114 protein-coding genes, 1 tRNA gene, 1 other RNA gene, 1 pseudogene and 1 other annotated feature (3 of these 118 only partly in view) are annotated in these 112892 nt (G+C 53.3%); of the genes and pseudogenes, 64 read left to right on the top strand and 53 right to left on the bottom strand.

What is annotated here, in order from left to right:
• From GXP72_RS13435 to GXP72_RS13380, 12 genes are all read left to right on the top strand, one after another.
• Nucleotides 1–101: the 3' end of a hypothetical protein gene (locus GXP72_RS13435; RefSeq protein WP_023292198.1), read on the top strand. The gene continues 256 nt to the left of window position 1, outside the view; only the last 101 of its 357 coding nucleotides appear in the window; its start codon lies beyond the left edge, outside the window; its stop codon occupies nucleotides 99–101.
• 552 nt (nucleotides 102–653) lie between these two features.
• Entirely contained in the window at nucleotides 654–1085 is a 432-nt protein-coding gene (locus tag GXP72_RS13430) for an immunity 26/phosphotriesterase HocA family protein (protein WP_024907053.1), read from the top strand.
• Nucleotides 1086–1217: 132 nt separating this feature from the next.
• Nucleotides 1218–1670: an SMI1/KNR4 family protein gene (locus tag GXP72_RS13425; protein WP_348273149.1), complete on the top strand. Its 453-nt coding sequence runs from the start codon at nucleotides 1218–1220 to the stop codon at nucleotides 1668–1670.
• A gap of 64 nt (nucleotides 1671–1734) precedes the next feature.
• Nucleotides 1735–2055 (top strand): hypothetical protein, encoded by a 321-nt coding sequence (locus GXP72_RS13420; RefSeq protein WP_071994458.1) that lies wholly within the window; start codon nucleotides 1735–1737, stop codon nucleotides 2053–2055.
• A gap of 630 nt (nucleotides 2056–2685) precedes the next feature.
• Complete coding sequence (gene comJ / locus GXP72_RS13415; protein WP_048990650.1) at nucleotides 2686–3168, top strand: competence protein ComJ; 483 nt, start codon at nucleotides 2686–2688, stop codon at nucleotides 3166–3168.
• A gap of 411 nt (nucleotides 3169–3579) precedes the next feature.
• Complete coding sequence (locus tag GXP72_RS13410) at nucleotides 3580–3984, top strand: hypothetical protein (RefSeq protein ID WP_024907056.1); 405 nt, start codon at nucleotides 3580–3582, stop codon at nucleotides 3982–3984.
• A gap of 173 nt (nucleotides 3985–4157) precedes the next feature.
• Nucleotides 4158–4403, top strand: a complete 246-nt coding sequence (locus GXP72_RS13405; protein ID WP_024907057.1) for a hypothetical protein — start codon at nucleotides 4158–4160, stop codon at nucleotides 4401–4403.
• Between the two features lie 144 nt (nucleotides 4404–4547).
• Complete coding sequence (locus GXP72_RS13400; RefSeq protein ID WP_024907058.1) at nucleotides 4548–5030, top strand: hypothetical protein; 483 nt, start codon at nucleotides 4548–4550, stop codon at nucleotides 5028–5030.
• Nucleotides 5031–5056: 26 nt separating this feature from the next.
• Nucleotides 5057–5533 carry a hypothetical protein gene (locus GXP72_RS13395; protein ID WP_061714950.1) on the top strand — a complete coding sequence of 159 codons (477 nt, stop codon included), beginning with the start codon at nucleotides 5057–5059 and terminating at the stop codon, nucleotides 5531–5533.
• A 43-nt stretch (nucleotides 5534–5576) separates the two neighbouring features.
• A complete protein-coding gene (locus GXP72_RS13390) occupies nucleotides 5577–5957 on the top strand; it encodes a hypothetical protein (RefSeq protein WP_047958859.1) in 381 nt (126 codons plus the stop codon).
• 16 nt (nucleotides 5958–5973) lie between these two features.
• Complete coding sequence (locus GXP72_RS13385) at nucleotides 5974–6339, top strand: hypothetical protein (protein WP_024907060.1); 366 nt, start codon at nucleotides 5974–5976, stop codon at nucleotides 6337–6339.
• Nucleotides 6340–6438: 99 nt separating this feature from the next.
• A complete protein-coding gene (locus GXP72_RS13380) occupies nucleotides 6439–6732 on the top strand; it encodes a YciI family protein (protein WP_024907061.1) in 294 nt (97 codons plus the stop codon).
• A gap of 53 nt (nucleotides 6733–6785) precedes the next feature.
• Here GXP72_RS13380 and ychF read toward each other — a convergent pair whose 3' ends face one another.
• Nucleotides 6786–7877 (bottom strand): redox-regulated ATPase YchF, encoded by a 1092-nt coding sequence (gene ychF / locus GXP72_RS13375; protein ID WP_090421008.1) that lies wholly within the window; start codon nucleotides 7875–7877, stop codon nucleotides 6786–6788.
• A gap of 126 nt (nucleotides 7878–8003) precedes the next feature.
• Nucleotides 8004–8588 (bottom strand): aminoacyl-tRNA hydrolase, encoded by a 585-nt coding sequence (pth, locus tag GXP72_RS13370; RefSeq protein ID WP_023336005.1) that lies wholly within the window; start codon nucleotides 8586–8588, stop codon nucleotides 8004–8006.
• A gap of 274 nt (nucleotides 8589–8862) precedes the next feature.
• Between pth and ychH the strand changes: the two genes are divergently transcribed.
• Together ychH and GXP72_RS13360 are read left to right on the top strand one after the other, a co-directional pair.
• The gene (ychH, locus tag GXP72_RS13365; RefSeq protein WP_024907062.1) at nucleotides 8863–9138 is read left to right on the top strand and encodes a stress-induced protein YchH; all 276 of its coding nucleotides are present in this window, start codon (nucleotides 8863–8865) and stop codon (nucleotides 9136–9138) included.
• A gap of 120 nt (nucleotides 9139–9258) precedes the next feature.
• Complete coding sequence (locus GXP72_RS13360; protein WP_090421005.1) at nucleotides 9259–10317, top strand: MerR family transcriptional regulator; 1059 nt, start codon at nucleotides 9259–9261, stop codon at nucleotides 10315–10317.
• Here the strand turns inward: GXP72_RS13360 and dauA are convergent.
• From dauA to lolB, 4 genes are all read right to left on the bottom strand, one after another.
• Nucleotides 10303–11982, bottom strand: a complete 1680-nt coding sequence (gene dauA, locus GXP72_RS13355) for a C4-dicarboxylic acid transporter DauA (protein WP_090421002.1) — start codon at nucleotides 11980–11982, stop codon at nucleotides 10303–10305. The two genes, GXP72_RS13360 and dauA, sit on opposite strands and share 15 nt — an antisense overlap.
• A gap of 124 nt (nucleotides 11983–12106) precedes the next feature.
• Nucleotides 12107–13054, bottom strand: a complete 948-nt coding sequence (prs, locus tag GXP72_RS13350; RefSeq protein WP_003856663.1) for a ribose-phosphate diphosphokinase — start codon at nucleotides 13052–13054, stop codon at nucleotides 12107–12109.
• A gap of 125 nt (nucleotides 13055–13179) precedes the next feature.
• Nucleotides 13180–14049: a 4-(cytidine 5'-diphospho)-2-C-methyl-D-erythritol kinase gene (gene ispE, locus GXP72_RS13345; RefSeq protein ID WP_090420999.1), complete on the bottom strand. Its 870-nt coding sequence runs from the start codon at nucleotides 14047–14049 to the stop codon at nucleotides 13180–13182.
• The gene (gene lolB, locus GXP72_RS13340; RefSeq protein WP_024907066.1) at nucleotides 14046–14657 is read right to left on the bottom strand and encodes a lipoprotein insertase outer membrane protein LolB; all 612 of its coding nucleotides are present in this window, start codon (nucleotides 14655–14657) and stop codon (nucleotides 14046–14048) included. Before lolB ends, ispE begins: the two co-directional genes overlap by 4 nt.
• Nucleotides 14658–14983: 326 nt before the next feature.
• Here lolB and hemA point away from each other — a divergent pair, with 326 nt between their 5' ends.
• From hemA to kdsA, 6 genes and pseudogenes are all read left to right on the top strand, one after another.
• Nucleotides 14984–16240, top strand: a complete 1257-nt coding sequence (gene hemA / locus GXP72_RS13335; RefSeq protein WP_024907067.1) for a glutamyl-tRNA reductase — start codon at nucleotides 14984–14986, stop codon at nucleotides 16238–16240.
• Between the two features lie 41 nt (nucleotides 16241–16281).
• On the top strand, nucleotides 16282–17364 hold the full coding sequence (prfA, locus tag GXP72_RS13330) for a peptide chain release factor 1 (protein ID WP_021240360.1): 1083 nt from the start codon (nucleotides 16282–16284) through the stop codon (nucleotides 17362–17364).
• The gene (gene prmC / locus GXP72_RS13325; RefSeq protein ID WP_208762986.1) at nucleotides 17364–18194 is read left to right on the top strand and encodes a peptide chain release factor N(5)-glutamine methyltransferase; all 831 of its coding nucleotides are present in this window, start codon (nucleotides 17364–17366) and stop codon (nucleotides 18192–18194) included. The genes prfA and prmC overlap by 1 nt, the downstream gene beginning before the upstream one ends.
• A pseudogene (locus tag GXP72_RS22675) lies at nucleotides 18176–18286 on the top strand (siroheme synthase); the annotation flags it as partial. The gene prmC and the pseudogene GXP72_RS22675, both read left to right, overlap by 19 nt.
• Before the next feature lie 41 nt (nucleotides 18287–18327).
• A complete protein-coding gene (gene sirB1 / locus GXP72_RS13320) occupies nucleotides 18328–19137 on the top strand; it encodes an invasion regulator SirB1 (protein WP_032647631.1) in 810 nt (269 codons plus the stop codon).
• A gap of 36 nt (nucleotides 19138–19173) precedes the next feature.
• Complete coding sequence (gene kdsA / locus GXP72_RS13315; RefSeq protein WP_023335996.1) at nucleotides 19174–20028, top strand: 3-deoxy-8-phosphooctulonate synthase; 855 nt, start codon at nucleotides 19174–19176, stop codon at nucleotides 20026–20028.
• A gap of 94 nt (nucleotides 20029–20122) precedes the next feature.
• On the opposite strand, the gene chaA is transcribed toward kdsA, so the two are convergent.
• Nucleotides 20123–21223: a sodium-potassium/proton antiporter ChaA gene (chaA, locus tag GXP72_RS13310; protein ID WP_024907071.1), complete on the bottom strand. Its 1101-nt coding sequence runs from the start codon at nucleotides 21221–21223 to the stop codon at nucleotides 20123–20125.
• Between the two features lie 270 nt (nucleotides 21224–21493).
• Between chaA and chaB the strand changes: the two genes are divergently transcribed.
• Nucleotides 21494–21724 carry a putative cation transport regulator ChaB gene (chaB, locus tag GXP72_RS13305; RefSeq protein WP_090420993.1) on the top strand — a complete coding sequence of 77 codons (231 nt, stop codon included), beginning with the start codon at nucleotides 21494–21496 and terminating at the stop codon, nucleotides 21722–21724.
• 177 nt (nucleotides 21725–21901) lie between these two features.
• On the top strand, nucleotides 21902–22597 hold the full coding sequence (locus tag GXP72_RS13300) for a gamma-glutamylcyclotransferase (protein ID WP_090420990.1): 696 nt from the start codon (nucleotides 21902–21904) through the stop codon (nucleotides 22595–22597).
• A gap of 30 nt (nucleotides 22598–22627) precedes the next feature.
• Here the strand turns inward: GXP72_RS13300 and GXP72_RS13295 are convergent, their stop codons facing one another.
• From GXP72_RS13295 to GXP72_RS13285, 3 genes are all read right to left on the bottom strand, one after another.
• Complete coding sequence (locus tag GXP72_RS13295; protein ID WP_024907074.1) at nucleotides 22628–22867, bottom strand: DUF1883 domain-containing protein; 240 nt, start codon at nucleotides 22865–22867, stop codon at nucleotides 22628–22630.
• 195 nt (nucleotides 22868–23062) lie between these two features.
• The gene (locus GXP72_RS13290) at nucleotides 23063–24847 is read right to left on the bottom strand and encodes a methyl-accepting chemotaxis protein (RefSeq protein WP_048989615.1); all 1785 of its coding nucleotides are present in this window, start codon (nucleotides 24845–24847) and stop codon (nucleotides 23063–23065) included.
• Between the two features lie 106 nt (nucleotides 24848–24953).
• Complete coding sequence (locus tag GXP72_RS13285) at nucleotides 24954–25307, bottom strand: DsrE/DsrF/TusD sulfur relay family protein (protein ID WP_008499522.1); 354 nt, start codon at nucleotides 25305–25307, stop codon at nucleotides 24954–24956.
• Between the two features lie 177 nt (nucleotides 25308–25484).
• Here GXP72_RS13285 and GXP72_RS13280 point away from each other — a divergent pair, with 177 nt between their 5' ends.
• Nucleotides 25485–26891 carry a YchO/YchP family invasin gene (locus tag GXP72_RS13280; RefSeq protein ID WP_157189321.1) on the top strand — a complete coding sequence of 469 codons (1407 nt, stop codon included), beginning with the start codon at nucleotides 25485–25487 and terminating at the stop codon, nucleotides 26889–26891.
• Nucleotides 26892–26894: 3 nt separating this feature from the next.
• Here the strand turns inward: GXP72_RS13280 and narL are convergent, their stop codons facing one another.
• Together narL and narX are read right to left on the bottom strand one after the other, a co-directional pair.
• Entirely contained in the window at nucleotides 26895–27545 is a 651-nt protein-coding gene (gene narL / locus GXP72_RS13275) for a two-component system response regulator NarL (RefSeq protein ID WP_008499531.1), read from the bottom strand.
• Entirely contained in the window at nucleotides 27538–29334 is a 1797-nt protein-coding gene (narX, locus tag GXP72_RS13270; protein ID WP_208762985.1) for a nitrate/nitrite two-component system sensor histidine kinase NarX, read from the bottom strand. Before narX ends, narL begins: the two co-directional genes overlap by 8 nt.
• Before the next feature lie 309 nt (nucleotides 29335–29643).
• Between narX and GXP72_RS13265 the strand changes: the two genes are divergently transcribed.
• The 5 genes from GXP72_RS13265 to narI all read left to right on the top strand — a co-directional run bounded on the left by GXP72_RS13265 (nucleotide 29644) and on the right by narI (nucleotide 38081).
• Nucleotides 29644–31041 carry a NarK family nitrate/nitrite MFS transporter gene (locus GXP72_RS13265; RefSeq protein ID WP_208762984.1) on the top strand — a complete coding sequence of 466 codons (1398 nt, stop codon included), beginning with the start codon at nucleotides 29644–29646 and terminating at the stop codon, nucleotides 31039–31041.
• 380 nt (nucleotides 31042–31421) lie between these two features.
• A complete protein-coding gene (locus GXP72_RS13260; protein ID WP_208762983.1) occupies nucleotides 31422–35165 on the top strand; it encodes a nitrate reductase subunit alpha in 3744 nt (1247 codons plus the stop codon).
• Nucleotides 35162–36697 (top strand): nitrate reductase subunit beta, encoded by a 1536-nt coding sequence (gene narH, locus GXP72_RS13255; RefSeq protein WP_024907086.1) that lies wholly within the window; start codon nucleotides 35162–35164, stop codon nucleotides 36695–36697. Before GXP72_RS13260 ends, narH begins: the two co-directional genes overlap by 4 nt.
• On the top strand, nucleotides 36694–37404 hold the full coding sequence (gene narJ / locus GXP72_RS13250; RefSeq protein WP_061714964.1) for a nitrate reductase molybdenum cofactor assembly chaperone: 711 nt from the start codon (nucleotides 36694–36696) through the stop codon (nucleotides 37402–37404). The genes narH and narJ overlap by 4 nt, the downstream gene beginning before the upstream one ends.
• Nucleotides 37404–38081, top strand: a complete 678-nt coding sequence (gene narI, locus GXP72_RS13245) for a respiratory nitrate reductase subunit gamma (protein ID WP_023312107.1) — start codon at nucleotides 37404–37406, stop codon at nucleotides 38079–38081. Before narJ ends, narI begins: the two co-directional genes overlap by 1 nt.
• Here narI and GXP72_RS13240 read toward each other — a convergent pair.
• Entirely contained in the window at nucleotides 38078–38974 is an 897-nt protein-coding gene (locus GXP72_RS13240; RefSeq protein ID WP_157189935.1) for a DMT family transporter, read from the bottom strand. The genes narI and GXP72_RS13240 overlap by 4 nt on opposite strands.
• 107 nt (nucleotides 38975–39081) lie before the next feature.
• Between GXP72_RS13240 and GXP72_RS13235 the strand changes: the two genes are divergently transcribed.
• Entirely contained in the window at nucleotides 39082–39525 is a 444-nt protein-coding gene (locus tag GXP72_RS13235) for an Lrp/AsnC family transcriptional regulator (protein ID WP_024907089.1), read from the top strand.
• A 76-nt stretch (nucleotides 39526–39601) separates the two neighbouring features.
• On the opposite strand, the gene GXP72_RS13230 is transcribed toward GXP72_RS13235, so the two are convergent.
• The 4 genes from GXP72_RS13230 to GXP72_RS13215 form a co-directional block, all read right to left on the bottom strand.
• Nucleotides 39602–39732, bottom strand: a non-coding RNA gene (locus GXP72_RS13230) — RtT sRNA.
• 45 nt (nucleotides 39733–39777) lie between these two features.
• Nucleotides 39778–39862 (bottom strand) — tRNA-Tyr (locus GXP72_RS13225).
• A gap of 158 nt (nucleotides 39863–40020) precedes the next feature.
• Nucleotides 40021–40863, bottom strand: coding sequence for a formyltetrahydrofolate deformylase (purU, locus tag GXP72_RS13220; protein WP_023312104.1), 843 nt, complete (start codon nucleotides 40861–40863; stop codon nucleotides 40021–40023).
• A 46-nt stretch (nucleotides 40864–40909) separates the two neighbouring features.
• Nucleotides 40910–41368, bottom strand: a complete 459-nt coding sequence (locus tag GXP72_RS13215) for a YchJ family protein (protein WP_024907090.1) — start codon at nucleotides 41366–41368, stop codon at nucleotides 40910–40912.
• A gap of 114 nt (nucleotides 41369–41482) precedes the next feature.
• Here GXP72_RS13215 and rssA point away from each other — a divergent pair, with 114 nt between their 5' ends.
• The 3 genes from rssA to galU all read left to right on the top strand — a co-directional run bounded on the left by rssA (nucleotide 41483) and on the right by galU (nucleotide 44599).
• Entirely contained in the window at nucleotides 41483–42385 is a 903-nt protein-coding gene (gene rssA / locus GXP72_RS13210) for a patatin-like phospholipase RssA (RefSeq protein WP_032647607.1), read from the top strand.
• A gap of 91 nt (nucleotides 42386–42476) precedes the next feature.
• Nucleotides 42477–43490 carry a two-component system response regulator RssB gene (gene rssB, locus GXP72_RS13205; protein ID WP_032647605.1) on the top strand — a complete coding sequence of 338 codons (1014 nt, stop codon included), beginning with the start codon at nucleotides 42477–42479 and terminating at the stop codon, nucleotides 43488–43490.
• 200 nt (nucleotides 43491–43690) lie between these two features.
• The gene (galU, locus tag GXP72_RS13200) at nucleotides 43691–44599 is read left to right on the top strand and encodes a UTP--glucose-1-phosphate uridylyltransferase GalU (RefSeq protein ID WP_090416679.1); all 909 of its coding nucleotides are present in this window, start codon (nucleotides 43691–43693) and stop codon (nucleotides 44597–44599) included.
• A gap of 202 nt (nucleotides 44600–44801) precedes the next feature.
• Here galU and hns read toward each other — a convergent pair whose 3' ends face one another.
• Nucleotides 44802–45215 (bottom strand): histone-like nucleoid-structuring protein H-NS, encoded by a 414-nt coding sequence (gene hns, locus GXP72_RS13195; protein ID WP_008502781.1) that lies wholly within the window; start codon nucleotides 45213–45215, stop codon nucleotides 44802–44804.
• 550 nt (nucleotides 45216–45765) lie between these two features.
• Between hns and tdk the strand changes: the two genes are divergently transcribed.
• On the top strand, nucleotides 45766–46380 hold the full coding sequence (gene tdk / locus GXP72_RS13190; RefSeq protein WP_024907093.1) for a thymidine kinase: 615 nt from the start codon (nucleotides 45766–45768) through the stop codon (nucleotides 46378–46380).
• 65 nt (nucleotides 46381–46445) lie between these two features.
• Here the strand turns inward: tdk and adhE are convergent, their stop codons facing one another.
• Entirely contained in the window at nucleotides 46446–49124 is a 2679-nt protein-coding gene (gene adhE, locus GXP72_RS13185; protein ID WP_032647603.1) for a bifunctional acetaldehyde-CoA/alcohol dehydrogenase, read from the bottom strand.
• A 477-nt stretch (nucleotides 49125–49601) separates the two neighbouring features.
• On the opposite strand from adhE, the gene GXP72_RS13180 reads away from it, so the two are divergent.
• From GXP72_RS13180 to GXP72_RS13150, 7 genes are all read left to right on the top strand, one after another.
• Complete coding sequence (locus tag GXP72_RS13180) at nucleotides 49602–50249, top strand: YchE family NAAT transporter (RefSeq protein WP_021240330.1); 648 nt, start codon at nucleotides 49602–49604, stop codon at nucleotides 50247–50249.
• Between the two features lie 769 nt (nucleotides 50250–51018).
• Nucleotides 51019–52650 carry an oligopeptide ABC transporter substrate-binding protein OppA gene (oppA, locus tag GXP72_RS13175; protein ID WP_024907095.1) on the top strand — a complete coding sequence of 544 codons (1632 nt, stop codon included), beginning with the start codon at nucleotides 51019–51021 and terminating at the stop codon, nucleotides 52648–52650.
• Nucleotides 52651–52734: 84 nt separating this feature from the next.
• The gene (gene oppB / locus GXP72_RS13170) at nucleotides 52735–53655 is read left to right on the top strand and encodes an oligopeptide ABC transporter permease OppB (RefSeq protein WP_008502786.1); all 921 of its coding nucleotides are present in this window, start codon (nucleotides 52735–52737) and stop codon (nucleotides 53653–53655) included.
• Nucleotides 53656–53667: 12 nt separating this feature from the next.
• A complete protein-coding gene (gene oppC / locus GXP72_RS13165) occupies nucleotides 53668–54576 on the top strand; it encodes an oligopeptide ABC transporter permease OppC (RefSeq protein WP_023312096.1) in 909 nt (302 codons plus the stop codon).
• An 11-nt stretch (nucleotides 54577–54587) separates the two neighbouring features.
• The gene (locus GXP72_RS13160) at nucleotides 54588–55601 is read left to right on the top strand and encodes an ABC transporter ATP-binding protein (protein ID WP_045404931.1); all 1014 of its coding nucleotides are present in this window, start codon (nucleotides 54588–54590) and stop codon (nucleotides 55599–55601) included.
• Nucleotides 55598–56602: a murein tripeptide/oligopeptide ABC transporter ATP-binding protein OppF gene (gene oppF / locus GXP72_RS13155; protein ID WP_024907098.1), complete on the top strand. Its 1005-nt coding sequence runs from the start codon at nucleotides 55598–55600 to the stop codon at nucleotides 56600–56602. The genes GXP72_RS13160 and oppF overlap by 4 nt, the downstream gene beginning before the upstream one ends.
• Nucleotides 56603–56616: 14 nt before the next feature.
• Nucleotides 56617–57486 carry an ion transporter gene (locus GXP72_RS13150; protein WP_208762982.1) on the top strand — a complete coding sequence of 290 codons (870 nt, stop codon included), beginning with the start codon at nucleotides 56617–56619 and terminating at the stop codon, nucleotides 57484–57486.
• A 31-nt stretch (nucleotides 57487–57517) separates the two neighbouring features.
• Here GXP72_RS13150 and GXP72_RS13145 read toward each other — a convergent pair whose 3' ends face one another.
• Entirely contained in the window at nucleotides 57518–57847 is a 330-nt protein-coding gene (locus GXP72_RS13145) for an HI1450 family dsDNA-mimic protein (protein WP_006810881.1), read from the bottom strand.
• Between the two features lie 33 nt (nucleotides 57848–57880).
• A complete protein-coding gene (gene cls / locus GXP72_RS13140; RefSeq protein ID WP_008502791.1) occupies nucleotides 57881–59341 on the bottom strand; it encodes a cardiolipin synthase in 1461 nt (486 codons plus the stop codon).
• A gap of 158 nt (nucleotides 59342–59499) precedes the next feature.
• Between cls and GXP72_RS13135 the strand changes: the two genes are divergently transcribed.
• The 3 genes from GXP72_RS13135 to GXP72_RS13125 all read left to right on the top strand — a co-directional run bounded on the left by GXP72_RS13135 (nucleotide 59500) and on the right by GXP72_RS13125 (nucleotide 61479).
• A complete protein-coding gene (locus GXP72_RS13135) occupies nucleotides 59500–59673 on the top strand; it encodes a YciY family protein (protein WP_021240326.1) in 174 nt (57 codons plus the stop codon).
• A gap of 111 nt (nucleotides 59674–59784) precedes the next feature.
• Nucleotides 59785–60420 carry a leucine efflux protein LeuE gene (gene leuE, locus GXP72_RS13130; protein ID WP_208763919.1) on the top strand — a complete coding sequence of 212 codons (636 nt, stop codon included), beginning with the start codon at nucleotides 59785–59787 and terminating at the stop codon, nucleotides 60418–60420.
• Between the two features lie 93 nt (nucleotides 60421–60513).
• Nucleotides 60514–61479: a helix-turn-helix domain-containing GNAT family N-acetyltransferase gene (locus GXP72_RS13125; protein WP_208762981.1), complete on the top strand. Its 966-nt coding sequence runs from the start codon at nucleotides 60514–60516 to the stop codon at nucleotides 61477–61479.
• Between the two features lie 29 nt (nucleotides 61480–61508).
• Here GXP72_RS13125 and GXP72_RS13120 read toward each other — a convergent pair whose 3' ends face one another.
• Nucleotides 61509–61805 (bottom strand): YciI family protein, encoded by a 297-nt coding sequence (locus GXP72_RS13120; RefSeq protein WP_024907101.1) that lies wholly within the window; start codon nucleotides 61803–61805, stop codon nucleotides 61509–61511.
• Nucleotides 61806–62025: 220 nt separating this feature from the next.
• On the opposite strand from GXP72_RS13120, the gene tonB reads away from it, so the two are divergent.
• Nucleotides 62026–62748: a TonB system transport protein TonB gene (tonB, locus tag GXP72_RS13115; protein ID WP_208763918.1), complete on the top strand. Its 723-nt coding sequence runs from the start codon at nucleotides 62026–62028 to the stop codon at nucleotides 62746–62748.
• Between the two features lie 44 nt (nucleotides 62749–62792).
• Here tonB and yciA read toward each other — a convergent pair whose 3' ends face one another.
• From yciA to GXP72_RS13095, 4 genes are all read right to left on the bottom strand, one after another.
• Nucleotides 62793–63182: an acyl-CoA thioester hydrolase YciA gene (yciA, locus tag GXP72_RS13110; RefSeq protein WP_208762980.1), complete on the bottom strand. Its 390-nt coding sequence runs from the start codon at nucleotides 63180–63182 to the stop codon at nucleotides 62793–62795.
• 104 nt (nucleotides 63183–63286) lie between these two features.
• Entirely contained in the window at nucleotides 63287–63826 is a 540-nt protein-coding gene (locus GXP72_RS13105; protein WP_032647595.1) for a septation protein A, read from the bottom strand.
• 56 nt (nucleotides 63827–63882) lie between these two features.
• Nucleotides 63883–64626, bottom strand: coding sequence for a YciC family protein (locus GXP72_RS13100; RefSeq protein ID WP_208762979.1), 744 nt, complete (start codon nucleotides 64624–64626; stop codon nucleotides 63883–63885).
• Nucleotides 64627–64651: 25 nt separating this feature from the next.
• The gene (locus tag GXP72_RS13095; RefSeq protein WP_048990749.1) at nucleotides 64652–65056 is read right to left on the bottom strand and encodes a YkgJ family cysteine cluster protein; all 405 of its coding nucleotides are present in this window, start codon (nucleotides 65054–65056) and stop codon (nucleotides 64652–64654) included.
• Nucleotides 65057–65337: 281 nt separating this feature from the next.
• Here GXP72_RS13095 and ompW point away from each other — a divergent pair, with 281 nt between their 5' ends.
• On the top strand, nucleotides 65338–65970 hold the full coding sequence (gene ompW / locus GXP72_RS13090) for an outer membrane protein OmpW (RefSeq protein ID WP_024907105.1): 633 nt from the start codon (nucleotides 65338–65340) through the stop codon (nucleotides 65968–65970).
• Between the two features lie 46 nt (nucleotides 65971–66016).
• Here ompW and GXP72_RS13085 read toward each other — a convergent pair whose 3' ends face one another.
• From GXP72_RS13085 to yedE, 3 genes are all read right to left on the bottom strand, one after another.
• Nucleotides 66017–66355, bottom strand: a complete 339-nt coding sequence (locus tag GXP72_RS13085; RefSeq protein WP_208762978.1) for a hypothetical protein — start codon at nucleotides 66353–66355, stop codon at nucleotides 66017–66019.
• Nucleotides 66356–66481: 126 nt separating this feature from the next.
• Nucleotides 66482–66715: a sulfurtransferase-like selenium metabolism protein YedF gene (yedF, locus tag GXP72_RS13080; RefSeq protein ID WP_003856774.1), complete on the bottom strand. Its 234-nt coding sequence runs from the start codon at nucleotides 66713–66715 to the stop codon at nucleotides 66482–66484.
• Complete coding sequence (yedE, locus tag GXP72_RS13075) at nucleotides 66712–67923, bottom strand: selenium metabolism membrane protein YedE/FdhT (RefSeq protein ID WP_208762977.1); 1212 nt, start codon at nucleotides 67921–67923, stop codon at nucleotides 66712–66714. The genes yedF and yedE overlap by 4 nt, the downstream gene beginning before the upstream one ends.
• Before the next feature lie 249 nt (nucleotides 67924–68172).
• Between yedE and GXP72_RS13070 the strand changes: the two genes are divergently transcribed.
• Nucleotides 68173–68589: a hypothetical protein gene (locus GXP72_RS13070; RefSeq protein WP_048990757.1), complete on the top strand. Its 417-nt coding sequence runs from the start codon at nucleotides 68173–68175 to the stop codon at nucleotides 68587–68589.
• A 76-nt stretch (nucleotides 68590–68665) separates the two neighbouring features.
• Here GXP72_RS13070 and GXP72_RS13065 read toward each other — a convergent pair whose 3' ends face one another.
• The 6 genes from GXP72_RS13065 to GXP72_RS13040 all read right to left on the bottom strand — a co-directional run bounded on the left by GXP72_RS13065 (nucleotide 68666) and on the right by GXP72_RS13040 (nucleotide 76290).
• Nucleotides 68666–69541 (bottom strand): GNAT family N-acetyltransferase, encoded by an 876-nt coding sequence (locus GXP72_RS13065; RefSeq protein ID WP_208762976.1) that lies wholly within the window; start codon nucleotides 69539–69541, stop codon nucleotides 68666–68668.
• 216 nt (nucleotides 69542–69757) lie between these two features.
• Nucleotides 69758–70567 carry a tryptophan synthase subunit alpha gene (gene trpA, locus GXP72_RS13060; protein ID WP_208762975.1) on the bottom strand — a complete coding sequence of 270 codons (810 nt, stop codon included), beginning with the start codon at nucleotides 70565–70567 and terminating at the stop codon, nucleotides 69758–69760.
• On the bottom strand, nucleotides 70567–71760 hold the full coding sequence (gene trpB / locus GXP72_RS13055; RefSeq protein ID WP_208762974.1) for a tryptophan synthase subunit beta: 1194 nt from the start codon (nucleotides 71758–71760) through the stop codon (nucleotides 70567–70569). The genes trpA and trpB overlap by 1 nt, the downstream gene beginning before the upstream one ends.
• A 10-nt stretch (nucleotides 71761–71770) precedes the next feature.
• Nucleotides 71771–73129 carry a bifunctional indole-3-glycerol-phosphate synthase TrpC/phosphoribosylanthranilate isomerase TrpF gene (gene trpCF / locus GXP72_RS13050; RefSeq protein ID WP_157189312.1) on the bottom strand — a complete coding sequence of 453 codons (1359 nt, stop codon included), beginning with the start codon at nucleotides 73127–73129 and terminating at the stop codon, nucleotides 71771–71773.
• Nucleotides 73130–73132: 3 nt separating this feature from the next.
• The gene (gene trpD / locus GXP72_RS13045; protein ID WP_032647582.1) at nucleotides 73133–74728 is read right to left on the bottom strand and encodes a bifunctional anthranilate synthase glutamate amidotransferase component TrpG/anthranilate phosphoribosyltransferase TrpD; all 1596 of its coding nucleotides are present in this window, start codon (nucleotides 74726–74728) and stop codon (nucleotides 73133–73135) included.
• Nucleotides 74728–76290: an anthranilate synthase component 1 gene (locus tag GXP72_RS13040; protein WP_090416693.1), complete on the bottom strand. Its 1563-nt coding sequence runs from the start codon at nucleotides 76288–76290 to the stop codon at nucleotides 74728–74730. The genes trpD and GXP72_RS13040 overlap by 1 nt, the downstream gene beginning before the upstream one ends.
• Before the next feature lie 25 nt (nucleotides 76291–76315).
• Nucleotides 76316–76409, bottom strand: a sequence feature (Trp leader region).
• Nucleotides 76410–76569: 160 nt separating this feature from the next.
• On the opposite strand from GXP72_RS13040, the gene rnm reads away from it, so the two are divergent.
• From rnm to rluB, 3 genes are all read left to right on the top strand, one after another.
• Nucleotides 76570–77451, top strand: coding sequence for an RNase AM (gene rnm, locus GXP72_RS13030; protein WP_032647580.1), 882 nt, complete (start codon nucleotides 76570–76572; stop codon nucleotides 77449–77451).
• Complete coding sequence (locus tag GXP72_RS13025) at nucleotides 77448–78068, top strand: L-threonylcarbamoyladenylate synthase (protein WP_003856793.1); 621 nt, start codon at nucleotides 77448–77450, stop codon at nucleotides 78066–78068. The genes rnm and GXP72_RS13025 overlap by 4 nt, the downstream gene beginning before the upstream one ends.
• Before the next feature lie 96 nt (nucleotides 78069–78164).
• Nucleotides 78165–79040, top strand: coding sequence for a 23S rRNA pseudouridine(2605) synthase RluB (rluB, locus tag GXP72_RS13020; RefSeq protein WP_023312076.1), 876 nt, complete (start codon nucleotides 78165–78167; stop codon nucleotides 79038–79040).
• 35 nt (nucleotides 79041–79075) lie between these two features.
• Here rluB and cobO read toward each other — a convergent pair whose 3' ends face one another.
• Together cobO and GXP72_RS13010 are read right to left on the bottom strand one after the other, a co-directional pair.
• Nucleotides 79076–79666 carry a cob(I)yrinic acid a,c-diamide adenosyltransferase gene (gene cobO / locus GXP72_RS13015; protein ID WP_061714976.1) on the bottom strand — a complete coding sequence of 197 codons (591 nt, stop codon included), beginning with the start codon at nucleotides 79664–79666 and terminating at the stop codon, nucleotides 79076–79078.
• Complete coding sequence (locus GXP72_RS13010) at nucleotides 79663–80424, bottom strand: YciK family oxidoreductase (RefSeq protein ID WP_024907117.1); 762 nt, start codon at nucleotides 80422–80424, stop codon at nucleotides 79663–79665. The genes cobO and GXP72_RS13010 overlap by 4 nt, the downstream gene beginning before the upstream one ends.
• Before the next feature lie 251 nt (nucleotides 80425–80675).
• On the opposite strand from GXP72_RS13010, the gene sohB reads away from it, so the two are divergent.
• Entirely contained in the window at nucleotides 80676–81722 is a 1047-nt protein-coding gene (gene sohB / locus GXP72_RS13005) for a protease SohB (protein WP_032647576.1), read from the top strand.
• A gap of 34 nt (nucleotides 81723–81756) precedes the next feature.
• Here sohB and GXP72_RS13000 read toward each other — a convergent pair whose 3' ends face one another.
• The gene (locus GXP72_RS13000) at nucleotides 81757–82008 is read right to left on the bottom strand and encodes a YciN family protein (protein ID WP_023312072.1); all 252 of its coding nucleotides are present in this window, start codon (nucleotides 82006–82008) and stop codon (nucleotides 81757–81759) included.
• Nucleotides 82009–82407: 399 nt separating this feature from the next.
• Here GXP72_RS13000 and topA point away from each other — a divergent pair, with 399 nt between their 5' ends.
• The 6 genes from topA to acnA all read left to right on the top strand — a co-directional run bounded on the left by topA (nucleotide 82408) and on the right by acnA (nucleotide 89893).
• The gene (gene topA, locus GXP72_RS12995; RefSeq protein WP_024907119.1) at nucleotides 82408–85005 is read left to right on the top strand and encodes a type I DNA topoisomerase; all 2598 of its coding nucleotides are present in this window, start codon (nucleotides 82408–82410) and stop codon (nucleotides 85003–85005) included.
• Between the two features lie 187 nt (nucleotides 85006–85192).
• On the top strand, nucleotides 85193–86167 hold the full coding sequence (gene cysB / locus GXP72_RS12990; protein WP_024907120.1) for an HTH-type transcriptional regulator CysB: 975 nt from the start codon (nucleotides 85193–85195) through the stop codon (nucleotides 86165–86167).
• Nucleotides 86168–86505: 338 nt separating this feature from the next.
• A complete protein-coding gene (locus tag GXP72_RS12985) occupies nucleotides 86506–86646 on the top strand; it encodes a YmiA family putative membrane protein (RefSeq protein ID WP_213327741.1) in 141 nt (46 codons plus the stop codon).
• A gap of 2 nt (nucleotides 86647–86648) precedes the next feature.
• Nucleotides 86649–86819 (top strand): hypothetical protein, encoded by a 171-nt coding sequence (locus GXP72_RS22670; protein ID WP_021240301.1) that lies wholly within the window; start codon nucleotides 86649–86651, stop codon nucleotides 86817–86819.
• Between the two features lie 138 nt (nucleotides 86820–86957).
• The gene (gene ymiC, locus GXP72_RS22665) at nucleotides 86958–87056 is read left to right on the top strand and encodes a small membrane protein YmiC (protein WP_032623144.1); all 99 of its coding nucleotides are present in this window, start codon (nucleotides 86958–86960) and stop codon (nucleotides 87054–87056) included.
• A gap of 161 nt (nucleotides 87057–87217) precedes the next feature.
• A complete protein-coding gene (gene acnA, locus GXP72_RS12980; protein WP_157189308.1) occupies nucleotides 87218–89893 on the top strand; it encodes an aconitate hydratase AcnA in 2676 nt (891 codons plus the stop codon).
• 35 nt (nucleotides 89894–89928) lie between these two features.
• Here the strand turns inward: acnA and ribA are convergent, their stop codons facing one another.
• Nucleotides 89929–90519, bottom strand: a complete 591-nt coding sequence (ribA, locus tag GXP72_RS12975) for a GTP cyclohydrolase II (protein WP_008501210.1) — start codon at nucleotides 90517–90519, stop codon at nucleotides 89929–89931.
• A 197-nt stretch (nucleotides 90520–90716) separates the two neighbouring features.
• Between ribA and pgpB the strand changes: the two genes are divergently transcribed.
• From pgpB to yciH, 5 genes are all read left to right on the top strand, one after another.
• Nucleotides 90717–91484, top strand: a complete 768-nt coding sequence (gene pgpB / locus GXP72_RS12970; RefSeq protein WP_024907122.1) for a phosphatidylglycerophosphatase B — start codon at nucleotides 90717–90719, stop codon at nucleotides 91482–91484.
• 148 nt (nucleotides 91485–91632) lie between these two features.
• Nucleotides 91633–91941 (top strand): LapA family protein, encoded by a 309-nt coding sequence (locus GXP72_RS12965; protein WP_023312067.1) that lies wholly within the window; start codon nucleotides 91633–91635, stop codon nucleotides 91939–91941.
• A gap of 6 nt (nucleotides 91942–91947) precedes the next feature.
• Entirely contained in the window at nucleotides 91948–93117 is a 1170-nt protein-coding gene (lapB, locus tag GXP72_RS12960; protein ID WP_023335944.1) for a lipopolysaccharide assembly protein LapB, read from the top strand.
• A gap of 185 nt (nucleotides 93118–93302) precedes the next feature.
• Nucleotides 93303–94040: an orotidine-5'-phosphate decarboxylase gene (gene pyrF / locus GXP72_RS12955; protein ID WP_208762973.1), complete on the top strand. Its 738-nt coding sequence runs from the start codon at nucleotides 93303–93305 to the stop codon at nucleotides 94038–94040.
• Nucleotides 94040–94366, top strand: a complete 327-nt coding sequence (gene yciH, locus GXP72_RS12950; RefSeq protein ID WP_208762972.1) for a stress response translation initiation inhibitor YciH — start codon at nucleotides 94040–94042, stop codon at nucleotides 94364–94366. Before pyrF ends, yciH begins: the two co-directional genes overlap by 1 nt.
• A gap of 105 nt (nucleotides 94367–94471) precedes the next feature.
• On the opposite strand, the gene osmB is transcribed toward yciH, so the two are convergent.
• The 3 genes from osmB to GXP72_RS12935 all read right to left on the bottom strand — a co-directional run bounded on the left by osmB (nucleotide 94472) and on the right by GXP72_RS12935 (nucleotide 95932).
• Complete coding sequence (gene osmB / locus GXP72_RS12945) at nucleotides 94472–94690, bottom strand: osmotically-inducible lipoprotein OsmB (RefSeq protein WP_008501216.1); 219 nt, start codon at nucleotides 94688–94690, stop codon at nucleotides 94472–94474.
• Between the two features lie 263 nt (nucleotides 94691–94953).
• On the bottom strand, nucleotides 94954–95706 hold the full coding sequence (locus GXP72_RS12940; protein ID WP_048991911.1) for a DNA-binding transcriptional regulator YciT: 753 nt from the start codon (nucleotides 95704–95706) through the stop codon (nucleotides 94954–94956).
• A 43-nt stretch (nucleotides 95707–95749) separates the two neighbouring features.
• A complete protein-coding gene (locus GXP72_RS12935; protein WP_024907126.1) occupies nucleotides 95750–95932 on the bottom strand; it encodes a hypothetical protein in 183 nt (60 codons plus the stop codon).
• 193 nt (nucleotides 95933–96125) lie between these two features.
• Between GXP72_RS12935 and GXP72_RS12930 the strand changes: the two genes are divergently transcribed.
• Nucleotides 96126–96995: a crotonase/enoyl-CoA hydratase family protein gene (locus tag GXP72_RS12930; RefSeq protein ID WP_048991912.1), complete on the top strand. Its 870-nt coding sequence runs from the start codon at nucleotides 96126–96128 to the stop codon at nucleotides 96993–96995.
• Here the strand turns inward: GXP72_RS12930 and pdeR are convergent.
• The 6 genes from pdeR to GXP72_RS12900 form a co-directional block, all read right to left on the bottom strand.
• Entirely contained in the window at nucleotides 96992–98983 is a 1992-nt protein-coding gene (pdeR, locus tag GXP72_RS12925) for a cyclic di-GMP phosphodiesterase (protein WP_048992047.1), read from the bottom strand. The genes GXP72_RS12930 and pdeR overlap by 4 nt on opposite strands.
• 322 nt (nucleotides 98984–99305) lie before the next feature.
• Nucleotides 99306–101240 carry an exoribonuclease II gene (locus GXP72_RS12920; protein ID WP_208762971.1) on the bottom strand — a complete coding sequence of 645 codons (1935 nt, stop codon included), beginning with the start codon at nucleotides 101238–101240 and terminating at the stop codon, nucleotides 99306–99308.
• A gap of 88 nt (nucleotides 101241–101328) precedes the next feature.
• Complete coding sequence (locus tag GXP72_RS12915; RefSeq protein ID WP_024907130.1) at nucleotides 101329–102315, bottom strand: oxidoreductase; 987 nt, start codon at nucleotides 102313–102315, stop codon at nucleotides 101329–101331.
• A gap of 153 nt (nucleotides 102316–102468) precedes the next feature.
• Nucleotides 102469–103257: an enoyl-ACP reductase FabI gene (fabI, locus tag GXP72_RS12910; RefSeq protein WP_003856831.1), complete on the bottom strand. Its 789-nt coding sequence runs from the start codon at nucleotides 103255–103257 to the stop codon at nucleotides 102469–102471.
• Nucleotides 103258–103527: 270 nt separating this feature from the next.
• Entirely contained in the window at nucleotides 103528–106623 is a 3096-nt protein-coding gene (locus GXP72_RS12905) for a multidrug efflux RND transporter permease subunit (protein WP_048992049.1), read from the bottom strand.
• Between the two features lie 95 nt (nucleotides 106624–106718).
• Nucleotides 106719–107105 (bottom strand): hypothetical protein, encoded by a 387-nt coding sequence (locus tag GXP72_RS12900; protein WP_024907132.1) that lies wholly within the window; start codon nucleotides 107103–107105, stop codon nucleotides 106719–106721.
• A 271-nt stretch (nucleotides 107106–107376) separates the two neighbouring features.
• Between GXP72_RS12900 and GXP72_RS12895 the strand changes: the two genes are divergently transcribed.
• Both GXP72_RS12895 and GXP72_RS12890 read left to right on the top strand, forming a co-directional pair.
• Nucleotides 107377–108081, top strand: a complete 705-nt coding sequence (locus GXP72_RS12895) for a response regulator (RefSeq protein WP_024907133.1) — start codon at nucleotides 107377–107379, stop codon at nucleotides 108079–108081.
• Nucleotides 108078–109142, top strand: coding sequence for an ATP-binding protein (locus GXP72_RS12890; RefSeq protein ID WP_208762970.1), 1065 nt, complete (start codon nucleotides 108078–108080; stop codon nucleotides 109140–109142). The genes GXP72_RS12895 and GXP72_RS12890 overlap by 4 nt, the downstream gene beginning before the upstream one ends.
• On the opposite strand, the gene GXP72_RS12885 is transcribed toward GXP72_RS12890, so the two are convergent.
• Nucleotides 109123–110064 (bottom strand): ATP-grasp fold amidoligase family protein, encoded by a 942-nt coding sequence (locus GXP72_RS12885; protein WP_208762969.1) that lies wholly within the window; start codon nucleotides 110062–110064, stop codon nucleotides 109123–109125. The two genes, GXP72_RS12890 and GXP72_RS12885, sit on opposite strands and share 20 nt — an antisense overlap.
• A gap of 148 nt (nucleotides 110065–110212) precedes the next feature.
• Entirely contained in the window at nucleotides 110213–111019 is an 807-nt protein-coding gene (gene sapF / locus GXP72_RS12880; RefSeq protein ID WP_023312051.1) for a putrescine export ABC transporter ATP-binding protein SapF, read from the bottom strand.
• 1 nt (nucleotide 111020) lies between these two features.
• The gene (gene sapD / locus GXP72_RS12875; RefSeq protein ID WP_008501228.1) at nucleotides 111021–112013 is read right to left on the bottom strand and encodes a putrescine export ABC transporter ATP-binding protein SapD; all 993 of its coding nucleotides are present in this window, start codon (nucleotides 112011–112013) and stop codon (nucleotides 111021–111023) included.
• A protein-coding gene (sapC, locus tag GXP72_RS12870; RefSeq protein ID WP_024907136.1) for a putrescine export ABC transporter permease SapC crosses the window boundary here: on the bottom strand, nucleotides 112013–112892 show its 3' portion. It continues 11 nt past the right edge of the window; 880 of the gene's 891 nt are visible here — the last part of the coding sequence; the start codon falls outside the window, past its right edge; it ends in the stop codon at nucleotides 112013–112015. The genes sapD and sapC overlap by 1 nt, the downstream gene beginning before the upstream one ends.
• A protein-coding gene (gene sapB, locus GXP72_RS12865; RefSeq protein WP_024907137.1) for a putrescine export ABC transporter permease SapB crosses the window boundary here: on the bottom strand, nucleotides 112890–112892 show its end. The gene runs 963 nt beyond the window's last position; the window shows 3 of its 966 coding nt (coding positions 964–966); its start codon lies beyond the right edge, outside the window; its stop codon occupies nucleotides 112890–112892. Before sapB ends, sapC begins: the two co-directional genes overlap by 14 nt.

The following is a 112892-nucleotide window of genomic DNA, read 5'->3' as shown; positions in this document are numbered from 1 at the left end:
TGAATTTGCGTAAAGGTACTGATGAGATTTATTCTTTAGATCTTGGAGCGTTAGGAAGTCTGGACATGGATAAAGAAAGTAATAGCATATTTAGGCTATAATGTTTGATTTATTAATCATCTAGTTCAGAACATTGAAAAATCCTCGTCAAATCGTGAATTTTTTTTCAAAACAAATCAAATAGTAAAAAGTAGTTTATCAAATCGCAATTTTTAATGATATAATCTTCCCCTTCCACACCCGCGTTCCACCGCTGGTCTCTCTGCCTGGATTACGATTGCCGCAATAACCTGGTGTGGGAAGAGCGGGACGATAACCCTTCACGATGAAAAGAATATTATCTATGGAGGACGTGGGGAAGCTCCAGCTCGTTTGAATAGCCATGCGAATACACCGGGTAAATCACATTTGCAACAGTTGATTATATTTGATAATAATTTGACCAAAACGGAAATTAAATTCCTGGTACAAAGGATTATGGTTCTTAATGGTGGAGCTAAGTCAGTGATCTCCTTAAAAAATCTCATAAATAAAATCAGATCATTTAGTCCTTATAACCTAAATGCTAGCACATAGGATATTGCGGGTCGTAACAGTGATTGGGGTGGAAAAGTATTGAAAGATGCGTTATCAATTCTGAAAGGTAATAGCTTATGAAAGTAAAATACAAAGAGGGTGACATCTTTGTCATTCCGATGAGTAATGGGAAATTTGCGATTTGCCAGATTGTATTTGCTCCAAAAGAAAAGTTTAAGCAAGCAATAGGTTTCTGCATTTTATCAATACAGAATACGGAGGAGCTTGAAGATAACAGTTCACTGAGACCTTTATCTTTTGAAAAGTTTGGCAAAGAGATGAAGGTTGTTTTCACTGGCAATCAGAATATTAGCAAAGGCATTTGGAAAATTATTGGCCACGCTAATCTGACTGAAGAAAAAAAAGAATTAAAAATATTTAATTATGCTGGCGGCTTATATGATGGGGAGGACGAAATCAGGCGTTTATCTGTTGCTGAATATCCAAATTACACAACAATGGGGGTTTCAGGCTTTGAGCTTGTCGACAATGTTCTGATAAATATTTGATCATCAGGGGAGGCGGGCTTCCTAAGCTAATTTTCATACAGCAACAGCTCATAAACACCTTAAATAAATTCGCGATTTTTTTGATCATCTGGCCAAATAATATATGAATCATTTCAGTAACTGTGAAAAAAGATTGGACGTGCAGATATTGCTAAAAATGAAGAAGAATTATCTATTATTCTTCCTGATGATTTCATTTCACATTATCTGCAATTTAATGGTGGCACTCCTGAGAAAAGTTGGTGGGCCGATGATGAAGATTTTGAACCAGTAGAGGTGGCTGGGTTTAAACCGTTTATTTATAATAGTCAGACAAATGATGACCCTAGGTCTTTAATTGATGGTTGCTATGTCAGCATGTTGGATAGGCAAGTGATCCCAAAAAACCTTTTTCCCTTCGCAAATGATTGGGGAGGGAATTTCTTCTGTCTGGATTTAGATAATTACTCAATTGTATACTTTGCTACAGATTCTTTTGATGAGTATTTGACTATGCAAGAGAATCATATAAAACTTCAAAGATATCTGACAAATTCATTTTCCATCTTTGTTAATGGATTGGTAACAGAAGAAGATCTTTCATAAGAAGCCATTGAATGTTAGCAATATATTCACTACAATTAATAAGGGTAAATGTAAATTGAATAAGATGCCAGATAATTCAATTGTTGTTATTGATGTGGCTGGGACTAGTATAAAAATACGTGTTTTGGGAAGTGGTTTAATTAAAAAAATGCAGGCGATAGGTTTTTCATTAAAAGATGAGTTTATGGTTATACCTGTAATTGACGAACAGAATAAACAAAGAATAATAAGACTGTTAGTTGACGAAGGTGCTCTTTTTTTATTTGGACATGGTTGGTATCCATCTGAAGTAATAGAGTATTATAAAGAACAAAACATCAAATTTGGTAAATATAAAATTATTTACTGGAGTAATAGAAATACATACCATATAGAGGAGAGATAATCCCTCATAAAATAAATTCTGAAGAGCACTAATCAACCATTCAGATAATCTTCAAAGTACAGGAAGAAAAAATACTTTTGTTTTACCGGCTGAAGGCGTTTTTTTACTTAAAATTGAAAAAGTCAAAGGAAGTAAATGTTGTCTGTAGCTTCACAGTTCATACCCTGAATACCACCAGGGTCGTGTTCAACAGCTGCATGCTGAAAATAGAGTTATTAATTACGACAAGATTGATATTTTCTCAGAGGAACTATGATAAATTTGCAATCTTATAATGAAGCATTGGATTTTCTGGAATTATTTTTTCAAAAATATATTCTTGATTATAATTGCCTCCAGGATATGCAATCTATTTTAGAGGGTTGTCGAAAAGAAAAAACGGTTTCTATTCGATCTATAGACTCATGCTTTATGGTATATAGACGAAAGACTCAAGATTATAGAGTCATTGCTCATGAGGAACAGGAGATATGGAGGCAGTTGTTCAATATATGGCAATAAATTTTTATAATCAAAACTGGCAAGAGATGACGGATATCAAAGAGCAGTAATTGTGGTGCATGTTGTAATATTGGTAACATTTTTATCAGAGCAGTCAGGTGTAACGAGAATAAAAATCGAGGTAAGGTAATGAACAATAAAAACATACAAATAGTTAATCTACTGATTTCGCATAGTCAAATATTGTTACGATCCCGAGACTATGATGAGAAACTGAGTCAGTGGGGGAAAGGAAATATTTCACAAGGTGCTGTGCTTCATAAGGATTATGTCATATTTGATCCATTGCCAGATGATGCATTTGGCGCAAACGTGAATATTAAAGTAGAACAATCTTTCAATTTAGATGATAATTCTCAGCGCTGCATCGTTGTGCCATTTTTTGTTACGGAACAACATAAATTACAAGTCGCTTCAGCAACTGAAAAATTTGATTTAAGCTTAGGATTAAATGATAAAACTTATTCACTGTTTTATGAAGTTTGTGAAGGAGATGAAATTTATTATAATTTCACGCTCGTACCGACAAAAGAAACTGTTGCAGCTAAGTTTTTGCTAGACGATCCCTGGGGTGGAATAAAAAATCATCCTCTTAAAGAAGGTGTTTTTTAAATTTAAAGCTAACCAAAGAAGATTAATTTATAAAGAATCAGACGTAAAGAAGGCGATCATTATGTCGCCATCTTTAACGATGCAATTTTTCCCTTCCGCACGCAGGGCTGTTGAGCGCATGCGATGAATTCTACCGTCTCGATCGCTCATTGCCGCGTATTGACGGCGATGATGCACCGGCAGGGTTGCACGACAATCAGTTTCGGTATTTTTTGAACTGGCCGATTACTCTGAGGTACAGAAATGAAGAGAGATGACAGCGCGGTCGCGTGGATCAGATATAGACACTGCACTTTCAATAGACTCCTTTACAAGGTGACTCGTGGTCGTGGGAGTCTTCTTTTGACGCATGAAGGAACATGAAATCATTCTGAAAGGACTTCTAAGAGGCTACGTTGAGGCGAATTTACCATGATAAATGATGATGACCTTATTGAGTATGCGCGAGAAAAAATTCCGGATGAATATAGTTCTTCTCTAAATAAAAAGAATAATCTTCAATGTGCATCATTTATAAACAATACTCAAGATGAGTTGCGAATAATGAAAGCGCATAAAAATAATACAAAACTTACAGGGTTGAAGGTAGAAGGTCTTGATGAATTAATTATTGCTCTTGAAAACTATGATGAAGAAACTGTCTTAGTAATTAATATCCTAACTAAGTCATTTTCCTTTAAAATTTATTCAGATAAAAACAATGCTCTACTGGGTGTTATAATCCTAAAATTAAAAAAGAAAACCAACGAAGAAATTCGATTTGGGCGAGATGTTCTTGGCATTACGACTCCTCCTCCTGACATAGAAAATGATTAGTTTTTATTGCTTAAACTGGTGTACAAACCAACCAGAATCTCCATGCGTAGCGTTCCAGTATCAATTAACGCTTGCATACATGACTCCTTTGTTAAATGGAAACACTGTTTTAGGCGCAACCAAAAGTTGGATGTACTAAAATAAATCGAAATAAGAGCTCAGAGAAGCCTGTCATGAATTACGATTCATATAACGAAGTACTCGATTACCTCATTGTTTTTTTCAACGAAAGAGTGAATTCATCAATTTATTTAGAAAAAATAATGACTTTGATTGAAGGATCTCGCTCTGAAAAAACGGTGATGATAAGAGCTATTTATGAAACATACATGCAGTATGTAAAACAAAATAAAGATGGCATAAAAGTTATCGCTGGGGAAAAAGAAATGTGGATTGACTTATTGCACCATTGGCAATAAGACTTTATTGCTATGTGGATATTATTGTAAATGTTATAACAAATGTGATTTTACACGGAAAATTATCGTCATATAGTTGTTATCATATTAAGTCGACTATATCATTAAGATCTTGTTAGACAGTCAAAAGTAAAGCAGGGGAACATGATTGAATTCAATTTAAATCCGATTACCGGTGATCTGACATTTGATGATCTTCCTTTGGGAATTGATACTGAAGAAGGATTTTGTAAGAGTGGATTATACCACGAATTAAACAAGCGAAAAGCTGTAAATAAAACCATGCCGAATCACTACCTTGTTGACTCAGTAGCGTTTTTCGACAAAGAATTTCAAGTTACTATACGCCCGTTGTGCTATGGTTTTCCTTTTATGCTTCATCTTGTTGATAAAAACAGTCAGTATTATAACGCATTAAATGACTGGAATGCGCGAGCTAATATTCACATGCTAAATGAATCAGTGAAAAGCTTATCTGATTGGCTAAAAGAATCACTCAATCTGGACACGCCTGATACCACGGAAACAGACATGATTAGGTGGCGCTTTGAATGGGGGCGGGTTTCTGTCTCATATGAGATAAAATCATTTAATCACGGGATATATTTAACCTGGAATATAATGTAGTCACTTCCAGACAAGGTGGTTTAGATATGTTAGAAATGAATTTTGATGTTAATAGTGGCTTTGTGGCTATTAACAATTACCCCCTCGAGTTAAAGGATGTTGAGACTTTTAAAAACTCCGAATTTTACATGTTATTCTCTCCGTTGAATACAATAGGCTCTTATTATTTCTCTATTGATAATATCGATTGGAAAGATCAAACTTTCATATTAGAACTGAGGCCTTCTGTGTTTTCTTTTTCTCCTTGCATATTCCTTACCAGTAAGAATGGGAATTTTTATAAAACTTTATGGGATTGGGATAAAAGAGCCAATTTGCGTAATTTATCTGAAGAAGAACAGCGCTTGACAGCATGGGTTGATAGTGAAATAACCTCACGCCCTAAACTTAAAATTAGTACGCCTCCATACGGAACTCAGTGGCATCATGAGTGGGGAAGCATTATTGTACAGTCTAATGAGAAAAGCTTCGACTGTGGAATTTATATCGAATGGAATGTTTGACTGAATGACATTATTGATTAATAAAATTAAAAGGTTATAGAAAATGAGAATAACTAATCGACTGAAAAAGAAGGTACTAGTCCTGGATGGCATAGATAATGACTTTTTAGATTCTGGCGCAGAAATAGCATGCCCTGAATGCGAGGGAGTAATAATCTATTCTATCGTAAACTCATATGAATTTGACTCGCTCTCTGAAGAGGTGAAAGATTTTTTTGTTAAGAAAATGAGAGGTGTGAAGTTTGTTAGTGAACATAAGAAGTATATCTACGATGAAAGCCAATTATATGTTTCGAAAAACACTTGTTCAAAGTGTGTAAAGGAATTTTCTACTGTATTAACGTATAAAGAAGTGCAGCCAGCACGATACCGGGTATATCTTGTGGGGCTTTTTGAAGGTGATTTGAAACAGATCAAACTTTAAAAGTTGAGGTTTACCGATGATTGAAAATCTCATTTGTATTAAAGAAAATGACCTGCTTCAGTGGGCGTGTGCTGAACGTAACATACGGGTTAGGATGCCATTTTTAGACTCTGCAATGGTCGACTCAACACGCCAGTTAGTCTTTGCGTTAAGCGAACCAAAGCCATTACCAACTATTTTGACCATCTTCAGTGCTCAGGGCGAAAAACTATTCTGGTCTGCACCTCCTGAAGGCGCTATTTTCTATTACTTAACTTTCAACCAGTCAAAGGAAGTAATTGTGGCCTGTAGCTATGTGGTAAAGCAAAACGGCTGGCATGACTGGTTCTATTCGTGGAATAGGAAGAATAACGCGTTGTCTCGATCGGGCCCTGCATATTAAGATCAAATGTGCCCAAAATGATAACGATACCCGATGGCAACAGAGGAACTGCATAAACAATTCCAACAAACGGCTAAAAACACAGCTGAGAGGCAAAGGATGAGCACGGTTTATATTGTCATTTTAACCTATATCAAACCACTCGAAGAGATTGACGCAGCAATACCTGCGCATGTCGAGTGGCTAAAAAAAGGGTATGCAGAGGGAATTTTCCTCGCATCCGGAAAACGGGTGCCGAGAATCGGTGGGGTCATTCTCGCGAAATGTGAGAGTCTTGCCTCTCTTGAAGAGCGATTACGCGAGGATCCTTTTCAGAGGTTAAAGCTCGCGACGGCTGAAATCATTCCTTTTGAACCCAGCATGAAAACAGAACTCTTAGACAATGTCTTTTGACCCCGCAATAAAAAAACCACGCCAGGGCGTGGTTTTTTTTCATTCAAGACGACTCAGACGTTGAACAGGAAGTTCATCACATCGCCATCTTTAACGATGTATTCTTTCCCTTCCGCACGCATCTTGCCGGCTTCCTTCGCGCCTTGCTCACCCTTGTAGGTGATGAAATCTTCAAACGCGATGGTCTGCGCACGAATAAAGCCTTTCTCGAAGTCGGTGTGGATTTTACCCGCAGCCTGAGGCGCAGTTGCACCCACTGGAATGGTCCAGGCACGCACTTCTTTCACGCCAGCGGTGAAGTAGGTCTGCAGGTTGAGCAGGGCATAACCAGCACGGATAACGCGATTCAGCCCGGGCTCTTCCAGGCCCAGTTCTGCCATAAACTCATCACGCTCTTCGTCATCCAGTTCGGCGATATCGGCTTCTACTGCGGCACAAACCGGAACCACGACAGAACCTTCTTTCTCGGCGATAGCACGCACCTGATCGAGGTACGGGTTATTTTCAAAACCGTCTTCGTTCACGTTGGCAATGTACATGGTTGGCTTCAGCGTCAGGAAGCTCAGGTAGCGGATGAGCTCTTTCTCGTCTTTGCTCAGATCCAGAGAACGCAGCATGCCCGCGTTTTCCAGCTGTGGCAGACATTTTTCCAGCACCGCCAACTCGGCTTTGGAATCTTTATCGCCACCTTTGGCTTTCTTGGAGATACGGTGGATCGCACGCTCGCAGGTATCAAGATCCGACAGCGCCAGCTCGGTGTTGATGACATCAATATCTTCAGCCGGGTTTACTTTACCCGCTACGTGAATGATGTTGTCGTTCTCGAAGCAGCGTACAACGTGGCCGATTGCTTCGGTCTCACGGATGTTGGTCAGGAACTGGTTACCCAGGCCTTCACCTTTGGATGCGCCTTTTACCAGGCCCGCGATGTCCACGAACTCCATGGTGGTCGGCAGAATACGCTGCGGCTTCACGATTTCCGCGAGCTGATCCAGGCGCGGGTCAGGCATTGGCACCACGCCAGTGTTAGGTTCGATGGTACAGAACGGGAAGTTCGCCGCTTCGATACCCGCTTTGGTAAGCGCGTTAAACAGGGTGGATTTGCCCACGTTTGGCAGACCGACGATACCGCATTTGAATCCCATTTCTAAATCACCTTAATATCTTGATAATCAATCCGTTAACGATAACCGATTGATGAAAAGTAAATAACTACGCCTATTATACACGTAACCCGCATCACGCGCGGTAAAAAAGCCGTACTGGATGGATTATTGCGCTTTAAAAGCGTGCAAGCGGTTTGTCGCTTTGGTTAAGCCATCTTTCAGCCAGATTTCGGTGCAGCGCGCCGCTTCGTCTACCGCCTCGTCTATCAGTTTCTGCTCTGAAACCGGGGGCTTACCTAGCACAAAACCGACAACTTTGTTTTTATCGCCCGGATGGCCGATTCCCACGCGCAAACGGTGGAAATTTGGGTTATTGCCCAGCTTGCTGATGATGTCTTTAAGACCGTTGTGGCCGCCGTGCCCGCCGCCCAGTTTGAATTTTGCTACGCCAGGCGGGAGATCCAGCTCATCGTGAGCCACCAGAATTTCATCCGGGTTGATGCGATAAAACGTTGCCATTGCCGCCACGGCTTTACCGCTCAGGTTCATAAAGGTGGTAGGCACCAGTAAACGAACATCCGCGCCAGCAAGGTTGATACGTGAGGTATATCCGAAGAATTTAGGTTCTTCACGCAGGGGAGCACGTAACCGCTCGGCCAGCAGATCGACATACCATGCCCCGGCATTGTGGCGGGTAGCCGCATATTCTGCGCCCGGGTTGGCGAGGCCGACAATCAGTTTAATCGTCACGATTCAATTCCTAATGGGTTCCAGATCTGGCGCGTAGTTTACTGTCTGGCGCGCCGCTTGACAAAATTCTGCGATCGTCGAAGCGAAATACGAATAATTTCTGATTTGAACAATTAGAATTTCAAGCTGTTCAAAGTGTTATTTGTAAACTTTTGTTTGGGAGTTATCTGTAATTGTGATCATTCACGCAACTCATAAAAGGGGCGTTGTCTATACTTTACACACAAGGATTAGGGGCTTTTCCCCTGACAACCCAAAGTTCCGGAGGTGACACATGAAACGCAAAAACGCTTCGTTACTCGGTAACGTGCTGATGGGGTTGGGGCTGTTCGTGATGGTAGCCGGCGTGGGTTATTCAATTTTAAACCAGCTGCCGCAGCTTGATCTCCCGCAATACTTTGCGCATGGCGCGATATTGAGCATCTTCATTGGTGCAGTGTTGTGGCTGGCGGGAGCACGCGTGAGTGGCCATGAGGAAGTGTGTGACAAATACTGGTGGGTGCGTCACTACGACAAACGCTGTCGTCGCGATCAGCATAAGCACAGCTGACGCTACGTTAAAGAATACCGAAACGGCTCCTGAGGGAGTCGTTTTTTTTGCATCAAGGGTTGACCCTCACGTAACGTAAGGCTCCAGAGTAGCGGCACTGGCAAAGTAAAAGGAGCAGTTATGTTGATTCAGGTGGGTGAGCTGGCGAAACGGGCCGGGATCACCGTACGCACATTGCATCACTATGAGCAAACAGGGTTGTTGCTGCCTTCTGCCAGAAGCGCGGCAGGTTATCGGCTTTACAACCTGGCGGATGTCCAGCGTCTGCACATGATTCAGGCGCTGGCAAAAGCGGGGCTGGAACTTGCTGAAATCAGGGATTTCCTGGAACAGGAGTCGCTGTCGTTAACCGAGTTACTCGATGCGCAAATCACGCTGCTGGATAAACAGCTGCGCAGCATACATACGCTGCGCGACCGGCTGGTGGAGCTGCGGACCGGGCTTCTCGACGATGCGACGCCGGATCTGGAATCCTGGCTACAGACTCTGGAGTTAATGAATATGTACGATCGCTGGTTTAGCAAAGAAGAGTTACAGCAGCTCCCGTTTGCGGTGCAGAAGGATGCGCTGGCGGCTATCTGGTCAGGGCTGGTTGCAGAGGCAAACACGCTGTTGAAACAGCACCTACCCTTTACGGACCCGCGGGCCATGGACCTGGCGACGCGCTGGATGGAACGCCTGGAGCAGGATACGGCGGGCAAGCCGGAATTTCTCACCCGGCTGAACGAAATGCATAGCGTTGAACCGCAGATGCAGGTGCAGACCGGTATCACGCCGGAGATGACGGATTACATCACGCGCGCGTTTGCGGAATCAAAGCTCAACATATGGGAGAAGTATCTCACTGCCGAAGAGATGGCCTTTACCCGGGCACACTACTTTGACCGCATGATGGAGTGGCCGCCGCTGGTGGCAAAACTGCATCAGGCGCAGCGGGAAAATATCGACCCCGCCTCTGACGATGCGCAAAAGCTGGCTGAAAACTGGCTGACATTGTTCCAGTCTTACGCGGGCACCAGCCCGGAGACTCAGCAAAAGTTTCGCACGGCCATGCAGCAGGAGCCGCATCTGATGAAAGGAACCTGGATGACGCCTGCCGTGCTTGCTTGGCTCCAGCAGGCGATCGGGGTGATGATGCAAAGACGTTTCTCTGCACCAGGTGGCTCACAGATCCGCTAATGCGGCTTCACGGTTAGGATAAAAGGCAAGGCGACCAGGGATCGGCTGCACGCCCGCCCGCGCCATGGTGCGCAGTGGCTGAAACTCCAGGTTACTCACCCGCAGTTCACAGCCTTCCGGCAGACGTGCAACAAAGCGCTGGAAGGCATCCAGGCCGCCTGCATCCAGCACCGGTACGGCATCCCATTTCAGCACCACAACCCGTTTGCCCGCGATGCGGGACTCCAGATCGCTGAACAGACCTTCCGCCGCGGCGAAGAACAGCGGGCCAATCACGCGCAGCACCAGCACATCGTCAGGCACCTCCACGTTAACCGGGGAAAGGCGCGTCATTTGCGCAATGCGGCGCATAAACAGCAAAGAAGCCAGCACGATCCCGACGCTGATGGCGATAACCATATCGAACAGCACGGTCAGCGACATGCAGATCAGCATCACGATGATGTCGTCTTTCGGCGCGCGACGCAGCAGGTTCACCACCTTATGCGCCTCACTCATGTTCCAGGCCACCATCAGCAGCAGGGCGGCCATGGCGGAAAGCGGTAGCCAGGAGAGCAGCGGGGCGAGGATCAGCAGGGCGAGGATCACCAGCACGGAGTGGATAACCGCCGAAACGGGTGAGGTTGCCCCCGCGCGCACGTTTGCAGCTGAACGGGCGATGGCTGCCGTTGCGGTAATACCGCCGAAGAACGGCGCGACAAGGTTGCCTAATCCCTGGCCGACCAGCTCGCTGTTAGCTTTGTGCTTGGTGCCGGTCATCCCGTCCAGAACGACGGCGCAGAGCAGGGATTCAATCGCCCCCAGCATTGCCATAGAGAACGCTGCGGGAAGCAGGGCGCGCAGGGAATCCCAGCTTAGGGTAAAGCTGGAGCCGGGCATATCCCACGGCAGCACCAGCTGCGGCAACAGCTGTGGAATGCCGCTACCCTGCGAGCCGTCCGCCAGAACATAGTGGAACTGCGAGCCGATAGTCGCGACGTGACCACCGAACATATTGACGATAGCCATCACCGCGCAGCCCAGCAGCAGCGCGGGCAGGTGGCCCGGCAGACGGATCCCCAGACGGGGCCAGACGATCAGCGTACCCAGCGTCACAATCCCAATGGCGGCATCGCCCAGGTTGGCCGTCGGCAGCGCCATAAACAGGGCCCCCACTTTTTGCAGGTAGTGTTCCGGTACGTGGGGCATCTGCAGGCCGAGGAAATCCTTAATCTGCATGGTTCCGATGGTGATCCCAATCCCCGAAGTGAACCCCAGCGTCACGGAAAGGGGGATGTACTCGATCAGCCGCCCAAAGCGGGCCAGGCCAAACAGAATTAAAAAGACCCCGGACATCAGGGTGGCGACCAGCAGGCCTGCCAGACCAAACTGTTGCGAAACGGGGTAGAGGATCACCACAAAGGCGGCGGTCGGGCCGGAGACGCTAAAGCGCGAGCCGCCCGTCAGGGCAATGACTATCCCGGCAACGGCCGAGGTGTACAGACCGTACTGCGGCGCAACGCCACTGCCAATCGCCAGCGCCATCGCCAGCGGGATGGCAATAATGCCTACGGTGATCCCGGCAATCAGGTCACGCACAAAGCGTGAGGAGGTGTACTTCTCTTTCCAGCAGGCGTCGATGAGGGCGCGAAAGGGCAGAACATGTGAGGAGGTTACGTTTTTCACAATTATCTATCATCCGTATGCGCATCATCTGTCATGTGAATGGCAGGTGAAGGAGGCATTAATCATACAAATAAAACTCAGAGACAAAAAAACCCGCCGCAGCGGGTTTTTCGGCCGTGTTCGATTAGTGTTCGAACATTGCTGAGATAGATTCTTCGTTGCTGATACGACGAATCGCTTCGGCCAGCATCCCGGACAGGGTCAGGGTACGCACGTTTGGCAGTGCCTTGATCTCGTCGCTCAGTGGGATGGTATCGCATACCACAACTTCGTCGATAACGGAGTTGCGCAGGTTGTTTACGGCATTGCCGGAGAAGATCGGGTGGGTCGCGTAGGCGAATACACGCTTAGCACCACGCTCTTTCAGCGCTTCAGCCGCTTTACACAGCGTACCGCCGGTATCGATCATGTCGTCGACCAGCACGCAGTCGCGGCCAGCCACGTCACCGATGATGTGCATCACCTGAGAAACGTTAGCGCGCGGACGACGTTTGTCGATGATCGCCATGTCGGTATCGTTCAGCAGCTTAGCGATAGCACGGGCACGTACCACGCCGCCGATATCCGGAGAAACCACGATTGGGTTATCCAGGTTCAGCTGCAGCATGTCTTCCAGCAGAATTGGGCTGCCGAATACGTTATCAACCGGAACGTCGAAGAAGCCCTGGATCTGCTCTGCGTGCAGGTCAACGGTCAGTACGCGGTCAACGCCGACGCTGGACAGGAAGTCAGCGACAACTTTAGCGGTAATTGGCACACGCGCGGAACGGACGCGACGGTCCTGACGGGCATAACCGAAGTAAGGGATTACAGCAGTGATACGGCCTGCGGAAGCGCGACGCAGGGCGTCGACCATAACAACCAGTTCCATCAGGTTGTCGTTCGTTGGAGCACAGGTGGACTGGATGATGAAAATATCACCACCGCGTACATTTTCGTTAATTTGTACGCTGACTTCGCCGTCGCTAAAGCGACCTACGGCGGCGTCGCCGAGGGAAGTGTACAGGCGGTTGGCAATACGTTGTGCTAGTTCCGGGGTGGCGTTACCAGCAAAAAGCTTCATATCAGGCACGAGAAGAACCTCAGGCATGCGTCCAGTGGTGGATAGCGTTCGCCGCAAACTGTGCGGGCCAGGCGAAGGCTATCCAGGCGGTGTATTAAAGAGCGCGATGCAACGTCTGGAACAGGGTGACGTTGTCACCGAAACTCAGTCTGCGCCAGAATGGCCTGCTGTAGGGGGGAAATGTTCATCCCACGCGCTACAAAACCATGCAGCCAAACCGGCGCTTGCTCAAGCACCTGACGAGCGGCGGATTCGGTGTCAAATTCAGCAAAGACACAGGCCCCTGTACCAGTCAGGCGCGACGGCGCGTATTCTAACAGCCAGGAAAGCACCGCATCAACCTCGCGAAAACGTTTTCTTGCGATATCCTCGCAATCGTTGCTGAATTCACAATTTAATAACGTTTCTATTGACCGAACCGGGGTATTCCTTTTCAGGTCAGGATCTTTAAAGATGACCGGGGTTGGAATGCTCACGCCAGGGTGAGCAACCAGATACCATTTCTCCGGCGGTTCAGCCGGGGAGAGGACCTCACCCACGCCCTCAGCAAAGGCCGCATGACCGCGAACAAACACCGGGACATCCGCCCCCAGCGTCAAGCCCAGGGCTGCCAGTTCGTCCGTCGACAGCCCGCAGCCCCAGAGGTGGTTCAGCGCAACCAGCACGGTCGCGGCGTTAGATGAGCCGCCGCCCAGACCGCCTCCCATCGGCAGACGTTTCTCAATACGAATATCCGCACCGCTTCCTGCGGGCAGACGGCCTGATTCCGCCGCGGCTTTCATCAGCAGACGCGCGGCGCGCACGATGAGGTTGTCCTCATGCGCCACGCCATCGACCGGCGTCAGGAGGCAAATCTGCCCGTCCTGACGCAGTTCAATGGAGATCGTGTCGCCATAGTCAATAAACTGAAACAGCGTCTGCAGGGTGTGATAACCGTCAGCGCGCTGGCCGGTGATGTACAAGAACAGGTTCAGCTTTGCCGGAGAGGGCCATTGGGTCATCATTTAACGATCCAGTTGTCCATTTTCAGCTTGATACGCTGGCTGCCCTGGGTCAGCTCCATATTCGATGGCAGCGACGGTTTACTCTTACTGTCATAGGCGCTGTACACCACTTTCCAGGTTTTACCGTTTTGGGTGTAGTTCACCTGGCTCAGACGATACTGATCGTCCAGGGTGTAGTCGGTGGCGTCACCCGGCAGGCCGAGGATCCACTGGCGCAGGCTGTTGAGCGGGATAGGCATCCCGGTCAGCTTGCCAATCATCTCTTCGGCATCGGTCGCGGTGTAGTGCTGGCCTTTGTTATCGGTAATCTGCGCTTCGCCCGGTTTCGCGATAAGCTCCAGCTCGGTGCTGCCCAGCGGGTTCAGCAGCAGCAGGCGATAGTGGTCCTGACCCGTCTGCTGCCAGAAGAAGCGGGCATAAACTTTTTGTTCGTCAGAGAGATAAGCGAAAGCGCCGCGAGTCTGGTACTGGTTCAAATTACGGACGTCCTGCTGGTGCTGACGCCACTGCGGTGAATCAGGGCTTTTGCCCGGGCCTTTTGGTTGGGTGACGGTACACGCGGTCAGAACCAGTGCTGCCAGCGGCAGCAGGCGAATCAGTCGGGTCATAATAAGGACAAATCCTTGAGATACGTTGCAGTTATAACTGTTAATGCTAGCGTCGAAGGGGGCTACCGTCTACGTTCAAATTATCTCAAAGCGTTGTATCTACCCTAAATAATTCAAGCTGCATGAAGGCGGCAAGAGAGTGAATCCCCATGAGCATAGATAACTATGTGATTGGGGTGAACGAGCGCAGCCAACGCGCATGCAGCTTGAAGTATGACGGGTATAAGCTATTACTCCGAAAGGGGGCTGTCTCTTTTATTGATCTCGCGCATCCTGTATGATGCGTTCTGCTAACCTTATTAACGCTGGTACTACTCCCGCTCAACATGACCCTATTAGCACTCGGCATCAATCACAAAACAGCCCCGGTTTCACTGCGAGAACGCGTGACGTTTTCGCCGGATACGCTCGACCTGGCGCTGGACAGCCTGCTTGCACAGCCGATGGTGCAGGGTGGCGTGGTGCTCTCGACGTGCAACCGTACCGAGCTCTATTTAAGCGTGGAAGAGCAGGACAACCTGCATGAAGCGCTTATCCGCTGGCTATGCGATTACCACAATCTCAATGAAGACGAGCTACGCAATAGCCTGTACTGGCATCAGGACAACGATGCCGTCAGCCATCTGATGCGCGTCGCCAGCGGGCTGGATTCGCTGGTGCTCGGCGAGCCACAGATCCTGGGGCAGGTGAAAAAAGCGTTTGCGGATTCGCAAAAAGGGCATCTTAAGGCCAGCGAGCTGGAGCGCATGTTCCAGAAGTCGTTCTCCGTGGCGAAGCGTGTGCGAACCGAAACCGATATTGGTGCCAGTGCGGTTTCCGTTGCTTTCGCGGCCTGCACCCTTGCGCGCCAAATCTTTGAATCCCTCTCCACCGTCACCGTGATGCTGGTGGGCGCGGGCGAAACCATCGAACTTGTGGCGCGCCATCTGCGCGAGCATAAAGTGAAAAAGATGATTATCGCTAACCGCACCCGCGAACGCGCGCAGGTGCTGGCGGATGAAGTGGGCGCAGAGGTGGTTGCCCTGAGCGACATCGATGAACGTCTGAAAGAGGCGGACATTATTATCAGCTCGACCGCCAGCCCGCTGCCGATTATCGGAAAAGGGATGGTGGAGCGTGCGCTGAAGTCCCGTCGTAATCAGCCGATGCTGCTGGTGGATATTGCCGTCCCGCGCGATGTTGAGCCGGAAGTGGGCAAGCTGCCTAACGCCTACCTCTACAGCGTGGATGACCTGCAAAGCATCATTTCGCACAACCTCGCCCAGCGTAAAGCGGCGGCGGTGCAGGCGGAAACCATCGTTGAGCAGGAAACCAGTGAGTTTATGGCCTGGCTGCGCGCGCAAAGCGTCAGCGAGACCATCCGCGAGTACCGCGGACAGGCGGAGCAGGTGCGTGATGACCTGACTGCCAAAGCGTTAGCGGCCCTTGAACAGGGCGGCGACGCACATGCAATTATGCAGGATCTGGCGTGGAAACTGACCAACCGCCTGATCCATGCACCAACCAAATCTCTTCAGCAGGCTGCCCGTGACGGGGATGATGAACGCCTGACTATTCTGCGCAACAGCCTCGGGCTGGAATAGCGCCCTATACCCATTTTCTAAGACAAGGTGCACTTACGCCTATGAAGCCTTCTATCGTCGCTAAACTGGAAGCTCTGCACGAGCGCCATGAAGAAGTCCAGGCGCTGCTCGGCGATGCCGGGACCATTGCGGACCAGGAGCGTTTTCGCGCGCTCTCACGTGAATACGCGCAGTTAAGTGATGTTTCTAAATGCTTTACCGACTGGCGACAGGTTCAGGAAGATATCGAAACCGCGCAGATGATGCTCGACGATCCTGAAATGCGCGAGATGGCGCAGGAAGAGTTGCAGGATGCGAAAGCGCGTTCTGAGGAGATGGAGCAGCAGCTTCAGGTGCTTCTGCTGCCAAAAGATCCGGACGACGAGCGTAACGCGTTCGTGGAAGTCCGCGCCGGGACCGGCGGTGACGAAGCGGCACTGTTTGCCGGGGATCTGTTCCGCATGTACAGCCGCTACGCCGAGTCGCGTCGCTGGCGCGTGGAGATCATGAGCGCCAACGAAGGCGAACACGGTGGCTACAAAGAGGTTATCGCCAAGATCAGCGGCGACGGCGTGTACGGTCGTCTTAAGTTTGAATCCGGCGGTCACCGCGTGCAGCGCGTACCGGCCACCGAATCCCAGGGCCGTATCCACACTTCCGCCTGTACGGTGGCGGTGATGCCGGAGCTGCCGGAAGCGGAACTGCCGGACATCAATCCGGCGGACCTGCGTATTGATACTTTCCGCTCCTCTGGCGCGGGTGGTCAGCACGTTAACACCACCGACTCCGCCATCCGTATTACCCACCTGCCAACCGGCATTGTCGTCGAATGTCAGGACGAGCGTTCACAGCACAAAAACAAAGCCAAAGCGCTGTCCGTGCTGGGCGCGCGTATCCACGCGGCCGAAATGGCGAAACGCCAGCAGGCGGAAGCGTCTACGCGTCGTAACCTGCTGGGGAGCGGCGATCGCAGCGACCGTAACCGCACCTACAACTTCCCGCAGGGCCGCGTCACCGACCACCGCATCAACCTGACGCTGTACCGTCTGGACGAGGTGATGGAAGGGAAGCTGGACATGCTGATTGAGCCTATCGTGCAGGAATACCAGGCCGACCAGCTGGCGGCACTGTCCGAGCAGGAATAATGGATTTTCAGCGCTGGTTACGTGAGGCGGCAGGTGAGCTTTCCGAAAGCGAAAGCCCGAAACGCGATGCCGAAATTTTGCTTGAGCATGTGACGGGTAAAGCCCGCACGTATCTGCTGGCTTTTGGAGAAACCGAACTGACCGCGGAGCAGGAAGCGCAGCTCGCCGCGCTGCTTGCCCGTCGTAAAACCGGAGAGCCGGTGGCGCACCTTGTCGGTGAACGTGAGTTCTGGTCGTTACCCCTGTACGTCTCGGCGGCGACGCTGATCCCGCGTCCGGACACCGAGTGTCTGGTGGAGCAGGCGCTGGCGCGTTTACCGGCGGCGGCCTGCAGCATTCTCGATCTCGGGACGGGAACAGGTGCTATCGCGCTGGCGCTCGCCACCGAGCGGCCCGACTGTACGGTGACGGCGGTGGATGTCATGCCCGACGCGGTGGCGCTGGCGCAGCGTAACGTGGAACGTCTCGGGGTCCGCAACGTGACGGTGCTGCAAAGCAGCTGGTTTTCCGCGCTGGAGAATCGCACATTTGCGATGATTGTCAGCAATCCTCCTTACATCGACGAACACGACCCGCACCTTGCGCAGGGAGATGTTCGCTTCGAACCGCTGACGGCGCTCGTGGCCGCCAACGCGGGATTAGCCGATCTTGATCACATTGTGACAACGTCACGGGAACATTTACTTCCCGGCGGCTGGCTGCTCGTGGAGCATGGCTGGACGCAGGGAGAAGCCGTGCGGGCACTGTTTACGCAAGCAGGTTATGACGCTGTCGAAACCTGCCGCGACTACGGCGGCAACGAACGCCTGACGCTGGGGCGGTGGTCTTGAGTTCCGGGTATCTGCCATTTACTGATAAAGGCGTAAGGCTGACTGAAAGGCAGTTTGGCGTTATCATCTACATCGTTTTGAGTTTTATCGCGCCTGAGCGTCATTGTTCGCTCAGGCGTTACTGGGGTAAGTCATGAGGTCCTTAGCCGATTTCGAATTTAATAAAGTGCCGCTTTGCGATGGCATGATCCTGATTTCAGAGATGATTCGCGACGATTTTACGTCGCAGTTTGTCTATGATGAGCTGGAGAATCTGGTCAGCCTGGCGCGTGAAGAGATTAATCAGGCTCGCCCGCAAGACTGGCAATTAGAGAAGCTGCTGGAGCTTTTCTACGGCGAATGGGGTTTCTGCGACACGCGGGGCGTGTATCGCCTGTCTGACGCATTATGGCTGGACCAGGTCTTAAAAAATCGTCAGGGCAGCGCCGTGGCGCTGGGGTCTATTTTACTATGGGTCGCACAGCGTCTGGATATTCCGCTGGTGCCGGTCATTTTTCCGACGCAGATGATCCTGCGTGCAGAGTGGCTGGACGGCGAAATGTGGCTCATTAATCCCTTCAACGGCGACACGCTGGATGAACATACGCTGGACGTGTGGCTGAAAGGCAATATCAGCCCGGTGGCCGAACTCTTCAACGAAGATCTCGACGAGGCGGACAACGCAGAGGTCATTCGCAAGCTGCTGGATACGCTGAAGTCTGCATTAATGGAAGAGCGTCAGATGGAGCTGGCCTTGCGCGCCAGCGAAGTGCTGCTGCAGTTCAACCCGGAAGACCCGTACGAAATTCGCGATCGCGGGCTGATCTATGCCCAGCTCGACTGTGAGCACGTGGCGCTGAATGATTTGAATTATTTCGTCGAGCAGTGTCCGGAAGATCCTATTAGCGAAATGATTCGTGCGCAGATCAACGCGATCTCGCACAAGCAAATTACACTGCATTAATCTTAATTCCGATTCACACCTGAATAAGGCGATCCTATGAAACAAAAAGTGGTTAGCATTGGTGATATCAAGGTAGCAAACGACCTGCCGTTCGTCCTGTTTGGCGGCATGAACGTGCTGGAATCCCGCGATCTCGCCATGCGTATCTGCGAACACTACGTGACCGTGACCCAGAAGCTGGGCATCCCGTACGTGTTTAAAGCCTCTTTTGACAAAGCCAACCGCTCCTCCATCAACTCTTACCGTGGCCCGGGCCTGGAAGAAGGGATGAAGATTTTCCAGGAGCTGAAGCAGACCTTTGGCGTGAAAGTGATCACCGACGTGCATGAAGCCTCTCAGGCGCAGCCGGTGGCAGACGTGGTGGACGTGATCCAGCTCCCGGCGTTCCTGGCTCGCCAGACCGACCTGGTCGCCGCGATGGCGAAAACCGGTGCCGTGATTAACGTGAAAAAACCGCAGTTCGTCAGCCCGGGTCAGATGGGTAACATCGTTGATAAGTTTATCGAAGGCGGTAACGATCAGGTGATCCTGTGTGACCGTGGCGCTAACTTCGGTTACGACAACCTGGTTGTCGACATGCTGGGCTTCAGCGTGATGAAAAATGTCTCCGGCCAGTCTCCGGTGATTTTCGACGTGACCCACGCCCTGCAGTGCCGCGACCCGTTTGGCGCCGCGTCCGGTGGCCGTCGTGCGCAGGTTACCGAGCTGGCGCGTGCCGGTATGGCGACCGGCCTGGCAGGTCTGTTTATTGAAGCGCACCCGGATCCGGCTAATGCGAAATGCGACGGCCCATCTGCGCTGCCGCTGGATAAGCTGGAGCCGTTCCTGAAACAGATCAAAGCGATTGACGATCTGGTGAAGAGCTTCGACGAGCTGGATACCAGCAACTAATAAAAAAACCCGCTTCGGCGGGTTTTTTTATGTTTTCTCCCTCTCCCACAGGGAGAGGGTTGGGGTGAGGGCATCAGGCCGCACCGGATCAATCTTACGCAAAAATCGTCATTAAGTACGCAATAAACAACGCCATATGCGCCGCGCCGTTCAGCACGTTGGTACGCCCGGTGGAGAACGAAATCTGGCACAGCAGCAACGAGGCCACCATCACAATCATTTCCGGCGCACCCAGCGCAAACTGCAGCTCGTTGCCCGTCATAAAGGCAATCAGCGTCACCACCGGCACGGTAAGTGATATTGTCGCCAGTACGGAGCCGAAGAACAGGTTCATTGCGCGCTGTACCTGATTATTCAACACCGCTTTCAGCGCACCCAGCCCTTCAGGAGACAGGATCAGCAGCGCCACCAGGAAGCCGGTAAACGCTACCGGCGCGTTCAGCTCGGTTAACAGCGTTTCCAGCGGGTTGGCGTTCATCTTGGTGACGGCAATCACCGCAATCAGATGTACGATCAGCCAAACCGTATGCCACGCGCTGCTGTGGGCCGACGGCTTACCGTGGTGCGGGTCATCGTCGTCGCTGTCGTCTTCATGCTCATAAACAAACAGGCTCTGGTGCGTTTTGGTCTGAATCAGCAGGAACACGCCGTACATGGCGGCGGAAATCAGTGCGACCAGCAGTGCCTGACCGGTAGAGAAATTCGCGCCCGGCAGCGCCATCGGGAAGACCAGCACGATAATGGCCAGCGGGAAGAGGGCAATCAGATACTGTTTAATGCCGAACAGGTTCATATACTGGGTCGCGAACTTGCGCCCGCCCAGCAGCAGAGAGAAGCCCACCAGGCCGCCCGTCACAATCATAATGATAGAGTAGAGCGTGTCGCGCATCAGCGTCGGCGCGGCATCGCCGGTCGCCATGAGCGCGGAAATCAGGCTGACTTCGAGAATAACGACGGAAAGGCTGAGAATTAACGATCCGTACGGCTCGCCCAGACGGTGGGCCAGGACGTCCGCATGGCGAACGACGCTAAATGCGCTGGTTAAGATGCCGACCAGGGCAAGAATATTGATACCAACCACCACTGGCAGTGACTGACTGCTTCCCCAGAAGAGCAGCACAGCCAGTGCCAGAACCGGGAAAATGAGTGACGTCTCCTTGTGGCGGGTCTTTACCGCCTCGTGTGTTGCTGTCATGTGCTTCTCCATCAATGCAGGTGCTTGTAATTATAGATAGATTTTTGAGGTCATTAAACTAACAGATCTCTGTTAAATACCCTTTATTTTTTACTTAATTTTACCCTTTTTCATAAATTTAATGCCTGACTCATGTAATTGACTGTTTTCATATAATACTTATTAAATAACAATAAATTACATTTGGTTTGAAACCATAAATTAAGGCCGGGTGGCACGCTGCCATATCGTCGTCCACACTTATCTCTTTAAGCAAAAGAGAGGTGAGTGATGCCATATAAAACGAAACGCGAATTACCAGACAACGTGCAAAACGTGCTGCCCGCTCACGCGCAGGATATCTACAAAGAGGCGTTTAACAGCGCCTGGGATCAATACAAAGATAAGGACGATCGCCGGGATGATGCCAGCCGTGAAGAGACGGCACACAAAGTCGCCTGGTCCGCCGTAAAACATGAATATGAAAAAGGAGGCGACGATAAATGGCATAAAAAGAAATAGCCGTGAAATAATTCGCTGCCTTCATTTTGACTTTTCAGGCGGTTGAACTGCCGTTGTATTGCAACTGGTCCGCTAATTGCTTATCGTTATTTAACTGCTGGCAAAATGACCAGCACATAATGCCGGGAAGGCGAATTACAGATGTCGCAAGGAAGCATGCAGTGGCGGAGGTGTAAAGTGTTAACGCGTGATTTCTTAATGAAGGCAGATTGTAAGACGGCATTTGGTGCTATTGAGGAATCGCTTCTCTGGTCAGCTGAACAACGTGCGGCGTCACTTGCTGCCACGCTTGCCTGCCGCCCGGATGATGGCCCGGTATGGATTTTTGGCTACGGTTCCCTGATGTGGAACCCGGCTCTGGAATTTGTCGAATCGGCAACGGGAACGCTGCCTGGCTGGCATCGCGCATTTTGCCTGCGTCTGACGGCCGGACGCGGCAGCGCGTGCCAGCCGGGACGTATGCTTGCACTGAAAGAGGGCGGGCGCACCACGGGCGTGGCGTATCGCCTTCCTGATGCCTCGCTGGAAGAGGAGCTTACGCTGCTCTGGAAGCGTGAGATGATCACCGGCTGCTATATGCCGAGCTGGTGCAAGCTGGAGCTGGACGACGGACGCACCGTCAATGCGCTGGTGTTTATTATGGACCCGCGTCATCCGCTGTATGAAGCGGACACCCGCACGCAGGTCATAGCCCCGTTGATTGCTGCCGCCAGCGGACCGCTGGGGACCAATGCACAATATCTCTTCTCCCTGGATCAGGAGCTGACCCGCCTCGGCATGAAAGACGATTGTCTGAATGAGCTGGTGGTAAAGGTGAAGGCTCTGCTGGAAAGGAACCCGCTCAACGGCACGCTGCGACCGGGCTTTGCCTGATGATACGCCCGGCTCGCCGGGCGTTTATTATTATGCAGCCACGTAGCTGACGGAATGCTCCAGCGACTGGCTGTGGCTGTCGATCAGCACATCCCACGTGCCGGTATACGGTACGGTAAGCCACGCTTTATCATCCTGCACGGTGAGAATATCCGCCTGGGATTGTTTATGTGCTTTCGCACTCATCAGGTGAATACGACAGCGCTCTGAGCAACGCACCACTACCGTATCCCCGCCAAACAGCTTCAAACTTGTTTTTACCAGTGCCATTTTTTTACCCCGTCGATTTTGCCCATCCCGAGCGTGATATTGTTCACAAATTACTCATTGCATAACACCAAAGCGGGGGGCGAGGGATGATGATTTTGATCAAAAAATGGCATAACGTTTAAACAAAAATGACAAAATTCCTGAAAGCATTCAGCTGGCGCGGGTTTTACCCGGTAAACCCGCGCCGGAATAAAATTAAATGCGGAAATGGCCGGCGGTTTCAGCAAGGTCCCCAGCCTGGCTCTGCAGGGCACCCGCGGCGGCGGCGGATTCCACTACCAGCTCGGCGTTCTGCTGGACCATCCTGTCGAGATGGGTCACCGCATGATTGATCTCATGAATGCCTTTCATCTGCTCGCTGGTGGCGATGGAGATTTCGCGCATGATGCCGGAGACGCTGCCGATGCTGGAGCGGATCTCGTCCATGCTTTCCCCGGCCAGATGCACGTAGCGGGAGCCGGTGGCCACGCTGTCGGTGGTGGAATCGATCAGCGATTTGATCTCTTTCGCCGCCTGGGCGCTGCGGCTTGCCAGGTTACGCACTTCGCCTGCCACCACGGCAAACCCGCGACCCTGCTCCCCGGCACGGGCCGCCTCGACGGAGGCGTTCAGCGCCAGAATGTTGGTCTGGAACGCGATGCCGTCAATCACGCTGGTGATATCGCCAATTTTAGCCGATGCGACTTCGATGGACTGCATGGTGCTGATCGCCTGGGATACCACCTCGCCGCCGCGCGCCGCGGCCGCTGAGGCCTTGCTCGCCTGGTCGTTCGCTTCTGCCGCCGACTCGTTCGATTGGGTCACGGAGGCGGTGATCTGCTCCACGGCGCTGGCCGTCTCGCGCAGGCTGGACGCCGCCTGCTCGGTACGTCCGGAGAGATCCTGGTTACCCGCCGCAATCTCCTGGGCGGCGTTTTTCACCGATTCACTGGCATCACGGAGCTGCACCATCACCACCGACAGCTTATCGCTGAAGGCGTTAAAGGCCTGCGCAATCTGCGCCACCTCGTCCTCGCCGCTGTCCGGCAGACGCTGCGACAGATCGTTAGTCCCGTTGGCAATGTTGTGCATCGCGTCGCGAATGTCGGACAGACGCTTCAGCAGGCGGGCAATCAGGAGGTGAACAATGGCCGCGCTCAGCAGTGCCAGGATCACCAGCGAAATCGCCGATGCTTTAAGCAGGGAACGCATGCCGGAGGTGGCGTCGCCGTTGTCGAGGGCGACGACTAGCAGCCAGTTTGTGCCCGGCACGGCTGTCGCCACGAAGGTTTTTTCAGCATCGTTCAGCGTGCCGTCAACCGGGTTACCGCTTTTCAGCGCAGCAAAATCGATGCCTTTGATGGTCTCAGCAAACGGTTTAAGCGTCAGAGCCGGATCGTTAGCGGCAATCACGCTGCCGTCACTGTTCAGAAGCAACCCGCTGCTGGCCGGGGTTGGATGGATCCCGCGTACGTTCGCCACCACGCTGTCCATGGCCACATCGCCCGCCACTACCGCTTTCAGTGTGCCATTCTCTTTCACCGGCACGGCGAAGGTCACCACCAGTTTACCGGTCCCCGCGTCAACGTAGGGCGCGGTGACAACCGGACCGTCCGTACTGACCACCTGCTGATACCACGGGCGAATGGTCGGGTCATAATCCGCCGGAACGCCCGCCGGTTCAGAGAATTTCGCCGTTTTGCTGGCGTAGCCGACATAAACGTTGGTGAATCCACCCGCCTGTGCAAGCTGTTTAAACACCGGAACCGGATCGTCACTCAGTGCGACGGTCTGCGCGGAGGCGATCACCGTCATCTTGCTTTTGACCCAGTCGGCAATCGCCATGTTATGGCTGGCGCTGGTGCTGGTCAGGATATCGCGCTGTGACTGCTGGTTATCCTGGCGTGTGACCTGGAAGTTAATAACGGTGTTGAGGAGAAGGGCGACGACCAGACAGCCTGCCGTCGCCGCGATGATGCGTGCACGAATCGATCTGAACATAAGTGAAATACCTGCTGTGTTGTTTCCATGCCTATCGGCAAGCCAGCAGGTAAACTTGATGCTGAAACCGCGTCCATAAGAAAATAATATTTTTACGGGTTTATTATTAAAAAGTTAATACTTTATCTGCGGACAGCGTCCACTCGGCCAGCTCAACCAGCGTACCAATTTCTACGCCATCAATCAGCGGCAGTCCGGTAATGCCGCGCCCGTCGGTGCAGGTCTTGCACAATTTCACCGGCACGTTTTGCGCGGTCAGGATCTCCAGCATCTGCTGAATGTTATAACCCTCGGCCGGTTTTTGTCCCTTCAGCCCGGCGGTGACCGCGTCGGACATTAAAAAGAGGCGTAACGCCAGGTCGCTCTCTTTTTCACGCAGCGCAATGGCCAGGCGCAGGCTGTTAAAAAGGGATTCACTCCCGTAGGCCGCACCGTTGGCGACGATAACAATCTTTTGCATGTTGACTCCTGTTCTTATAAAGGCACGAATAATATAGGGTTTACCGAGTTTACGCTGCCTGCAGCCGTCAATAAACTTCAGGATATTCCTGAAATTTCCCGTAAGGCTGCAATTCTTTCTTAATAGCGTTAAGGTAAGACGTCTTTTACAAAAATCCAGGCGCTAAACCCAACGTTGATGGCTGTATCGTCTCGCATTCGTTCTCTGCTATTACTCTCCCTTTTGTCGGCCGGAGCCGTTCACGGTGCGCCGAATTCCTTTATGCATCAGGCTCAGCACCCCTTTGATAATAACGGGGACAGTCTGCCCGACCTCGGCCTGGCGGCGCCTACGGGCGAAGGGGAGAAGCATCTGGCCGAAATGGCGAAAGCCTTTGGTGAAGCCAGCATGACCGACAATGGCCTGACGACCGGCGAGCAGGCGCGTCAGTTTGCCTTTGGTCAGGTGCGCGACGCGGTAAGCGGGGAAGTGAACCAGCAGATTGAGTCCTGGCTGTCGCCCTGGGGAAACGCCAGCGTGAACCTGCTGGTGGATAACGATGGCAAATTTAACGGCAGCAGCGGGAGCTGGTTTATCCCGTGGAACGATACTAACCGCTACCTGAGCTGGAGCCAGCTTGGCCTGACTCAGCAGACGGATGGCCTGGTCAGTAACGCTGGAATCGGTCAGCGCTGGGTCGCCGGGAAATGGCTGCTGGGTTACAACACTTTTTACGATAATCTTCTGGATGAAAATCTGCAGCGTGCCGGGTTGGGGGCGGAAGCGTGGGGGGAAAATCTGCGCCTGTCAGCGAACTATTATCAGCCCTTTGCCGGATGGCGCGAGCGCTCTGACGTTCAGGAGCAGCGCATGGCGCGCGGATATGACGTGACCGCTAAAGCCTGGCTGCCGTGGTTCCATCATCTCAATACCAGCGTTAGCTTCGAGCAATACTTTGGCGATAACGTCGACCTCTTCAACAGCGGAACCGGCTATCACAATCCCGTAGCGGTGAATCTGGGGCTTAACTATACCCCCGTTCCGCTGGTCACCTTGACCGCCGGGCATAAGCAGGGCGAAAGCGGCGAGAGCCAGAATAACCTCGGGCTGAAGCTCAACTATCGCTTTGGCGTGCCGCTGGCTAAGCAGCTTTCCGCCGATGAGGTCGCCGCCACGCGCTCCCTGCGCGGCAGCCGCTATGACTCGCCCGAGCGCACCAGCCTGCCGGTGATAGAGTTCCGCCAGCGTAAAACGCTGTCCGTCTGGCTGGCCACGCCGCCGTGGGATCTGAAAGGGGGCGAGACCGTGATGCTGAAGCTTCAGGTTCGCAGCACGCACGGCATCCGTCAGATCCACTGGCAGGGGGATACGCAGGCACTGAGCCTGACGTCGCCGGCGAAAAGCAACAGCACCGACGGCTGGAGCGTGATTATCCCTGCCTGGGATGACCGGGAAGGGGCGACAAACCGCTGGCACCTGTCGGCGGTGGTGGAAGATGAGAAAGGCCAGCGCGTCTCGTCCAATGAGATCACGCTTGCCGTGGTGCAGCCGCTGGTCGCATTGCCTGACGACGATCCGCGCTGGAAGCTGCTGCCGGATGAGTAGTCCTTAAAAAATGCGTTCCTGATGCACCCACACGGCGGCTTCAACGCGGGATTTTAGCTTCATTTTCTTCAGCATATGCTTCACGTGTACTTTGACCGTGCTTTCGGTGATATCCAGACGGCGGGCGATCATTTTGTTCGGCAGCCCCTGGGCAATGAGTTTGAGAATATCGCGCTCGCGCGGGGTTAACTGGCTGACGTCACGGTCAGAGGTGGCGCGGTTGGCGCGCAGGCTGGCGGCCAGAACCGGCGTTAAGGCTTCGCTGAGCACCATTTCGCCCGCCGCCGCCTGCTGTAGCGCCTTAAGCAAGTCTTCCGGCTCCATATCCTTCAGCAGATAGCCATCCGCCCCGCGCTTCAGCGCCGTGACTACGTCCTCCTCATGGTTCGACACGCTAAAGACGACGATGCGCCCGGAAAGCGATTTTTCCCGCAGCTTGTCGAGGGTCTCCAGACCGTTCATGCCGGGCATATTCAGATCGAGCAGGATCAGATCGGGATCGAGGGATTCGGCAAGCTCAATGCCCTGTTCACCGTTGCTGGCTTCGCCCACCACGGTGATATCGGGTGCCATGCTGACCAGCTGTTTCACGCCAGTACGCAGCATCGGATGGTCGTCGATCAACAGGATGGATGCCGGTTCCTGATTAGTCATGGGTTTCTCCTTGAACAGTTGTGAGCGGTTTCTCGGGAATAAAGGTGACGACAACTTCCGTGCCGCCCGTCTCTCTCCGGCGAACCTGGCAATCACCGCGCAGGCTTTGGGCGCGGTCTCGCATAATGATTAAACCATAGTGGTTAGTGCGTTCGGCATTTTCCGGCACGCCGCGGCCGTTATCGTGAACCGTCAGTTTCACCTGATTATCGTGCTGGCTGACGGTGACCGTGACCGCCGTCGCGTCAGCGTGTTTAAGCACGTTGCTCAGCGCTTCGCGGGCGATCTGCAGTAGATGGATGGCCTGATGGGAGGGGACAAACCGCGGCGGCAGCTGGTAATCCAGCTTCACCGGGAACCCCAGCCGGGCGCTAAATTCGTGACAGCTGGCTTCCAGCGCCGGGCGCAGGCCCGGCTCGGTCAGCTGCAGGCGGAAGGTGGTCAGCAGCTCGCGCAGCTGTATCCAGGAGGTGTTCAGCTCGTTGCGGATCTGGCTGAGCAGCTGCTTGTTGCTTTCGGGCATCTCCGCATCCTGCATCTGCAGGCAGCTCACCTGCATTTTCATACAGGAGAGCGACTGAGCGATAGAGTCGTGAAGCTCGCGGGCGATGGTCGCGCGCTCTTCCATGACGATCAGCTGCTGCTGCTTTTCCTGATGCCTGTCGAGCGCCAGCGTGGCCGTCAGCTGTTCAACCAGTGTATCCACCAGCTGCTGCTGGTCGTGGCTGAGGTGACGCCCGGCTGGCAGTGTTGCCAGCAGAATGCCGTACTGAGTGTGGCTGTCCGTCAGGCGCCACTTCAGGGTGGTGCCGCCGGTCGTCAGCGGCGGCAGGCCGCGAGGACAAAGATGGCAGCCTTTGTCATCGCAGGACATATCGGACTGGCAGGTGAATTCCTGGTGGTTATCTTCGTCTTCCATATCGTAGACCCGCAGCTCAAGGTCGTGAAGCAGGGTCAGATTTTGCAGGCCGTTCAGTACCGGCGAGAGACGTTCACATAGCGGTACCTGCATGTGCAGCCGACGGTTGGCCTGCCACAGGAAGGAGAGGATCTCGTTTTTCTGCTCCAGCCCGGCCGTTTTTTCCTGAACGCGCTGTTCCAGCACCGCGTAGCTCTCGGAGAGCTCTGCCGACATAGTATTAAGCGCCTGGCCGAGCATGGCCATCTCATTGCGCCCGCTGATGTGCGTGCGCTGGGTAAAGTCGCGTGCGGTGACCGCGCGGGCCATGGCCAGCAGCTGTTTCCATGGGTTCAGCAGCCGCGCGCGGAGCCAGACGATGGTGAAGATCAGCAGCAGCCCCATAAACAGCGCCATGGCCCGGTGCACCATTACCACCCGGTCGATGCGTAATTCGGTGGTCTGGTCGAAAGCGGAGACCAGCGCATCAATGCGGGAGACGAACCCCGCCACGTCCTGCGCAACGGTTTCCGTGCTGCGCGCCTGTTTTAGCCCGGGCTGCAGCTGGGTGTGCCAGTAGCCCTGAAGGGCGTTAAGCTGGGATTGCTGACCGGCGCGGATAGCGGCTTTTTCCAGCTCGGGGCTGAAGACCGTGCGCTCCATTTCATCAATCAGGGGACGATCGTCCTGCGTCAGGGGAACCGATGCCAGCAGGCGATAGCTCTGCATGCGTAGCGAGCCTGCCTCGTTGATGGCATGCGCATTACCCTGTACTCCCTGTACCAGCCAGCCGGAGATCGCCATGCCGGTCACACCGATGGCGGTGGACAGCAAAACGATCAGGGCGAGCTGATTCACGAGCGTCAGCGGAGATAAACATCTTTTTAACATAGAGGTGGCGTGCTCCTGACGTGGCCTGCTTGCAGGAATGGCGCTATTCTGGTGCATACCCTGGAGTATACCCATACCAATAAAGGATTACCCCTAAATTGCCAACGGAGTAGGGGGGAGGAGGTGGGGGTAGCCAGGAACCGTCAGCACCGTGAAAAACCACGTCTTTTTTACCGAATTAGCCTACTCACTAAGGGTGAGGCCTTATTTTTTGCCGCAAATCCTCCCACTTTTCCTTTGATTTATATCAACTTACCGCCGCTCTAAAACCCTAATGTTTGCAGCATCATTCGAGAATCAGAGGTGTCTATGAGTCACTCATCCGCTCCCGAAAGGGAAAATGGTGCCGTTATTACAGACTGGCGTCCAGAGGATCCGGCGTTCTGGCAACAGCGCGGCCATCGTGTAGCAAGCCGGAATCTGTGGATTTCCGTGCCGTGTCTGTTATTAGCGTTTTGCGTATGGATGTTGTTTAGCGCGGTGGCGGTCAACCTGCCGAAAGTGGGTTTTACGTTTACCACCGATCAGCTATTCATGCTGACCGCGCTGCCGTCGCTGTCAGGCGCGCTGCTGCGTGTGCCTTACGCGTTTATGGTGCCGGTGTTTGGCGGTCGTCGCTGGACGGCGTTCAGTACAGGCATCATGATCGTTCCTTGTGTCTGGCTCGGATTCGCGGTGCAGGATACCTCTACGCCATTTAGCGTATTCGTGATTATCTCCCTGCTGTGCGGTTTTGCGGGTGCAAACTTCGCCTCCAGCATGGCGAACATCAGCTTCTTCTTCCCGAAAGCGAAGCAGGGCGGCGCGCTGGGGATTAACGGCGGTCTGGGGAATATGGGCGTGAGCGTGATGCAGCTCATTGCCCCGCTGGCGATCTCGGTCTCCATTTTTGCAGCCTTTGGCGGCGGTGGCGTTGCGCAGGCGGATGGTTCTTCCCTCTATCTGCAAAACGCAGCCTGGATCTGGGTACCGTTCCTCGTGGTCTTCACCCTCGCAGCCTGGTTCTTTATGAATGACCTGTCCGCGTCGAAGGCGTCGCTGAGCGAACAGCTGCCGGTGCTGAAGCGTGGACACCTCTGGGTGATGGCGCTGCTGTATCTGGCCACCTTCGGTTCGTTTATCGGCTTCTCAGCGGGCTTCGCGATGCTGTCGAAAACGCAGTTCCCGGAGATTCAGATCCTGCACTTTGCCTTCTTCGGGCCGTTTATTGGTGCCCTGGCACGTTCGCTGGGTGGCATGGTATCTGACCGCCTGGGCGGTACCCGCGTGACGCTGGTTAACTTTGTCGTGATGGCTGTCTTCTGTGCGCTGCTGTTCCTCACGCTGCCAGCCGACGGGCAGGGCGGTAACTTCATCGCCTTCTTCGGCGTGTTTATGGTGCTGTTCCTGACGGCCGGGCTGGGGAGCGCGTCAACCTTCCAGATGATCTCCGTGATTTTCCGTAAGCTGACCATGGACCGCGTAAAAGCACAGGGCGGGAGCGAAGAGCAGGCCATGCGCGAAGCGGCGACGGATACGGCTGCGGCGCTGGGCTTTATCTCTGCCATCGGCGCGATTGGCGGCTTCTTTATCCCGAAAGCGTTCGGTATCTCTCTGGACCTGACCGGCTCTCCGGCCGGTGCCATGAAAGTCTTCCTTGTCTTCTATATCGCCTGCGTCGTGATTACGTGGCTGGTATATGGCCGTAATAACAAGAAAAATAAGTAAGTATGATTATCCGTTTACGCGGCCTTCGGGCCGCGTTTTTTTTGGCGTCAAAATAGTTACAACATACTGGTTGCCATGCAGAGGAAATCCGCAGGCAGCACTGTGATCGCCATCGCTTTACAGGGCGCTCTACCCCTTAATACCTGAGAGGTTAAATTTTGCCTGGCGGTTTGTACGATAAAATAAAAATAACGATATATTTCATGTGGATATGAAGTTTCAAAAGATACCGCTTTGGTGGTATTCGGTGTAATTCCTCGCCTGAAAGTCCCTCCTCGTCTTGATCGTTATCAATTCTCCCCCTCTTTCAGGGCGTTACCTTCGCTGCAAATCAGCAATGTCGATTTAGAGAGCCACAGGCTCCACACAGGAGATACCCGATGAGCAAATTTTTGGACCGGTTTCGCTACTTCAAGCAGAAGGGTGAAACGTTTGCCGATGGGCACGGCCAGGTTCTGGATACCAACCGGGACTGGGAAGACGGTTACCGCCAGCGCTGGCAGCATGACAAAGTCGTCCGTTCGACCCACGGCGTGAACTGCACTGGCTCATGTAGCTGGAAGATTTTCGTTAAAAACGGTCTGGTGACCTGGGAAATGCAGCAGACCGACTATCCTCGCACCCGCCCGGATATGCCGAACCACGAACCGCGCGGCTGCCCGCGTGGCGCCAGCTACTCCTGGTATCTCTACAGCGCGAACCGTCTGAAATACCCCCTGATGCGCAAGCGCCTGATGAAAATGTGGCGTGAAGCGAAAGTGCAGCACAGCGATCCGGTGGATGCCTGGGCCTCCATCATTGAAGACGCTGACAAAGCAAAAAGCTTCAAGCAGGCCCGCGGTCGCGGAGGTTTCGTTCGCTCCTCATGGAAAGAAGTGAACGAGCTGATTGCCGCTTCCAACGTCTACACCGTCAAAACCTACGGTCCTGACCGCGTGGCGGGTTTCTCGCCGATCCCGGCGATGTCGATGGTCTCTTATGCCTCCGGCGCGCGCTATCTCTCTTTAATCGGCGGTACCTGCCTGAGTTTCTACGACTGGTACTGCGACCTGCCGCCCGCGTCTCCGCAGACCTGGGGCGAGCAGACCGACGTGCCGGAATCCGCGGACTGGTACAACTCCAGCTACATCATCGCCTGGGGCTCTAACGTGCCGCAGACCCGTACGCCGGACGCGCACTTCTTTACCGAAGTCCGTTATAAAGGCACCAAAACCGTGGCGGTCACCCCGGACTACGCCGAAATCGCCAAGCTGTGCGATCTGTGGCTGGCACCGAAGCAGGGTACCGATGCGGCGATGGCGATGGCGATGGGCCACGTCATGCTGCGCGAGTTCCATCTGGATAAACCAAGCCAGTACTTCACCGACTACGTCCGTCGCTACACCGACATGCCGATGCTGGTGATGCTCGAAGAGCGTGACGGCTACTACGCAGCAGGCCGTACGCTGCGCGCTGCCGATCTGGTGGACGCGCTGGGCCAGGAAAATAACCCAGAGTGGAAAACCGTTGCCTATAACAGCAACGGCGAGCTGGTGGCGCCAAACGGCTCTATCGGCTTCCGCTGGGGCGAGAAGGGCAAGTGGAACCTTGAGCAGCGTAACGGCACGACCGGTGAAGAGACGGAACTGCGCCTGAGCATGCTGGGTAGCCAGGACGAGATCGCCGAGGTGGGCTTCCCGTACTTCGGCGGTGAAGGTTCCGAGCACTTCAACAAGGTTGAACTGAAAAACGTACTGATGCACAAGCTGCCGGTGAAACGCCTGCAGCTGGCCGACGGGACTACCGCGCTGGTCACCACCGTCTATGACCTGACCATGGCGAACTACGGCCTGGAACGTGGTCTGGGCGATGAAAACTGCGCCACCGGCTATGACGATGTGAAAGCCTACACCCCGGCATGGGCAGAGCAAATCACCGGCGTTCCACGCGCGCAGATCGTGCGTATCGCCCGCGAGTTTGCGGATAACGCCGACAAGACCCACGGTCGCTCCATGATCATCGTCGGTGCGGGTCTGAACCACTGGTATCACCTCGATATGAACTACCGTGGCCTGATCAACATGCTGATCTTCTGCGGCTGCGTAGGTCAGAGCGGCGGCGGCTGGGCGCACTACGTGGGCCAGGAAAAACTGCGTCCGCAGACCGGCTGGCAGCCGCTGGCGTTTGCCCTCGACTGGCAGCGCCCGGCACGCCACATGAACAGCACTTCCTACTTCTATAACCACTCCAGCCAGTGGCGCTACGAGACGGTCACCGCGCAGGAGCTGCTGTCGCCGATGGCGGATAAATCCCGCTACAGCGGCCATCTGATTGACTTCAACGTGCGCGCCGAGCGCATGGGCTGGCTGCCGTCTGCGCCGCAGCTGGGTACTAACCCGCTGCGCATTGCGGAAGCGGCAAAGCAGGCAGGCATGTCACCGGTGGATTACACCGTGAAATCCCTGAAGGATGGCTCAATTCGCTTCGCAGCGGAACAGCCGGAGAACGGTAAAAACCATCCGCGTAACCTGTTTATCTGGCGCTCCAACCTGCTGGGCTCGTCCGGTAAAGGCCACGAGTACATGCTGAAATACCTGCTCGGTACCGAAAACGGTATCCAGGGGAAAGATCTCGGCAAGCAGGGCGGCGTGAAGCCGGAAGAGGTGGAGTGGAAAGACAACGGTCTCGACGGCAAGCTGGATCTGGTGGTCACCCTCGACTTCCGCCTGTCCAGCACCTGCCTCTACTCCGACATCGTGCTGCCTACCGCCACCTGGTACGAAAAAGACGACATGAATACCTCGGACATGCATCCGTTTATTCATCCGCTGTCTGCGGCCGTTGACCCGGCGTGGGAATCAAAAAGCGACTGGGAAATCTACAAAGACATCGCGAAGACATTCTCCGAAGTCTGCGTGGGGCACCTCGGCAAAGAGACCGACGTGGTGACGCTGCCAATCCAGCACGACTCCGCCGCCGAACTGGCGCAGCCGCTGGACGTGAAGGACTGGAAAAAAGGCGAGTGCGACCTGATCCCGGGCGTGACCGCGCCGCACATTATTCCGGTTGAACGCGACTACCCGGCAACCTACGAGCGCTTTACCTCTATCGGCCCACTGATGGAGAAGATCGGCAACGGCGGTAAAGGGATCGCCTGGAACACCCAGAGCGAAATGGATCTGCTGCGCAAGCTTAACTACACCAAAGCGGACGGTCCGGCCAAAGGCCAGCCAATGCTCAACACGGCGATTGATGCCGCAGAGATGATCCTGACCCTGGCCCCGGAAACCAACGGCCACGTCGCGGTGAAGGCCTGGGCGGCCCTGAGCGAGTTCACCGGTCGCGACCATACCCACCTGGCGACGAATAAAGAGGAAGAGAAAATTCGCTTCCGCGATATTCAGGCCCAGCCGCGCAAGATTATCTCCAGCCCGACCTGGTCAGGCCTGGAAGATGAGCATGTGTCCTATAACGCGGGCTACACCAACGTTCACGAGCTGATCCCATGGCGCACCCTGTCAGGCCGCCAGTCGCTGTATCAGGATCACCAGTGGATGCGCGACTTCGGTGAAAGCCTGCTGGTGTACCGTCCGCCAATCGACACCCGCTCCGTGAAAGCCGTGATGGGGGTGAAATCGAACGGTAACCCTGAGAAGGCGCTGAACTTCCTGACGCCGCACCAGAAGTGGGGTATTCACTCCACCTACAGCGACAACCTGCTGATGCTGACCCTGTCGCGCGGCGGTCCGATTGTCTGGATGAGCGAAACGGATGCCAAAGATCTGGGTATTGAAGATAACGACTGGATCGAAGTGTTCAACAGCAACGGTGCCCTGACGGCGCGTGCGGTGGTGAGCCAGCGCGTACCGGCCGGGATGACCATGATGTACCACGCGCAAGAACGTATCGTTAACCTGCCGGGGTCAGAGATCACCGAGCAGCGCGGCGGGATCCACAACTCCGTGACCCGCATTACGCCGAAGCCGACCCACATGATCGGTGGCTATGCGCAGCTGGCCTACGGCTTTAACTACTACGGCACCGTAGGATCGAACCGCGATGAGTTCGTGGTGGTACGTAAGATGAAGAATATTAACTGGTTAGACGGCGAAGGTAATGACCAGGTACAGGAGAGCGTAAAATGAAAATTCGTTCACAAGTCGGCATGGTGCTGAATCTGGATAAATGCATCGGCTGCCATACCTGCTCGGTCACCTGTAAAAACGTCTGGACCAGCCGTGAAGGTATGGAATACGCCTGGTTCAATAACGTGGAAAGCAAGCCGGGCACCGGCTTCCCGACCGACTGGGAAAACCAGGAGAAGTGGAAGGGCGGCTGGATCCGCAAAATCAACGGCAAGCTGCAGCCGCGCATGGGTAACCGCGCTTGGCTTCTGGGAAAAATCTTCGCTAACCCGCATCTGCCGGGCATCGATGATTACTACGAGCCGTTTGATTACGACTACCAGAATCTGCACAACGCGCCGGAAGGCAAACACCAGCCGATCGCCCGTCCTCGCTCGCTGATTACCGGCCAGCGCATGGACAAAATTACCAGCGGTCCAAACTGGGAAGAGATTCTGGGCGGCGAGTTCGAGAAACGCGCCAAAGACCAGAACTTCGAGAACATGCAGAAGGCGATGTACGGCCAGTTCGAAAATACCTTCATGATGTATCTGCCGCGCCTGTGCGAGCACTGCCTCAACCCGGCGTGCGTGGCGACCTGCCCGAGCGGCGCCATCTACAAGCGTGAAGAAGACGGCATCGTGCTGATCGACCAGGACAAGTGCCGCGGCTGGCGTATGTGCATCACCGGCTGTCCGTACAAAAAGATCTACTTCAACTGGAAGAGCGGCAAATCCGAGAAGTGCATCTTCTGCTATCCGCGTATTGAAGCCGGGATGCCAACCGTCTGCTCCGAAAGCTGCGTAGGCCGTATTCGCTACCTCGGCGTGCTGCTGTACGACGCAGACGCGATTGAAAACGCAGCCAGCACCGAGCACGAGAAAGATCTCTATCAGCGTCAGCTGGACGTGTTCCTCGATCCGAACGATCCGAAGGTGATTGAGCAGGCGCTGAAGGACGGCATCCCGCAGAGCGTGATTGACGCCGCGCAGCAGTCGCCGGTGTACAAAATGGCGATGGACTGGAAGCTCGCGCTGCCGCTGCACCCGGAATACCGCACTCTGCCGATGGTCTGGTACGTGCCGCCGCTGTCGCCGATTCAGTCTGCGGCTGACGCGGGTGAACTGGGCAGCAACGGCATTCTGCCGGACGTGGAGAGCCTGCGTATCCCGGTTCAGTATCTGGCAAACCTGCTGACCGCAGGCGATACCCAGCCGGTCCTGCTGGCGCTGAAGCGTATGCTGGCAATGCGCCACTTCAAGCGTGCCGAAACCGTGGATGGCGTAACCGATACCCGCGCGCTGGAAGAGGTCGGTCTGACCGAAGCGCAGGCGCAGGAGATGTACCGCTATCTGGCGATCGCTAACTACGAAGACCGTTTCGTGGTGCCGAGCAGCCACCGTGAGCTGGCCCGCGAAGCCTTCCCGGAAAAAAATGGCTGTGGCTTTACCTTTGGCGACGGTTGCCACGGGTCAGACAGCAAATTCAATCTGTTCAACAGCCGCCGCATTGATGCCATGGATGTGACCAGCAAAACGGAGCCGCACCAATGATTGAACTCGTCATTGTTTCGCGTCTGCTCGAGTATCCGGATGCTGCGCTTGCGCAGCATCAGCAGGAACTCTTTGATGCACTCGCGTCATCTGAAAACCTGGATAAGGACGATGCCCAGAAGCTGGGTGTTTTCCTCCGTGACCTGCTGGCGCGCGACCTTCTGGATGCCCAGTCGGACTACAGCCAGCTGTTTGACCGTGGTCGTGCAACGTCCCTGCTGCTGTTTGAACACGTTCACGGTGAGTCCCGCGACCGCGGTCAGGCGATGGTGGATCTGATGGCCCAGTATGAACAGCACGGCCTGCAGCTCGACAGCCGCGAGCTGCCGGATCATCTGCCGCTGTATCTGGAGTACCTCGCGCAGCTGCCGAAAGAAGAGGCGCTGGGCGGTCTGCAGGACATCGCGCCGATCCTGGCGCTGCTCGGCGCGCGTCTTCAGCAGCGCGAGAGCCGCTATGCGGTTCTGTTCGATCTGCTGGTGAAGCTGGCCAACGCTGCGGTCGACCGTGAAAAAGTGGCGGAGAAAATTGCGGATGAAGCCCGCGATGATACGCCACAAGCGCTGGATGCGGTCTGGGAAGAAGAGCAGGTGAAATTCTTTGCTGACCAGAACTGCGGCGAGTCTGAAATCTCCGCTCACCAGCGTCGTTTTGCCGGCGCGGTTGCCCCGCAATATTTGAATATCTCTAACGGAGGACGGCACTAATGCACTTCCTGAATATGTTCTTCTTTGACATTTACCCGTATATCGCGGGCACCGTGTTCCTGGTGGGAAGCTGGCTGCGTTACGACTACGGGCAGTACACCTGGCGTGCTGCCTCCAGCCAGATGCTGGATCGTAAAGGGATGCATGTGGGCTCTAACCTGTTCCACATCGGTATTCTGGGGATTTTTGCCGGTCACTTCCTGGGGATGCTGACGCCGCACTGGATGTATGAAGCGTGGCTACCGATTGAGGTGAAGCAGAAGATGGCGATGATCGCCGGCGGTGCCTGCGGCGTGATGACCCTGGTCGGTGGCCTGCTGCTGCTGAAACGTCGTCTGTTCAGCCCGCGCGTGCGTGCGACCACGACGGCAGCGGACATCCTGATCCTCTCCCTGCTGATGGTGCAGTGTGCGCTGGGTCTGTTGACCATTCCGTTCTCGGCGCAGCATATGGACGGGAGCGAAATGATGAAGCTGGTGGGCTGGGCGCAGTCCGTGGTGACCTTCCACGGCGGAGCCTCCGCGCACCTGGACGGCGTGGCGTTTATCTTCCGCGTTCACCTGGTGCTGGGGATGACGCTGTTTGTGCTGTTCCCGTTCTCCCGCCTGGTGCATATCTGGAGCGCGCCGGTGGAGTACCTGACGCGCAAATACCAGATAGTACGCGCCCGTCGCTAATTTGCCGTTTTGATACCAACCCCGCACTCGCGGGGTTTTTTTTCGCCCCAGCCCAGGTTGTTCCCAGCGGCAGCAAACAGGATCAGCGCGCCGCCCGCCAGCTGCGTCAGATTCAGCGCGTGTCCGAACACCAGATTATCAACAACAATAGCCACCACCGGATAGATAAATGACAGGGAGCCGGTTATAGGCGTAGGCAGCTTCTGAATCGCGCTGTAGAGCAGCTGGTACATAATGCCGGTATGGACAATGCCCAGCGTCAGCAGGATCGGCCAGGGGAAATCACCGGAAAATGACGGCAGGCTGACAAACGGTAAAAGCATCACGACGCCCGTCAGCACCTGGATAAAGGCAATATGCTGCGGCGCAACGGATCTGAGTTTGCGGGCAATAATGGCCGTGACCGCATAGAAGAACGCCGCGGCCATGGCCAGACCGATTCCGGCGAGCCATTCATTGCCATGCGCGCCGGTCAGCTCGCTGGAGAGCAGTATCACCACGCCGCCAAAGGCGAGGAACAGCCAGCCCCATTTCACCATGCTGACGCGTTCACCTAAAAACATCCCCATCAGTACCAGCATAAACGGCTGGGTGTTATAGACCACGGTCGAAAGGCCAATCGAGATCCGCTCATAGGCGGCGAAGAGCAGCAGCCAGTTCACCACTAATGCCACGCCGCCGAGAATAGCCAGCAGCAGCGTGGTGCGGGTGAGGGGACTGAAGGGCTTTTGACTTACCCGGATAAAAATAAAAAGCGCCATAGCCCCGATAAGACAGCGCCAGAACACCACTTCCGTCACCGGCAGACCTGAGAGCAAAACAAACGCGCCGATAGAGCCGGAAATTAACATCGCCAGGCTCATTTGCCAGACGCCTTTATGTAAATTACGCATCATCCACCTCCTGATTAATGACGCTATTGTCGAAAATCGCTGTCGGGTTTTACAGGGGTGATATAAGGTTGAAAAGGTAAATGACTTTTTAAAATTAGGTGAAAAGAATGGAATGCCTTATCGATGATATCGACCGACAAATTTTAGCCTGCCTGGTTGAGGATGCGCGCATGTCGTTGAAGGTGCTCAGCGGCCGCATCGGTCTGACGTCCCCCAGCACGGCAGAACGCCTGAAGAGGCTGGAAGAACGCGGTGTGATTCAGGGTTATGGTGCACGGGTGAATCTGGCGGCGCTGGGGTATACGCTGCAGGCGCTGGTGCGCGTGCGGCCTTTGCCGGGGCTGTTGCATAAGGTGGATAAGTACATTCAGGCGATGCCGGAGTGTATTGAGAGCGACAAAGTCACCGGGGAAGATTGCTTTGTGATTAGGCTGGTGGTGCGGTCAATCGAACAGCTTGATGCGCTGCTTGACGGCCTGGCAGAACATGCCCAGTGTAATACGTCGATTGTGAAGAGTTCGCCGGTGAAGCGCCGTTTGCCGCCGATGTAGGTTTCTGTCGCCGGGTGGCGGCTGCGCCTTACCCGGCCTACGAAGGCGGACTCGGTTTTTTATGTTGGGAAAGTGATGGTGGTGGGGGAAGGATGACTCGGCGCGATGCGCCTCGCCCTTCGGGTCGTTGCCTGCGGCAACGCTTTCTCGCTACGCTCGAATCGAACCTTAGTCGAAGCTTCTCATCCTTCCCCGTTACGGAAATGTATGATGCCCGGTGCGAACAGAAGGTTTAGCGTCGTTTGGAAGTGATGGTGGTGGGGGAAGGATTCGAACCTTCGAAGTCGATGACGGCAGATTTACAGTCTGCTCCCTTTGGCCGCTCGGGAACCCCACCACGGGGTAATGCTTTTTTACTGGCCGGCTTCCTGCTGGAAGCGGGGCGCATCATATCAAATGAGACGCCCCTGTAAAGCATTCCTTTAGGGAAATGAAGTCGTTTGCCTGCTTTTTATCCGTAAAGGCGCAAAGCTAATCAATTCATTTTCCGAAAGATTAAAGAATGATGGTCCTGTTGCCGTACACGAAGACCCGCTGCGCCAGCACCTGATACAGCGCACGACTCAACACATTCTTCTCAACGTCACGACCCGCACGCATCATGTCCTCAGCAGTGTAAGTGTGATCCACATGAATGACGTCCTGCATGATGATTGGACCTTCATCCAGGTTGTCATTCACGTAGTGCGCGGTCGCACCGATGATCTTCACGCCGCGCTCGTACGCCTGGTGGTAAGGACGCGCACCAATAAAGGCTGGCAGGAACGAGTGGTGAATGTTGATGATCTTGTTCGGGAAACGCGCTACGAAGGATGGCGTTAACACGCGCATGTATTTCGCCAGCACCACGTAGTCCGGGTTATGCGCTTCAATGGCCTGTGCCATCAGATCGTCGTGTTCTTCACGGGTATGGCCTTCGTGGCTCACCAGCTCGAACGGAATATCAAAACGCTCGACCAGCGTGCGCAGCGTCTCATGGTTGCCAATAACGGCAGCAATTTCAACGTCCAGACCGCCGTAGTTGGCTTTCATCAGCAGGTCGCCCAGACAATGTGCTTCTTTGGTCACCAGGATCACGATGCGGCGTCGACCCGCTGGGGTCAGTTCGCGCACGGAACCTTCCGGAAGCGCGCTGTCCAGATCGGCAAGCAGGGTGGTGTCGTTGAAAATACCTTCCAGCTCGGTACGCATAAAGAAGCGACCGGTACGGTGGTCAACGAACTCGTTGTTCTGCACGATATTCAGTTCATGCTTGTAGCAAATGTTGGTAATTCGTGCGATCAGTCCTTTTTGATCGGGACAGATGGTGCGCAGAACTTTACGTTGTAATGATTGCATCGCCGGGAAATCCTGTTTGTATTTGCGAAGTCTGGGTTGTCAGGCATTACTGCCCGCAACACTTTTTAAATTTTTTACCTGAACCACACGGGCAGGGATCGTTACGACCAAACTGTGGGCGCGTTCCGTCAATATAATACCATTGCCCGCTTTCCTTTAAGAACCGGGAACGCTCGATAATGGCACCCGGTTTATTATTCTCGCTAAAACGGGCAACAAAGCTGACGTAACCTTCGTCAACATGACTGCCTGTTGCGGATTCATAGACGGTAAGGCCGAGCCACTGCGTGTTCGCGAACCCGGCTTCGATGTCCTGTTTGAAATCGGCTGCGCGGCAGGATGGATGCCAGGTTTTAATCAGGTAGTCTGCGTCCTTGATCACAAAAGCAGTGTACCGTGAACGCATGAGGTGTGACGGGTCTGGTGCAACCTGATCGCCAGACAGATATCGCTGGCAACATAGGCTATACTCCAGAGCGCTACCACAGGGGCAGAGTTGAGACACGATTCTCTTCCTGGAACAAAAAATAAAGGCGTTAAACGCTTCGGGTAGCACTATGTTAACTGAGCTGTTGCGTTGACGCTATGTCAGGAATCCAGGGGAAGTAAAACAGGGCTAATGAGAAAGGTTAAAATTGGACTGGCGCTGGGCTCAGGTGCAGCCCGGGGGTGGTCACACATCGGCGTAATTAATGCCTTGAACAAGATGGGCATTGACATTGATATAGTCGCAGGGTGTTCAATAGGATCGCTTGTCGGCTCCGCTTACGCGTGCGGGAAGCTTCCGGAACTCGAGACGTGGGTGCGCTCCTTCAGCTACTGGGACGTGCTGCGTCTGATGGACCTCTCCTGGCAGCGTGGTGGGCTGCTGCGCGGCGAGCGCGTGTTTAACCAGTTCCGCCAGGTTATGCCTCTCGAAGACTTCACCGATTGTCAGATGCCTTTCGGCGCCGTCGCGACGAACCTCAGTACAGGACGCGAGCTCTGGCTCACCGAAGGGGATATCCATCTTGCCGTGCGTGCCTCCTGCAGTATGCCGGGGCTCATGGCGCCTGTCCCACACAACGGTTACTGGCTTGTCGACGGTGGCGTCGTTAACCCGGTTCCCATCTCTCTGACGCGCGCAATGGGGGCGGATATCGTGATTGCCGTCGACCTGCAGCACGACGCCCACCTGATGCAGCAGGATCTCATGCCGGTCAATCTCCAGAGCGAAGATGTTGAGGGCGAGAAACTGGCCTGGCATGAACGCCTGCGAGGAAGAATCGGGCGTATGGCCGCACGTCGCTCGGTTACCGCACCGACGGCGATAGAAATCATGACCACGTCAATTCAGGTACTCGAGAACCGCCTTAAACGTAACCGTATGGCAGGCGATCCTCCGGATATTCTTATTCAGCCGTACTGTCCGCAAATCTCTACCCTTGATTTCCATCGGGCTGAGGCCGCCATCGCAGCGGGCTCGTTAGCCGTCGAAAAGAAAATGGACGAATTGTTGCCTTTTGTGCAGACCGCACGTTAAGCACCTTTTTTTGACTACTTCAGCAAAATCTGACAGGCGATAGTGCCGATCGCATGCCACTATTTAGTTACTGTCAGCCAGGGGAGGAACCATGACGCAGCCATTGGCCGGAAAACACATTTTGATTGTTGAAGACGAGCCCGTTTTCCGATCGCTACTGGATTCGTGGTTATCCTCGCTGGGCGCAATGACGTCACTGGCTGAAGATGGCATCGACGCCCTGGAAAAAATGATTAGCATTACGCCCGATTTGATGATTTGCGACATTGCGATGCCGCGCATGAATGGACTGAAGCTGGTTGAACATCTGCGTAACGAAGGTAATCAGACGCCGATTCTGGTGATCTCTGCCACCGAGAACATGGCGGATATCGCCAAAGCATTACGTCTTGGGGTACAGGATATTCTGCTCAAACCAGTCAAGGATTTGCATAGATTGCGGGAAACGGTCTTAGCATGCCTTTATCCGAATATGTTTAATTCCCGGGTAGAGGAAGAGGAGCGTCTTTTCCAGGACTGGGACGCTCTGGTGAGTAATCCGCCTGCTGCGGCGAAGCTGTTGCAAGAACTCCAGCCGCCCGTCCAGCAAACTATTTCACACTGCCGTGTAAATTATCGCCAGCTGGTGGCCGCTGATCAGCCTGGACTGGTGCTGGATATTGCACCACTGTCAGATTCCGACCTTGCGTTTTATTCTCTGGATGTCACCCGGGCGGGGGATAACGGTGTATTAGCCGCGTTACTTCTTCGTGCGCTATTTAATGGCTTGTTGCAGGAACAGTTATCCCATCAGGGACAACGGTTGCCGGAGTTAGGCAGTTTACTCAAACAGGTAAACCAGCTTTTTCGTCAGGCCAATTTGCCAGGACAGTTCCCGCTGCTGGTCGGCTATTACCACAGCGGTTTAAAGAACCTGATCCTCGTTTCAGCCGGTCTCAATGCATCACTGAATACCGGTGAACACCATATTCAGGTAAGTAACGGTGTGCCGCTTGGGACATTGGGAACGGCGTATCTTAATCAAATTAGCCACCGCTGTTCCTCCTGGCAGTGCCAAATTTGGGGCGCCGGGGGACGGCTACGCTTAATGTTGTCCACGGAATAAGCAATTGGATCGTAATTTTAAGATTGCTTTACCTGTGTTTTGCGGGGAGTGCTACTATCGCTGCCCGGTTTCATGCGTATTTATCCTAATTGATCGGCAACGCGTTCTTTTCAGACCCGGACTGCGGGGCGAGGCTGATATACTCAACGCGTTATTTATTGCATAAAAGTTCAAAACTTGAACAGCTCAGGAGAATTTGAATGGCTGCCCTAAATTCGAAAGTCAGAAAGGCCGTTATCCCGGTAGCGGGATTGGGGACCAGGATGTTACCAGCAACTAAGGCGATTCCTAAAGAGATGTTGCCTCTGGTTGATAAGCCATTAATCCAGTATGTCGTTAATGAATGCATTGCAGCCGGCATCACTGAAATTGTGCTGGTTACGCATTCATCTAAAAACTCTATCGAAAACCATTTCGATACAAGCTTTGAACTTGAAGCCATGCTGGAAAAGCGTGTTAAGCGTCAGCTGTTAGAAGAAGTTCAGTCTATTTGCCCTCCACACGTCACCATTATGCAGGTTCGTCAGGGGCTGGCTAAAGGTCTGGGTCACGCTGTTATGTGCGCGCATCCTGTTGTGGGTGATGAGCCTGTAGCGGTAATTCTGCCTGACGTTATTCTGGACGAATACGAATCCGATCTTTCTCAGGATAACCTGGCTGAAATGATCAAACGTTTCGACGAAACCGGCAGCAGCCAGATTATGGTTGAGCCTGTTGAAGACGTAACGGCATACGGTGTGGTTGACTGCAAAGGCGTTAACCTTGAGCCGGGTGAAAGTGTGCCAATGGTTGGCGTCGTAGAGAAGCCTAAAGCCGATATAGCCCCTTCAAACCTTGCTGTTGTAGGTCGCTATGTCCTGAGTGCTGAAATCTGGCCTCTGCTGGCTAAAACGCCTCCAGGAGCGGGTGATGAGATCCAGCTGACGGATGCCATCGATATGCTGATCGAGAAAGAGACCGTTGAGGCCTACCATATGAAAGGTAAGAGCCATGACTGCGGTAATAAGCTCGGTTATATGCAGGCGTTTGTTGAATATGGTATCCGCCACAATACCCTTGGCGAAGAATTTAAAACCTGGCTCAAAGAGAGCGTAGGTATTAAGAAATAAGCCACGGTTGTAAATGTTCGAAACCGGTGAGGCGCTGCCCACCGGTTTTTTTATGCCTGTACCACTCCCGAAAACCTGTCTGAAAGTACAGTCGATAAAGTTGTTAAATAATGCTTTATGACAGAGTGTAAGAGGATGTTTGGGACAAATTTAGGTTAAAAAAAATCCCGCAATATGCGGGATTTCTCTGAATGTGCCGTGATTAATCCTTGATCAGGAAGTCATCCAGCTGTTTACCTTGCTCATCCATGGCTTTCTTGATAACAGCAGGAGTACGACCCTGGCCAGTCCAGGTTTTAGTTTCGCCGTTCTCGTCAACGTAGCTATATTTAGCAGGACGAGCAGCACGCTTGGCTTTGGTACCGGTTTTAGCCGCAGCCATGCTGTTCAGCAATTCATTTGGATCGATACCATCAGCAATCAGCATTTCACGATATTGCTGCAGTTTACGAGTACGCTCTTCGATTTCAGCAGCAGCAGCGCTTTCTTCTTCGCGACGTTCATTAACTACAACTTCTAATTTTTCCAGCATTTCTTCAAGCGTTTCGAGGGTGCATTCTCTTGCCTGCGCACGAAGAGTACGGATGTTGTTCAGAATTTTAAGTGCTTCGCTCATTGTAGTAATCTCAAACTTATAATGGGGGGGTGGTTTGTTGACCTAATAATAGAGCCATAAATTCATATGTGCAATAGCCAGGAATGTAAGGAATTCAAAAAATACTAAATCGTCTCACTATTATTAATTACGCTAACTTAAATTTCATCACCCGACAGTCTCGCTTGTTATCACATCAACCTGCTTTGTCCGGTTGATTGCCTCTTTTTTTTGTGACATTTACCGCAGGAATTATAGTTGCGGCGGATAAATATCAGCCTTTTGTATTAGTTCCCCCCCGTGATGTTAAGGCTGAAATAGTTAATAAATGGTGAATTTTAATGAACGGTGATTCCACTATAAAAACAAGTGTTATGTTGAGCTTAACATATAACATATTGGCCTGGCTGCATGCGTTTACTTCATGTTTTAACGGATTATTTTCGAAAACAGAAGGTTCTGAACGCCGCGCTGAACTACATCCTCTGTGCGCTGTATCGCTGATGACCTGACAAAATATGGTACAATGACTCATCGGGAATATTACACATTGATTAGGGTTTTACGGCCAATGGCACAACTGTATTTCTACTATTCGGCGATGAATGCCGGTAAATCCACCGCGCTGCTGCAATCCTCGTACAATTACCAGGAGCGCGGGATGCGTACCGTTGTTTATACGGCTGAGATTGACGATCGCTTTGGGGCAGGGAAGGTGAGCTCCAGAATAGGACTCTCGTCACCTGCCAGGCTGTTTAACCCGAAAACCGATCTGTTTGAGGACATTCGCACGGAACATGCTGAGCGGCCTATTCACTGTGTCCTGGTCGATGAGAGCCAGTTTCTGACGCGTGAACAGGTTCACGCACTTTCCGAGGTGGTTGATGAGCTTGATATCCCCGTGCTGTGCTATGGGCTGCGTACGGATTTTCGCGGTGAGCTCTTTGCCGGGAGTCAGTATTTGCTCGCCTGGTCGGATAAACTCGTCGAATTAAAAACGATCTGCTTCTGCGGTCGCAAAGCCAGTATGGTGCTTCGTCTCGACCAGGCAGGAAAACCTTATGCAGATGGTGAGCAGGTGGTTATAGGCGGTAATGAACGCTATGTATCGGTCTGTCGTAAGCATTATAAAGAAGCGCTGTCTGTAGGCTCGCTGACGGCGATTCAGCACGACAACAGAAAATAACGTCAGCTTTGTTATTCAGACATAAAAAAACCCGCCATAAAGGCGGGTTTTTCATTTGCTGTCAATTAAGCGCTTTTCTTCGCTTTCTTGTCAGCTTTGATGACCGGAACTTCTGTTTTCACAGCGGCAACGTCACCTTCTTTGAACTCACGACCGTAGAAGGTATCCAGCAGAATCTGTTTCAGCTCGGAGATCAGTGGGTAGCGCGGGTTAGCACCTGTACACTGGTCATCGAATGCATCTTCAGACAGCTTATCTACATGAGCGAGGAAGTCAGCTTCCTGTACGCCCGCTTCACGGATAGATTTAGGAATACCCAGCTCAGCTTTCAGACTTTCCAGCCATGCCAGCAGTTTCTCAATCTTCGCAGCAGTACGGTCGCCCGGTGCGCTCAGACCAAGGTGGTCTGCGATTTCAGCATAACGACGACGTGCTTGCGGACGGTCGTACTGGCTGAAAGCAGTCTGCTTGGTTGGGTTGTCGTTAGCGTTATAACGAATAACGTTGCTGATCAACAGGGCGTTCGCCAGACCGTGAGGAATGTGGAACTGTGAACCCAGCTTGTGCGCCATAGAGTGGCAAACACCCAGGAAGGCGTTCGCAAACGCGATACCGGCGATGGTTGCTGCACTGTGAACGCGTTCACGTGCTACAGGGTTTTTAGACCCTTCGTTATAGGACGCTGGCAGGTTTTCCTTCAGCAGTTTCAGAGCCTGCAGAGCCTGACCGTCAGAGAACTCAGACGCCAGTACAGAAACGTAAGCTTCCAGGGCGTGAGTTACCGCATCCAGACCACCGAACGCACACAGTGACTTCGGCATATCCATGACCAGGTTCGCATCGACGATAGCCATGTCTGGGGTCAGGGCATAGTCAGCCAGCGGGTATTTCTGACCTGTCGCATCGTCCGTTACTACCGCGAATGGCGTGACTTCTGAACCGGTACCGGAAGTGGTGGTGACCGCGATCATTTTCGCTTTTACGCCCATTTTCGGGAACTTGTAGATACGTTTACGGATGTCCATAAAGCGCAGCGCCAGTTCTTCGAAGTGGGTTTCAGGATGCTCGTACATGACCCACATGATTTTCGCGGCGTCCATTGGGGAACCACCACCCAGTGCGATAATCACATCTGGTTTGAAGGAGTTAGCCAGCTCAGCACCTTTGCGCACAACGCTCAGGGTAGGGTCAGCTTCAACTTCAAAGAACACTTCAGTTTCAACGCCAGCCGCTTTCAGCACAGAGGTGATCTGGTCAGCGTAGCCGTTGTTAAACAGGAAACGGTCAGTCACGATGAGCGCACGTTTGTGGCCATCAGTAATCACTTCATCCAGCGCGATTGGCAGTGAGCCACGGCGGAAGTAGATAGATTTCGGAAGTTTGTGCCACAACATGTTTTCAGCTCGCTTAGCAACGGTTTTCTTGTTGATCAGGTGTTTTGGACCAACGTTTTCAGAGATGGAGTTACCACCCCAGGAACCACAACCCAGAGTCAGGGAAGGCGCGAGTTTGAAGTTGTACAGGTCACCGATACCACCCTGAGAAGCAGGGGTGTTAATCAGAATACGGGCAGTTTTCATCATCTGACCGAAGTGAGCAACACGCTCTGGCTGGTTATCCTGGTCAGTGTACAGACAAGAGGTGTGACCGATACCACCCATGGCAACCAGTTTCTCGGCTTTTTCTACCGCGTCTTCGAAATCTTTCGCACGGTACATTGCAAGCGTTGGAGACAGTTTTTCATGTGCAAACGGCTCGCTTTCGTCGACAACTTTTACTTCACCGATCAGGATTTTAGTTGTTGCCGGAACGGTAAAGCCTGCGAGTTCAGCAATCTTGTACGCTGGCTGACCCACGATAGCGGCGTTCAGCGCGCCATTTTTCAGGATGATGTCCTGAACTGCTTTCAACTCTTTGCCCTGCAGCAGGTAGCCGCCGTGGCTGGCGAAACGTTCGCGAACGGCGTCGTACACGGAGTCAACAACAACAACAGACTGTTCAGATGCACAGATCACACCGTTATCGAAGGTTTTAGACATCAGTACAGACGCAACGGCACGTTTGATGTCAGCGGTTTCGTCGATAACAACAGGGGTGTTACCGGCGCCCACACCGATGGCTGGTTTACCGGAGCTGTATGCCGCTTTAACCATGCCAGGACCACCGGTCGCCAGGATCAGGTTAATGTCCGGGTGATGCATCAGGGCGTTAGAGAGCTCAACGGAAGGTTGGTCGATCCAGCCGATCAGATCTTTTGGTGCGCCAGCAGCGATCGCCGCCTGCAGGACAATATCCGCAGCTTTGTTGGTCGCGTCTTTCGCACGTGGGTGTGGAGAGAAGATGATTGCGTTACGGGTCTTCAGGCTAATCAGCGATTTGAAGATAGCGGTAGACGTTGGGTTAGTGGTCGGAACAATACCGCAGATGATGCCGATAGGTTCAGCGATGGTGATAGTACCGAAGGTGTCGTCTTCGGACAGCACGCCACAGGTTTTCTCATCTTTATAGGCGTTATAGATATACTCGGAAGCGAAGTGGTTTTTAATCACTTTATCTTCCACGATACCCATGCCGGATTCGGCAACGGCCATTTTAGCGAGAGGGATTCGAGCATCTGCAGCAGCCAGTGCGGCCGCGCGGAAGATTTTATCAACCTGTTCTTGGGTGAAATTGGCATATTCACGCTGGGCTTTTTTAACGCGCTCGACGAGGGCGTTCAGTTCAGCGATATTAGTAACAGCCATAATGCTCTCCTGATAATGTTTAAACTCTTTTAGTAAACCAGCGCTCGATACGTCACACAGTATAGACAGAGCCGATACGACTTGCGTAACACAAAGTAAAACAAAGAGTTACTTTCTGCATCAGCACACTAATTTACTAAAAGAGCCTTACCTTGGCATCATCCCTTTTGTCAGGTGACCTCCCTGGGGGTGTAACCAAGATTACTCACTTCTGAGTACGGAAATCATGATCTGTGTCAATTTTCCCCCAAGCTGATACCTTTCAGCAGGGTTATTTCGTGCTGATTTTTCCAGTGTTAAATAATTACGTAAGTATTGGAAGTGGCGCTATCATTGATTATACATATGTTTAACATCCTGAAATGATAACGTTTTGGCACAGATTTCGAGTGAAGTATGCTAATAAAAAGGGTATCTTCAGCGCGATTTCTCATGACTAATTGTCAGTCCAGGGCATGTGTATAAGCGGAGCAAAACGTGATCCAAACGCTCTTTGATTTTCCAACGTATTTTAAATTTTTTATTGGTTTGTTTGCCCTGGTCAACCCGGTGGGGATCATTCCTGTCTTCATTAGTATGACGAGTTACCAGACGGCGGCGGCCAGGAACAAGACCAACCTGACCGCTAACCTGTCAGTGGCGATCATATTGCTCACCTCTCTTTTTCTGGGTGACGCCATTCTCCAGCTCTTCGGGATTTCGATCGACTCTTTCCGCATTGCGGGTGGGATCCTGGTGGTGACCATCGCCATGTCCATGATCAGCGGTAAGCTGGGCGAGGATAAGCAGAATAAACAAGAGAAGTCAGAAACCGCTATCCGCGAAAGCATTGGCGTAGTGCCGCTGGCCTTACCGCTGATGGCCGGTCCTGGTGCCATCAGTTCAACCATTGTCTGGGGGACGCGCTATCATAGCCTGATGCACCTGATTGGTTTTTCAGTGGCTATTGCCATTTTTGCGCTCTGCTGTTGGGGCGTGTTCCGCATGGCACCCTGGCTGGTGCGCTTGCTGGGGCAGACGGGCATTAACGTCATAACGCGTATCATGGGCCTGCTGTTGATGGCGTTAGGGATTGAATTTATCGTTACGGGTATTAAAAGCATTTTCCCCGGTTTGCTGCACTGATATTGCATATGAAAGAACGGAGCCACGGCTCCGTTTTTTTACGTCATTATCAGTAAATCCTATAACTAAAGTTGAAATGCTCACATATCATAATAAATTCTACTAATAATGTTCATTGCTTGTATTTCAACAAGTTATTAATTCCCCTCAAACCCGCCTGCGCAGAAAATCTTCGATCGCTCTGTTATTTTACTCACATGATACTCTGGGGCTTGCTGAGAGATAACCGAAATGATATTAGTAATTTCAACATTCCCCTAGATGAATGTGCTAAATAATAACCAGTTGTTAAATTTTTGTACAAAGTCACTCGATGATAGCGCAGCGACGCGCTTGGAGAGAAAGTTTTCTCTATCTTATTGAATGTCATGTTTTTTTACTGATGTTCAATGTCCGGCAGGGCTGCCCTCAACGATGCGGTACTCACCGTAAAAGAGAATTGCTTAACAAATTTGCAAAATGTATTGGCGCACGTTTACGCCATTTGATACTTTCCGGCCTAATATTTTGCAGCATAAAACAAGCAGATGAGAATTATTTTCATATGGTTCTCTTCTCAGATATCCAACGCAGGTCTCAAACAGGGTGGCCTGTAAAGAATCGACGCAAGACGGCCATACGAGCGGTCAGTAATAAAAAAGTCGGTGATAGCAAGCAGTAAAAGAAGAACCTGACAGCAGCAAAAAAAACTCCTGCGCTGTACAGGCCCCAACAGGGGATTACACAGCTGGCGAAGGCCAGTCATTATAATGAGTGGAGTACCAACACAATGTCCATCATCACAAAAAAAAATCTGGTAGCGGCGGGGATTTTAACTGCGCTAATCGCGGGCAACGCTGCAATGGCTGCGGACGTTCCTGCAGGTGTTCAACTGGCTGAGAAACAGACGCTGGTGCGTAACAACGGTGCGGAAGTTCAGTCTCTTGACCCGCACAAAATTGAAGGTGTTCCTGAGTCTAACGTTAACCGCGACCTGTTCGAAGGCCTGCTGGTGACAGACGTAGACGGCCACCCGGCGCCGGGTGTAGCCGAAAAATGGGAAAACAAAGATTTCAAAGTCTGGACCTTCCATCTGCGTAAAGATGCGAAATGGTCCGACGGCACACCGGTCACGGCCGAAGATTTCGTTTATAGCTGGCAGCGTCTGGCGAACCCAACAACCGCTTCTCCATATGCGAGCTACCTGCAATATGGCCACATCGCCAATATTGATGACATCATCGCGGGTAAAAAACCTGTTACCGACCTGGGCGTAAAAGCGATTGATGCGAATACCTTTGAAGTGACGTTGAGCGAACCTGTTCCGTACTTCTATAAGCTGCTGGTTCACCCGTCCGTCTCCCCGGTACCAAAATCCGCCGTGGAAAAATTTGGTGAAAAATGGACGCAGCCTGCCAATATCGTGACCAACGGTGCCTATAAGCTGAAAGACTGGGTGGTCAACGAGCGTATGGTGCTTGAGCGTAACCCGCAATACTGGGACAACGCGAAAACCGTCATTAATCAGGTGACCTACCTGCCAATTTCGTCCGAAGTGACTGACGTTAACCGCTACCGCAGCGGTGAAATCGACATGACCTATAACAACATGCCGATTGAATTGTTCCAGAAACTGAAGAAAGAGATCCCTAAAGAAGTTCACGTCGATCCGTACCTGTGCACCTACTACTATGAAATCAACAACCAGAAAGCACCGTTCACCGACGTACGTGTACGTACCGCGCTGAAGCTGGCTCTGGATCGCGATATCATCGTAAACAAAGTGAAAAACCAGGGCGATCTGCCGGCATACAGCTATACCCCTCCATACACCGATGGTGCAAAACTGACCGAGCCAGACTGGTTCAAACAGACTCAGGAACAGCGTAACGCAGAAGCGAAGAAACTGCTGGCCGAAGCGGGCTATACCGCAGATAAGCCGCTGACCTTCAGCCTGTTGTACAACACCTCCGATCTGCACAAAAAACTGGCTATCGCCGTCGCTTCGATCTGGAAGAAAAACCTGGGCGCGAACGTGAAGCTGGAGAACCAGGAGTGGAAAACCTTCCTCGACAGCCGTCATCAGGGCACCTTTGATGTGGCACGTGCTGGCTGGTGTGCGGACTATAACGAACCGACCTCCTTCCTGAATACCATGCTGAGCGACAGCTCGAACAACACCGCGCACTATAAGAGCCCGGCCTTCGACAAGCTGATTGGCGACACGCTGAAAACCACTGACGAAGCACAGCGTACGGAACTGTACTCTAAGGCCGAGCAGCAGCTGGATAAAGATTCCGCGATCGTTCCGGTTTACTACTACGTTAACGCCCGTCTGGTGAAACCGTGGGTAGGTGGATATACCGGTAAAGACCCGATGGATAATATCTACGTTAAAAACTTGTATATTATCAAGCATTAATGGCAATGAGTGGGGCGGGCGTGCTCGCCCCACGGTGTCTAACCAACGTCACATAATATAGGCACACGCCAGAAGGTACGGGCAATGTTGAAATTTATCCTACGTCGCTGTCTTGAAGCGATTCCAACGCTATTTATTCTCATTACGATTTCCTTCTTCATGATGCGCCTTGCGCCGGGAAGTCCATTTACCGGTGAGCGTACGCTGCCGCCAGAAGTCATGGCGAATATCGAAGCGAAATACCACTTAAACGATCCTATCTCCACCCAGTACTTCAATTATCTGAAGCAGCTGGCTCACGGTGATTTTGGACCGTCATTTAAATATAAAGACTATTCCGTTAACGACCTTGTGGCGTCCAGCTTCCCGGTTTCGGCTAAGTTGGGGGCTGCGGCATTCATTCTGGCCATCGTTTTCGGGGTCACCGCAGGCGTTATCGCCGCGCTCAGACAAAATACCAAATGGGATTATGCCGTAATGGGGGTGGCAATGACCGGGGTAGTGATACCCAGCTTCGTTGTTGCGCCATTACTGGTGATGATATTTGCCATCACGCTGAAGTGGCTGCCGGGTGGCGGCTGGAACGGCGGGGCATTGAAGTTCATGATTTTGCCAATGGTGGCATTATCTCTGGCGTACATCGCCAGTATCGCGCGTATTACCCGTGGTTCAATGATCGAAGTGCTGCACTCGAACTTCATTCGTACCGCGCGCGCTAAAGGGCTGCCGATGCGTCGGATTATCTTCCGCCACGCGCTCAAACCGGCGCTGTTGCCCGTGCTCTCCTACATGGGACCGGCATTCGTCGGGATCATCACCGGCTCGATGGTTATCGAAACAATCTACGGCCTGCCGGGCATTGGTCAGCTGTTCGTTAACGGCGCGCTCAACCGCGACTATTCGCTGGTACTGAGCCTGACCATTCTCGTCGGTGCGCTGACCATTCTCTTTAACGCAATCGTCGATGTGCTGTACGCCGTCATCGACCCGAAAATCCGTTACTAACTGGAGCACGCCATGATGTTGAGTAAGAAAAACAGCGAGGCGCTGGAAAACTTCAGTGAAAAACTGGAAGTAGAAGGTCGTAGCCTCTGGCAGGACGCGCGCCGTCGCTTCATGCACAACCGTGCGGCGGTTGCCAGTCTGGTTGTTCTGGTGATCATCGCGCTGTTTGTGACCCTGGCGCCGATGCTGTCGCAATTTACCTATTTCGACACCGACTGGGGCATGATGTCCAGCGCGCCGGATATGGAATCAGGCCACTATTTTGGCACGGACTCCTCAGGACGCGATCTGCTGGTGCGTGTCGCTATCGGTGGCCGTATCTCACTGATGGTCGGTATTGCTGCCGCGCTGGTGGCGGTGATCGTGGGTACGCTCTACGGCTCACTGTCCGGCTACCTTGGCGGCAAAATAGACTCGGTAATGATGCGTCTGCTGGAAATCCTGAACTCCTTCCCGTTTATGTTCTTCGTCATCCTGCTGGTGACCTTCTTCGGTCAGAATATTTTGCTGATCTTCGTGGCCATCGGGATGGTTTCCTGGCTGGATATGGCGCGTATTGTCCGCGGCCAGACCCTGAGCCTCAAACGCAAAGAGTTTATCGAAGCCGCGCAGGTCGGCGGTGTCTCTACCGGGAATATCGTGGTTCGCCATATCGTTCCTAACGTGCTGGGCGTGGTGGTGGTCTATGCCTCATTGCTGGTGCCAAGCATGATCCTGTTTGAATCTTTCCTGAGCTTCCTCGGTCTGGGTACGCAAGAGCCGCTGAGCAGCTGGGGCGCGCTGCTGAGTGACGGTGCAAACTCAATGGAAGTGTCACCGTGGCTGCTGTTATACCCGGCGGGTTTCCTGGTCGTTACCCTGTTTTGTTTTAACTTTATCGGCGATGGCCTGCGTGATGCCCTCGACCCGAAAGACCGTTAAGGAGCGCCGTCATGACAATTATTGAAACGGCAACCGCGCCACAGGCGCAGCAGCGGAGCGACCTTCTGCTGGACGTAAAAGATCTTCGCGTCACCTTTAAGACCCCGGACGGGGATGTGACCGCCGTGAACGATCTCAACTTCAACCTGCGCGCGGGCGAAACGCTCGGCATCGTGGGGGAATCCGGATCCGGGAAGTCCCAGACCGCCTTTGCGCTAATGGGCCTGCTGGCCGCTAACGGTGTGATTGGCGGTTCCGCGAAATTCAACGGTCGTGAAATCCTCAACCTGCCGGAGCACGAGCTCAACAAGCTGCGCGCCGAGCAGATCTCGATGATTTTCCAGGATCCGATGACCTCGCTGAACCCGTACATGCGCGTTGGTGAGCAGCTGATGGAAGTCCTGATGCTACACAAAGGCCTGGGTAAAGCCGAAGCCTTTGAAGAGTCGGTCAAAATGCTCGATGCGGTGAAAATGCCGGAGGCGCGCAAGCGCATGCGCATGTTCCCGCACGAGTTTTCTGGCGGTATGCGCCAGCGCGTGATGATTGCGATGGCGCTGCTGTGCCGGCCAAAACTGCTGATTGCCGACGAACCGACCACCGCGCTGGACGTTACCGTTCAGGCACAAATCATGACCCTGCTGAACGAGCTGAAGCGTGAGTTCAACACGGCGATTATCATGATCACCCACGACCTGGGCGTGGTGGCGGGCATCTGTGACAAAGTGCTGGTGATGTATGCCGGTCGTACCATGGAATACGGAAAAGCGCGTGACGTGTTCTATCAGCCTGCTCATCCTTACTCGATTGGGCTGCTGAATGCGGTGCCACGTCTTGATGCGGAAGGGGAATCCCTGCTCACCATTCCGGGCAACCCGCCAAACCTGCTGCGCCTGCCGAAAGGCTGTCCGTTCCAGCCGCGCTGTCCGCACGCGATGGAAATCTGCAACAGCGCTCCGCCGCTGGAAGAGTTTGCACCAGGCCGTCTGCGCGCCTGCTTTAAGCCGCAGGAGGAGCTGGTATGAACGCATTAGATGAAAAACGCAATGTGCTGCTCGAGATTGCTGACCTTAAGGTGCATTTCGACATCAAAGACGGCAAACAGTGGTTCTGGCAGCCGTCGAAGACCCTGAAAGCGGTGGACGGCGTCACGCTGCGCCTGTATGAAGGGGAAACCCTGGGCGTGGTGGGCGAGTCCGGCTGCGGTAAATCGACCTTTGCGCGCGCCATTATCGGTCTGGTGAAAGCCACCGACGGTAAAGTGGCCTGGCTGGGTAAAGATCTGCTGGGCATGAAACCCGACGAGTGGCGCGAGGTGCGCAGCGATATCCAGATGATTTTCCAGGATCCGCTGGCGTCACTTAACCCGCGTATGACCATCGGTGAGATTATTGCCGAGCCGCTGCGGACCTATCATCCGAAGATGTCCCGTCAGGAAGTGCGCGATCGCGTTAAGGCGATGATGCTGAAAGTCGGGCTGTTGCCTAACCTCATCAACCGCTATCCGCACGAGTTCTCAGGCGGTCAGTGTCAGCGTATTGGTATTGCGCGCGCCCTGATCCTCGAACCGAAGCTGATTATCTGCGATGAGCCGGTTTCCGCACTGGACGTGTCCATTCAGGCGCAGGTGGTTAACCTGCTGCAGAAGCTGCAGCGCGAAATGGGGCTGTCGCTGATCTTTATCGCGCATGACCTGGCCGTGGTGAAACACATCTCTGACCGCGTGCTGGTGATGTACCTGGGTCACGCCGTGGAGCTGGGCACCTATGATGAGGTGTACCATAATCCATTGCACCCATACACCAGAGCGCTGATGTCGGCGGTGCCGATCCCCGATCCCGATCTGGAGAAAAATAAAACCATCCAGCTTCTGGAAGGGGAATTACCCTCACCCATTAACCCGCCGTCGGGATGCGTCTTCCGCACGCGTTGCCCAATGGCCGGGCCGGAATGTGCAAAAACGCGACCGGTTCTCGAAGGCAGTTTCCGACATGCGGTTTCCTGCCTGAAAGTAGACCCGTTATAATCGCAAGGGCTGACATGATGTCAGCCCTTATTTTTTGCGAGGTTACTGTGTCGCGTTTATTCACGTCAGCCCGTCGGCGGCTATATCATTTTTTATTCGATCCTGAAACGGTATCCGGACGACGCTTCGAAGGTCTTTGCGGTTTATTTGCGCTCCTCAGCGTGGTTGTCATCTTTATTGAATCGGGTGCCGGGACGCAATACCACCTCACGTTTGACGAATGGCATGTCTTTGTCTGGCTTGAGCTGGCGATTACCCTGGTTTTTACCGCTGAATATCTGCTCAGAGTAATTGCGTGGCCCAACCCGGCCCGATATGTTTTCAGCTTCTGGGGATTTATTGATTTAGCCACTATTCTGCCGCTCTACGTCATGTGGCTGTGGCCGGAAATCAGCCTGAGTTATGTCTTTGCCTGGCGGGCGATGCGCGTGATTCGGGTATTACGTATTCTGAAATTACTGCGTTTTATGCCCTCACTGCGCGTGTTCTGGAGCGCAATTGTCAGCGCGCGGCATCAGCTTATTCTCTTCTACTCGTTTATTGCCATCGTCATGATCGTTTTTGGCGCGCTGATGTATCTGATAGAGGGGCCGAAATATGGTTTCACGACGCTCAATGCGTCCGTTTATTGGGCGATAGTAACCGTGACGACCGTGGGGTACGGTGATATCACGCCCCATACGCCGCTGGGCCGCATTGTGGCCTCAGTGCTGATTTTGATTGGCTATTCGGTCATTGCCATTCCAACCGGGCTTATTACCACGCACATGAGCAGCGCATTTCAGAGCCGCAAGCAGCAGCGCAAATGTCCGGCATGTCACCAGGGTGACCATGACCTTAACGCGCGGTTTTGTCACCGCTGCGGAAGTGCGTTGCCGGAGTAAATAAAAAAGGCTGCAATCGCAGCCTTTTTTATTATTCGCGCCAGAGGATATGGCACAGCTTGTGGTCTTTCTCTCGACAGAGCAGGACGCGGGCGAAAATATCGTTAATCTCGCCACCGTCTTCATCGGCCAGCCCGATGACCACTTCGGCAAAGAAGTCAGGATTCAGGTCGAAATCCACATGCTCAGCCCAGTCTTCTGAAGGGTCGAACAGTTCGGCACCGCCGCGCTCTTCGAACTGCAGATTAAAGAGGATCACGTCTGCGGGATCGAGGTTATCAACCGCCAGTTCGAGAAAAATGTCATAGGCCTGCTCGAGCGTTTCGTCTTCGGTCAGGCGATTGTTCAGATCCATTTCCATGATGACTACCTGTTTAACATCGTTGGGCACGTTTTACAGCAACGGACTAAAGAAGTAAAACAGTCGTTCGGCAATTCTCTGCCACAGCGGACGTTTTACCCACAGTCTGGCATCCAGCAGCCGCGAGCGGGAGATATAATCATCCTGCACCGCGGCGAGATCGCCGCCAAAGCCGGCATCATCAATAACCAGCGTGATTTCAAAGTTGAGCCACAGGCTGCGCATATCCAGGTTGACCGTTCCCACCAGGCTTAATTCGCCGTCGACAAGCACGCTTTTGGTGTGGAGCAATCCACCTTCAAACTGGTAGATCTTCACCCCTGCGGCCAGCAGTTCGCTAAAGAAGGCCCGGCTGGCCCAGCCCACCAGAAGGGAGTCATTTTTGCGCGGCAATATAATGCTCACATCGACGCCGCGCTGCGCCGCGGTACAGATCGCGTGAAGGAGGTCATCGCTGGGAACAAAGTAGGGCGTCGTCATGATCAGGTATTCACGCGCCGAGTACGTTGCCGTCAGCAGCGCCTGATGAATCAAATCCTCCGGGAAGCCCGGCCCGGAAGCAATGGTATGAATAGTGTGACCGCTGGCCTCTTCAAACGGCATAATATTGCCGTCCGGCGGTGGCGGCAGAATGCGTTTGCCGGTTTCTATCTCCCAGTCGCAGGAGTAAACGATGCCCATCGAGGTGGCAATCGGCCCCTCCATTCGCGCCATCAAATCCACCCACTGGCCCACGCCAGAGTCCTGCTTGAAGAAGCGCGGGTCAACCATGTTCATGCTGCCGGTGTAGGCAATATAGTTATCGATCATGATCATTTTGCGATGCTGGCGGAGATCCATCCGGCGCAGAAACACGCGCAGGAGATTGACCTTCAGCGCCTCGACCACCTCGATCCCTGCATTACGCATCATGCCCGCCCAGGGGCTACGGAAAAATGCCACGCTGCCTGCGGAGTCAAGCATCAGACGGCAGTGAATGCCGCGTCGCGCCGCGGCCATCAGCGATTCAGCGACCTGGTCAGCCATCCCGCCGGGCTGCCAGATATAAAAAACCATCTCGATATTATGACGCGCCAGCTGGATATCGCGGATCAATGCCTGCATGACGTCGTCGGACGAGGTCAGCAGCTGGAGCTGATTGCCCTTAACGCCACCAATCCCCTGACGGCGCTCGCACAGCTTAAACAGTGACGATGCGACGCTACTGTTCTCCTCGGCAAAGATATGTTTGCAGGCTTTAAGATCGTTCAGCCACTTTGCGGTTGAGGGCCACATGGCACGGGCCCGCTCTGCGCGGCGTTTACCCAGATGAAGCTCACCGAAAGAGAGATAGGCAATAATTCCCACCAGCGGGAGGATGTAGATTATCAGAAGCCAGGCCATGGCAGAGGGAACGGCTCTGCGCTTCATCAGGATGCGTAATGTCACACCTGCGATTAACAGCCAGTATCCCAAAATGACCAGCCAACTCACCACGGTGTAGAAGGTTGTCATAGGTAAAAAAATCCTTTTGAAAGCGTATTGTTATGAGTGTACGCATCAGGATTCATCTGGCAAATAAAAACGCCAGGTAAAAGCGCTGGTTTGCCGCAGGGTTGGGTTTATAATGGCCTTTCTTTTAGAGAAAAAGTGTTAGAGAAAGAGTTGTAGACATGAAGCGCAGTAGAACAGAAGTAGGGCGCTGGCGCATGTTGCGACAGGTGAGTCGTCGCAAGGCTCGTTGGCTGGAAGCACAATCCCGCCGCAATATGCGTATTCACGCCATCAGAAAATGTGGAATGACCCGGCATCGCAACGCGTTGCTGTTCGCAGTCCAGGATATCTGAGTACCATGAGGGCACCGTAATGGTGCCCGCTGATTTTATAGCGTCTGATTTTTAGGAGTAGCGTATTTGCAGCGCTATTCCTGGTGTATTGAGCAAAAGGAGGGAGAAGAAGTGTTTGCGGAGTTTGGCGTACTGAATTTCTGGACGTATGTTGTTGGCGCATTTTTTATCGTGCTGGTACCGGGGCCGAATACCCTGTTTGTGCTGAAAACCGGGATTGGTCACGGCGTTAAAAAAGGGTATCTCGCCGCCACAGGCGTGTTTATCGGTGATGCGGTATTGATGTTTCTGGCCTGGGCGGGTGTCGCAGCATTAATCCAGACCACGCCGGTGCTGTTTAACATCGTGCGCTATCTCGGCGCCTTCTATCTGCTGTGGCTGGGGGGCAAAATGCTCTGGTCGGTGGTGAACCGTCAGAAAAACGCGCATGAGAGCGGCCCCGAACCTGCCAGTATGATCATGAAACGTTCGCTGGTATTGAGCCTGACCAATCCAAAAGCGATTCTGTTCTACGTATCGTTCTTCGTTCAGTTTATTGACGTGAACGCACAGAACACCGGCACCTCTTTCCTTATCCTCGCGACGACGCTTGAGTTGATAAGCTTCATGTACATGAGCTTCCTGATCTTCTCCGGTGCGTTTGTCACGCGTTATCTCAAAACGAAAAAGAAACTGGCAAAGCTGGGGAACGGGCTGATAGGGCTGCTGTTTGTTGGGTTTGCGGCGAGGTTAGCGTCGCTGCATTGATTGATGAAAGGCTCCTGCGGGAGCTTTTTTCATTCTGTTTGACAACGCCTCACCATTTAGTTGTATAGTACAACTAAATGGTGAGGACAGAACATGCACAGCGAAACCCCGGTAGTCAGCGTTATTCGACGTTCCTCGCGCCTCATGGTGCGAGAGTTAGGTTTTATGGGTTCTACCCTGGCTTCAACGAGCTACTCACCTTCGGCCGTCCATACCCTGGTCGAAATCGCCTTACGCAAACAGATGACGGCGAGTCAGCTGGTGCAACTGCTGGGCCTGGAAAAGTCCAGCGTCAGCCGGATGCTTGCTCGCCTGATTGCCGCGGGCGAACTCGAGGAAGTTATTTCTGCTGAGGATGCGAGAGCAAAGAGCCTCAGGCTGACCGCGAAAGGTCACGAGACGGTCAGCAAAATTAATGCCTTCAGCAATGAGCGTGTGGTCTCAGCAATAAAATGTCTTGCTCCTGCCCAGCAGCAGACCATTTCGGAGGGGCTCACCCTTTATGCCAATGCGCTGCAGGCATGCCGTGAGTCGGGCAACGAGACGCACCCTGACGAGCTTACGATAGTGCAGGGGTATATCCCCGGCATGATTGGCCGTATAGCGGAAATGCACGGGAGTTATTACGCTCGTGAACATCATTTTGGCCGCTTTTTTGAGGCCAAAGTGGCGACAGGACTCGCAGAATTTAGTGAACGGTTGGATAAGCCGTGCAACCAGATCTGGCTGGCAATGATGAACGGCAGGATAGTGGGGTCAGTGGCGATCGATGGCGAGGATCTGGCAACGGGTGAAGCCCATCTTCGCTGGTTTATTCTTGATGATGGCTGCCGGGGACACGGCGTGGGGAAAAGACTGCTGAATGAAGCGATTCGTTTTTGCGACAGCGCCGGTTTTTCAGCCGTGCACCTCTGGACATTCAATAAGCTGACCGCCGCCCGGCGCCTGTACGAGTCGTTTGGGTTTACGCTGGTAAAAGAGTGGGAAGGCGACCAGTGGGGAAGCCTGATTACAGAGCAGCAGTTTACCCGGTATAAAGACGCACAACCGGCGCTATAAAAAAGGCTCCTTGCGGAGCCGCTTTGATATCAGAACACTTTCTTATACGGTCGAACCGTCACCTTCGCATACACACCTGCTGCAACATACGGATCTGCGTCAGCCCAGGCCTGAGCGGCTTCCTGGGATTCAAACTCAGCAATAACCGTAGAGCCGGCAAAACCGGCGGCGCCCGGATCGTTACTGTCTACTGCAGGCATAGGGCCGGCGGTCAGTAATCGACCTTCATCCTGAAGCAACTGCAAACGTGCCAGATGCGCAGGGCGCACAGCCTGGCGTTTTTCGAGCGAATCAGCAACATCTTCAGAGTAAATCACGTAAAACACGGCGAAGCTCCTTAACCGGTAAAAGTGTCAGTTACGTTATGTGAAAGGGCAAACGACTGCAATGTAAAATAAAAACAATGTTAATACCCTGATCTGAATGCGCCTTTTTTGGCCTCTCATGCGCTAAAGTTGCGTCAGAACAAAGTGTCTTATTGAATATGATTGCTATTTGCATTTAAAATCAGTGTTCGGTTTTTTAACGTTGATGACTATGACTTCGATGACCCTTGATTTACCTCGCCGCTTTCCCTGGCCGACGCTGCTTTCTGTCGTGATTCACGGTGCCGTTGTGGCGGGTCTGCTGTATACCTCGGTTCATCAGGTTATTGAAATGCCAGCGCCCGCGCAGCCGATTTCGGTGACGATGGTCTCGCCAGCGGATCTTGAACCGCCGCAGGTTGCCCCTCCGCCGCCACAGCCGGTGGCTGAACCGGAGCCAGAACCCGAGCCTGTTCCGGCGCCACCGAAGGAAGCCCCGGTGGTGATCCACAAGCCTGAACCGAAGCCAAAACCTAAGCCGAAGCCAAAACCGGTGAAGAAGGTCGAAGAGCGTCCGAAACGCGAGGAACGTCCGGTTGAACCGCGCGCGACCCAGCCGGTAGAAAATGCAGCGCCTTCACGTCCGGTGATGAACAATACGGCAACGACTTCAAAGCCAACGATTACCGCGCCAGCGGGCCCGCGAGCCGTAAGCCGCAATCAGCCTCAGTATCCGGCGCGAGCTCAGGCCTTGCGTATTGAAGGCCGCGTACGGGTGAAATTTGATGTCACTGCGGATGGCCGCGTGGATAACGTGGAAATCTTGTCTGCTCAGCCTTCTAATATGTTTGAGCGCGAAGTGAAATCTGCCATGCGCAGATGGCGCTATGAGCCAGGCAAGCCGGGCAGCGGATTGATTGTTAATATCGTTTTCCGCCTGAACGGCGGGGCGCAGATGGAATAAAAAAAGCCTCCGAAAGGAGGCTTTTTTTTGCCTGTCGATCAGGCTTATGGAAGTTGACGAGGTTTACCCTCGCTGTCCACTGCGACATAAATAAACAGCGCTTCAGTGGCCTTATAACGCTGCCCAATCGGCTCAGAAGAGACTTTCTTCACCCAGACTTCGATGTTGATGGAAATGGAGGTATTGCCACGTTTCACGCAGCGCGCGTAGCAGCAAACCACATCCCCTACCGCAACCGGGCGCAGGAAGGTCATGCCGTCCACCCGCACCGTCACCACGCGCCCGTGGGCGATCTCTTTTGCCAGAATTGCGCCGCCCATATCCATCTGCGACATCAGCCAGCCGCCAAAAATATCGCCATTGGCATTGGTGTCAGCGGGCATTGCCAGTGTGCGTAAAACCAGTTCGCCCTGAGGGGCGTTAGTTGTTGTCATTGTTTTAACTCGTAACGGAAGACTTCAGGCGGGATGCTACTATGATTTCAAAGCGGAGAGAATAGACCAGAACGCCTGTCGTTGACGTTCTGGTCAGTCATTAATCAGTGCTTGTCGTCCTGCGGCATGTGGCGATAGATGTATACGCCGCTTAACAGCGTGAAGATAAGCGTCAGCGCAGTCAGGCCAAAGACCTTAAAGTTGACCCAGATATTCTGCGGCAGCCAGAAAGCAATATAGATGTTAGCGAGACCGCAGAGAATAAAGAAGACCGCCCAGGCGATATTCAGACGGGACCAGACGTGTTGAGGCAGCGTCAGCTCTTTGCCCAGCATGCGCTGGATCAGCGGCTTTTTCATCACCCACTGGCTGATTAACAATGCGCCCGCAAACAGCGCGTAAATGACGGTCACTTTCCACTTAATAAATTCATCATTGTGGAAGAACAGGGTAAGCCCGCCGAATACGGCGACCAGGACGAAGGTAACCAGCGCCATTTTTTCGACTTTACGATAGCGAACCCAGCTGTAAATCAGTACGACGGCGGTCGCAACGATCAGCGCAGTGGTGGCGGCATAAATATCGTACAGCTTATAAAAAGCAAAAAAGACCACGAGCGGTAAAAAATCAAGAAACTGCTTCATTCTGTGATTCCATCTTCTGAGCGGGGCGGGAGACTGCGATGTCCCCCGCCTCCAGATTACTGACGAATTAACGTATACAGGCGGAACAGATAGACCAGCAGTACCGCTGAAATCAGATTGCTCAGCGTATTCGCCACTACCGCGCCAACATTGGGCGTTAATACCGCAAAATTCGGCGCAAACAATAACAGCAGCGTTTTGGCGAGCAGCCAGCCGATCACGGCGGGCGCCACCAGACGCATATTAGCCCATGCCAGTCGGATGCTGCTGCGCATCGCGGTAAAAATCCCCATTTTATCCTGCACGACCATCACCGGCGCAAATGAGAGCACGATAGCCAGTAACACACCCGGCACCACGACCAGCATAATCCCCATCTGCACCAGCAGGGTGGTTAAAAAGATCAGGATAAACAGCTTAGGTAAGACCGGCGCGCTGGCACCAATCGCCCGCAAGGCGCTGACCCGGTGACCCGCCGATACCAGCTGAATCATCAGCAAAACGCCGCCCGCCAGAATTGCATTACCAATCAGGCCTGAGAACGTGGACGCGGCAGAAGCGCGCAGCAGAATTTGCTGCTGCTCAGGCGTCATGTTTTGCACCAGTTCAAACAACCCCACGCTACCCGCAAGGTGGTCGCCCTGGCTGAGGCTGGCAATCTGTTCTTCACTCGGTGAGAAGGCATGGCCCAGCACCACCGTGATAAAGGCACATAGCAACGCGATCAGTAAAAAGGTTATGAACTGATTGCGGAAAAAGTTTCCCGTGTCACGGTAGACAGACTTCGCCGTGATAGACATGCACTCTCCTTGAGTATTGCAGGTGTTAATTAGCCGGCAATTGTACACCGGATGCACCTGCTGTGGCAGCATCAAGGCTTGTATGGAAAAGCATATCTTTGTAAAGCGGCGGTAATCCAACGCGGGCGCGGGCGCGGTTACAGGCTTCGTTGACCTGCCCATCTTCCCCCGACATGGCAAATTCCCGGCACGGGCTGGGGCGATCCTCATAGATAGAACACCGGGTAGAGACCCCAGGCTCGCCCTGTAGCGCAACACAGCGAGCCTGCTTTTGGTTTGTGCCGCTCATGCAGCGCAGAAAGGGGGTTAACGGCTCGGTAAGATGAACCGGAACGGCACCGCCGCCATCGCTGGCTTCGGCCCAGTAGAAAGAGACTCGAAAATACGCACAACAGGCTCCGCACGTCATGCACGGGTTAATATCACTCATGGCACACCTGCAAAAGAAGAACGCATCAAATCAACTTGTGAAGCGATAAATTATCCAGCCGCCAGAGGAAGAGCAAGAGGGGGAAACGGGAAAATTTTGTAACCGTGAAATGCCAAAAATTGACATGGAAACAACTTATTGGTTTTGGATGCGTAACAAAAAATTAATCCAGATCAATGAATGTTAAGTTACTGGTTTTAATGTGATCTGTGGCAGATCACTTATTACCCTTTTGTGAGTATATTCTCACCCGCGATTAAAACCACAACGATGGAGTGGATATGAAAAAATTAGCGGTGGCAGCCCTTGTATTAAGCAGTCTCTCTGGCGGCGCGTATGCGCATGAAGCAGGCGAATTCTTTATTCGTGCCGGTTCGGCTACGGTTCGCCCAACTGAAGGATCGGATAACGTGCTGGGTATGGGCGGTTTTAGCGTCAGTAATAACACCCAGTTAGGTTTAACGTTCACCTATATGGCGACGGATAATGTTGGTGTTGAGCTTCTGGCAGCAACGCCGTTCCGTCATCGCGTGGGTCTCGGGCCGACCGGTGATATCGCCACGGTTCACCATTTACCGCCAACGCTGATGGCGCAATGGTACTTTGGTGACTCAAGCAGCAAGGTGCGCCCTTATATTGGCGCCGGTGTGAACTACACCACCTTCTTTGATGAGAAATTCAACGATACCGGTAAAGAGGCGGGTCTGACGGATCTCAGCCTGAAAGATTCGTGGGGCATGGCGGGACAGGTCGGTCTGGATTACCTGATTAACCGCGACTGGCTGATCAACGCCTCGGTCTGGTACATGGATATTGATACGGACGTACGCTTCAAGGCGGGCGGTCAGCAGCAAAGTATCAATACTCGGCTGGATCCGTGGGTGTTCATGTTCTCTGCGGGTTATCGTTTCTGATCCGCCGTCAAACTGGCCACAGGGTGGCCAGTTTGATTTGCTCACTTCAAAACGACGGATAAACCGGCCGCTCATCAAGCTTTACGCAATGCCTCAGGATCGTTTCCCCATCATATAAATAGCTGAAAGCGTCGCTCGACTGGGAATGGAAGAGAATATCGCCGTTGGCAAACGGGATAATTTCGGTATCACCCGCACGTTTGTGCCCCGCGCCGGTTTCAAAATGACCGTGCCATCGTTCCTGGGTGTGGTCATAAACGTGAAGAATAACTTCGACAAGTCCTCTTTGCGGACAATTAAGGCGCAGGAAGGTAGAAGAGAAATTCAGGGACAGTGCATGGAAGGGAATCAATAAGGCGAAAACCAGTAAAGCTCGTAAATACATCAAACCGCGAAAACCTCCTTCAAAAGGGAAATGAGATTTTACTTAAGTCGAAAACTGCGTTTTTGCCGTGGATCAAGATGTCTTATAATTCAATACGATAAAGGCCCCTTACGAGGCCCTTAGCGATCATTTTTGAATCAGATAGCGAATGGTGGGGCCATCCTGCTGGATATCCAGCACCGTATAACCGTGGTTTTTCGCATCCAGCGGTATGTTGTTGATGGACTGCGGGCAGTCGCTGACCACCTCCAGAATTTCACCTTTCTTAAGCTGCGGTAGTGCTTCAAGCGTAGCAACCGCCGGATAAGGACAGGGCTCACCGACCATATCCAGACGGTAATCAGGCACGATCTCTTTCATGCGGCGTTCTCCTGCGTTTCAGGTTTGACAGTGGCACGGCGGAAGAAGCGTTTCTCCTGTGCGACGACCAGTAAAAAAGCGACCAGCAGCAGGGCGTAGGTGACCAACAGGCCGCCGAGAGGCCCGAAGGTATTCAGCAGGTTGACCTTGTCCCAGCTGGTGGCCAGGACGGGAGACAAGTTATCCCAGTAATACGCCAGGATCGTAGAACCAATCACATTTCCCAGACCCACCCACCAGTAATGCACCTGGCCTTCGACGGCGCGATACATCCAGCCGGTTTCACACCCGCCAGCCAGCACGATCCCGAAGCCGAACAGCAGGCCGCCAATGACCGCGTTAGGACCGGCCCACATGATTTTTGGTTCGACGCCCAGTTGAACATAGCTGAAGATGCCGATGGCGCTGACCGCCATCCCGGCGATAATCGCCTTCGCCATCATCGTGCGCCCGGTGATCCACATATCGCGAAACGCGGAGGTGAAGCAGATCTGCGCGCGTTCAATGAGCAGACCAAAACCCACACCGAACAGCATCGCCAGACCGAGTTTGGGCTGATTCAGAGCGGTGCAGAGCGCCCATGCGATCATGGCGAAAAAGACCAGCATTCCGAGGCGGAAACGGTGGCGTGCCTGAGAGGGCTTCTGGGTTAACGGAGACGCTGCGCTGACTTTTACCATTTTCACTGGAATGCGAAACAGCGGCAGTAGAGTGAATTTTGCGCCAAAGTAAGAGCCAATGGCCGTGGCGACAGCAAAGAACCAGGCGTGAAGAGAAAACTGAGGGATCCCGGTAAAGAAGGCGGCAAGGTTGCACCCCATCGCCAGGCGCGCGCCGAATCCGGCAATTATGCCGCCGATAATCGCCTGCAGAATGCGGATCCGGCTTTTGGGCATACGCAACTTAACGTTGTTTGCCCACAGCGCCGCCGCGAAACAGCCGCCGAACATGCCGATGATCATCATCCCGTCGATGCGGGTGAGCGGCGTACCGTCCAGATGAATGAGTTTAAAGTAGCCCCACTCTTCGGCATGTACGCCAGCGAGTTGCAGCAGTTGGCCACCCCAGCGGGTGAACTCGCCGGTTACGGCCCAGAAGGTACCGGTAATGCCAAAATAATAAGTAGAGAGAATGCCTGCCGCGATAACGGCCGGAACAGGTGACCAGAACTTAACCAGGTAAGTCTGTTTGAAGAATTGCCATGACATGAAGAAGCCTCTGAACTCAGAAGGAATATGTGGAATTAACGGACTGGAATATATAACTTTTTTCCTTACTCTAAAACCTCGCTGATGCCTTTCTCTAAAATACCTCCCTTTTTCATGACTTTTATCACTAAACCGAGCGGCTTATTCAGCCACGCCTGGCTTCAGGATGCGACAGCACAGGCGTTGAATAAATATTTAAATAGTTAATGTTATGTTAAGGCATGCTAAAGCTCGATGCAGGCGTTTTCAATGGCGAAAACTGATTCTATAACCACTGATGAATTCATGGCCATTCATCAGAAGTTGTACCGAATTTCAAAGACGTGGGGTGATTTATGGTTGACGTTATTTTTTTTACGTACTGAAAGCTGCCGGGTTGTAAACATAAAATACAGTGATATTAACGATGATCTGTTGTATCTCGCGGCAACACCAAAATTTGAGTCGCGGACAGTGAGACTGTGCAAGATACTGCGGCAATTATTTAATAAAAGAAAGCTAGCTAACCCCCTGGATATCTATGTTTTTCAAAGTAAATCAAATCGCGTAAAAGGCGTTGCAAAGCCAGTAACAACGGTGGCGATGAATATAGCCCTTAAAGAGGCCGCAAGAGAAATTGCAAACAAAAATGTCACCATGAAAAGTGCTCAGCAGATAATGGACTAAGAAGTTTGCAAAGATCCGAGTGGCCGTAGTCTTATTTTTTATAAGACGTACAGCTAAGGTACGTCATAAAATTACATCAAAATACACGTCTCAGAGGAATGATATTACACCACTGTTTTTTATACTCCATTCCGGCGAAGTTTTTTCCCAATGAGAATATGATTTGTTTCTCATCCCGCGCACACAGCTCTCGGGCGCGATTATAATTTTCCCAGAGCAAGACGCTCCCCGCACCAATGTCATTATATTGGGGATCATATCCACCATTGATGTCATCGAAATAAATCCATTCGGGGCATTCAGTTTTGAATATTAAATCAATTGCTATGATTTTTTTATTGAATGCGAGCGCGGAGCCAAAAACCATATGCCTCAGATTTTCAATAGCATCCAGCAGGTTCTCTCTTGGATAGGGTGATATCTTACCGCGCCAGCGAGCATTAAATAAGTTTATGTAACTGTCGCAAATTTCCTCAGCAGAAAGAGTGTTCACATCCAGTATTTCCCCTCCAAGCTTGAGGAAGCGATTCCTTTCGCCATTTCTTTTCTTAATCGTTTTTGGAGAAAATACAGATTTCATATGACATATCTCATCATTCAGCATTTTACTGCTGAATGAATTGATGAACACGTTTTTCTGTAATGGCGAAAGTTTTTTTGTCCTGACGGGAAGGAAAAATTTTGAATGAGGGGCGCTGGGTAATATTATATCCTCAAAAACAAACGGGTGCGATTTTGAATAGAGATTCAGGGATCCACTGATGGAGTAAGTTGATGAGACAATAATACCATCTTTTTTTCTACAGAAAAAACGAATGTCTTTTTTTCGTTTGTTTGCCAGGTAAGTTAGCACATCCGGGTGTGTGCATACACTTCCGCCATAAACAGAATAAGCCTGACGGTAAATACTCAGATCGCACTCTTCCCATCCACAAATGAAACTTCTTAACATTTTGACCAAATATTTTTTGCAATAACAGATATACGCATACTTTATACATTCTTTGCAGTATGTAAATCGACAAAGAGATATTGTTGACTACTTGTTTAGTGAAGGGATGAATTAAGTATTAGTGTGCTATTTATTGCAACTGATATGAATGCTGGAAATGAAGAGAGCGTGTAAAAAAAGAGGACCGTCTGGCTGGGATGCCAGACGGTCGAAGGGTTAGGCTTTACGCGTCGCCGCTTTCATTGCAGTCACAAACGCTTTCAGCTCGGCCAGCATCTGCTCTGGCTTGTCCACGTTCTTTTCGATGATCTTCACAATCGCAGAGCCGGAGATGGCACCTGCCGCTTTCGCCTCAATCGCTGCGGTGACCTGATCCGGGGATGAAATCCCGAAACCCTGCAGCGGAGGCGCGGCATGGTACTCGGCCAGCTTCTCCACAAGGTGATGCAGCGGCAGCGCGGCTTTATTCTCGGCACCGGTCACGCCTGCGCGGGAGAGCAGGTAGGTGTAACCGCGCCCGTAAGAGGCTATCTGGCGCAGCAGCTCATCGTCCGCGTTTGGCGGGCAGATAAAAATAGGGGCGACATTGTGACGCATCGCAGCCTGGCGGAATGGCGCAGACTCCTCAACCGGCACGTCGGCCACCAGAACGGAGTCGACGCCCACGCGCGCGCACTCGGCGTAAAACTCATCGATACCGTGGTTGAATACCAGGTTGGCGTACATCAGCAGGCCAATCGGGATAGTGGGGTGCTTCTGACGGATCGCCGCCAGCATCTCGAAGCACTGGGTCGGCGTGACGCCCGAGGCAAACGCGCGCAGCGTCGCATTTTGAATGGTCGGGCCATCCGCCAGCGGGTCAGAGAACGGGATGCCCAGCTCCAGCGCATCGGCACCGGCTTCAATCAGGGTGTCGATGATCTTCAGCGACTGTTCAGGGCCAGGGTCGCCCAGGGTGACGAAGGGAACGAACGCGCCTTCCTGGCGGGATTTCAGTTCTGCAAATACGTTATCGTAGCGTTCCATCAGATTTCCCCTCGTGCTTTCAGAATATCGTGAACGGTGAAGATATCTTTGTCACCGCGACCGGAAAGGTTCACCACCAGCAGCTGTTCTTTTTCCGGATTGTCTTTCATCATTTTCAGCGCATGGGCCAGAGCGTGTGAAGACTCCAGCGCCGGGATGATCCCTTCGCTGCGGCACAGCGTTTTGAACGCTTCCAGCGCTTCGTCATCGGTAATGGAGACATAGTCCGCGCGACCGGTACTGTTCAGATAGGCGTGCTGCGGCCCGACGGATGGGAAGTCGAGGCCGGCAGAGATAGAGTAAGACTCTTCAATCTGGCCTTCATCGGTCTGCATCATCGGGGATTTCATGCCGAAGTAGATCCCCACGCGGCCATGCTTCAGCGGCGCGCCGTGTTCACCCGATTCAATGCCGTGGCCCGCAGGCTCGACGCCAATCAGACCCACGCTGGTGTCGTCGATAAAGTCTGCGAACATGCCGATAGCGTTAGATCCGCCGCCGACGCAGGCGATGACCGCATCCGGCAGGCGACCCTCTTTTTCGCGGATCTGCGCTTTGGTCTCTTCACCGATCATGCGCTGGAATTCACGCACGATGGTCGGGAACGGGTGCGGGCCCGCCGCGGTACCGAGCATATAGTGCGCGGTTTCGTAGCTGCCAGACCAGTCGCGCAGCGCTTCGTTACAGGCATCCTTCAGCGTCGCGGAGCCGCTGTGCACCGGGATCACTTCCGCACCCATCAGCCGCATGCGGAAAACGTTCGGAGACTGACGCTCAACGTCTTTCGCCCCCATATAGATGCGGCATTTCAGGCCGAGCAGGGCGCTGGCGAGCGCCGAGGCCACGCCGTGCTGGCCTGCGCCGGTTTCGGCGATGATTTCGGTTTTACCCATACGTTTGGCAAGCAGCGCCTGGCCCAGCACCTGGTTAGTCTTATGCGCGCCGCCGTGCAGCAGGTCTTCACGCTTAAGATACAGCGTGGTTTTGGTGCCTTCCGTCAGGTTGCGGCATTTGGTCAGGGCCGTTGGGCGGCCTGCATAGTTTTTCAGCAGGTCGGTAAATTCCGCCTGAAACGCCGGATCCTTCTGCGCACTCACAAACGCTTCTTCCAGCTGGCGCAGCGCGGGCATCAGGATTTGCGGGACGTACATCCCGCCGAACTCACCAAAATACGGGTTAAGTAATGTCGTCATCTTCTCTTCCTTAATATGCACGCAGAGTTTTAAAAACCGAGGCCAGTTTGCTGGCATCTTTAATACCCGGCTGGGACTCTACGCCTGAATTGAAATCGAGGCCTGCGCAGCCGGTTTTCGCGGCTTCTACACAGTTGTCCGGGCTTAATCCGCCCGCCAGCAGAACGTTGTCCAGCTTTTCGCCGTTCAGCAGAGACCAGTCAAAACGCTGGCCGGTTCCGCCCTGGCCGTTATCGAGGACGTATTTATCCACGTGGTTCAGGTTACGCGGGGGCAACGTATCGTCAACGCGTTGCGCTTTCCAGATCTGTACCTGCGGTGCCAGCGTGGCGCGAAGGGCATCGATATAGGCCTGATCTTCATCGCCGTGAAGCTGCACCGCGCTCAGAGATAACGCGTCGGCTTTTGCCGCAACGTCTGCAATATCTGCGTTGCGGAACACGCCCACGTAGCTGAGTGGTGCCGCGGCGATGACCTTACGCGCCTGCTCTTCGCTGACCGCGCGAGGAGAGGAATCCACAAAAATCAGCCCGCCATAAATCGCGCCGGCTTCATACGCGGCCTGGGCGTCCTGTTCGCGGGTTAAGCCGCAGACTTTGTTTTCACCCAGCAGCACGCGACGTACTGCAGCATTGAGATCGTCATGTTCCATCATGGCGGAGCCAATCAGGAAACCGTTAGCGAAGTGGCTCAGCTCGCGCACCTGGGCGTAGCTGTTAATGCCGGATTCGCTGATGACCGTGACGCCAGCGCCCAGACGCGGCGCCAGCTGGCGCGTGCGGTTCAGGTCAATGGACAGGTCACGCAGATCGCGGTTGTTAATGCCAACCACTTTGGCTTCCAGCGCAATCGCGCGTTCCAGCTCTTCTTCATTACTCACTTCGGTCAGCACGCCCATGTTCAGGCTGTGCGCCACGGCGGAAAGCTGGCGGTACTGCTCGTCGTCAAGTACCGAGAGCATTAGCAGGCAGGCGTCGGCCTGGTAAAAGCGCGCCAGCCAGATCTGATACGGATCGATAATAAAGTCTTTGCACAGGATCGGCTGCGGCGCGATGCCGCTGACGATCGGCAGAAAATCGAAGCTGCCCTGGAAATATTTCTCATCCGTCAGCACGGAGATGGCTGACGCATGATGCTTATAAATGCCGGCAATACGTGCCGGGTCGAAATCGTCACGAATAACGCCTTTTGACGGGGAGGCTTTTTTGCACTCAAGAATAAACGCGGTGCGCGCACCCTGCAGGGCATCATAGAAACGACGTTGGCTTGGTACGACGTCATTCTGGAAACTGGCAAGCGGCTGCTGTTGCTTGCGGGCTTCCACCCAGATGGCCTTATCGGCAACGATTTTCGCTAAAACGGTCTGCATTCTTTACCCTCTTGCCGCAAGTGCGGTAACGCGATCGTAAGCTGCACCGGAGCGCAGTACATCCAGAACTTTTTGAACGTTGGCCTTCAGGTCTTCCTCACCGTGCAAACGCATCAGCATGGCGACGTTGGCAGCAACGGCGGCCTCATGAGCGACCTCTCCCTTACCTTGTAATAAGCGCGTCAGAATGTCACGGTTTTCTTCCGGCGTACCGCCGGCCAGCGCTTCCTGGTGATACGGGGTTAAACCAAAGTCAGCGGCTTCCAGCTGGTAGCTCAGGATTTCACCGTCGCGCAGTTCGGCTACCAGCGTTGGCGCATGCAGTGACACTTCGTCCATTCCACCGCTGTGCACCACGGCGGCACGCTGGTAACCCAGCACACGCAGCGTCTCGGCAATCGGCAGTACCAGTTCCGGACTGTAGACACCGATCAGCGCAAGCGGCGGGTGCGCCGGGTTGATCAGCGGGCCGAGCACGTTAAACAGCGTGCGGGTTTTAAGCTGCTGACGAACCGGCATCGCGTGGCGGAAACCGGTGTGATACTTCGGCGCAAACAGGAAGCAGACGCCCAGGTCATCCAGCGCTTCACGGGAACGCTCGGCGTTCATATCGAGATTAATACCGAATGCGGCGAGCAAATCGGAAGAACCAGACCGGCTGGAAACGCTGCGGTTACCGTGTTTCGCGACCTTTAAACCACACGCCGCCGCCACGAAGGCGCTGGCGGTGGAGATATTGATGCTGTTACTGCCGTCTCCCCCGGTGCCAACAATATCGGCAAACTGATAGTCCGGGCGCGGGAACGGGGCGGCATTTTCCAGCAGGGCCGTAGCGGCACCGGCGATCTCCTGCGGGCTTTCGCCGCGGACTTTCATGCTCACCAGCGCGGCCGCCAGCTGCTCAGGCTTCAGCTCGCCGCGAACCACGGCGGAGAAGAGCTGGTGGCTCTCCTGTTGGCTCAGGGTCTGCGCCTGGTACAGTTTTTCCAGAATCGGCTGCAGGGTATTGGTCTGCTCCAGCTTCTGTAACGCCCAGTCGAGCGTCTGCTCCAGCAGGCGGGCGCCGTGGGAGGTCAGGATCGATTCCGGGTGGAACTGCAGGCCGCAGACGCGATCCGCATCGTGACGTACCGCCATCACCATCCCTTCAAACGAGGCGTTAATGGTCAGCCCGGCGGGAATATTGCTGCCAACCAGCGAGTGATAGCGCGCGACCGGAAGCGGGTTCGGCAGCCCGGCAAACATTGCCTGGCCGTCATGTTCAATGCTGGACGCTTTACCGTGCAGGATCTCACCCGCCTGGCCGACGTAGCCGCCGTAGGCTTCAACAATTGCCTGATGGCCGAGGCAGATGCCGATAATCGGCAGCTTGCCGCGCATGCGGGTCAGCAGCTCCGGCATACAGCCTGCTTCGCTCGGTGCGCCTGGCCCCGGGGAGAGCATCAGCACCGGGTTTTGCATGGTTGCCAGACGGTCAATCAGGGTCTGCGCCGGGACGTGGTTGCGGTAGATAACAACGTTGTGGCCATTCGCACGCAGTTGATCTGCCAGGTTGTAGGTAAAGGAGTCGATATTATCGAGCAGCAGAATGTCAGCCATCAGAAAATCTCCTGTGCATGGTGTGCGGTAGCAATGGCGCGAAGGACCGCACGGGCTTTGCTGCGCGTTTCGTCAGCTTCAGACTGCGGAACAGAATCAAGAACAATTCCGGCACCCGCCTGGACGGTAGCAATGCCGTCTTCGACATAGGCGGAGCGGATCACGATGCAGGTATCGAGGTCACCGTGGGCCGTGAAGTAGCCTACCGCGCCGCCGTAGCTGCCGCGACGGCGTCCTTCGGCCGCGGCAATCAGCTGCATGGCGCGCACTTTCGGCGCACCGCTCAGGGTGCCCATGTTCATGCAGGCGCGATAGGCGTGCAGCACGTCGAGGTCGTGGCGCAGCTCGCCCACTACGCGAGAGACCAGGTGCATCACGAACGAATAGCGGTCGACTTTAGTCAGGTCCGCCACGTAGCGGCTGCCCGGGGTACAAATACGGGCCAGATCGTTACGCGCCAGATCGACCAGCATAAGGTGCTCGGAGAGCTCTTTATGATCGGTACGCATTTCCAGTTCGATACGGCTGTCCAAATCGCGATCCAGGGAGCCATCGGCGCGACGTCCACGCGGACGGGTTCCGGCAATCGGGTAGATCTCAATCTGGCGGCTGGTGGCGTCATATTTCAGCGAGCTTTCCGGCGAGGCGCCGAACAGCGTGAAGTCGTTGTCCTGCATAAAGAACATGTATGGGCTTGGGTTGCTCTTTTTCAGCACGTCGTAGGCGGCGAGCGGCGACGGGCAGGGCAGAGAGAAGCGACGGGACGGTACCACCTGGAAAATTTCCCCGGCGCGAATCGCCTTTTGCATCTGGCGAACCACGGCGCCGTACTGATCGTCAGTCTGGTTCACATCGCAGGTCATTTTTTCAACCCGCTGCACCGGAAGTTCAGGGGGCGCTTCCGTCATCTGCTGCTGGAGCTGCGCGATGCGGTGCTCAAGACGGTTTTTCTCAGCTGTCGAAGGCGTGAACAGGCTGGCCTGGATACGGGTGTATTGTTTCTGATGGTCGATCACCAGCAGGGTTTCAGCCAGATAGAAACAATAGTCCGGGCAGCGATTACCCTGCTCGGTTTCCGGCAAATCTTCAAATCCGGCGACCAGGTCATAAGCAAACAGCCCACCAAAGAACATCGCCTCACGCTCGTCTTCCGGCACGGTAACCAGGTTCTGCAGCAGGCGGAAGGCATCGAAAACGGACAGGGAGCAGAGGCGCGCGTCTTCGTCCAGCAGTTGGCTCACCGGCGGGAAATGCAGAATGCGCATTTCTGGATGAAGTTCGTTTTCAATGCCTGAAGGCAGGGCTACATCCAGCAGCGGCAGCAGCGATGCGCCGTTATCTGACAGCGCCTTAATTGTGACAGTGTCACCTAAAGCGGTAATGCGCAGCGCGCTGTCGACCAGCAGAAGGCTCTTGAGATCGTCTTTGCTGTCGATGTCTGCAGATTCCAGTAGCAGCGTTGCCGGACGTGCCCCGCACACCTGATGAAACAGCGCGGTGGGGTTGTGGCGATAGGCCGCCTCGCAGGTCAGCAATTCGAGATGAGGTTTGGCTGTTTGCATGTTGGTGTTCTCATTTATTCTGTTCAAAAAAAAGCCCGCTGAGTAGCGGGCGGGTATCTGTTTGCATTTCGCAGACGCGTGACACTGCCCGATGATCAGGAAGTACGCCACCAACCGTGCAGAGTGAAATGTGCTGTCATTTTCAGATACCTTTCTCGTGTGAACTTGCGTACTAGTTAACTAGTTCGATGGCGTGTTGTCAACCCTTGATTTCAGAATTTCGCGTGAAGTCGGTATCATGGGGTTTTCGGATGTCTCCAACCTGTTATGGGAAGTGCTTTGAGCGATACCACCTACGCCATTATTTATGATTTACACAGCCATACTCAGGCCTCTGATGGCCTGCTGACACCCGAAGCCCTGGTTCATCGTGCCGTTGAAATGCGCGTCGGTACGCTGGCGATAACCGATCACGATACGACAGATGCCATTCCGGCGGCGCGCGCTGAGATCGCCCGCAGCGGGCTGGCGCTAAATCTGGTGTCCGGCGTTGAGATTTCGACCGTCTGGGAAAACCATGAGATTCATATCGTTGGCCTGAACATCGATATAGACCATCCGGCACTTATTGCCTTTTTGCAAGAACAAAAAACGCGCCGCAACCAGCGCGCAGAGATGATCGGCGAGCGTCTGGAAAAGGCGCATATTCCGGGCGCGCTGGAAGGTGCGCAAAAGCTGGCGAACGGCGGGGCAGTCACCCGCGGTCATTTCGCCCGTTTTCTGGTAGAAGCAGGCAAAGCGACGACCATGGCGGATGTTTTTAAAAAGTATCTGGCGCGCGGGAAAACCGGATACGTTCCGCCACAGTGGTGTACAATAAAACAAGCTATTGATGTGATTCATCATTCTGGCGGTAAGGCCGTGCTGGCACATCCGGGGCGGTATAATCTTTCTGCTAAATGGCTGAAAAGACTGCTGGCACACTTTGCCGAATGCGGTGGCGAGGCGATGGAAGTCGCCCAGTGTCAGCAGGCGCCCAACGAGCGCGCGCAGCTCGCGACCTATGCCCGCCAGTTCGGCCTGCTTGGGTCACAGGGGTCTGATTTCCATCAGCCCTGCGCCTGGATCGAACTGGGGCGCAAGCTCTGGCTGCCCGCTGGCGTTGAGCCGGTCTGGCAGCTCTGGGAACAGCCGCAGCAAATTGAAGAGAGGGAAGTATGAGTCAGTTTTTCTATATCCATCCGGATAACCCGCAGCCACGTCTGATCAACCAGGCCGTGGAGATCGTCCGCAAAGGCGGCGTGATTGTCTACCCGACCGATTCAGGCTACGCGCTGGGCTGCAAAATTGAAGATAAAGGGGCGATGGAACGCATTTGCCGTATTCGCCAGCTGCCGGACGGCCATAACTTTACCCTGATGTGCCGCGATCTCTCTGAGCTGTCCACCTATGCTTATGTGGATAACGTGGCGTTTCGCCTGATTAAGAACAACACGCCGGGCAACTACACCTTCATCCTGAAAGGGACGAAAGAGGTGCCGCGCCGCCTGCTGCAGGAAAAGCGTAAGACTATCGGCATGCGCGTGCCGTCGAACCCGATTGCGCAGGCGCTGCTGGAAACCCTCGGCGAGCCGATGCTCTCTACCTCGCTAATGCTGCCAGGAAGTGAATTTACCGAGTCCGATCCGGAAGAGATCAAAGATCGTCTGGAGAAGGTAGTCGAGCTGATTATTCACGGCGGCTATCTCGGCCAGCAGCCGACCACCGTGGTCGACTTAACCGAAGATGCACCGGAAGTGATTCGTGAGGGCGTGGGCGATGTAAAGCCTTTCTTGTAATGGTATAAGCAGATATACTACGCGGCCATCAAAGCAGGGCTCAGCCCTCTTTTGACCTGATTCGACGCCTGTGAAGGCGACACCTGAGGAAGCTCAATGAGCGAGAAGTTACAGAAAGTGCTGGCGCGTGCCGGCCACGGCTCACGCCGTGAAATCGAAGCCATTATTGAAGCGGGTCGCGTGAGTGTGGACGGTAAAATCGCCACGCTGGGTGACCGCGTTGAAATCGTACCGGGGCTGAAGATCCGCATCGACGGTCATCTTATCTCCGTGAAAGAGTCCGCTGAACAAATCTGTCGCGTGCTGGCTTACTACAAGCCGGAAGGCGAGCTGTGCACCCGCAACGACCCGGAAGGTCGTCCGACGGTGTTTGACCGTCTGCCTAAACTGCGCGGCGCTCGCTGGATTGCCGTTGGTCGTCTGGACGTGAACACCTGCGGTCTGCTGCTGTTTACCACCGATGGTGAACTGGCAAACCGTCTGATGCACCCAAGCCGTGAAGTAGAACGTGAATACGCGGTGCGCGTATTTGGCCAGGTTGATGAGAATAAACTGCGCGATCTGTCGCGTGGCGTTCAGCTGGAAGACGGTCCTGCGGCGTTCAAAACCATCAAATTTACCGGTGGGGAAGGCATCAACCAGTGGTACAACGTGACCCTGACCGAAGGCCGCAACCGTGAGGTGCGTCGTCTCTGGGAAGCGGTAGGCGTACAGGTTAGCCGTCTTATCCGTGTCCGTTACGGCGATATCCTGCTGCCGAAAGGTCTGCCACGCGGTGGTTATACCGAACTGGATCTGACCCAAACCAACTACCTGCGCGAGCTGGTCGGCCTGACGCCGGAAACCACCTCAAAAGTGGCGGTGGAAAAAGATCGTCGTCGCATGAAGGCGAATCAGATCCGTCGCGCGGTGAAGCGCCACAGCCAGGTGAGCAGCAGTCGCCGCTCCGGCAGCCGTAATAACAACGGTTAATGTAAAAGCCCGGTGAACTCTCCGGGCTTTTTTCTTTAGTAATCAACGCCAATTTGCGCTTTGATACCCGCATCAAACGCATGTTTGACCGGACGCAGCTCGCTGACGGTATCGGCCATCTCCAGAATATCCCGATGACATCCGCGCCCCGTGACGATAACCGTCTGGTGTACAGGACGGTTCTTCAGAGCATCCAGCACGGCTTCCAGCGGCAGGTAGTCGTAGGCGACCATATAGGTTATCTCATCCAGCAGAACCATATTCAGCGAGGGATCGGCCAGCATTCTCTTTGCATGCTCCCAGACGGCGAGACAGGCGGCTGTGTCTGTTTCCCGGTTCTGGGTATTCCACGTAAACCCGGTTGCCATTACCTGAAACTCGACGCCGTGAGGCTCCAGCAAATTCCGCTCGCCGTTGGGCCATGTGCCTTTAATAAACTGGATCACGCCCACTTTTTGCCCGTGTCCGACGGCGCGTGCCGCCGTACCGAATGCGGCGGTGGTTTTCCCCTTGCCGTTGCCGGTAAAGACGATGACGATCCCACGCTCGTCCTGTGCCGCCGCGACGCGCGCATCGACCTGTTCTTTCAGACGCTGCTGGCGCTGCTGATGACGTTCTTCACTCATTGCGAAATTCCTGGTTTACGGCCCGGCTGGGCGTCAAAGGTCATCCCGGTTTTGCGGCGGCTGTCGTCGCCCATCAGCCAGAGATAGAGCGGCATAATGTCTGCCGGGGTTTTCAGCTTCTGCGGATCTTCGCTCGGGAACGCACTGGCGCGCATTTTGGTGCGCGTACCGCCCGGGTTGATGCAGTTTACGCGCAGATGGCGGCTCTGGTACTCCTCCGCCAGCACCTGCATCATGCCTTCGGTCGCGAATTTTGATACGGCATAGGCTCCCCAGTTTGCGCGTCCCTCACGGCCAACGCTGGAGGAGGTGAACACCAGTGAACCTGAATCCGATTTGAGTAATAAAGGAAGCAGTGCCTGGGTCAGGAAAAACGTCCCGTTGACGTTGACCTGCATCACCTGCTGCCAGATATCAGGATCCTGTTCATCCATCGGACGCACTTCGCCTAACAAACCGGCGTTATGCAGTACGCCGTCGAGTCTCGGATAGTGGGCGCTGATGCGCCGGGCTAATTCCTGGCATACTTCGGGCGTGCAGGTCAGCAAATCGAGTGTATACCACGGGGCCGGTGTGCCGCATACAGCCTCAATCTCCTGAGCGACGTTTTTCAGTTTTTCTTCGTTGCGCCCGATCAGAATGACGTTCGCGCCGTAATCGGCGTAGGTCAGGGCCGCCTCGCGGCCAATCCCGTCGCTGGCACCGGTGACAAGAATAATCCGGTTTTGCAGCAGATTTTTTTGCGGTTGATAATGCACGGTGACTCCTCAGGCGACCGGTGATGCAATGGCGCCTTTATGATGACTTTTCGGCTTTATGCCCGAATTAGCCTAATAATTCAATCAGTCTACAGGACGCATTACTGTAAAATTAACAATTTGCAAATATTTAAACGTCAGTGCGGGGATTCCTGAAGGCGGCTCGCAGAGGTAATGTCACGAGCGAGACGCATGGGCAGGGCTGATGTACACTGCCGTGAAAGATTCGTGGTTAAATCAAGGTGGAACGCGTGGAATTACTTTCTCAATATGGGTTGTTTTTGGCCAAAATCGCGACGGTGGTGATTGCCATTGCGGTGGTTGCCGTTCTGATTGTCAACCTGACGCAGCGCAAGCGTCAGCGAGGGGAGTTACGCATCACCCGCCTGAGTGAGCAGTATAAAGAGATGCAGGAAGAGATGTCTTTGGCGCTGCTTGATAGTCATCAACAGAAACTCTGGCTGAAAGCGCAGAAGAAAAAGCATAAACAGGAAGCCAAAGCGGCAAAGGCAAAAGCGAAGCTCAATGCGCCGCAGGATAAGGCCACGCCACGTGTCTATGTGCTCGATTTTAAAGGCAGTATGGATGCGCATGAGGTTTCCTCTCTGCGGGAGGAAGTAACTGCCGTTCTAGCCGTGGCGACACCGCAGGATCAGGTTGTCGTGCGTCTTGAAAGCCCGGGCGGGGTGGTTCACGGTTACGGACTGGCCGCCTCACAGCTGCAGCGCCTGCGTGAAAAACAGATCCCGCTGACCGTGGCCGTGGATAAAGTGGCGGCCAGCGGAGGCTACATGATGGCCTGCGTGGCGGACAAAATTGTGGCCGCACCGTTCTCTATTATTGGCTCGATCGGCGTGGTCGCGCAAATTCCGAACTTTAACCGCTTCCTGAAAAATAAAGAGATTGATATCGAACTTCACACGGCGGGTCAGTATAAACGTACCCTGACGCTGCTGGGGGAAAATACGGAAGAAGGGCGTCAAAAGTTCCGTGAAGATCTCAACGAAACGCATCACCTCTTTAAAGACTTTGTGCATCGTATGCGCCCGACGCTCGATATTGAACAAGTTGCGACAGGCGAGCACTGGTACGGCGTCCAGGCGCAGGAGAAAGGGCTGGTGGATGAAGTCGGAACCAGCGACGATCTGCTGCTCAACCTGATGGAGGGCCGGGAACTGGTGGGCGTGCGCTTTACCCAGCGTAAGCGACTTCTTGACCGCTTTACCAACAGTGCGGCAGAAAGCGCGGACCGCCTGCTGCTGCGCTGGCTACAGCGCGGACAAAAACCGCTGCTGTAAACAAAAACGCGAGGCACATGCCTCGCGTTTTGCGTTAATCGACCAGGTGATATTTCTCGGAAAGCGTATGCGCCAGGTATTTAAACATGTTAAACACGGCGGTGCTTTTCGGGGTCGGCAACCCCTGTTCGTCAAGGAAGTATTCGCCGCTGAAAATCAGCACGCCATTACGCTGCTCTACGCCGGTGGCTTCAATACCCGCCAGCGTATCTTCGTGGTCACGGATAAGCTTGTTTGCTTCGATAAGCAGAGAGGCTCGGTCAATAGGTTGGGTCGTATTCTGCATAATCCACTCCTTAAACAGTGACAATAGTCTACGCCGAGGGCGCTTTGGGGGCAAATTTTCCCTGTAATGTGAGGGGATAAGGTACAGGGACCTGGCTGGCGGGATTTGCTTTTGCATGCTAATAAAGTTGCGTAACGAATTTTATCAGGTAGAGTGTGCGCTTTCGTCATTCTGGCAACAGAATTGCTTGACATTCAACCGGGAATTCGTCACGAATTACACGAGATGTGAGAAAAATACCCGAGAACTCAATCACCTGGGCGTCTTTTCTTTAACGCCCGGTAAGACAAAGGGGTTGATATCTCCTGACGCAGTCGCAATATCATTGGCTCGTCGTCAGCGGAAGGGAAATCAACGTGCGGCGTATTCCTGGAAGAATTAAATTAGGTAAAGGTGAATATGGGTAAAGCTCTCGTCATCGTTGAGTCCCCGGCAAAAGCCAAAACGATCAATAAGTATCTGGGTAATGACTACGTGGTTAAGTCCAGCGTGGGTCATATCCGCGATTTGCCGACCAGTGGCTCAGCCAGCAAAAAGAGCGCAGACTCTACCTCCACCAAAGGGGCTAAAAAGCCTAAAAAGGATGAACGTAGCGCGCTTGTCAACCGCATGGGTGTTAACCCATGGCATAACTGGGACGCACAATATGAAGTGCTGCCCGGGAAAGAAAAAGTCGTTAACGAGCTGAAGCAGCTGGCTGAAAAAGCAGACCACATCTATCTCGCAACCGACCTTGACCGCGAAGGGGAAGCCATTGCGTGGCACCTGCGGGAAGTGATTGGTGGTGATGACAAACGCTACAGTCGTGTAGTGTTTAACGAAATTACGAAGAATGCGATTCGTCAGGCGTTTGAGAAGCCGGGCGAACTGAATATTGACCGTGTAAACGCACAGCAGGCACGTCGCTTTATGGACCGCGTTGTGGGCTACATGGTTTCTCCACTGCTGTGGAAGAAGATTGCCCGTGGCCTGTCAGCAGGGCGTGTGCAATCCGTCGCCGTGCGTCTGGTCGTTGAGCGTGAGCGCGAGATTAAAGCCTTCGTGCCGGAAGAGTTCTGGGAAGTTGACGCTAATGTGACCACGCCGGGCGGTGACGCTCTGCCGCTGCAGGTCAGCCATCAGAACGATAAGCCTTTCCGTCCAGAAAACCGCGACCAGACCATGGCCGCCGTAGCGCTGCTGGAAAAAGCACGCTACCAGGTGCTGGAACGTGAAGACAAACCGACCAGCAGCAAGCCGGGTGCGCCGTTTATTACCTCAACGCTGCAACAGGCTGCAAGCACGCGTCTGGGTTACGGCGTGAAGAAGACCATGATGATGGCTCAGCGCCTGTATGAAGCGGGCTACATCACCTACATGCGTACCGACTCAACCAACCTGAGCCAGGACGCGGTCAACATGGTGCGCGGCTACATCAGCGACAACTTCGGTAAGAAATACCTGCCGGAAAGCGCTAACCAGTTCGCCAGCAAAGAGAACTCTCAGGAAGCACACGAAGCGATTCGTCCTTCTGATGTCTCTGTGTTAGCGGAATCACTGAAAGACATGGAAGCCGACGCGCAGAAGCTGTATCAGCTGATCTGGCGCCAGTTCGTGGCGTGCCAGATGACCCCGGCACAGTATGACTCCACCACGCTGACCGTTGGTGCGGGTGATTTCCGTCTCAAAGCGCGTGGCCGTATCCTGCGTTTCGACGGCTGGACGAAAGTGATGCCTGCGCTGCGTAAAGGTGATGAAGACCGAACTCTGCCGGCAGTGAACAAAGGGGATGAGCTCTCGCTGGTTGATCTCGTGCCAGCCCAGCACTTCACCAAGCCGCCTGCGCGCTTCAGTGAAGCGTCCCTGGTGAAAGAGCTGGAAAAACGCGGTATTGGCCGTCCGTCGACCTATGCGTCCATCATCTCTACGATTCAGGACCGTGGTTACGTACGCGCTGAAAACCGTCGTTTCTATGCGGAAAAAATGGGTGAGATCGTCACCGATCGTCTCGAAGCTAACTTCCGCGAGTTGATGAACTACGATTTTACCGCGCAAATGGAAGACAGCCTCGACCAGGTTGCCAGCCATCAGGCGGAATGGAAAAAGGTCCTCGACAGCTTCTTCAGCGACTTTACCGACCAGCTTGAGAAAGCGGAGAAGGATCCTGAAGAGGGTGGCATGCTGCCTAACCAGATGGTTCTGACCAGCATCGACTGCCCAACCTGTGGTCGCAAGATGGGGATTCGTACTGCCACGACGGGCGTGTTCCTTGGCTGCTCCGGCTACGCGCTGTCGCCAAAAGAGCGCTGCAAAACCACCATCAACCTGGTGCCTGAGAACGAAGTTCTCAACGTGCTGGAAGGTGACGATGCGGAAACTAACGCTCTGCGTGCCAAACGCCGCTGCAAAAAATGCGGCACGGCAATGGACAGCTACCTGATCGATCCAAAACGTAAGCTGCACGTCTGCGGTAATAACCCAACGTGTGACGGGTATGAGATCGAAGAGGGCGAGTTCCGCATTAAAGGCTATGACGGCCCGATTGTAGAGTGCGAGAAGTGTGGCTCTGAAATGCACCTGAAAATGGGGCGTTTCGGTAAGTACATGGCCTGTACCAACGACGAGTGTAAAAACACGCGTAAAATTCTGCGTAATGGTGAAGTGGCTCCACCGAAGGAAGATCCGGTTCCGCTGCCAGAACTGCCGTGCGAGAAATCCGACGCGTACTTTGTGCTGCGTGACGGCGCTGCGGGTGTCTTCCTGGCCGCCAACACCTTCCCGAAATCGCGTGAAACGCGCGCGCCGCTGGTGGAAGAGCTGCATCGCTTCCGCGATCGTCTGCCTGAGAAACTGCGTTATCTGGCCGATGCGCCACAGCAGGATCCGGAAGGCAACAAAACCGTGGTACGGTTTAGCCGTAAAACCAAGCAGCAGTATGTTGCGGCCGAGAAAGAGGGTAAAGCGACCGGATGGTCAGCTTTCTTTGTCGATGGCAAATGGGTTGAAGGCAAGAAATAATCTTCCCTTACCGTAACTTACCTGTAAAAGGGCCGGATTTCCGGCCCTTTTTTATTGCCTTGTTATTATTTTTTGTTCCGTACTATACAGTCAGGCTATAAATGATATAGTGGTTATAGTTAACCTGTTTCTTATTATTAAATCGTCTTAAGCGATTGGCCGCATGCGCTAAATCGGATGGTCTGGCATGAAATTACAGCAGCTTCGTTATATCGTTGAGGTGGTGAATCATAACCTTAACGTCTCTTCTACCGCCGAGGGGTTGTATACCTCGCAACCGGGTATCAGCAAACAAGTTCGTATGCTGGAGGATGAGTTAGGTATCCAGATATTTGCCCGCAGCGGTAAGCATCTCACTCAGGTGACGCCTGCGGGGCAGGAAATCATCCGCATTGCGCGGGAAGTCCTCTCTAAAGTCGATGCGATTAAGTCAGTGGCAGGGGAACACACCTGGCCGGATAAAGGTTCGCTGTATATTGCCACGACGCATACCCAGGCGCGCTATGCGCTTCCCGGTGTCATCAAAGGCTTTATCGAGCGTTATCCCCGCGTCTCTTTACATATGCACCAGGGCTCGCCAACGCAAATTGCAGAAGCCGTTTCCAAGGGTAATGCAGACTTTGCCATCGCCACCGAAGCGCTTCACCTCTATGACGATCTGGTCATGCTTCCATGCTATCACTGGAACCGTTCTATCGTGGTGACCCCGGATCACCCCCTGGCGGGTAAAGGCTCGGTCTCTATCGAAGAGCTGGCCCAGTATCCATTGGTGACGTATACGTTTGGTTTTACCGGCCGCTCCGAGCTTGATACGGCCTTTAACCGGGCAGGGCTAACGCCGCGCATTGTCTTTACCGCGACGGATGCCGACGTGATTAAGACCTATGTGCGGCTTGGTCTGGGGGTGGGCGTCATTGCCAGCATGGCGGTGGATCCGGTGTCAGACCCTGACCTGGTGCGTCTTGATGCGCACGATGTTTTCAGTCATAGCACCACAAAGATTGGATTCCGTCGCAGCACCTTCCTGCGCAGCTATATGTATGATTTTATTCAGCGCTTTGCCCCTCATTTAACGCGTGATGTGGTTGATACCGCCGTTGCATTACGCTCAAATGAAGATATTGAAGAGATGTTTAAAGACATCAAACTCCCCGAAAAATAATCACACCCGGTATCTTTCCCCCAGGGAAAGATACCGAAATAACGCCTCAAAGCTAAATTAGAATTATCATCATCTACGTATCCTCTGTCATATAATGTCATTATCCATTTAATCCGTAAGGTTATAATGTCGTGAATTGGCGACAAAAGTAGAAACTAATTTACGCCTTCGCAAATTTTTCTTTTCAATTATTTATTTCTGGTCAAAAGATTGAATATTTCATACCTCCCGGTGCGTAAATTCACTGGCTTTTCGGCTAAAGTTTCTTTAGGATTTATCTCAACAGATGATTAATTGTACCAATTGTTTGGTCCTAAATGATAAGCGATGTCGATTGTATGAGGTTAGCAATGCCTTCAGGAAGTGAAGAACCGCAAAGGGATCCTGCGCTCAAGCGTAAAGCCTGGCTGGCGGTCTTTCTCGTCTCTACCCTGTTTTGGGTGGTGGTTGCTCTCCTGGCCTGGAAATATTGGGGTTAAATATGGCAGTGACGGTACGTACAGCTTCGGTAAAACAGATGTGTCAGCATCGTGACAATGGCCACAGAGGGCGTAAAGCACCTGCGACTGTTGTACCCGCGTCCTGGAAACTGACGCCGCAGCAGCAAGCGTTTATTGATGTGTTCGCAGAAGACGAACCCAAAAAACAATAATTTAGTAAATTGCGTAATGATGCAAATAGTCTGAATATCGACTCTGCACTTTTGTACTCTTTAATAAATACACATCAGCAATATAGCACTGAGGTCAAACCTCGGAACGTTTTATAAATAATGCCTGGTGTCCCTATGATGAATAACATGACGTCTCACAAATACTGGTCATGGATCGGCGTTTTTACCGTGTCGATTCTGTTCTGGAGTCAGCTCATCTGGTTGGCCCTCCACTAAATTGTAAAACCTCGCTACGGCGGGGTTTTTTGTTTTCCTGTTCTGGACCAATCCTAAATTTATCAATTTGGGTTGTTATCAAAACGTTACGACATCTTTGTGTTATCTTTAATTACGGCCCTGATGATTGTCAGGGCATCTCTGTGATTAAGGAGGAGCTTATGTCGTTAACCCTACGCGAAGCCAGTAAGGACACATTACAGGCAGAAAACAAAACCTGGCATTACTACAGCCTGCCGCTGGCTGCCAGAACGCTTGGGGACATTTCGCGTTTACCCAAGTCATTGAAAGTTTTACTGGAAAATCTATTGCGCTGGCAGGACGGTGACTCTGTCACCCTCGATGATATCCAGGCGCTGGCAGGGTGGCTTGAAAAAGCCCATGCCGACAGAGAAATCGCCTACCGCCCGGCAAGGGTGCTGATGCAGGACTTTACCGGCGTTCCTGCCGTCGTTGATTTGGCCGCGATGCGCGAAGCCGTTAAGCGTCTGGGCGGAGATACGGCAAAAGTGAATCCGCTTTCCCCTGTTGACCTCGTCATTGACCACTCCGTAACCGTCGATCGCTTTGGTGATGACGACGCCTTTGGCGAGAACGTGCGTCTGGAGATGGAGCGTAACCACGAGCGCTACGTTTTCCTGAAGTGGGGGCAGCAGGCGTTCAGCCGGTTTAGCGTGGTCCCGCCAGGTACCGGTATTTGTCACCAGGTTAACCTTGAATATCTGGGTAAAGCCGTCTGGAGCGAATTGCAGGATAAAGAGTGGGTCGCCTATCCGGACACGCTGGTGGGCACGGACTCCCATACCACCATGATCAACGGTCTGGGCGTGCTGGGCTGGGGCGTCGGGGGGATCGAAGCGGAAGCGGCCATGCTCGGCCAGCCGGTGTCCATGCTTATCCCGGATGTGGTGGGCTTCAAGCTCACCGGCAGGCTGTCTGAAGGGATTACCGCCACCGATCTGGTGCTGACCGTCACCCAGATGCTGCGTAAGCATGGTGTGGTAGGCAAGTTTGTCGAATTCTACGGGGACGGACTGGATTCACTGCCGCTGGCCGACCGCGCCACCATTGCCAATATGGCGCCGGAATACGGTGCAACCTGCGGCTTTTTCCCTATTGATGATGTGACGCTGGAATACATGCGTCTTAGCGGACGTAGCGAAGAGCAGGTCGCGCTGGTGGAAGCGTACACCAAAGCGCAGGGCATGTGGCGCAATCCGGGCGATGAGCCTGTTTTCACCAGCACGCTTGAACTCGATATGGGAAGCGTCGAAGCGAGCCTCGCAGGGCCGAAACGCCCGCAGGACAGGGTTGCGCTGAGTGATGTGCCAAAAGCCTTTGCCGCCAGCAATGCGCTGGAAGTAAACGTGGCGCAGAAGGACCATCGTCCCGTCGACTATGTTCTGAACGGACATCAGTATCAGCTTCCGGATGGTGCGGTGGTGATTGCCGCCATTACCTCCTGCACCAACACGTCCAACCCCAGCGTATTGATGGCAGCCGGTCTGCTGGCTAAAAAGGCGGTAGAGCTTGGGCTAAAACCTCAGCCATGGGTCAAGGCCTCGCTGGCCCCGGGATCCAAAGTGGTGTCGGATTACCTGGCGCAGGCCAAACTGACGCCGTACCTTGACGAGCTGGGCTTTAACCTCGTGGGCTACGGCTGTACGACCTGTATTGGTAACTCTGGTCCACTGCCTGAACCCATTGAAACGGCGATTAAGCAGGGTGACCTGACGGTAGGTGCGGTCCTGTCCGGCAACCGAAACTTTGAAGGGCGTATTCACCCGCTGGTAAAAACCAACTGGCTGGCCTCACCGCCGCTGGTGGTTGCTTATGCCCTGGCAGGGAACATGAATATCAACCTGGTGACCGATCCGATTGGCCACGATCGCAAGAATGACCCTGTCTATCTGAAAGATATCTGGCCTTCTTCGCGTGAAATCGCGCTGGCCGTTGAAAAGGTCTCAACCGAGATGTTCCGCAAAGAGTATGCGGAGGTCTTTGAAGGCACGCCGGAATGGAAAGCCATCAACGTCATTGGCTCTGATACCTATGACTGGCAGGATGACTCAACCTACATTCGTCTGTCGCCGTTCTTTGATGAGATGCTGGCCGAGCCGGCGCCGCTTAAGGATATCCACGGCGCGCGCATTCTGGCGATGCTGGGGGATTCTGTCACGACGGACCACATCTCACCGGCGGGGAGTATCAAAGCCGATAGCCCGGCGGGTCGTTATCTGCAAAGCCGGGGCGTCGAACGCCGTGATTTTAACTCCTACGGATCGCGCCGCGGTAACCATGAAGTCATGATGCGCGGGACCTTTGCCAACATCCGCATTCGTAACGAAATGGTGCCGGGCGTGGAAGGGGGCATGACGCGCTATCTGCCGGGGACGGAAGTGGTGTCGATTTATGATGCGGCGGTCAAATATCAACAGGCAGGTACGCCGCTGGCGGTGATTGCCGGGAAAGAGTACGGTTCCGGCTCCAGCCGTGACTGGGCGGCGAAAGGTCCGCGTCTGCTTGGCGTTCGCGTGGTCATCGCCGAATCGTTCGAACGTATTCACCGCTCGAATCTGATTGGTATGGGGATCCTGCCGCTTGAGTTCCCGCAGGGCGTGACGCGTAAAACGCTGGGCCTGACCGGGGAAGAGCAGATTGACATTAGCGGCCTGCAAAACCTGCAGCCGGGTAAAACGGTGCCGGTAACGTTAACGCGGGCAGACGGCAAAACCGAGGTGCTGGATTGCCGATGCCGTATTGATACGGCAACCGAGCTGACCTACTACCAGAACGACGGCATTTTACATTACGTGATTCGTAAGATGCTGGATTGATGAACGAGCCCGGCACGCGTGCCGGGCTTTTTATATCACTCTTTCAGCAGATGGCCCATTTTGGCAGCTTTAGTATCCAGGTAGTGGGCGTTTTTCGGGTTACGGCCGACAATCAGCGGTACACGCTCGACGATGTTGATCCCCGCTTCGGTCAGGATCTCCACTTTTTTCGGGTTATTGGTCAGCAGACGAACTTCGTCCACGCCCAGCAGCTTGAACATATCGGCGCACAAGGTGAAGTCGCGTTCGTCAGCGGCGAAGCCGAGCTGATGGTTTGCTTCCACCGTATCGTAGCCCTGGTCCTGAAGCGCGTAAGCGCGGATTTTATTCAGCAGACCAATATTACGACCTTCCTGACGGTGATAAAGCAGCACGCCGCGGCCTTCTTCTGCAATATGAGACAGGGCGGCTTCCAGCTGGAAACCACAATCACAGCGCAGGCTGAACAGCGCGTCGCCGGTAAGACACTCTGAATGGACGCGGGACAGCACCGGCGTCTGCCCTGAAATATCGCCATACACCAGCGCGACATGATCCTGTCCGGTTGCCAGTTCTTCAAAACCCACCATCAGGAAATCGCCCCATGGGGTTGGCAGTTTGGCTTCTGCCACACGTTTAAGCTGCATGTGATTCTCCAGAGTAGGCTGACACGTTTCGTGCCTTTGCCCTGTTTTGCTTTCTGTATCAGTTCATTTTGCCACAAGCTCAGCAGGTTCGCCTAATAGGCACCATGCTATATGAACGTTAAACGCACGATCCGACATATCCACCCATCGAATGAATTTCAGTTATGATTGTGAGGCTTAGCGAAAAAGGAGAAGACATGCTTTCAATCGCCAGACGTACGGCAGCAGGCGCGGCCATTTTACTGATTATGCCCCTGGCCGTATGGCTCTCAGGCTGGATGTGGCAGCCGGGGCAGAATGCCATGTGGCTGAAAACGTTATACTGGATAACGGAAACGGTCACCCAGCCGTGGGGAATTATTACCCATGTCCTCCTCTGCGCCTGGTTTCTGTGGTGCCTGCGCTTTCGTTTGCGTGCGGCGCTGATGCTTTTTGCGATCCTCGGAGGCGCTATCCTTGTTGGTCAGGGCGTGAAGTCCTGGGTAAAAGATCGCGTTCAGGAACCGCGTCCTTTTGTCGTCTGGCTGGAAAAAACGCATCATGTTCCGGTGGATGAGTTCTACAATTTAAAGCGTAAAGATCGCGGAACCCTGGTGAAAGAACAGCTTGCGGAACAGCAGGATATCCCGAAATTCTTGCGTAAACACTGGCAGAAAGAGACGGGATTCGCGTTTCCTTCCGGTCACACCATGTTTGCGGCCAGCTGGGCGTTACTGGGGGTGGGGCTGCTGTGGCCAAGGCGTCGAACGGTCACGCTGGTGATTTTACTGGTCTGGGCGACAGGGGTTATGGGCAGCCGCTTACTGCTGGGGATGCACTGGCCGCGGGACCTGGTCGTTGCCACGCTGATCTCATGGTTGCTGGTGACGCTGGCGACCTGGCTCGCTGAACGATTCTGCGGCCCGCTTACACCACCGCCGGAAGAGAAAGAAGAAATAGCCGAAAGGGACCAAACGGACGCCTGACGGTTGATAAACCGTATTATGCCCATAGATACATGACTGGCGCGTCACTTTTTCCGTTTCGCGCCCGTCGCTAAAATGGTAGTTTATAAGGCTGATTGCGGTGAGTTGAACACACTTTATTCGCTTGAACCACATAACGGGAAGTAATGTGAAATATTTACTCATTTTCTTACTGGTATTGGCGATTTTTGTCATTTCAGTCACATTGGGTGCACAAAACGATCAACAGGTGACGTTTAACTATCTGCTGGCTCAGGGTGAGTATCGCGTCTCGAGCCTGCTGGCGGTCTTATTTGCTGCTGGCTTTGCCATTGGCTGGCTGGTTTGCGGTCTGTTCTGGTTGAAAGTCCGTGTTTCTCTTGCGCGCGCTGAACGTAAAATTAAGCGACTCGAAAATAACATTGCCCCTGCGTCTGACATCCCGGAAAGCTCTGGTGTGCCGGTCGTGAAGGAATAATCGACTATGTTGGAGTTGTTGTTTCTGCTTTTGCCTGTAGCCGCAGCCTATGGCTGGTATATGGGCCGCAGAAGTGCGCAACAAACAAAACAGGATGAGGCCAACCGGCTCTCCCGCGACTACGTTGCGGGGGTGAACTTCCTCCTGAGCAATCAGCAGGACAAAGCGGTAGACCTGTTCCTCGATATGCTGAAAGAGGATACAGGGACGGTTGAAGCGCATCTCACCCTGGGTAACCTGTTCCGCTCGCGCGGCGAGGTCGATCGCGCCATTCGTATTCACCAGACCCTGATGGAAAGCGCCTCGCTGACCTACGATCAACGTCTCCTTGCGGTGCAACAGCTGGGGCGTGATTACATGGCTGCGGGGTTGTACGATCGCGCCGAAGATATGTTCGCGCAGCTGGTGGATGAAACAGATTTCCGCATCGGCGCGCTGCAGCAGCTCCTGCAGATTTATCAGGCCACCAGCGACTGGCAAAAAGCCATTGATACGGCTGAACGTCTGGTGAAGCTGGGTAAAGATAAGCAGCGCGTTGAGATAGCCCATTTCTACTGTGAGCTTGCGCTTCAGCAGATGGGTAACGACGACATGGATAAAGCCATGGCGCTGCTGAAGAAAGGCGCCGCCGCGGACCGCAACAGCGCGCGAATCTCCATCATGATGGGGCGCGTCTTTATGGCGAATGGCGACTATGCCAAAGCCGTTGAAAGCCTGCTACGGGTTATCGACCAGGATAAAGAGCTGGTCAGTGAAACGCTGGAAATGCTGCAAACCTGCTATCAACAGCTGGACAAGCAGGAAGAGTGGGTAGCATTCCTGCGTCGCTGCGTGGAAGAAAATACCGGCGCCACCGCTGAACTGATGCTCTCAGACGTTGTTGAGCAGTATGAGGGAAGCGACACCGCGCAGGTGTATATTACGCGCCAGCTGCAGCGTCATCCGACGATGCGGGTCTTCCATAAGCTGATGGATTACCACCTGAACGACGCGGAAGAAGGGCGCGCCAAAGAGAGCCTGATGGTGCTGCGCGACATGGTTGGCGAACAGGTGCGCAGCAAGCCGCGCTACCGTTGCCAGAAGTGTGGTTTTACCGCCTATACCCTCTATTGGCATTGTCCTTCATGCCGGGCCTGGTCAACCATCAAGCCAATCCGCGGCCTGGACGGGCAGTGATTTTTTAAAAGCCTTCATTTTAGTTACAACATACTGATAGCTTTTAGCACTTTCTCAACACCGTGCGGTTTGCCAGCCTGGCAGGGACATAAATGGCTTCTGTCAATTTGCGGCGGCGGCAGGTAGAATGCTGGCCGTTTATCTGTTCCGCGCCGCTGCGCGCCCATAGACGAAAAGGGCTGGTCATGACGTCTGTTACATCCTCCACTTCCCGCGTAATTACGGATTCTCCTGTTGTTGTTGCGCTTGATTACAATAAGCGTGACGCTGCACTGGCGTTTGTCGACGGTATCGACCCTCGCGACTGCCGTCTGAAAGTTGGCAAAGAGATGTTCACGCTGTTTGGACCGCAAATCGTTCGCGATCTGCAACAGCGCGGCTTTGACGTTTTCCTCGACCTCAAATTCCATGATATTCCGAATACCACGGCCCACGCCGTTGCTGCAGCCGCAGAGCTGGGTGTATGGATGGTCAACGTCCATGCGTCGGGTGGGGCAAGAATGATGACCGCCGCCCGTGAGGCGCTCCTGCCGTTCGGTAAGGACGCGCCGTTGCTGATCGCCGTCACCGTGCTGACCAGTATGGACGAAAGTGATTTACGCGACCTCGGCGTGACGTTGTCACCTGCGGAACATGCTGAACGTCTCGCCCGTCTGACGCAGCAGTGTGGCCTGGATGGCGTCGTCTGCTCCGCGCAGGAAGCGGTACGTTTCAAATCAACGCTGGGCCAGGATTTTAAACTCGTCACGCCAGGGATTCGCCCTGCGGGCAGCGACGTGGGCGATCAGCGCCGCATTATGACGCCTGAGCAGGCGCTGGCGGCGGGCGTAGACTATATGGTTATCGGGCGTCCGGTGACGCAGTCTGTAAACCCGGCTGAGACGCTTAAGGCTATCAATGCATCGCTGAACAAGGGGGCGTAATGACCGATTCCAACAGCCGTCTGGTCTACTCAACCGATTCCGGGCGGATAGACGAACCGAAAGCCAAAGTGGAACGTCCTAAGGGGGACGGCATCGTTCGGATCCAGCGCCAGACCAGCGGACGTAAGGGGAAAGGGGTCTGCCTTATCTCAGGCATTGATCGGGATGATGCAGAACTGACTAAGCTGGCTGCCGAGCTGAAAAAGAAATGTGGCTGCGGCGGTGCCGTAAAGGACGGGGTTATTGAAATCCAGGGTGATAAACGTGATTTAATAAAATCACTGCTGGAAGCCAAAGGCATGAAAGTTAAACTGGCAGGCGGTTAAAATAAATGAGCCACGGCAGATGCCGTGGCTCGTGTTATATACGTGCGTATGTCAGACCTGAAATGCGTTTAAATACCGCAATATCGAGGAAGGCTTAGATAATAATTATTTGCCAACCTGGTGACCGATAATACCACCGACAGCAGCGCCACCTAATGTACCCAGCGTACTACCATCCGTTAATACTGCACCACCGAGAGCACCGGCACCGGCACCAATAGCGGTGTTACGGTCACGTTTAGACCAGTTAGAGCATGCGCTCAGGGACATTGCTACAGTGATTGCCAGAACAGCGGCGGCTAATTTTTTGCTGGTTAAGGTCATAATACTTTCTCCTGAATTATCGATTCACGGAAAGATGTACACGTTAAGTATAGACGAATCGAATACTTAATTCTGTTCTCCGTGAAAGCTGGTCGCGCAGGCGTTACGTAATCACGCAGGTGATAGTCACTTCCTGTTATATCGCTAACATTAATTTTACGACTTTAAGGCGGGTTAAACAGGTAAAAACTCTTAAAGCAGGGTTAAGAATCATCTCAGAGAAAGAAGGGCGTATGCGCCCGAAATTCGGGCGCGGAGGGAACTCAGGCGGTTGTTTTAATAATATTGACGATCAGTCCGTCATCTTCCAGTTTATTACGGTGCGCGTCGCTCAATCTTTCGTCGGTAATCACGCGGCTAAAGCGTGAAGCGGGGCCCATCGTATACGGGTGAACGGCGCCAAATTTAGAGCTGTCGGTGAGCACAATGGCTTCACACTCTTTTTCCAGCACCGCATTCACAACGTCAGAGCGCATCATATCCCGACCGGTGAAACCTGTCTCCGGTTGCCAGCCGTCAATCCCAATAAAGGCCTTGCTGAAATGAACCTGCTGGACATACTGACGGGTCAGCGGGCCTACCATGCTTTCGCTTTTTTTCTGATAAATACCCCCGAGCAGAATCACCTCGCAGCGCGTCTCTTTGAGCAAATGCGCGATATAGCTGCTGACGGTGATGATAGTAACGTCTTTTTGATCGGCAAGCGTGCGTGCCAGAAGAGCATTACTGCTGCCGTTTTCAATAAAAACGGTCTCGCCGTTGTTCACCAGGGACGCGGCAAATTCCGCCAGTTCACGTTTGAGCGCGTAGTTATTCATCATGCGCGTCTCAACGTCATCACTGTCCAGCGGGACAGCATATCCGTGCGCGCGACGCAGGTAGCTCTGTTTTTCCAGCAGATTAAGATCCTGACGGATTGTGACTTCAGACACGCCGGTGGTTTTAGCGAGATCGACTACGCTTACGCGTCCCTGATCGATGACCATCTGCAAAATGAGTTGTTGTCGGGAATTCATAGCATCCATTTAATAAAGCGAAACGAGGTCGGAGACGGTGGGGTTAAACTTCCCACGGCGCTTTTGGCTGTCTGTTTTCAGGCGCGTTGTCAGCACCATTCTGAGCAAGAAGTTCAGACTTCAGGATCTCGAGATTACGGATAGCAGAGTGATAATCGCCCGCCACCAGGATATCCAGCACGGTATCAATTCGTTGTGCTACAGCTTGTGCGTCAATAGTAGACATAATCTCACCCCAGGCGCGAAAAGTTAATATTTTCAATGATGCAGAAATTAGGATCAAAAGAGAAGGGAAAAAATGCAATAACTAAATTACATAAACGTAAGTGATAAATTTATTCCCCCTCATGCAGTGGGCTTATTGAGTGGATTAGTCTAAAACGGCGCGCAAGGCGCTTTTTTATAAGAGGAATTAGACTATGACAGTTATCAATCAGCCTACCTGCACACTGTTTACCGATACTGAACGGTTCACGCAGCTGTCAGGGTATTACGAAGCGGAGCGTCACACCGTCTGGATGATGTTGCGGGCCCAGCCACGGCCTTGTTTTAACCATGCGTTAATTGAGGAGATCATGAACTTCTCATGGCTGGTTCGCCAGTCTGGCTTTGCGGTTGATTTTTGGGTAACCGGTTCGCTGGTTCCCGATATGTACAATGTGGGCGGTGATTTACAGTTCTTCGTCGAGTGCATTCAGAACGGACGTCGGGAGGCGTTACGGGCGTACGCTCGCGCCTGCGTTGATTGCGTCCATGCGGCCTCACGGGGGTTTGATTCAGGGGCCATCTCTCTGGCGATGGTCGAAGGCAGTGCGTTAGGGGGCGGGTTTGAGGCCGCTCTGGCGCACCATTTCGTCCTGGCTCAGCGCGATGCCCGTCTGGGTTTTCCGGAGATTGCCTTCAACCTGTTTCCGGGTATGGGGGGATATTCCCTGGTTGCACGCCGTTCTGGCATGAAGCTGGCGGAGGAACTCATCTATAAAGGGGAATCCCATACGGCTGAATGGTATGAACAGCACGGGCTGGTGGATGTCCTGTTTGAACCCGGACAAAGCTATGTCTCCACCCGAACCTTCATCGATACGCTGCGGCCAAAACTGAATGGCGTAAGGGCGATGCTGCGCGCCCGTACGCGCGTTCTGCAATTGCCCCGCAGTGAACTGATGGATATTACGGAAGACTGGGTTGACGCCGCTTTCTGCCTTGAGCCGAAAGATATCGCCTACATGGAGCGTCTGGTCACGCTGCAAAACCGCCATCACGCGGCGGGATTGCGTAAAGCCAGTTAACGTTGATTTCGCGCTTGATATCGTTTTAGCCATCGCTCGAATGCGGCAGCGGGCATCGGCTTAGCAAACAGAAAACCCTGCCGTTCGTTGACGCCGTTCTTGGTGAGAAAGGCGTCTTCTTTTGCGCTTTCCACACCTTCGGCAATCACCTGCAGATTTAATGCCTGCGCCACCGCGACGATAGCGCGCACCAGAGACTGGGAAATGGACTGCTTATGAATATCCCTGACAAACGATTGATCGAGTTTAATGGCATCGATAGGGAAGCGGGCCAGTTGAGAAAGGGAAGAGTAGCCGGTGCCAAAATCATCCAGATGAATTTGCGCCCCTAGTCGGCTGAATTGCTGGATCACGGACAGCGCCAGCTCTTCGTTCTCGATAAGACAGCTTTCGGTTAATTCGACATCGACAGGGCAGTATTCAAAATTCAGATCCTTCAGCGCCTGCTTTAAGTCACTGAAAATAGTCTGGTCGGCCAGCTGGCGTGCAGAGACGTTCACCGCCACGCGCAGGTTTATTCCCTTATCACGCCATTTCGCCACCTGGCGAACCACATCGAGCATCACCCAGCGGCCCAGCGGCACAATCAACCCCGACTCCTCGGCATAAGAGATAAACTCCAGCGGCGGGATCAAACCCCGTTCTGGTGATTGCCAGCGGACCAGCGCTTCAAGGCTTCTGACTTCCCCGCGCCAGGTGATTTTCGGCTGATAGTGAATCAGGAGCTGATCGTTATCCAGCGCCTTACGCAGGTTGGTATCCAGCCAGAGATACTCAAACACGCGCTGGTTCATCTCGGGCGAGAAGACGCAGAACTTGCCCCGGCCGTTCTCTTTGGCGGTGTACATGGCGGTATCGGCGTTACGAATGACGCTTTCCCGGTCGTTGCCATGCTGAGGGGCGAGGGCGATGCCCAGGGAGCAGCCGGTATAAATCTCAATCAAACCGATGCGGAACGGCTGGCGCAGACGGGTTAAAATGCGCGATGCCATCGCCTCCAGAGAGCCCTGAGAGGTATTGGTGGCCATGACGATAAACTCATCACCGCCAAGTCGCGCCAGCACCTGTTCCTCATCCAGACAGCTCAAAATGGCGAGGGCAACGGCCTGTAACAGCTGATCGCCAAACATATGCCCGTAAGCGTCGTTGACCTTTTTAAAATTATCCAGATCGAGATACACCACGCCCACCTGCGTGTCCCCGCGGTTGGCGATGGCGTCAGAAATCAGGTCGTGGATCGCATTACGGTTTGGCAAGCCGGTGATGGTATCGGTATTGGCCAGCACGCGCAGCCGCTCCTGAGCGCGGCGCTCCTCGGTAATATCGGTACCGGAACAGATAAGGAAAATTTCATTTTTACCGCTGCCGCTGTGTACGAATTTGTTTCTGAACAGAAACAGCCGTTGCCCTTTACGCGTTTTGATCCAGCGTTCGACTTCGTATGAGCTGCCGTTGCGAAAAAAACCGGTAATATTGCGCTTTGAAGCTGCCGCTTCGCTGCGGCTCATAAACAGCTTAAAGACGTTCTGGCCAATGACTTCATGTTCTTTCAGGCCGGTGTACTCTTCGCTAAGCCGATTAAAACGCTGGATATTGCCGTGCCGATCGAGAATAACAATGACGGAGTTAGCCTCTGAGACAACCTGTTCCGCGAAAGAGAGCCCCTGAGCCAGATCGCGTGCCACGGAGGGGGTATCGTTCCAGGCAGAAGCGGTTCCGGCCCACTCGTTACGGGTAATTTTACGGCCCACAAGATGGACCGGAACATCTTCCCCGTAGAGGGAGAGCGACATTGAAATGCTGGAGGTAATAACGGTTAAATGACGGATGAGATCGGCCTGTTCATCGTCCAGCGCTACGACCTGAGTGACATCGGCATTTTCGCTGGTGGAAAGGTGCAGAGCGTTGCTGTCAGCTGACAAGCGCCACCACGGGCTGTGAGTCCCCATGTAGCGAAACAGCAAATTCGGCTCCAGATCGTCCATCATGTTTTCTCCCGCAGCTTTCATTAGCGCACAAATTATTCATTTGCAGTCGACTTTTCCGTTGAGGAACAGCGGCAAAACCGAAGTGAACTTATTGTTTTTCCCTAATTTCTTATAATAAAACGAGTCAGGCTAAAAAGGATACTGAGCGTATAAAAATTCACGTAACCGAATATAACAACACTCTTTTACTGTAGATAATTATGGCGAATTTGGGCGAAGGGAGACTGAAAATAGTAAGGAAAAATAATGATTTTGTGGCGGGGATAAACAGAAAAATTGCCGGCCTTTCCCCGAAGGAAAGGACCGACAATTGAACCGGTTATCAGGCGACAGGACGCGCGATAATACTGCGGGTTTCCATGCGAACTTCGGCGATAGTAACGTCAATCACGTCGGTGACCTTGTAAACTGTTTCACCTTTAATTTGCACGGTACCGTTTTCCTGACTACAGACCATTTCGTCACGAACCGCATGCAGGAACGGCGCAGGAATAAACGCGACAGCACCGTTATCGACCAGGCGGACGCGCATCCCCCCGCGGCTGATATCGATGATCTCTGCGGCGAAACGGGTATCCGTCCCGGCTTTATCCTGCAGGAAGCGTGCGTACAGCCAGTCTCCAACGTCACGTTCCGCCATGCGATTCAGACGGCGGCGATCGGCCATCTGCAGCGTGGTGTCCTCCTGAGGACGAGCAACGGTTTCGCCTTTGATAATCGCTTTCAGCAGACGGTGGTTAACCATATCGCCATACTTACGGATTGGCGATGTCCAGGTGGCGTATGCTTCGAGGCCAAGACCAAAGTGCGGGCCCGGCTCGGTACTGATTTCCGCGAATGACTGGAAGCGACGAATGCGGCTGTCCAGGAAGCCCGACGGCTGCGCGTCCAGTTCGCGGCGAAGCTTGCAGAAGCCCGGCAGGGTCAGCACTTCTTCCGGATCAACATGCACATCGTGATTCTTCAGCAGGGCCGCCAGCGCTTCGGTGTTCGCCGGATCAAACCCGGTGTGGACGTTGTAAATGCCAAAGCCCAGCCTGTCGCGCAACACGCGTGCGGCGCAGATGTTGGCGGAAATCATCGCTTCTTCAACAATGCGGTTCGCAATGCGTCGCGGTTCGGCCACGATATCCAGCACTTCGCCTTTCTCACCCAGAACAAAGCGATAATCCGGGCGATCTTTGAACACCAGCGCATGGGTTTGACGCCACTCGCTGCGGTTGAGACAGATGCGATGCAGCAGACGGATCTGCGCGGCAATGGCGTCTGATTCAGGTTTCCAGCTACCGGTATTTTCAAGCCAGTCGGACACGTTATCGTAGGCCAGCTTGGCTTTCGATTCGATAGTGGCAGCAAAGAACTCGATATCGTCTTCAATCGCGCCATCCGCAGCAATGGTCATGCGGCAGGCAAGGACCGGGCGCACTTCATTTGGACGCAGCGAGCAGAGATCGTCTGACAATTCGCGCGGCAGCATCGGAATGTTGAAGCCCGGCAGGTAGTTGGTGAAGGCGCGGATTTTCGCCGCGTCATCCAGCTTGCTGCCTTCGGCAATCCAGGCGGTGGGATCGGCAATGGCGACGGTCAGGTGCAGTTTGCCGTCGGCGCTCTCTTCAGCGTAGAGCGCATCGTCCATATCTTCGGTGCTGGCGCTGTCGATGGTGACAAAATCCAGCGCGGTGAGATCGCGGCGCGTCAGACCTTCGTCCTGCATCTCGGTCGCTACGCCGTTCGGCGCTTCTTTTTCAAGATTGTGGCGTGCCAGCGTGACCCACCATGGCACGAAATGGTCGGCGCCAAAGGTGATGAATTGGGTCAACTCAGCATAAAAACCGCGATCGCCTTTCAGAGGATGACGGCGCATTTCCGCTACGGCCCAGTCACCTTCTTTAAAATCATGCTCAACGCCACGGGCGGCGCGGCAGGGAATGGCATCTTTCAGCAGGGGATGATCCGGCACGATAGAAAGCCGATCGTCTTTTCGCTGCACCTTACCCACAAAACGGGTCAGGAACGGTTCGATCAGTTCTTCCGGTTCAGCGGACTCGCGATCCTTCTCGGTATGAATGACGGCCATGACGCGATCGCCATGCATCACTTTCTTCATCTGCGGTGGCGGAATGAAGTAGCTTTTCTGGGCGTCAACTTCAAGGAAGCCAAAGCCCTTTTCCGTGGCTTTTACGACCCCTTCTGCACGCGGCGTCTGGGAATGCAGTTGCTGTTTAAGCTGCGCTAGCAGCGGGTTGTCCTGAAACATAATGTTCTATTTTCGTAGCCATTGAGCGGCTGACAGTTTTACGCGATTCTCACTGTCTCAGCAAGCGGTCTTTGGGTAATGAGTGTGGTTATTCCTCTTTACCAAACGCTACTTTCAGACGATTGAGCCAGCCATCAAACGCACTTTGGGTAAGCAGCGTGATGGCATATTCGCCCTGGAGTCCTTGATCCGTGAGCGGGGTAAACTGCGCGGCGCTGAAGCGGTCCGGAGAGCGGGTCAGCAGTTCGACCGCCGCCGAAAGTGCGGGTGACGTCTGCGGGATCTCTGCGCGGCTGTTTAACAGGATCTCTCCGGTCAGGTCGAGCAGCGACGGCTCATGGCAAAGCACCGGCGTCAGCGCCTCCAGCGCGGGTTCGGCCTGCCAGCGAGACAGCGACTCAAGCTGATGCGCACTCGCATAGCGCAGCTCCACGACGGGCAACAGCGGCACCCATGCATCGTGGCTCGCGGGAAGCGTGTGCGGCTGAATATGATGGCCTGGCAACCAGCGAACAGGATGTCCCAACAGGGCCTGAAAAATCGCGACGACGCGCGCCTGAAAACCGATAAACCCGATAATCTGGTTTATCACCACGATGTCGTACGTGGACAGCCCCACCTCATCAAGCTGGTTCTGCGCTTTATCATCAATGACATCAGGAGAGCTGGCGAGCTGGCGGGCATACTGGGTGATCTGTGCCAGGCGGCGGTTGCTTTCGCGCGAGGAGTCCGGGCCGGGAAGCGGGGCGAGGAGGGCGGCGTAATGGTTACAGAGCCGCTGAACGCCACAGGCCTGTGCGACCGTTAGCGCGGTACTGAGCCGATCGTAAGCGCTGAGCGTATGCAGGCGGTTCACGGGGATCGAGAGCGGAAACAGCTGGTGGCATAAGGCTCTGGCAGGAGTAAGCCAGCCAGAACAGGCGGCGACAATCTCATCAGGCAAGGCTAAATCGAGCAAAAAACGATCGTCGACGTTAGCGGCTTCGGGCACCAGGGGCAGAACATCCGTCTGCGCGTGGTTTGACTGGGTTTCGTGATACCAGTGGCCTTTGCCGGAAAAACGGCGTTGTTCCATGTGCGTTCCTTGATCTCAAAATGGCGATCAATATCCTGGCGTAAGGCAGATAAAGGGAAAAATATTGTTAGGTGATAACAAATAGCAGAACGGAATAACGAAGGGGTGACGTGGGGGAAATACTCTCTTCCCGGGCGGGAAGAGAGTCACAGCTTATTTAATTTCCAGCTCGTTCATTGCAGCGATGTTGAAGCCGCCGTCAACGTGAACCACTTCGCCGGAGATACCCGCGGAAAGGTCAGAGCACAGGAATGCTGCAGAGTTACCCACATCTTCAATGGTAACGGTACGACGAATCGGGGTAACCGCTTCGCAATGTGCCAGCATTTTACGGAAATCTTTAATACCGGAAGCGGCCAGGGTGCGGATAGGACCTGCAGAGATGGCGTTAACGCGCACGCCTTCAGGACCCATTGCGTTCGCCATGTAGCGTACGTTCGCTTCCAGAGACGCTTTAGCCAGACCCATAACGTTGTAGTTAGGGATAGCACGTTCAGCGCCCAGGTAGGACAGGGTCAGCAGGGCTGCACCCGGGTTCAGCATCGCGCGGCAGGATTTTGCCATCGCAACGAAGCTGTAGGAGCTGATGTCGTGCGCGATTTTGAAGCCATCACGGGTAACCGCATTCACGTAGTCGCCGTCCAGCTGGTCGCCAGGAGCGAAGCCGATGGAGTGAACGAAACCGTCGAATTTCGGCCATGCTTTTGCCAGTTCAGCAAACATGCCGTCGATGCTTTCGTCTTGTGCAACGTCACATTCCAGAACAATGCTGGAACCCAGCTGCGCGGCAAACTCTTCAACACGGCCTTTCAGCTTGTCGTTCTGGTAGGTGAACGCCAGCTCAGCGCCTTCGCGATGCATTGCCTGTGCGATGCCGTATGCGATGGACAGTTTGCTGGCAACGCCAGTCACCAGAATGCGCTTACCGGAAAGAAAACCCATAGCTTTAATCCTTATATTCATTGCTAATTTTGCCTTGTAATTCATAGCGTTACAGGCAGTATTTCAAAATCATTCGAAATTAGCTCGAAATTATAGCCCACTCACAGCCCCTTGTGTCACGATATTTCTCGCACTTCTCCGAAGACGCCTGCCCCGAAGAATGCACCGCGGACTCGCGGGGGCTCAAAATTTCAGCATTCGTCCAGTATATCACCCGGCAACAGCTTCGCCTCATCCAACCAGAGAGGCAGCGTGATTCCACCAGGGTATTCAGGCTTTCCTGATGTTGTCGACGAAACGCGCAATGACGATAAAGAAAACCGGTACGAAGAAGATCGCGAGAAGCGTACCGCTAATCATGCCACCAAATACGCCGGTACCGATGGCATGCTGCGTACTGTCGCTCGCCCCCCTGGCCAGCATCAACGGAACAACCCCTAAGCTGAAGGCTAACGATGTCATCAGAATCGGACGCAGGCGCTGGCTGGCGGCATGAATGGTAGCCGCCAGCAGGGGCTGCCCCTGGCGATGGAGCTGCCTGGCAAATTCAACAATCAGAATGGCGTTCTTGGCTGACAGGCCGATAAGCGTAATCAGGCCGACCTTAAAGAAAACGTCATTCGTCATGCCGGCAACAAACACCGCTATCACCGCGCCGATAAGACCCAACGGAACGACCAGCATGACCGCAAAAGGAATAGACCAGCTCTCATACAGGGCTGCGAGCACCATAAACACGACCAGTATCGACAGGACAATAAGGCCCGGAAGCTGAGATTCCGATTTTCTCTCCTGCAATGCACTCCCGGCCCACTCGCCCGCCATGCCCTGAGGTAACTCTCTGGACAAACTCTCCATAACCTTCATTGCGGTGCCGCTGGATACTCCTGACGCCGCATTTCCGGTAATGCGAAGAGCAGAATAACCCTGATAGCGCGTCAACTGCTGCGGCGCAACGTTCCAGGAGATCGTCACGAACGTTGATAACGGCACCATCTCACCCATCCGGTTTTTCACTGATAGTTTCAGTATCTGCTCAGGCTGCATTCGGTAGGGCGCATCGGCCTGAATAATCACCTGTTGAACGCGGCCGTTGTTCGTATAGTCGTTGACGTAATTTGAGCCCAGGGTGACGGAGAGCGTCTGGTTGATTTCATCAAATGAGACGCCCATCGCTTCCGCTTTTTCCCGGTCAACCTGGAGCGCAAGGCTGGTTCCTTCCGGCAGACCGTCTATATAGACGTCACTCAGTTCAGGACGCTGATTGGCTTGCAGGACCAGCGCGTCGGCAGCGCGCTTTAACGCCTCGTAGCCCAGTCCTGCTCTGTCTTGCACGTACCAGGTGAACCCCGAGGAGGTGCCCATATCCGAAATGGCCGGCGGGAGCAGGCTCATCGTGACGGCATCAGTAACGTTCGCCATGCTGTCCTGTATATGGTCGGCTTCATCCTGGGCCGTCGAGCCCTGCCGGTTTTTCCAGTCCTTCAGCGTGGTGAAGGCCATAGCCGAATTCGGTCCTGAACCTGAAAATCCAAACCCCAGGATCATAATGTTGCTTTCAATATCCGGCCGGGCCGTAATTTCCTCTTCAAACTTTTTTACCACGTTAAGGGTGCGCTGCATCGTGGCATCAGAAGGCAGCTGGATTGAGGACATAAAGTAGCCCTGATCTTCGTCCGGCAGAAAGGACGACGGTAACGAAGACAAACCCAAAAACAGCGCAGCACAAAGCGCAACGTACAGGAGCAGCATACGCCCGGTTCGCTTCAGAACGGCACCCAGCCCGGCTTCGTAACAGGTGGTAAGCCTATGAAAGCGCGCATTAAACCCTGCCGCGAACCGCCCACCTCCGCTCTTTTCTCCCTGATGCGGCTTGAGTAGCGTAGCGCACAGGGCAGGCGTCAGCGTCAGGGCAAGAAACGCGGATAGCAGTATGGAGACCGCCATGGAAATACAAAATTGTCGGTAGATAATCCCGACGGATCCTTCAGCAAACCCCATGGGGATAAAGACGGCGGTCAGCACCAGCGTGATCCCGATAATCGCCGGGGTGATCTCCTGCATGGCTTGCCGGGTAGCGTCCCGTGGGGACAGACTTTTTTCCTTCATCAGTCGTTCAACGTTCTCTACGACCACAATGGCGTCATCAACGATAATCCCGATCGCCAGCACCATGCCGAACATCGTCAGAATATTGATGGAGTATCCGCTCAATAACATCACCGTGAAGGTGCCAAGAAGTGCGACGGGAGCAACAATCGCCGGGATAAGCGTACAGCGTATCTTGTGCAGAAACAGCAGCATAACCAGGAAGACGAGGACCATCGCTTCCACAAATGTCTGAACAACCTTCACGATAGAAAGTTTCACAAACGGCGCGGTATCGAAAGGAACCGTAAACACCATTCCGTCGGGTAACACCCGGGAAAGCTCGTCGATGCGCGCACGCACGCCTGAAGCCGTACTCATTGCGTTGGCGCCTGGCGACAGCTGGATTGCCGCCGCCGTCGAGGGCACGCCATTTTCACGGATACCAAAAGCGTAGCTTTGCAGGCCGGATTCAATCCGCGCAATGTCGGATAATTTCAGGCGGGCGCCGGATGCGTCAGATTTCAGGGTGATATTCCTGAACGCCTCGACCGAGGAGAGCTGTCCCTTTACGGTGATGGGATACGTTACCCCTTGTCCTTCAGATGCGGGCTCATCTCCCGTTTTGCCGGGCGAAACCAGGGCATTTTGCTGGCCAACAGCAGTAAGCACATCGCTCACCGAAAGGCCGTAGCTGTGGAGCTTCATTGGATCCAGCCAGATACGCAGCGCTTTTTCGCCGCCAAACAGCTGGACTTTCCCTACGCCGGGCACGCGACGAAGCTCGTCACTGACGTTTCGGGCAAAATAGTCGCTTAAGTCGGCTTCCTCGAATTGACCGTTGGTGGACTTCAGCCCCACCATCATTAAAAATCCAGAATTAGCGGCCTCGACGTTAATGCCATTTTGTCTTACCGCCTGAGGAAGACGAGGCTCGACGATCTTAATCTGATTCTGTAGATCCATCTGTGCCAGCTTGATGTCCGTGCCGGGTTTAAACGTGACGGTAATCGATGCCGAGCCGGTTGTGTCACTGGATGATTCGAAATAGAGCAAGTTATCGACTCCAGAGATTTCTCGCTCAATTAACGACACCACCGACGTATTCATGATATCGGGGCTGGCCCCCGGGTAACTGACGGAAATGATGATACCTGGCGGTGCCACCGCCGGATACTGCGCAACCGGCAAACGAGGAATAGACAGGAGACCCGTCAGGACGATAAACAGCGCCACTACCCAGGCGAAAATGGGACGTTCGATAAAAAAATGAGGCATTGAGTTATTTTTGTGCAAAAGAGTGAGATAGAGACTCTACCGCGCACCTGTTTAGCGGAAGTGGGCGGTTTATGGAGGCCGTGTGGATCAAGGGCTCAAATCATTCTCATAATGAGGTACAGCGGTGATCCGCCAAAAAAAATGATCAAATAACATTCGTAATAAAAGACCAGATCCTCGATATCGGGCATCGCGTTTAACAGCACGGTGAACGTAATAATGAGATAAACAAAAATCACCATCAGCCAGAAGGCGACGACAAATAGCTCAGTTAGCGCACCAGCTTTATTTTGGATGATCAGTGAGACCACCGACAACGCGATGCAGCCATAGATAATAGGGGAAGAGAGCAGCGTCGAGGCGACTTTTTCATCCACTCTGTGTACCAGCACCAGCCAGGTATAAAGTAATCCCCACGACAGCAGGAGAAACAGGGAATATATGCCCAGTTTTTTAGGAGAGAAATATTTTGAAAGTTCCATGTTCATTATTGCAGCCAACTTCATAAAATCTTTAAGAAACAGTGGTAATTTGCAGCGCGCAATGCACAACGCGTTATGCCTCAATAGCGATTTTGAACGGACATTGTCGAGTCTTTATTGACTGAATGTGTAGGCTGTGTGGAGAAATAACCGGGCATTTAAATCAACCGGGAAATTTTCGTGACTACGGCACTTTTTCCCGGAGGCTGTGTCTTATTGTGCTAAAGATATCTGATAGCGTGCTTAAAGGGATTTCACCCGCGGAGATAATATGAACAAAAATACGCTGATCCTTGTTGTTGAAGATGAAGACGAAATCGCCGATATACTGATGAGCTACTTAGAGCGTTCGGGAATGAAAACGCTGAGGGCCAGGCAGGGCGAGCAGGCGATAACGCTCAATCGCCTCCATAAACCGGATCTCATCTTGCTGGACATTCACCTGCCCGTGTGTGACGGCTGGAGCGTGCTTACTACGCTTCGCCACGAAAGTGCTGTCCCCGTCATTATGGTTTCCGCTCTCGATCAGGACGTCGATAAGCTTATGGGTCTGAGGCTCGGGGCGGATGATTACGTAATCAAACCCTTTAACCCCTCTGAGGTTGTCGCACGGGTTGAGGCGGTGCTGCGCAGGACAAAACCTGCGCTTCAGCAGGCGGGTTCCCTGCCGCTCAGAACGCCCTTTATTACGGTCTATCCGGATGATTTCTACGTGGAAGTCACCGTGGGCGAAGAGGTTATCTCCCCGGTATTAACGACGACCGAATTTAAATTACTTACCTGGCTGGTGCGTTATCCGCGAAAGGTCTGTTCCCGTGAAGAGTTACTCAACGCGTGTCTGCCAGAAGGCGATACGCTCGACAGAACGGTCGATAGCCATATGAGCAAGTTGCGTAAAAAACTGGAGCTTGCAGGCCTTTACGGTGTTCCCGAGAGCATCAGAGGCATGGGATACCGGCTTGGGGAAAAGAAATGAACAAAGAGTCTGTCCTGAGTCGTCAGATCTTAACGTATATGCTGTTGCTGACGTTTACGATAATTGCCATCGCCATTCTGGGCTCCTGGTTTTTTTACTCCTTTATTCTGGATCACCTCCCGGGCGGCCCTGCTGCGGGCGATGATGAGCAGATGACGATGTGGGACTGGGCATGGATTGGGACCGCGACTACGATCAGTATGATTATTGCCCTCTTTTTCACGGTCAAACTTTCATCGCGAATACTCACCCCGCTAAACGCGGTCGCGTCCAGCCTGAGAAAGATTTCTCAGGGAGATCTGGATGCCCGGGCATTCTGTGCCAGTTCCCGGCTGGGTGAGATCAATCACCTTGTGACGGATTTCAATGAAATGGCGGAAAAATTACAGACGCTGGATATTCAGAGGAAATCCTGGAATGCGGCTATTGCGCATGAGCTGAGAACCCCGGTCACGATCTTGCGCGGACGGCTTCAGGGGTTGGTTGACGGTGTTTTTACCCCGGACCCGGTGCTGTTTAATAATCTTCTCAAACAGACGGAAGGGTTAACCCGCCTGATTGAAGATCTCCGGGTTGTCAGTTCGGATGGCGGGGCGGGATACACGCTATACCAGTCCAGAACAGATTTAAAAGGGACAATACAGGACGCGCTCGATACCTTCATGCCCGAGTTCAGCCGTAAGGCATTTACCGTCAATACAGAACTGAGGGATCAGCAATGCGTATTCGATCCGTTACGCATCAATCAATGTCTGACCGTTTTATTTGACAATGCCTTACACTATTCTACCTCGCGCAAACTCATCGTGAAAAATGGCGTTTCTGATAAAGGCAATTTTATCCTTATTCAGGACGGGGGACCGGGCATTCCCAGGGAATTTCATGATTACTTATTTCAGCCCTTTCAGCGCGATAATGGCGCCAGGCAGTTGAACCCGGAAGGCTGTGGTTTGGGCTTGTCAGTGGTAAAAGCCATCATGCTGGCGCATGGTGGCGATGTTACCTATACCTTATCGACGCAAAACCACTCGATATTTAAACTTACCTGGCCCGACTCGTGAGTTTCAGCGGCAGGTCAAATGCACCTGCCGGCGATAAATGCCATATTTTTCCTAACTTAGCATCCCATTCCTGCGGGGTAATCGTCAGTTTACCGCGTCTCGGGCTTAAGGTTATTTCACTGAAATAGATGTCATCTTTTTTTAGCATGAGGTCAACGCGGCAGTAGTCAATGCCATCCGCTAGCTCCTGGGATGCCAGCAACGCTTGTCGGAACAAGACCGGTTCGTCTGGATTTACTGAAGTATTCGGATACTCCATCTGGAAGGGTTGTAAGTTCCAGTGCCTGTCGTAAACGTTGATAAAACCGTTGCCGTTATCATCCGTAAAATCCGCTTCAACATAGTGGGCGACGCCATGAAAGCAATGGATCCTCAGCATTTCGGGCGTCGTATTCCTGTCAGCATCATCGAAGAGATCGACGAATGGCTCGCAAAGTATACTCGGCGTAATGTTTTTGTACTGCCACTCACGCGTGGTGTAGTACAAATTTTTCTTTAACGCGAGGCTCAGTTTTTTACGCGCTTTCTTGTCGTTAAATTGCGCTTTGTTCGTACATATTATTGTGCTGCCACTATCATGGTTGCACTTAAGGACGAATTTGTCAGGGAGCACGGAAAAATCAATCTGCGACGCCCTGGTATAAACGCCAATTAATGGCACCGTTTTCACGCGCGTTGTTCTGGAGGAAACGTATGCCCGAACGGCGAGTTTATCGGCAAGCATCGTGTAGAGGTTATTATGGTCATAGACCAGACGATGACATATTTTTTCACTCAACGTCGTGGGTGATTGAATGTCAGGTTTTGTCCCGGATGTTTTCTTGAGCCTCACAGTATGAAAATACAGGTCCGTCATTAAGAATGAACGGCATTTTCTGATGAGATACTCGGTATATTTGAGAACGTAAGTGGCGTTGTTCATTTCTTCTCCTCCGTAATGTCCGGATATTCTGGAGAAGAACTGTTGAATGATATTGCTTAAAAGATGGAGCAGGGATGGAGACGAAAATTAAAAGGATTAAATAGCGTGTAAAGGCTATTTAATCCTTATTGAGCGGTGCAACGTTTGTTTACCGGTCTTTGCGCCATGCATCGGCGGTTAATGCTTCACCGAAATGACCGGCTATCAGTCGTTTTGTCAGCTCATGAAGCGGGGAGGCCATCACATCCGCCGTGCTGCCGCGCTCGACAACCTCTCCCTGGTGCATGACCATCACCTGATCGCTGATGTGCTTCATCATTCCCAGATGTTGGGTGACATAGATATACGAGATACCCTGTTTTTCCTGCAATTCCAGCATCAGGTTAATCAGCTGAGAGCGCATAGACATATCCAGCGAGGCAAGCGCTTCATCAGCAATGATCACTTTTGGCCGCAATATCAACGCACGCGCCAGACCCAGACGCTGTTTCTGGCCGGGGGCCAGCATATGCGGGTAGTAGCTTTCGTGATCCGGTAACAGCCCAACCATGCGCAGAGTTTCAAATACGCGCTTACGGCGCGCCTCTGGCTCCAGGTCGGTGTTCAGACGCAGCGGAAAATCGAGGATCTGCGAAATGCGCTGGCGTGGATTAAGCGAGGTAGACGGATCCTGGAAGATCATGCGGATGCGCTGGCTGCGGAAAGAGTAATCCCCGAACGTCAGAGGATGATCGTCAATTAACACTTCGCCTGCGGTCGGTTCAACCATGCCGGCGAGCATTTTCGCCAGGGTGGATTTCCCGGAACCGTTTTCGCCAATGATCGCCAGCGTCTGTTTTTCACGCAGCGTAAAGCTCAGCGGCTTCACCGCGTCGACAGTTTGGCGATGAAACAGCCCCGTGCGGTAGCGAAAGGTCTTACTCAGGTTGCGGACTTCCAGTAAGGTTTCGACCATTTCACTCTCTCTCCATGTTCAGCGGGAAATGACAGGCGTAAAGATGATTTTTCGCCCCGGTCAGGCGTGGCGTCTCGATACATTTACGCTGAGCATAGGGACACCGCGGCCCCAGACGACAGCCTATCGGCAGGGATTCCAGCAGCGGAATCGCCCCCGGCAGGGTATTCAGGCGGCTTTTATGCGGCATCGCGCTGCCAAAATCCGGAATCGCACGGATAAGCGCCTGCGTATACGGATGATGCGGCGCGGTGATCAGGTCTTCACTCGGCGCGGTTTCGACCGTTTGCCCGCAGTACATCACGTCAATTTTATCCGCCCATTTGCTCAGCATTTGCAGGTCATGGCTGATCAGCAAAATGGTGGTGTTGTTATTCTGGTTGAGACGCGACAGCAGGCGGAAGATTTGCGCCTGCGTGGTGGGTTCCATCGCGTTGGTGGGCTCATCCGCAATCAGCAAACGCGGCTGATTGGCCAGCGCGATGGCAATCATTACTTTCTGACATTCGCCGTCGGTCAGCTCATAAGGGAAGCTGCGCATCGCATCTTTGTGATCTTTGATCCCGACGCGGTGTAAAAGCTCGATGGCGCGACGCTTGCGCCAGCCAACGCGCTGCCACCAGCGGCCTTTATAGGTCCAGCCGGGGATGTTCTGCATCAGCTGTTTGCCCACGCGTTCGGACGGGTCGAGACAGGACTGCGGCTCCTGGAAAATCATCGAGACGTTATGCCCGACCAGCTTACGCCGCTCGCGGGGGGAGAGGCGCAGCAGATCGATATCATCAAAACGCATACGGTCTGCCGTCACGCGCCAGTTGTCTTTCGCCACGCCACAGATGGCTTTGGCGATCAGGCTTTTGCCTGAGCCGGATTCACCCACCAGCCCGCGAATTTCACCCTCCGCGAGGGTGATGCTGATGCGATCGACGGCTTTAACCCAGCCTTCACCGGTTTTGAATTCAATGGTGAGGTTGCGAATATCAAGAAGCGGCATTATTGCACCCCCGCATTAATCGCACGGCGAATACCGTCGCCCAGCAGGTTGATGAGCAGCACGCTCACCATAATGGCCGCACCCGGCAGCATAACCGTCCACGGTGCCACGTAAATTAACTCCAGCGCGTCACCGAGCATCGCACCCCATTCGGGCGACGGCAGCTGCGCGCCGAGGTCGAGGAAGCCGAGCGCCGCGATGTCCAGGATCGCCATCGACAGGGCGCGGGTGATCTCAGTGACCAGTCCGGCGGCGATGTTAGGCAGCACGGCAAACCACAGAATGTTGAAGGTCGTCGCACCGTCCAGACGGGCTGCGACGACATACTCTTTTTCCAGTTCATCATGCACCATGCTGTAAACCGAGCGCACGATGCGGGGCAGGATAGCCAGCCAGACGGCGAACATGGCATGCGACAGATGCGGACCGGCAAAGGCAACCACAATGATCGCCAGCAGCAGGGACGGAATCGACAGTAACGTATCCAGAATGTGGTTAAGCACCGCCGAGCGCAGGCCATGCGTGGATCCTGCAAAAATACCGAGCGCCAGCCCGCAGATCGTTGCCGCGAGCGTCACCACAAATGCGCCGCCAACCGTCGGGGCTGCACCGCTCAGCAGGCGGCTCAACACGTCACGTCCGAGGTCGTCCGTTCCCAGGAAGAAAGAGACTTCACCGTAGCGCGACCAGGACGGTGGCAGAAGCTGATAGCCAAGGAACTGCTGGTCAATGCCGTACGGTGCAAACCACGCGCCAAAGACGCACAGCAACACCAGACCGGCACAGCCATAAAGGCCGATCATTGCCGTGGTGTCACCATAGAATTTACGCCACACGGTACGCAGCACGCCGGGCGTGCGCTTTTCACTGTATACGCTA

The organism is Enterobacter sp. SES19 (assembly GCF_011765665.1).
Taxonomy (GTDB): Bacteria; Pseudomonadota; Gammaproteobacteria; order Enterobacterales; family Enterobacteriaceae; genus Enterobacter; species Enterobacter pseudoroggenkampii.
This window is presented reverse-complemented; position numbering and strand designations above follow the sequence as displayed.

What these genes read in the sequence shown, in the direction of transcription:
- ompW (WP_024907105.1), top strand. Translation starts at nt 65,338, where the DNA reads ATGAAAAAATTAGCGGTGGCAGCCCTTGTATTAAGCAGTCTCTCTGGC.
- cysB (WP_024907120.1), top strand. Translation starts at nt 85,193, where the DNA reads ATGAAATTACAGCAGCTTCGTTATATCGTTGAGGTGGTGAATCATAAC.
- GXP72_RS13380 (WP_024907061.1), top strand. Translation starts at nt 6,439, where the DNA reads ATGAGCACGGTTTATATTGTCATTTTAACCTATATCAAACCACTCGAA.
- prmC (WP_208762986.1), top strand. Translation starts at nt 17,364, where the DNA reads ATGGATTTTCAGCGCTGGTTACGTGAGGCGGCAGGTGAGCTTTCCGAA.
- purU (WP_023312104.1), bottom strand. Translation starts at nt 40,863, where the DNA reads ATGCAATCATTACAACGTAAAGTTCTGCGCACCATCTGTCCCGATCAA.
- pgpB (WP_024907122.1), top strand. Translation starts at nt 90,717, where the DNA reads ATGCTTTCAATCGCCAGACGTACGGCAGCAGGCGCGGCCATTTTACTG.
- GXP72_RS13360 (WP_090421005.1), top strand. Translation starts at nt 9,259, where the DNA reads ATGTTGATTCAGGTGGGTGAGCTGGCGAAACGGGCCGGGATCACCGTA.
- cls (WP_008502791.1), bottom strand. Translation starts at nt 59,341, where the DNA reads ATGACAACCTTCTACACCGTGGTGAGTTGGCTGGTCATTTTGGGATAC.
- ribA (WP_008501210.1), bottom strand. Translation starts at nt 90,519, where the DNA reads ATGCAGCTTAAACGTGTGGCAGAAGCCAAACTGCCAACCCCATGGGGC.
- yciA (WP_208762980.1), bottom strand. Translation starts at nt 63,182, where the DNA reads ATGACAACAACTAACGCCCCTCAGGGCGAACTGGTTTTACGCACACTG.
- oppC (WP_023312096.1), top strand. Translation starts at nt 53,668, where the DNA reads ATGATGTTGAGTAAGAAAAACAGCGAGGCGCTGGAAAACTTCAGTGAA.
- narL (WP_008499531.1), bottom strand. Translation starts at nt 27,545, where the DNA reads ATGACTAATCAGGAACCGGCATCCATCCTGTTGATCGACGACCATCCG.
- yciH (WP_208762972.1), top strand. Translation starts at nt 94,040, where the DNA reads ATGACCGATTCCAACAGCCGTCTGGTCTACTCAACCGATTCCGGGCGG.
- GXP72_RS13385 (WP_024907060.1), top strand. Translation starts at nt 5,974, where the DNA reads ATGATTGAAAATCTCATTTGTATTAAAGAAAATGACCTGCTTCAGTGG.
- ispE (WP_090420999.1), bottom strand. Translation starts at nt 14,049, where the DNA reads ATGATGACCCAATGGCCCTCTCCGGCAAAGCTGAACCTGTTCTTGTAC.
- oppF (WP_024907098.1), top strand. Translation starts at nt 55,598, where the DNA reads ATGAACGCATTAGATGAAAAACGCAATGTGCTGCTCGAGATTGCTGAC.
- GXP72_RS13420 (WP_071994458.1), top strand. Translation starts at nt 1,735, where the DNA reads ATGCCAGATAATTCAATTGTTGTTATTGATGTGGCTGGGACTAGTATA.
- GXP72_RS12985 (WP_213327741.1), top strand. Translation starts at nt 86,506, where the DNA reads ATGAGGTTAGCAATGCCTTCAGGAAGTGAAGAACCGCAAAGGGATCCT.
- osmB (WP_008501216.1), bottom strand. Translation starts at nt 94,690, where the DNA reads ATGACCTTAACCAGCAAAAAATTAGCCGCCGCTGTTCTGGCAATCACT.
- hemA (WP_024907067.1), top strand. Translation starts at nt 14,984, where the DNA reads ATGACCCTATTAGCACTCGGCATCAATCACAAAACAGCCCCGGTTTCA.
- rssB (WP_032647605.1), top strand. Translation starts at nt 42,477, where the DNA reads ATGACGCAGCCATTGGCCGGAAAACACATTTTGATTGTTGAAGACGAG.
- GXP72_RS12930 (WP_048991912.1), top strand. Translation starts at nt 96,126, where the DNA reads ATGACAGTTATCAATCAGCCTACCTGCACACTGTTTACCGATACTGAA.
- GXP72_RS13280 (WP_157189321.1), top strand. Translation starts at nt 25,485, where the DNA reads ATGGCTGTATCGTCTCGCATTCGTTCTCTGCTATTACTCTCCCTTTTG.
- galU (WP_090416679.1), top strand. Translation starts at nt 43,691, where the DNA reads ATGGCTGCCCTAAATTCGAAAGTCAGAAAGGCCGTTATCCCGGTAGCG.
- GXP72_RS13100 (WP_208762979.1), bottom strand. Translation starts at nt 64,626, where the DNA reads ATGTCTATCACGGCGAAGTCTGTCTACCGTGACACGGGAAACTTTTTC.
- chaB (WP_090420993.1), top strand. Translation starts at nt 21,494, where the DNA reads ATGCCATATAAAACGAAACGCGAATTACCAGACAACGTGCAAAACGTG.
- tonB (WP_208763918.1), top strand. Translation starts at nt 62,026, where the DNA reads ATGACCCTTGATTTACCTCGCCGCTTTCCCTGGCCGACGCTGCTTTCT.
- ymiC (WP_032623144.1), top strand. Translation starts at nt 86,958, where the DNA reads ATGAATAACATGACGTCTCACAAATACTGGTCATGGATCGGCGTTTTT.
- trpCF (WP_157189312.1), bottom strand. Translation starts at nt 73,129, where the DNA reads ATGCAGACCGTTTTAGCGAAAATCGTTGCCGATAAGGCCATCTGGGTG.
- narX (WP_208762985.1), bottom strand. Translation starts at nt 29,334, where the DNA reads ATGTTAAAAAGATGTTTATCTCCGCTGACGCTCGTGAATCAGCTCGCC.
- GXP72_RS13105 (WP_032647595.1), bottom strand. Translation starts at nt 63,826, where the DNA reads ATGAAGCAGTTTCTTGATTTTTTACCGCTCGTGGTCTTTTTTGCTTTT.
- GXP72_RS13135 (WP_021240326.1), top strand. Translation starts at nt 59,500, where the DNA reads ATGAAGCGCAGTAGAACAGAAGTAGGGCGCTGGCGCATGTTGCGACAG.
- GXP72_RS13145 (WP_006810881.1), bottom strand. Translation starts at nt 57,847, where the DNA reads ATGGAAATGGATCTGAACAATCGCCTGACCGAAGACGAAACGCTCGAG.
- adhE (WP_032647603.1), bottom strand. Translation starts at nt 49,124, where the DNA reads ATGGCTGTTACTAATATCGCTGAACTGAACGCCCTCGTCGAGCGCGTT.
- oppB (WP_008502786.1), top strand. Translation starts at nt 52,735, where the DNA reads ATGTTGAAATTTATCCTACGTCGCTGTCTTGAAGCGATTCCAACGCTA.
- yedF (WP_003856774.1), bottom strand. Translation starts at nt 66,715, where the DNA reads ATGAAAGAGATCGTGCCTGATTACCGTCTGGATATGGTCGGTGAGCCC.
- GXP72_RS13395 (WP_061714950.1), top strand. Translation starts at nt 5,057, where the DNA reads ATGTTAGAAATGAATTTTGATGTTAATAGTGGCTTTGTGGCTATTAAC.
- GXP72_RS13265 (WP_208762984.1), top strand. Translation starts at nt 29,644, where the DNA reads ATGAGTCACTCATCCGCTCCCGAAAGGGAAAATGGTGCCGTTATTACA.
- GXP72_RS13025 (WP_003856793.1), top strand. Translation starts at nt 77,448, where the DNA reads ATGAGTCAGTTTTTCTATATCCATCCGGATAACCCGCAGCCACGTCTG.
- hns (WP_008502781.1), bottom strand. Translation starts at nt 45,215, where the DNA reads ATGAGCGAAGCACTTAAAATTCTGAACAACATCCGTACTCTTCGTGCG.
- GXP72_RS12935 (WP_024907126.1), bottom strand. Translation starts at nt 95,932, where the DNA reads ATGTCTACTATTGACGCACAAGCTGTAGCACAACGAATTGATACCGTG.
- narI (WP_023312107.1), top strand. Translation starts at nt 37,404, where the DNA reads ATGCACTTCCTGAATATGTTCTTCTTTGACATTTACCCGTATATCGCG.
- GXP72_RS13095 (WP_048990749.1), bottom strand. Translation starts at nt 65,056, where the DNA reads ATGAGTGATATTAACCCGTGCATGACGTGCGGAGCCTGTTGTGCGTAT.
- GXP72_RS13405 (WP_024907057.1), top strand. Translation starts at nt 4,158, where the DNA reads ATGAATTACGATTCATATAACGAAGTACTCGATTACCTCATTGTTTTT.
- GXP72_RS13295 (WP_024907074.1), bottom strand. Translation starts at nt 22,867, where the DNA reads ATGGCACTGGTAAAAACAAGTTTGAAGCTGTTTGGCGGGGATACGGTA.
- GXP72_RS12905 (WP_048992049.1), bottom strand. Translation starts at nt 106,623, where the DNA reads ATGCCTCATTTTTTTATCGAACGTCCCATTTTCGCCTGGGTAGTGGCG.
- GXP72_RS12885 (WP_208762969.1), bottom strand. Translation starts at nt 110,064, where the DNA reads ATGAACAACGCCACTTACGTTCTCAAATATACCGAGTATCTCATCAGA.
- GXP72_RS12900 (WP_024907132.1), bottom strand. Translation starts at nt 107,105, where the DNA reads ATGGAACTTTCAAAATATTTCTCTCCTAAAAAACTGGGCATATATTCC.
- GXP72_RS13240 (WP_157189935.1), bottom strand. Translation starts at nt 38,974, where the DNA reads ATGCGTAATTTACATAAAGGCGTCTGGCAAATGAGCCTGGCGATGTTA.
- acnA (WP_157189308.1), top strand. Translation starts at nt 87,218, where the DNA reads ATGTCGTTAACCCTACGCGAAGCCAGTAAGGACACATTACAGGCAGAA.
- lolB (WP_024907066.1), bottom strand. Translation starts at nt 14,657, where the DNA reads ATGACCCGACTGATTCGCCTGCTGCCGCTGGCAGCACTGGTTCTGACC.
- GXP72_RS13390 (WP_047958859.1), top strand. Translation starts at nt 5,577, where the DNA reads ATGAGAATAACTAATCGACTGAAAAAGAAGGTACTAGTCCTGGATGGC.
- GXP72_RS13410 (WP_024907056.1), top strand. Translation starts at nt 3,580, where the DNA reads ATGATAAATGATGATGACCTTATTGAGTATGCGCGAGAAAAAATTCCG.
- GXP72_RS13285 (WP_008499522.1), bottom strand. Translation starts at nt 25,307, where the DNA reads ATGCAAAAGATTGTTATCGTCGCCAACGGTGCGGCCTACGGGAGTGAA.
- sirB1 (WP_032647631.1), top strand. Translation starts at nt 18,328, where the DNA reads ATGAGGTCCTTAGCCGATTTCGAATTTAATAAAGTGCCGCTTTGCGAT.
- GXP72_RS13040 (WP_090416693.1), bottom strand. Translation starts at nt 76,290, where the DNA reads ATGCAAACAGCCAAACCTCATCTCGAATTGCTGACCTGCGAGGCGGCC.
- comJ (WP_048990650.1), top strand. Translation starts at nt 2,686, where the DNA reads ATGAACAATAAAAACATACAAATAGTTAATCTACTGATTTCGCATAGT.
- GXP72_RS13150 (WP_208762982.1), top strand. Translation starts at nt 56,617, where the DNA reads ATGATGTCAGCCCTTATTTTTTGCGAGGTTACTGTGTCGCGTTTATTC.
- GXP72_RS12915 (WP_024907130.1), bottom strand. Translation starts at nt 102,315, where the DNA reads ATGGAACAACGCCGTTTTTCCGGCAAAGGCCACTGGTATCACGAAACC.
- GXP72_RS12940 (WP_048991911.1), bottom strand. Translation starts at nt 95,706, where the DNA reads ATGAATTCCCGACAACAACTCATTTTGCAGATGGTCATCGATCAGGGA.
- GXP72_RS13260 (WP_208762983.1), top strand. Translation starts at nt 31,422, where the DNA reads ATGAGCAAATTTTTGGACCGGTTTCGCTACTTCAAGCAGAAGGGTGAA.
- pyrF (WP_208762973.1), top strand. Translation starts at nt 93,303, where the DNA reads ATGACGTCTGTTACATCCTCCACTTCCCGCGTAATTACGGATTCTCCT.
- trpD (WP_032647582.1), bottom strand. Translation starts at nt 74,728, where the DNA reads ATGGCTGACATTCTGCTGCTCGATAATATCGACTCCTTTACCTACAAC.
- narH (WP_024907086.1), top strand. Translation starts at nt 35,162, where the DNA reads ATGAAAATTCGTTCACAAGTCGGCATGGTGCTGAATCTGGATAAATGC.
- GXP72_RS13400 (WP_024907058.1), top strand. Translation starts at nt 4,548, where the DNA reads ATGATTGAATTCAATTTAAATCCGATTACCGGTGATCTGACATTTGAT.
- ychF (WP_090421008.1), bottom strand. Translation starts at nt 7,877, where the DNA reads ATGGGATTCAAATGCGGTATCGTCGGTCTGCCAAACGTGGGCAAATCC.
- oppA (WP_024907095.1), top strand. Translation starts at nt 51,019, where the DNA reads ATGTCCATCATCACAAAAAAAAATCTGGTAGCGGCGGGGATTTTAACT.
- cobO (WP_061714976.1), bottom strand. Translation starts at nt 79,666, where the DNA reads ATGAGTGAAGAACGTCATCAGCAGCGCCAGCAGCGTCTGAAAGAACAG.
- GXP72_RS13290 (WP_048989615.1), bottom strand. Translation starts at nt 24,847, where the DNA reads ATGTTCAGATCGATTCGTGCACGCATCATCGCGGCGACGGCAGGCTGT.
- GXP72_RS13065 (WP_208762976.1), bottom strand. Translation starts at nt 69,541, where the DNA reads ATGTTAAGAAGTTTCATTTGTGGATGGGAAGAGTGCGATCTGAGTATT.
- GXP72_RS13085 (WP_208762978.1), bottom strand. Translation starts at nt 66,355, where the DNA reads ATGTATTTACGAGCTTTACTGGTTTTCGCCTTATTGATTCCCTTCCAT.
- rluB (WP_023312076.1), top strand. Translation starts at nt 78,165, where the DNA reads ATGAGCGAGAAGTTACAGAAAGTGCTGGCGCGTGCCGGCCACGGCTCA.
- pdeR (WP_048992047.1), bottom strand. Translation starts at nt 98,983, where the DNA reads ATGATGGACGATCTGGAGCCGAATTTGCTGTTTCGCTACATGGGGACT.
- GXP72_RS12895 (WP_024907133.1), top strand. Translation starts at nt 107,377, where the DNA reads ATGAACAAAAATACGCTGATCCTTGTTGTTGAAGATGAAGACGAAATC.
- sapF (WP_023312051.1), bottom strand. Translation starts at nt 111,019, where the DNA reads ATGGTCGAAACCTTACTGGAAGTCCGCAACCTGAGTAAGACCTTTCGC.
- chaA (WP_024907071.1), bottom strand. Translation starts at nt 21,223, where the DNA reads ATGACAGCAACACACGAGGCGGTAAAGACCCGCCACAAGGAGACGTCA.
- rssA (WP_032647607.1), top strand. Translation starts at nt 41,483, where the DNA reads ATGAGAAAGGTTAAAATTGGACTGGCGCTGGGCTCAGGTGCAGCCCGG.
- yedE (WP_208762977.1), bottom strand. Translation starts at nt 67,923, where the DNA reads ATGTCATGGCAATTCTTCAAACAGACTTACCTGGTTAAGTTCTGGTCA.
- narJ (WP_061714964.1), top strand. Translation starts at nt 36,694, where the DNA reads ATGATTGAACTCGTCATTGTTTCGCGTCTGCTCGAGTATCCGGATGCT.
- GXP72_RS13235 (WP_024907089.1), top strand. Translation starts at nt 39,082, where the DNA reads ATGGAATGCCTTATCGATGATATCGACCGACAAATTTTAGCCTGCCTG.
- trpB (WP_208762974.1), bottom strand. Translation starts at nt 71,760, where the DNA reads ATGACGACATTACTTAACCCGTATTTTGGTGAGTTCGGCGGGATGTAC.
- GXP72_RS13125 (WP_208762981.1), top strand. Translation starts at nt 60,514, where the DNA reads ATGCACAGCGAAACCCCGGTAGTCAGCGTTATTCGACGTTCCTCGCGC.
- sapD (WP_008501228.1), bottom strand. Translation starts at nt 112,013, where the DNA reads ATGCCGCTTCTTGATATTCGCAACCTCACCATTGAATTCAAAACCGGT.
- GXP72_RS12890 (WP_208762970.1), top strand. Translation starts at nt 108,078, where the DNA reads ATGAACAAAGAGTCTGTCCTGAGTCGTCAGATCTTAACGTATATGCTG.
- lapB (WP_023335944.1), top strand. Translation starts at nt 91,948, where the DNA reads ATGTTGGAGTTGTTGTTTCTGCTTTTGCCTGTAGCCGCAGCCTATGGC.
- GXP72_RS13160 (WP_045404931.1), top strand. Translation starts at nt 54,588, where the DNA reads ATGACAATTATTGAAACGGCAACCGCGCCACAGGCGCAGCAGCGGAGC.
- tdk (WP_024907093.1), top strand. Translation starts at nt 45,766, where the DNA reads ATGGCACAACTGTATTTCTACTATTCGGCGATGAATGCCGGTAAATCC.
- topA (WP_024907119.1), top strand. Translation starts at nt 82,408, where the DNA reads ATGGGTAAAGCTCTCGTCATCGTTGAGTCCCCGGCAAAAGCCAAAACG.
- ychH (WP_024907062.1), top strand. Translation starts at nt 8,863, where the DNA reads ATGAAACGCAAAAACGCTTCGTTACTCGGTAACGTGCTGATGGGGTTG.
- GXP72_RS22670 (WP_021240301.1), top strand. Translation starts at nt 86,649, where the DNA reads ATGGCAGTGACGGTACGTACAGCTTCGGTAAAACAGATGTGTCAGCAT.
- GXP72_RS12920 (WP_208762971.1), bottom strand. Translation starts at nt 101,240, where the DNA reads ATGTTTCAGGACAACCCGCTGCTAGCGCAGCTTAAACAGCAACTGCAT.
- GXP72_RS13430 (WP_024907053.1), top strand. Translation starts at nt 654, where the DNA reads ATGAAAGTAAAATACAAAGAGGGTGACATCTTTGTCATTCCGATGAGT.
- fabI (WP_003856831.1), bottom strand. Translation starts at nt 103,257, where the DNA reads ATGGGTTTTCTTTCCGGTAAGCGCATTCTGGTGACTGGCGTTGCCAGC.
- trpA (WP_208762975.1), bottom strand. Translation starts at nt 70,567, where the DNA reads ATGGAACGCTACGATAACGTATTTGCAGAACTGAAATCCCGCCAGGAA.
- GXP72_RS13000 (WP_023312072.1), bottom strand. Translation starts at nt 82,008, where the DNA reads ATGCAGAATACGACCCAACCTATTGACCGAGCCTCTCTGCTTATCGAA.
- kdsA (WP_023335996.1), top strand. Translation starts at nt 19,174, where the DNA reads ATGAAACAAAAAGTGGTTAGCATTGGTGATATCAAGGTAGCAAACGAC.
- GXP72_RS13070 (WP_048990757.1), top strand. Translation starts at nt 68,173, where the DNA reads ATGGCGAAAACTGATTCTATAACCACTGATGAATTCATGGCCATTCAT.
- prfA (WP_021240360.1), top strand. Translation starts at nt 16,282, where the DNA reads ATGAAGCCTTCTATCGTCGCTAAACTGGAAGCTCTGCACGAGCGCCAT.